Raw genomic sequence first — 112,202 nt, 5'->3', positions numbered from 1 at the left:
CAGCCGTAGGTCCGCGTAAAGATCGGAGCAGCACCCGCTATCGCTTCGGAGGGCCGTAGCGGCTGTCGAGCCGGTCGAGGAACCGCGACACCGCGAAGCACAACGTTGGCACGAGCAAGATCGAGATCACCCCGTAGACAGGGAACGTTAGGCAAGGATGGTTAACGTTACGCTAAATCGCTTTCGCCAGGCTCGGGGCACCTGTGAGCGATGAAAGCCGTTCACGCCAACCCACGACGCCGAACGGTCGCTCCGATACTCTTAGTTTTTGATAAGACCGGGTCTTTTATGGAACCGCGGATACCCCATATGGGTAATTTGTCTTTGGAAGCGTGACGAGGTAAATGAGCGATCATAGCGCCATACTCAACCGCCTGCGCCGGATCGAGGGGCAGGTTCGCGGCATCGCCGGAATGGTCGAGGACGAGCGATACTGCATCGACATCCTCGTGCAGCTGCAGGCCGTGAAGGCCGCTCTCGGGCGCGCCGAAAGCGAGATCCTGAAGCGTCACGCCGCAAGCTGCGTGACGGAAGCGATCGATAGCGGCGACCCGGTCGAACAGCAGCGCAAATTCGCCGAACTGGTCGACCTGTTCGAAAAGGCAAAACGATGAAGAACATTTTCCTGATAATCTCCGCGATCTGTCTTGCACTTTTCGCCGTGCCTGTCGCGGCCCATGGACCGGACGACGAACAGGGCGCGTCGAGCGAAGCCGCCTCTGCACAAGCTGGCAGCGCAAACGAAACGCAAGGAAATGCAGCCGCGCAAAGCGCCGCGGGTTCGACAAGCGCTCAGGAAGAGGGCCGCTCGGACGAAGCGCATGAAAGTGATTCCGGTTCGATCCTGACAAAACTGCACCCCGCGACCGTTCACTTTCCCATTGCCCTGCTGCTGATGGCGGCGGCGACGGAGGCTTTCGCGGCAGCACGTTCCGCCGACGCAAGCGGCCTTTACCGTGCCGTGAACGTCATGGTCTGGGGCGGCGCGATCGGCGCGGTCGTCGCGGCGATCTTCGGATGGATACACACCGGCCTCTGGTTCGGGGGCGGGACGACGATCCAGCTGCACCGATGGACCGGCACGAGCATCGCGGCAATCTCGCTCGGCGCGGCGGCGATTTCGGGAGCCACCAATCGCACGGCGTTGCGCTTCGTCCTCGGCTTTCTGACACTCGCCATCTTCGCACAAGGCTATTGGGGCGGCGAACTCGCCCATGGTCCCAACCATCTCGGCTTATGAAGGAAATGATGATGCACAAGATACCGTTTTCGTCTTCCCGCCTCCGCAGTCTGACCGGCGGCTTGGCTCTCGTCGCAGCGCTGTCGGCCTGCGCCGCGCAAGCCGCGGAACTTACCATGTTCCGCGATCCCAATTGCGGTTGTTGCCTCGCCTGGGCCGAGCATATGGAACAGGGCGAGAAGCACGACGTCACGACGATCGATCATCCCGACATGGGATCGGTCAAGGCGGAGAACGGCGTGCCTGACGATTTGCGCTCGTGCCACACGGTCCTTGTCGATGGTTACGTGATCGAGGGCCACGTGCCCGCAGCCGATGTCGAACGCCTGCTCGCCGAGCGGCCAGAGGGCGTCACCGGCCTCGCGGTCGCTGGCATGCCGATGGGCTCGCCGGGGATGGAACATGGCGACCATCGCCAGCCCTTCGAGGTGATCGCATTCGGACCTGCCGGCCGCAGCGTCTGGGCGAGTTACGAAGGGAGCGGTGCATGAAGGACAAGACAGCGACCGTTTATCGCATGGTCATGCCGGACCATGTGTGTCCTTATGGTCTGAAGACGATCGATCTGTTGAAACGCGAAGGGTATTCGATCGACGACCACCATCTTGAAACCCGCGCCGAGACCGATGCCTTCAAGGAAAAGCACGACGTCAAGACAACCCCGCAGACATTCATAAACGGCAAGCGTATCGGGGGATACGACGATCTCCGGGAGCATTTCGGCAAGTCGCGCAGTCAGCCAGCCGAAGACGAGACTAGCTACCAGCCGGTGCTCGCGATCTTCGGCGTCGCCTTCCTGCTCGGCCTCGCCATCAGCTGGTACGTATTCGAGACGATCGTCACCGTTCAGGCGATCGAATGGTTCGTCAGCCTGTCGATGGCACTGCTCGCGATCCAGAAGCTGCAGGACGTTCGCAGCTTCTCCACCATGTTTCTCAATTACGATCTGCTCGCACGCCGCTGGGTCCGTTACGGCTTCATCTATCCGTTCGGCGAGGCACTGGCCGGCATCCTGATGGTAGCGCATGCCTTGCCGATAATTTCCGTTCCCGTGTCGCTGTTCATCGGCACGGTCGGCGCCGTCAGCGTCTTCAAGGCGGTATATATCGACAAGCGCGAACTCAAATGCGCATGCGTCGGCGGGAGCAGCAACGTGCCGCTCGGCTTCGTGTCGCTGACGGAGAACCTGTTCATGATCGGCATGGGCCTCTGGATGGGAGCGAAGGCACTCGGCTGGATCACGCTATGATCGCAGCACTTTTGCTTGGTTTCGCGCTGTTTGCCCTGTCGCTCTACTTTCATCTCTGGATGCTGCGATGGGCCAAGGCGATCTCGCCTGCCGGCAAGGACCCGCGACACCTGCGCCTGCTAGGCGGCGCCTCTATCGTCCTGCTGAGCCACCTTGTCATTGCCGCTATATTCGCTGCCGGAATGTATCTCGCGGCCCAATGGGGTCTCGGCAGCCTCGAGAAGGACGTCATCGATAGCTGGATGGACTATTATTATTTCGCGCTGATCACCGTTTCGACCGTGGGGCTGGGCGACATCCTGCCCGCCGGTCACATGCGCGCCATTTCCGGGATCGCGGCACTGACCGGGTTCCTCATGATCAGCTGCACGGCGCAATATGTTTACAAGACCATGAGCAAGGAGGAGAGCTGAGATGGCCGAAAACCGCAAACACGCAGAACATTCCGACAAGGGCGGCGGCGGCAATTACTGGCGCTTCATGGCGATGGTCGCGACCTCGACCGTCATCATGTTCTTCCTCATGTACACCAACACCTATGACGCGGACCAGATCTTTTGGAGCGAGACGCGCTTCTGGATGATGTTCGTGATGGGCGCGATGATGATGATCGTCATGCTGCTTTTCATGTGGGGGATGTACAAGGACCGCACGAAGAACTTCATCATCATCGGTGTCGGAGTCGTCATGTTCGCGCTCGCCCTCTGGCTTGTGCGCAGCCAGACCACCGTCGATGACGAGGAATACATGGCGGCGATGATCCCGCACCACTCGATCGCGATCATGACGAGCGAGCGGGCCAGCATCAAGGACCCGCGCGTCCGTAAGCTGGCGCATGACATCATCCTCGCCCAGCGTCGCGAGATTGCGCAGATGAAGTATCTCATCGCGGACATCGAGGAAAATGGCGTCCGCACGGAAGAGCGGCTCCCCGAAAGCCTTGCCGTCCCAGTCGACCTGCCCGAAGTCGAGACGACGCAGCAGGGAGCGGCCCAATGACCCGAACGATGACTCGCGCCCTCCCCCTCGCCCTCGCCCTCGCCGGTTCAGTCCTGCTGGCCGGTTGCAACCAGAACACCGCGCTCGGCAACGACCGGGAAGCCGGGATGTACCCTGCTCCACAAGCGGCTCCGATCGTCGGCGTCGAAGAGGCCTTGGCAAATGTAGCCGTCGAAATCGTAAAGCCGGAGACGATGTCCGATGCCGATATTCGTGCCATCGGCGGAACGGCAGACCGCTGCGTCTTCCGCCTGACCGAAATGTCTTTTCCCGCCTTCGTGTACGAGGCAGGTGGCGACGCCTTCATCAAGCTCAACGGCAAGCTCGTTCCGCTCCGTGCCAGCGGCGAGAACCGCTACATGGCGGGCGGGCTGCTGATCGTGACGCGGCTGATCGACGAGACCGGCAATGCCGGACTGCAAATGCAGGAAATGATCATGGTGCCGCCCGATGCGAAGGACGAGCTCGGCTATCGCGGCTTTGCGCAATGCTACGGAACGGCGAGCGCCTGAATAACTGCGGCTGCGTCTATCGTTCGTCCGAGCGATAGACGCGCACCCAGTCGACTTCCATCGCGAGTTCGCCCGCCTTGATCCGCTCGACCGTGGCAGCGGGCAGACCCTTGTAGGGTTCGGAGATACCGTTGGTCTTGAACGGATAAACGCCGCCGACCGCGAAGTTCAGGATGATGTGCTTGGGCGTATCGAAGCGCCATTCGCCGTAATTCTCGACCATGGGCCGCGTCACCCGGTAGGTCAGCCGACCATCGACTTTGAACAGGATGCGCTCGGCGTTCCAGTCGACTTCGTATTCGTGCCAGTCGGTGACGTCGGTACCGGGCTCGAAGAAGTACTTGTTCACGAGGGGCGTCTCGCCCGAATAGCCCGGACCGTGGAGAGCGACGCCCGTCCAGTCGGCTTCCCCGACATATTCCATGATGTCGATTTCGCCGGTGTCCGGCCATTGCCCGTTGCCGAGCAGCCAGAAGGCCGGCCACACGCCGGTCGCGTCGGGCATCCGGATGCGGGCGACGGCGCGACCATAGGTGAAATCGAACTTTTCCTCGGTCGTGATTCGCCCGGAGACGAAGTCGGCCTTGCGCCCGGTCGGGGTCTCGAATCCCTCTTCGAAGCGCGGTTGCAGGCGCAAGACGCCGTCTGCCGCGCCATCGACGCTACCCGCGGCGGCGAATGCGATGGTGCGAGGCGCGTCAATATAGGCCTGCTCCTCTTCGTTCACCCAAAAGGTCGGGCCGACGACATTCCACTTGCTCCGGTCGAGCGAGCCGCCATCGAAATCGTCGGCGAAGATCAGTTCTTCCGACGGGGCCGCAGCCACCGACTGGGGCGCTGTGTTCTGGGCGCAGGCGGGTGCGAAAATCACGCACGCCGTCGCAGTCAGCAGTGCCTTGTAAACGTTCATCATCCTCTCCCGATAAGCCATACAGAACGAAGGTGCTCGCTTGCCCCGGTCATGCCGGACGCCGCGCGAACAGACCGAAACCGGCAATGATTGCGTAGCAGGCGATCGGCAGGATCATCGCGACCGCCAGGCTGCTGCTGGCATCAGCGAGGACGCCATAGAGGAGCGGAACGACCGCTCCGCCGAAGATCGCGACATTGATGATGCCCGAACCGTCCGCCGCTCGCGAGCCGAGCTTCTCGCAGGCGAGCGAGAAGATCGTCGGGAACATGATCGAGTTCATGAGGCCGACCGCGAGCAGGCTGTAAGCTGCGACTTCTCCCGAGGTCAAAATGCTGACGAGGATCAGCACGATCGAACCGGTCGCGTTGAATGCGAGAATCTTCCCCGGCGAAAAGACGCGCAGGAAATAGGAACCGACGAAGCGGCCCACCATCGCTCCGCCCCAATAAAGGCCGATCATCCAGCCGATTACGCTTTCGGGTTCGCCGAGAACGCGATCCTGCGCGAGATAGTTGATAATGATCGAGCCGATCGAGACTTCCGCGCCCACATAGAGGAAGATGCACAGGGCCCCGTAGCCGAACCGGCTGCGCTTCAGCAGGTCAAGCCCGGCCAGCCCCGAAGATGCCTCGTGCTTCTCGCCCTGCAAACGATTGCGAAACAGCCAGACCGCCAATGCCACCAGTGCGATGAGGCAGGCGACGCCGAGATAGCCTTGCCAGATCGCTTCGCTTTCGGCCTGCCGATAGGCTTGCAGTTCCGCACCCGAGAGCTCGGATGCGCTCAAACCTGCCAGGCTACCGAGGATGACCGCCGCGCCCACGATCGGAAAGACGGTCGTGCCGAGACTGTTGAACGCCTGCGCGAAGGTGAGGCGGCTATGCGCCGTCCTCTGCGGACCAAGGAGGGAAATCAGCGGGTTGGCGACGACCTGCACAATGACCACTCCGCTGGCGAGGACGAAGAGCGCGAGCAGGAACATCCAGTACGTCGCCGTCTGGCTCGCCGGAATGAACATCAGGCAGCCCAGCATCATGGTGACGAGGCCCGCCACCGCGCCGCGCATATAGCCCAGTCTCTTGACCAGTTTCGCTCCCGGTATCCCGATCACGAGATAGGCGGTGAAGAAGCAGAACTGCACGAGCATCGCCTGGGTATAGTTGAGGGTAAAAAGCTCCTTCAGCTTGGGAATGAGCACGTCGTTGAGCGACGTGATGCCCCCGAAGATGAAGAACAGACCGAAGACGAAATAGTTGAGACCGGGCGCGTGAATGCCGCCCGCGTCCTCTTCGACGGGATGCGGATCCGTGCTCGTTGCCACATCGGGTGCGAGTGCCATTGTCATTATCCTCCCAAAGCTCGGCACGATTCCCTCGAAGCCGAGATATCGCCGCGCCGATTGACTGCCGGTCTCTTGCCGGCATGCAAAAAGAATTACCCGATCAGCCTAGAAAGAGCACGCGGTTCCTTCGGGAAGGTTGTCCCGTTCGATGGTGGCGATGTCGAGCGTGAACGCACCCTCGCTGGCAATCGTCAGCTCGTTGCCGAGCCCGCTCGCACATTCCTCCGTAATGACCATTTCACGCCAGTCCTTCTCGGCCGCGACCGAAAGCGGCTGCGTCAGGGAAAGCGTCGCGCTGCCAGTCGTCAGAGTAACCGTTTGCTGCGGACGCTGCCTGACACGGTAGACGATGCGGTAAGCCCCCTCGCCCTCTTCGGTCTGCGATATGGTCAGGGCCGAGCCGGGCGTGAATGTGATCTCGCGCGAATCTTCCTGAGCATTCCGGTCGATCCCGCGTGCCGTGACGCCGCCGCCCGCTCCACGCAGATCGGGCAAGGCGACCCCGCCCGCCACTGCCGTTATGCCCTGCTCGAACCGGCCGTTGACGAACCAGTCGGAGCCGCTCGCCGCGAGCAAGGCGTCGCAGCTTTCGTCGAGCATCGGCAGGCTGGACCGCTGGGTCAGCGAAAGGCCGTAGCCGACCGGGAACAGCGCCTTTTCCGGCCCGTTCACCGGCCCCGCATCGCAACCGCGCGGCCAGCTGAAGCTCAGTCGCCCGGTGGAAGGTTCGGTGCCGGTCAGGACGTCGGCGATGCCAGCTCCCTCGCTACCCGGCAACCAGGCAGCGACGAAGGCGTCGGCCGCGTTCAACTCGCGATTGACCCACATCGGACGGCCCGACAGGAACACCGCCACGGTCGGAATGTCTTCGGCTTCGAACCGCCGCAGGAGCGCCAGTCCCTCCTCGTCGGAGAATGCGACATTCTTCCGGTCCCCTGCGAATTCCGCGTAAGGCTCTTCGCCGAATACGACGATCGCGACATCGGGGCGGGTCGTGTAATCGCCGTCGGGCGCAAGCATGGCGGTTCCGCCGCTTTCTTCGGTCGCAGCCTTCAGTCCCTGCCAGATGGAGGTGGCGCCGGGAAAGTACTCGTTGTCGAGATCGCCCCCGCCCTGCCATGTCAGGGTCCAACCGCCCGCAGCCTGCGCGATGTCGTCGGCGGCGCTGCCAGCGACGAGGACGGTGGCCCCGGCCTTCAGCGGCAGCACGCCATTGTTCTTCAAGAGGACCTGCGACTTGGCGACTGCCTCTCGTGCGATCGCCCTATGTTCGGCCGAGCCGAGCAAGTCGTAGCGACCGGCTACGGGGCGCTGCGACGGCCTCACGAATTCGTCGAGCAGGCCAGCCCGCATCTTGACGCGCAGCACCCGTCCGACCGCTTCGTCGAGGCGCGCCATCGGGATGGTTCCATCGCGCACTTGCGCGACGGTCGTCTCCAGCAAGCCGCGCCATTCGTCCGGGACCATGTAGATGTCGAGCCCCGCCAAAAGCGATTGCGGGCAATCCGTATTGGTGCACCCTGCCACTTGCCCGTGCCCGTTCCAGTCCCCGACCACGAGTCCGTCGAAGCCCAACTCATCGCGAAGTACGCCGGTGAGCAACGCCTCGTTGCCGTGCATCTTCCTGCCGTTGATCGAGTTGAAGCTTGCCATGACCGCCTCGACGCCCGCGTCGATCGCGGCAGGATAGGGGGCGGCGTGAATGGCCTTTAAGCTCTCGATGTCGCCGGTAACTTCGCCTTGATCGACGCCTTGGTCCGTTCCGCCATCGCCGAAAAAGTGCTTCGCCGTCGCGATAACATGCTGGCCGCGCAACCGGTCCGGATCGCCCTGGCGGCCTTGCAGTCCTTCGATCAGCGCGGCTCCCAGAGGCGCGACGATGGCCGGATCTTCGGAATAGCTCTCGTAAGTCCGGCCCCAGCGATCGTCCCTCGCGACGGCGACCGTCGGCGAAAAATTCCAGTCGATGCCCGTGACGGCGATTTCCGTCGCGGTCGCTTCCCCGATCCGGCGGACGAGATCCGCATCGCGCGTCGCACCCAAGCCGATATTATGAGGGAAGATGGTCGCACGAATGACATTCGTATGGCCGTGAACCGCGTCGGTGCCCCACATCATCGGGATGACCGGCTCGTTTCCTTCAAGCGGTTCGACGGAGGCGAGATACATTTCGTCCGCCAGCTTCAGCCATTCGGACGCTTCGGCGAATTCGTCACCATATGGGCCGCCATTACCGCCGTTCAGATAGCTTCCGAACCGATAGCGGCGCATGTCCTCAGCGGTGAAACTGTTGATCTGCGGTTGAACGAGTTGGGCGACCTTTCGCTCGATGCTCATGCGGGAAAGCAGATCGGCAATGCGCGCTTCCTCGCTCGTCTGCCCCGAGACCGCGGGAAGCGTATTCGCCTCGTTCGGTACGGTGCTGCAGCCGGCAAGACATACCGCAAGGGCTGTCGCCGTCCAAAACGCTTTCATGGCCAATTGTCCCTCCCGGTTCTCTTTATGAGAACGTTATCAATTAGACGGGTTGCCACGCATGGCGCTCGAAATCAAGTCGCTATCGGGTCCGGCTGATCGTCAGGAGCAACGCCATCGCCATCGCTGCCAATGCAGCCAGAACGAAAAAGAGCGCGCCAAAGCCGAAACTCGGCACGAGCGCAATCGCGATCCACGGCATGATGAGGCTGGGAACGGTATTGGTAAGATTGAACAGGCCGAGGTCGCGCCCGCGAGTCTCTGGCCGGGGCAGCACGCGCAAGGTCTGGCTGGAATGCAGGGCGAGGAACACGCCGGTCGACAGACCGAACACCATGTAACCGGCGATCGCTCCCGCGAGACTGGATGACAGCGCCATCAGCAAAAGACCGCAACCGCCTACGCCCGCTCCCACTGCGAGCAGGATGATCGGCCGGTCGTGACGGTCCGACCATCGCCCAGCCAGAAGCGCGAGCGGGACCGAAAGACCGAGCACGACGGCGAACAGGCGCGCCGTATCGTTGTCGGTGAAAGCCTCGTCGATGCCCATTATCCAAACGAGGAGGTAGGCGAACAAAGCTGCCTCGGTAATCTGCACGAGCAGCCTCGCGAGCCACATCTTGCGAACGGCGCCCCGCCCGAAACTCCGCGGTCGCTTGCCCGAAACCTCACTCGGAGCGACGAGGTGCGGCATAGGACGCGGCTTTCCGAAGACGATTACCGGCAGGACCATGCAGGCAACCAGCCCGGCCACGAGCAAGAGCCGGTCATCCTGTCCCGCCAGTCCGGGAAATGTCACAAGCGCGCCGGAGGCTGCCCCCAGCGCCGGCGCGAAAGCTAGTAGCCCGCCGAGCAATCCCTTCTGTTCGTCGGGAATGACATCGCCGGCCCAGGCGGCAAGTGGCCCAAGCATCATGTTAATTGCGATCTGCCAAAGCACGATCGTCACGATGAGTTCGAGCGGACCGTCCGTAGCCCTTACCGAAACGAGAAGCAGGCAGGAAAGCAAGAGGCCGCCGACGATCCACGGCTCGCGGCGCCCCGTGCGATCGCTGGCCCAGCCGAAACCGATATTGGCGAGGCTGGCGGCGATAGCGCCGAAAAAGGCAATATAAGCGAGATAATCGATCGTGCGACCGGCCGAGAACTCGGCAACACGAACGGGAAGAAGCAGTGTAAGGAAGGGAACGTAGGACACCGATCCGCCCGCGACGGCCAGCGCATAAAGCCACATGAACCGCCTCGACTGGCGCGGCGGAACCGTGGATTTGCTATCCGTCACGTCGCGGCGCTGTTGCGGTCGATCCGCGAACGACCAGCTCGCCTTCGACGATGACGGGTTCGTGGCCGGGATTATCTTCGGGCGGTTCGATGAGCAGTTCCACCGCGCGCGATATGGTCGCGGCGATTGGCTGGTCCACTGCCGTCAGCGGCGGCCTCGTGAAGCGCACGATGGGCGAGTTGTCAAAGCTCACTAGCGACAGGTCCCGTGGGACGCTTAGGCCGCGTTTGCCCGCAACTTCGAGCGTGGCGAGCGCCATCTGATCGCTGCTGGCGATGATCGCCGTCGGGGCCTCGTCCAGATCGAGCAGCTTGCCGGCCGCTGCAATACCACTCTCGAACCCGAAATCACCGCGCTCCAGATAATTTTCGTGCGGCAGACCGGCCTCGCCCAAAGCTTGCCGCCAGCCTTCGATGCGCCATTGCGACAGGCTGAAATCCGTCGGACCGGCGATCAAACCGATCCGCTCATGACCCAGTTCGATGAGATGCTTCGTCGCGAGCGCCGAATTGTGCTCGTCGCCCATCGACATCGCGATGCCGGGCCCGTCCTGCATAGACCCGATCCGCGCGAAAGGAATGCCCCTTTTCGCAAGCAGCCGTGTGATCAGCGAGTTCTCCGAATGGGGCGGGGTCAGGATGACGCCGTCGGGCTGCAACGCCGCAATCGCCGCCCCCAATTCGCGCTCGACATGGTCGTTATGCGTATCGACGAGCTCGATCAGCATCCGATAGCCGTGCTTCGCGCAGGTCAGCATGCCGCCGAGCAGCATCTGGTCGACCCAGTCGCGCCCTTCCCGCGCCCGCCAGTCGGCGATCGTCAGATCCCGGTCGTTGATTGCCATGATAATGTAGGACCGGGAGCCGCTCATGCGCTGCGCCGCGATCGAGGGAACGTAGCCGAGCCGGTCGATACTCGCCTGCACGCGCTCTTTCATGGCGGGGCGCACATTCGGCTCGTTATTGATGACGCGGCTGACGGTTTGCAGGGAAACCCCTGCATCCGCTGCCACATGCTTGATCGTCACCGACTGGCGCCGACGTGCCATTCTTCGTTAATCCCCTGGACTGACCCCGCCCGATATGGCTCTTTCCTAAAAGCCGAAAGCAGCAATTTCAAACCGCGCGCACCGGCCCGCAGACCGGATGGCGAACGGGTCCCGATTTGCGCCGGAACCCGCCAAGTTTCGTATCTCCTGCCCCCTTAGAAGGCGAAGCGCGCGATGAACGTATAACGCCGATCGTTGCGGAAGGCGTTGCTCAATACCCGCGTGCCCTCGTAATCGACGACGGTCGTCAATTGCGTCACTTCATCGAGCAGGTTAACGCCCTGCACGCCCAGCTTCAGGAAATCGTTGACCGTGTAGAAGATCGACGCATCGAGTTGTCCGCCCGCTTCCTGGAAGGTCGGCGAGAACGGGAACAGGTCGTCGCGCGGCGTGACGAGGAACTCGCTCCGCCAGTTATAGGCGGCACGAGCCGAAAACGGACCGTATTCGTAGAACGCCACCGCATTGACCGTATGCTCGGAGAATCCGCGCAGCGGCAATTGCTGCTGGAACGGGCCGGCATTGAGCGGTGCCGAGCCGTCGGCGACGGACGGCGACCCGATCGACGACAGCGTCGGGTTGGTGAAGTCGCCTGCATCGATGTAAGTGTAGGATGCCTGCACGCCGAAGCCGCTCAACAGACCGGGCAGGAAGTCGAACTGATGCTGATAAGCCAGTTCGGCGCCTTTCAGCACACCGTCGTAATCATTGGCCGGGCCGGTAATGATCACATCGGCCGTCGTGCCGTTCCCGCCGGTATAGGTCTGAAGGCCCGTCCCGCTGTCGATTAGGCCGGTAATATCCTTCACGAAGAACGCGGCCGTCAGCGAACCGACATCAGCGAAATACCACTCAGCCGAGATATCGTAGTTCCACGATTCTACCGGACGTACTTCCCTGTTGCCGGTATTGACGGAGAGAAGCGGTCCGGAGTCGACGCGGCCACTGAAGCCGAAAACGCCGTTGCGAGCAAAATTGTTGAGTTCCGGACGAACGATGCCCTTCGAAATTGCCCCGCGAAGGACGATACCCGTGCCGCTGTCGAGCCTGATGTTGAAGCTCGGCAGCCAGTGGTCGAAGGTGACGTCCCGATCGTCTCGCACGAGATCGCCAGTAAATAGCGAAGCATATTGCGCCAACCGGTCGCCTTCCAGTTCGCAATAGAGCACCTCACGTGAAAACACCGAACCCGTATCGGGATCGATCTCGGCCCCGTCCGGCACGTCTGGACAGCTATTAAGAATTTCTCCCGGTTGCACGATGCCGTCACCGTTGCCGCCCTCGTTGACGCCGTCCACGATCCGGACGTCATCGAACTGGCCGGGATCGGGAAACGCCAGCAGACCGCGGGTTTGGACCGTTGTCTGCACATAGCGCAAACCGATATTGCCGCCGAGCGACCAGCCGCCGTCGAAGTCCATGCCATAATCGACACGCGCATAGGCCGCGCCGGTCTCTTCGGTAACGTCCGAGATTTCGGCCGGGCAGAAGGGATCGCATTCGACGACCCTCCCGTCCAGCAGCGGCCGCGTCCGCCCGTTGACGCCGAGATTGAAACGCTCAGGCGACTGGCTGAATGTCGTGATCTCGTCCCATTGCTGGTCCGTTACACCGTCGAGATATTCCTGCAGAAAGTCGTCCCCGCCGTAGAAATAAGCAGCGCCGTTCTCGATCGGAGATCTCGTTTCGCCCCGCTGGAAGCTGTCCGCGAAGGGATTGCGCAATTGCGAATAGTTGGGGAATTCGTCCGTATAGGCGCCGCCGGCGATGGCGAATTCCTGATCGGGCAATCCGGTGTAGAAGCGGCCCGGGGTAAAGCCCGGCGCGCCCCACTCATAGGACAGAGTTCCCACCGCGCCCGGCTGGCAGCCCGGTCCGCCGCCGCCAGGACCACATCCGCCCCGACCGGTCCACGGTGCCGAAAGGTTGCCCCAGGTGCTGAAATTGGTGTTGCGCGTCGTGCGTTCGCGCGCAGCCCACCGCGCGCCGAAACGCGCCTTCTTGAAGAAACCTTCGTCACTGATGTCGTATTCGAAATCGCCACGCAGGCTGAACAGTTCGCCATCGTTTCGTTCGCGGCTGTCGAGCCCGAACCAGTAATAGGTGTAAAATCCGGAACTGAAATAATCGTCCGGCGCTCCGATGGGCGCGATGAAGCGGACATCGGGCACTTCGCCGGTGAGATCGAGATCGATATCCGCCCAGGTGCTGAGCGCGCCGAAGACGGAATCGCGCGTCAGGTCGGAACTGAGATATTGCATCTCGAAATTGCCGCGGAACCGATCGGTGAAGACCGTGTCGATGTCGAGCGAGAGATCCTGCGTCGTGCTCTTGAGTTCGCGCAGGAAGCGCAGGCTGTCGAGCGGAATGCCGCCAAGCCCGAAGGGCGTTGCGTAAGGGTCGCCGACATTATCCGTCAGGATACCGCGCACGAGCCTGCCGTCCTCGAACAAAGTGTCGCTGTCGGACCTCAGGTCCGGCGAGGAAACACCGTCGTCAATCCGGCCGATCAGCGCAAATTCCTCGGTCGCGAATGTCGTTTCGGACCGCAGATACTCGAGCGTCATCAAGAGACCGCCGTCGAGCGTTTCGAACTGCGCTACGCCCGAAATTGCCTCACGGTCGCGGTCGAGCGTCGTCGAGCGGACACCGGCATATTGCGGCACGAGAACCGAGCCTTCGGGCGGGAATTGTTCCGGTGTGAAGTTCGGCTCGTCGCCGAAACCGCCGGAGTTAAGGTCGAAAACGCGCTGGCATCCGGCGCTGAGATCGGCGGGCCGATAACAGGTGTCGATTGCCTGCGATGAGTCGGTACGGCTTTTCAGCTTCGACTTCGAATAGCTGGCCTGCAAACCGAACGTGCCGACCCCCGTCTCGAAAGTGTCGGATGCGATGATGTTGAAGGTCGGCGACCATTCCTCGCGCAGATCGCCGTAATTGGCTTCTACCGAACCGGCGATACGGAAGCCGGGCGTGTCGAGCGGCTTGCGGGTGACGAGATTGACGAGGCCGGAAATCTGCCCTTCGATCATGTCGGCGGTGACGTTCTTGTAGATTTCGACGCGGCCGACCAGCTCGGGCGACACGTCCTCGAAACTCAGCGCTCGGCCGCCATTGGCCGAGAAGATGTCCCGGCCATTCAGTTCGGAGCGGCCGAAATTGTCCGGGAGGCCGCGAATGATGACGCCCGTGCCTTCGACCGAGAAGCGGGTCGGGTCCGAGGTTTTCTCGAACCGGCCGATGGCGATGCCCGGGACGCGTTGCAACGCTTCGGCAACGGAGCGGTCGGCCAGCGCGCCGATGTCTTCTGCTGTGATGACGTCGATGACGGTATCGGCGCGTTCCTTGAAATCCTGTGCCGTGCTGAGCGAGGCGGCGATCCCCGTCACGATGATGACGTTTTCTTCTTCCAGCCCCTCGGGAGTGCCGGCCGGGAATTCGTTCGTGACAGCGCCCTCGTCCTCGTCCTCGGCTTGGGCGAAAGCAGGCTGCGCCGCGATCAGGGCAAGACCGGATGCGGTGGTGAAAGCGGCGATTTTCCGCGAAAATGCGCGCGCGCCAGTCGTGTTACGAGACATGTGTTCTCCCTCTCCCATGTTATCGACAGGTTGGCCCGTCGCTTTTTTCGCAAGGACGAATCCCGCAATAATTCTGCAACATATCGCGGGTTGTGAGCGTTCACAAGACGCTATATGAACGTTCCCAACAAGCGTGGCGCTATGGTAACACATGGCGATTGCGGGCATGGGACGGGGACATGGCAATAGAGCATATCGTGATCGTTGGCGGCGGAACCGCCGGATGGATGGCAGCGGCAGCATTGTCGCGCATTCGCGACGGACGGAACCTGAAGATCACCGTCGTCGAATCGGAAATGATCGGCACGATCGGGGTCGGCGAAGCGACCATCCCGCCCTTCGTGGAGTTCAATCGCGCGCTCGAGATCGACGAACGCGAATTCCTGTCGCGCGTCGACGGGACTTTCAAGCTCGGCATCCAATTCGTCAACTGGGGGCAAGTCGGCGAAAGCTACATCCACCCGTTCGGCAATTACGGCTACGATCTCGGCGGCATCGGCTTTCACCAGGTCTGGCACCAGTTGCGGCAGCGCGGCGACAAGCGCCCGCTTCAGCTCTTCAACCTCGAAACGATGGCGGCGCATTTCGGAAAGTTCTCGCGCAGCCAGGATTACGGCCGGGACGACCTGCCGCCGATGAACTACGCCTATCACATCAATGCCACGGCCTATGCGCGCTATTTGCGCGACTACGCCGAGAAGCGCGGCGTGACGCGGAAGGAGGGGATCGTCGAGGACGTCCGGCTCGACGGAGAAAGCGGCTATGTCGCCAGTCTCTCGCTCAAGGACGGCACGCAGATTGACGGCGACTTCTTCGTCGACTGTACCGGGTTTCGCGGTTTGCTGATCGAACAGGCGCTCGGGACGGGCTATGTGGACTGGACCAATTATCTCCCCTGCGACAGGGCGGTCGCCCTGCCCTGCAATCGCGACGACGGCTCGCCGCCCCCGCCCTTCACCCGGGCAACCGCTCACAAGGCAGGTTGGCAGTGGCAGGTCCCGCTGCAACATCGCAACGGCAACGGCCACGTCTATTGCAGCCAGTTCATGGAAGCCGACGAGGCGCAGGACATCCTGGAGACGAACCTCGCCGGCAAGCCGACCGCCGAGCCCAACCACCTGCGGTTCGTCACGGGACGAAGAAAGAAGTTCTGGAACAAGAACGTCGTTGCTTTGGGCCTCGCCTCCGGCTTCATGGAGCCGCTCGAAAGCACATCGATCCACCTCATCAATACCGGGGTGAACAAGCTCATCGCGATGCTGTCCCTCGACGGAGTGCACGCGTCGCAGGCGAATACCTACAATCGCCTGACGACCAAGGAATACGAGCGGATCAGGGATTTCCTCATCCTGCATTACAAGGCGACGCAGCGCGACGATTCCGAATTCTGGAATTACTGCCGCACAATGAGCGTCCCCGACACGCTGACCGAAAAGATCGAAATCTTCCGCGCCAACGGACAGGTTTTTCGCGAAGAGGACGAGTTGTTCACCACGACCAGCTGGGCGGCGGTGATGATGGGTCAGGGCATCGCGATGGAAGGGACCAGCCCGATGGCAGAGGGCGTCGCCAATCGCTCTGCCGGGGAAATCGACGAAATGGCGAAGTCGATCCAGTGGCTCGTGCAGCAGATGCCGAGCCATGCGGCCTATCTCGAACGATACTGCCCCGCCCCTCGCCAGCACTGAACCCTCCGCTTCGGTTTGCGCGAGTGGGAGGGTCGACTGCCCCCCAAACCGGCGCGTGCGCAACCGAATGAATGGACAAAGCCGCGCGAACCGATATGCCTTGCACATGGCATATCGCAAGAACCCGATCACCGCCGCCGCTCTCGCGGTCGCAGGAGCATTTCTCACTGTGGCTTCGCCCGCCTTTGCCGCTCAGCCCATCACCGGCAAGTGGACGACCGAGGATGGTGACGCGGTCGTGACGATCCAGAAATGCGGGTCGAGCTATTGCGGTCGCATCAGCAGGTTTCTCGTCGTTCCGCCGCAGGGCGTCGACCAGCGGGACGTGAACAATCCGGACAAGACGAAACGCAATCGAAAGCTGCTGGGCATGCCGGTGCTCACCTCGCTGGAAGAGGACGATACCGAATGGCGGGGCAGGATCTACGACCCCAAATCGGGCAAGGATTATCGCTCGGTCCTGCGGCGTATTTCCGCCTCTCGCCTGGAAGTGAAAGGCTGCCTCGGCCCGTTCTGCCAGACGCAGGTCTGGAAACGGGCAAACTAGCTAAGCGCCGCTTTGGGAAGGATCAGATCCGACTCATCTTCATGGCAAGGCGCGCCAGTTCGGGAAACGCGCTTGCCGCTAGCGTCAATCCTGCCGCGCCGCGTGAAGTCTCGGCAAGATGCCACAATTTCTCCGCAACGCGGACCGGTCTGGCTGCGCGCTGCGCGAACCGCCGCTGGAACAGTTCGGCAGACTCTCCCGCCAGATAAGCTCGTGCCGCCGCCTGTCCGCTCGCCAGTGCGATCGCCATGCCCTCTCCGGCAAGCGACGGAATGACCGCCGCCTGATCACCCAACCGGTAGATGCCATGGCTCGTCTTTCGGGCGGTCCAGCCATAGGGAACCGCACCGATCGTATCGACCGGCTCTTCGGCGTCAGCTAACGCCAAGCGCGATGCAAAATGCGGATTGTCCGTCGCCACCTTCCTCAGCAAATCCCACGGATCGCCGCCCGCCTCGGCCAGTGCCGACTTGCGAAGGGCAAGGCAGACATTTCCGTTTCCGCCCTCTTGCAGGACAATGCCCGCATATCCGCCTTCGAACAGATGCAATTCGATCGCATCGCCGACGAGCCGCTCGAGTTCGGATGATGGCGGAAGTCGCACGCGGAGCCCGAGCGCAAGATTGCCGCTGTTCCGCGCACGGGCTTCGCCGCGCACGTCATGTTTTCCGGTCGCCAGGAAAATGGCGGGACTATGCCAGCTTCGCCGTTCGCCCTCGATCTCCCCTTCTTTGACGCTGCGGGCACGATCGATTTCGAGGCGCGCTCCACACTGCACCGCCGAGGCGCGGAGGGCCGTGTCGAGCGCCTTGCGCGACAGGCCATAGGCAGGTTCGGGCAGATCGGCTTCGGCCACGCGCTCGCCAGAGTACTGGCGCAGGCGCGTTACGGGCCGCGCTCCGAGCGTCAGCGGATCGCTGCCGAGTGCGCGGAGGCTCGCCGCGGTGCGCCAACTCATGAAGCCGCCGCAGATCGCGTCGCCCACCTCCACCTGTCGGTCGATAAGGATCGGTTCCGCCCCGGCCCGCGCCAGAAGCATTGCGGCCACGCTTCCTGCAGGTCCCGCGCCGAGGACGATCGGCCGTGTCATTTGATCCGCTCCACGCACAGACGGAAGGGGAAGACGCGCTTCACCTCGGCTCCCTCTATCCCGGCTTCGTCGAGAAGCGGTGGCCATTCGTGCGGTCGATAGGAGCGCGCGATGGAAAGATGCCCGTCCCGTCTCACGATTTCGTGCCAGCCGAACAGCCGGGCCAGCACCGGGTACCCCATATAGGCGAAACCATGCCGGTGCAGGTCGTTGACGAACCATCCCTTCGCCGCCTCACTTTCCATGAAACGCAGGAAGGCGACCAGTTGCTCATGCGTCATGTGGTGAGCGACGAGGCTCGAAACGATGAAATCGAACCGGTCTCCTGCAAGCTCGGCATAATCCCCGGTGCGATATTCGATCGGCTCGTCGGCGCGCGTGCTCTTACGGGCGACTGTCTCGCTGCGCGAATTGAGGTCGATGCCGACCAGTCGTGCGGTTTTCCCTCGCTCGCGCGCCCATTTTGCAATTGCGCGAAGCATGTCGCCATCGCCGAACCCCACATCGAGCAGCGAGAACTCCGTCGCGCGACCCAGCGCCTTTTCGAGAAAACGCAGCGTCGGCCGGCGCGCCAGCGTGACCGTATTGACCTTCGCCAGATCGTTCAGAACCGCGGCGTAGACGTCCGCGTCAAGCGCGGGGTCGTCCATGATTTCCTCTGCCTCGGATCGCTGCTCAAGCATCGCGCCAGGCGAAGCGGAAGCCCTCCATCGCGAGGCCGGGTCCGAAGGCCAGCGCGACCCCGCTTTCGGGTCGATCCCTGTAGGTTCTTTCGAGCACGAACATCAGCGTCGAAGACGACATATTGCCGAAATCGCGCAGCACGCCGCGCGAGTGATCGAGCGCATCGTCGTCCAGATCGAGGCCGTCCGCCACCGCATCGAGAATGGATCGACCGCCCGCGTGAACGGCATAGGCTACGGGCTTTACGCCGTCCCCGATGACGCGCTCGCGGACATCCTCGCGCTTGAGTGCGCTGCGGATGCGTGTCGGCACTTCGCCTGATAGGCGCATCTCGAAGCCGGTATTGCCGATCTGCCAGGTTATCAGTTCGTCGCTCTCTTCGAGCGCCGCCGCGATTCCCGCCTCTATGGCGAGGCCCTCCCCGCTTCCGCTGATGATTGCCGCCGCGGCGCCGTCTCCGAACTGCGCGCCCGCCAGCAATGGCTCGATGTCCACGGTCTGCTGATGATGCAATGTCGAGAGTTCGACCGTCACCACGAGAACCCGCGCCCCCGATTCGGAGCGGACGATATGCCGCGCCGTCCGCAGGGCGGTCACCGCCGCATAGCAACCCATGAAGCCGACCAGCACCCGCTCGACATCGTCCGCCAGTCCGAGGCGCCGCGCGAGGATCTGATCGATGCCCGGTGCGACGAAGCCTGTGCAGCTTGCTACGACGAGATGCGTTATCTTACCGATATCGCCCAGCTTGGCGATCGCCGCCATAGCTAGCGTCGGTGCCTCTTCGGCATAGATCGTCATCCGCTGCGCGGTGGATGGTGCCTCCGCCGAGTAGAACCCGGTTCCTTCATCCAGCTTCGCATCTTCTTCGGACAGGATGGACCAGCGGTGGTCGATGCCGGAGCGCTCTGCCATGCGCGCATAAAGGCGCGCTTCGCGGCGACCTTCGAGCTGCCGCAACGCCCATTGCCGATAATCTTTCTCGAAATCGCAATCCGGCACGGCTGTGGCCAAGCGATTTATCCGGGCTGTCATGTGGGAATGCGTCCTCTTGCCGAATGATCAACCGCTGCGCTGCCTTATCGGTTCCGGCAGGTGTCCGGCAAGCATCCGCAGCAGACGGCCAGAGCATCGTTGCAAGAGACTAAAGTCAGAAGTTTGTGAGAATGGTAGCGGAGGAGGGAAATATAGGGAGCGTATAACATGCTGATTTACCTAATCAACTTTTTGAATCACCTTGCAAATACCCCCATCAATACCCCCAGAATCGGACAGATGAGATAAAGCGCCTTTGGCAAACGATGACATGTAATTCGTAGTGACAGGTGAAAGGAGCGTCGGCCGTTTTCGGGCCGATCAGAAGGCGAAACGCCAGGTCATGAACCATCCGCCCGATCGTACAGCGAGGACATGTCATGGTCTGGCATGGACGGCATATTGTGGCCCGCATGCGGATCGGGTGTGTCGCTAGGCTTCGCATTCATCGGCGGGGGAGTGGCCGCAGGTGACGGCGCTACTACCGGAGTGCTCGCCGGTCGGTCTGGTTGCCTACCGGCAGTCACAGCTTCATCCGACCGGTTCGTGTTGGCCTCTCCAGCGGGAGAGGCAGCGTTGTCTCTTTCGCCTTCGCCAGGACCTGTGCTCTCGGTCGGCGGGGCCGTATACAGTGGCAAGGCTTCAGCTTCTGATGAAGTGTCCTGCGTCTGATCACATGCAGCGAGCCTTAGCCCCAGTGCCGCCGCAGCAAGGGGGGCAACAAACCCGTTCCGATTCGATCTGCGCATCATTCTATCCTTCAAAGCCAGGAGATACCAAGATGATTGGCACCGTGCGCAAGCTCGCCGCCCAGAAATCCCTGCACCAGCACTAGAGCGGCCATGGCAAAGATTGCGGCGCGAAGCGCGGTCCGGCTCGCGGAAGCACGGCTCGCCAGATAGGCCATCGCCAGACCGAGGACCGCGATCAGCATCCCGTTCCATCGATGGACCTGCATGACGGCATCGCCGCCGAACCAAAGGCCGGTGTGGATCCATCCGAACAGGACTGCGACGACTGCGCCGATTGCTCCGCCGTGGACGAGTACGCGCACCGCGCTCTCAAGCCCTGCATCTTTCCGGCGCATGACGAACAACTCGGTGGCAGCAGCCATGAGAAACAGGGCGATCGGGAAGTGGATGGTCGCCGGATGCAGTTTTTTCAGGGCGGCGATGACGCCGGAATCGCCCTCATCAGCATGGCCACCAGCCTCGTCATGGCCTCCACTTGCTTCGTCGTGCGCGGCTGAGGGCTCGCCGACCGCTCCGCCGTCGCCCATCTGCGCCATGGCCGCCTGGTCATGCGCATCGCCATTCGCGGCGGCAGGCGCGGCGCTCGTCTCTTCGCCATGCTTTTCGTCGCCATGAGCCTGAACTGGTCCGACGAAGAGCAAGCTGGCAGCTACAATAGCCATGAATTGCATTCGTTTCATTCTCTACGGGTTCCGGTCTTGGCGATGGTCGTGCGACCTATTGTGTCTGTAATGCTCTGCGAACCCTCATCTCTTGCCGTGATGGAGCGCGGTGATCCTCGGCGCGTGAGGGTCCAAATTTAACTCATGAGGGGGTTGGGTCTCTTGCCAATATCAGAGCCTTGTTAAGAGGGCGGCCAGCTTTAAGCACGAGCAAGAGCCCGGCTACCATCTCCTAACCGTCTTGCGCCATGTTCTGGTGAGCCGCCATCTGCTTCATCATATCGTGCATCATCATCATGCGCTGGTGACAGGCCGCCATCATATCGGCGTTGTCCCCCTGCATCATGCCCGCCATGTGTTCCTGCATCGCTGTGCGGTGCTCGGCCATCAGCCTTTGGCGTTCGGCAGGATCGCTCGCCGCGTGGGCCTGCTGCATCAGCGCGCGCATTTCAGCCATCTTCTCGCGATGGGCAGCCATAGCGTCGGAATCCTGCATCGTGTGGCCAGCGTGATCCTGCTGCTGTGCCACAGCCTGAGCTCCGTGCTCATGCTGTTCCTGGGCCGTCGCCGGAGTGGCTGTCAGGCCAGTGGCGAGAATGAGAGCTAGAGCTGTCCGTTTCACAATCGATTTCCTTTCGTCGGTCATGCGATGGGTGCTGTGCGCATTCATTCTCTTTACGCAGCCAACATCTGTTCCCCTCAAACAATTTCCGCGCCCACCGGAGACGGCTGAGCCGATGGCACAGCCGGTTGCAGGAATGGTGTTTTTCGGTCACCCTTTTTGACCGAAGCCGGTCGAGATGAATGGGACAGATCATGGTGACAACAGAGCCGTCGGAGAAGCAGTCGTGAGCACGGTCAATGAGGACGGCAGCTGGGACATTCCGGAGCCCGATCATGCCGAGCTGGTGCAAATGCGCATTCGCCTCATAACTCTCGAGAACATAGTTCTCGGCCTTTTGTCCGGGGCCAGCGATGAACAGATCGACCAGATCAGAAAGCGTGCGGACATGATCGAACCACGCCCCGAGGCGAGCCGGCATCCGCTTACCGAACTGGCAGCAGGTGACATGCGTAAGTTTCTCGAACGCGCTGCTCGCATGGCCGAGGCGGAGGGCCGCGAAAACCATGACTGATCCAGGCTTTGGGGCAGCAAAGGCGCTATGCAGGACGTGGAAATCCGGCCCGCCGCTATTTCCTTGCGCACATCATTCCGGCGTATCCGCAGCATGACTAGAACTCATTGGCTCATCTTTGTTTGCGGGAGCCTGATCGCGTTCGTCTGGGAGATTTTCCAGATGCCGTTTTTCAAGCCGGGAAATCTCGAGCCTTATGAGCAGACCATTCGCTGCGGCATTGCAAGCCTAGGCGATGGCGTGATCCTGCTAACAGCTTATAGCCTTGCTGCATTGCGCGGCGGGCGCGCGTGGCTCTGGCAAGCCGCCAAAATGCCCTATGCGATCTATTTCGGCTTCGGGCTTGTCGTCGCCATCGCCGTCGAAATGATCGCCACATCGCTTCCGGCAGAAAGCTTCGTGAGCTGGCGCTACAGCGAGTTGATGCCGCACGAGCCAGTGACGGGGTTGGCGCTGATCCCGATCGCGATGTGGACGATCGTGCCTGCGCTCACGATCCTTCTGGTCCGCTTTGCCCGAGCCGAACCTGATTAAACTGGGAGCGGCTTCAGGGTGCGTTCGGCACATGTTTCGCCCGCCGCCTGATTCTGGGAAACCGGTTCGCAAGCAGGACAAAGCCCGAAACCGCGATAATCGTCCCGCCGATCCCGAACAATAGCAGCCACCAGCTGTTGATGCGGTCGCGCTGCGTCCAGTCCATGATATGCAGCCCCCAGACAAAATCGAACAGGCGCCAGGTGTCGCTGCGGGCAGCGAGCACCGAGCCACTCGATGCATCGATGTAGACGCGGGTATTGTCCTCATCGCCGTAGGTGATCTGCCACGCCGGAAACGGACCCCGGAATTCGGTCCCGACAGCATCTTCGATGAGGCGCGTGGTCGCTATGGTGGTTGGTGGCCCGGTCCAGGCATAGCGAGCGATGGCCTGTGCGCTTGCAGCGGGAAGAGGCGAAAGGAGAATGCCGCTGTCCGGGTCGCGGAGCGTGACGCTTCCATCGTCCCGGCGGACCTCGGTTACGGCCCTGCCGCCGACCGCGCGCGTCGCAAGGGAAACCACCCCCTCGCTGCTATCGAGCCAATGGGGCATGACAGCATCAGCGGGCAGGACCTCCGGCGCGCGCGAAACGACATGTTCGGACCGAACCTCTTCGATGTCGAGAAACGACATCAGCGCCCCGGTGATCATCCACAGGAGCACTTGGACGCCGACAAAGATCGCCAGCCATTTGTGAAGCTTGCTGCCCAGCACATGAAGACGCAGCTTGAAAGAGCGTGTCGCCAATCGGTGTTCCCCCGATCAGATCAGTTGTTACGCGGTGCGCGTGACGATGAATGGTACTGAACGATCTTCCAGCCATCTGCATCATGGGCGAGGACCGAGGTCGCAACCCCTTCGCGGTCGATTACGCGACCGTCGGCCAGTTCGATCCGATAGGTGTACGTTTCGCGGCCATACGCCATATGTCCCATCCGGGTGACTGCGAGCGTCGGTTCGCCGAAGGTGAAGCTGGTTATTGCATCGAGTTCCGGTCCCAGGTGATGCTCCATGTAATGCGTGAAGCTGCCTTCCGCCTTGCCGTTTTCGTAAATGAAGGATTCCTGGGCAAACAGCGCAGCCATGGCCTCTGCATCGCGCGACGTCAGGGCATCGCGATATGATGTCAGAATTGCTTCTGCCCCAGCAACGTCATCGTTCATCGCAGCCATATGCTCGGCATGGTTCATGCCCTGCTCCGTATGATCCATCGGCGTTGATACCGAATGTTCCGAATGCGCCGAATGGTCCATGGATTGTGCCAGGGCGGGAGTGCCCCCTGCAGCCAAGGCCAGGGCGACCGCGCTTAGAGATAGTCTCGTTCTCATTGTATATTTCCTTCACTTAAAACCAGAATCGCAAGCCCACGACGTAATTCATCACGCTGGGGTCTTCCCCTGCGGCGCGGGCAAAATCGGCGCCCTCACCGATCCGCCACTCCTGGGAGACGCCGACATAGGGCGCGAATTCGCGTGCGAACTCGTAGCGAAGACGCAGACCTGCCTCGATCCGGTCGAGGCCAGCGCCAATGCCGAGTTCGGGAATATCCTGAGCCGAAAGAGCGATTTCGGCTCGCGGCTGGAGGATCAGCCGCTGCGTGATGCGCTGATCAAGCTCGCCCTCAAAGCGCGCCGTTACATCGCCCTTGCTCGATACGAACGCCGCGACGTCGATCTCGAACTGGTAAGGGGCAATGCCCTGGACACCGATGACCGCATGGGTGCGCTCGGGCCCCGTCAGATCCTGACGGACACCGGCTTGGAAATCGAAGAAGGGTGCGATGGCGCGGCTCCAGAGCGCCTGGACCTCGGCGCCCTCGACGGGCTCACCGAAGCTGCCTTCACCCTCGGATTTGAACCAGAACTTGTCGATATCACCGCCATAATATCCCTGGATATCCCAAAGATATCCATCAGCTCCTTCGCGTGCGCGATACTCAAGGCGGTCGCCCTGAAACCAGAAGCGCATCCCGCCGTCGGTCTCACGGACAAGTTCGCGCCGCGCTTCGTTCATGGCTTCCTCGCCCCAGATCGCAACCGCCGCGCGCGCGGGACCGCTCCCAGCTTCGGGAGGAGGCGGCAGCAGCGGGATATCGTCGTTCGAGCCCATCTGCATCGCCGAATGGTCCATGCCCTGCATGTCCTGCGATCCCATCTGCCCATGGTTCATCTGGCTGTGATCCATCTGCCCATGGTCCATCGACGAGCTGCTGGCTTCCGCCTGCCCCATGTCGCCGCGGTTCATTTGCGAATGATCCATCGCGCCTTCGTCAGGCCTGCCCTGCGGCATCGAACCATGATCCATCGTCGAATGGTCCATCGCAACTTCAGGCTGGGCAGCGGGGCCGCAAGCCCCCTCTGCTACCGGATGCCCCATCGCGCGATGGCGCTCGGCTGCCGCCTCGCACTTTGTTTTGGCGTCAGCCTGCGCCTCGGCGCTCTGCTGCGGTTCCACTGGCGAGTGACCCGCATGCTGCGCCGCGGCGGGGGAGGCGAGAACCGAACCCGCGGCGGCCGAGGCAAGCAGGCTGATGATAGATATCTTCATGCGCCCTCTCCGGCAGGATTGGCAACCGTGACGATCTGAAACATCCCGGCATGCATGTGATAGAGAAGGTGGCAGTGGAAGGCCCAGTCGCCCGGCTCGTCCGCCGTCAGGTCGAACTGCGCGCTGCCACCCGGTTGCAGGATAACCGTGTGCTTCAGTGGTTGACGGTTTGGAGGTGCACCGTTGACCAGCTCGAAGAAGTGTCCGTGCAGATGGATCGGGTGTGCCATCATCGTGTCATTGATCAGCTTTACCCGCACGCGTTCATTATAGGCAAAGCGGATCGGCTCCTCGGAGACGGCGGAGAATTTCTTGCCGTCGAACGACCACATGTAGCGTTCCATGTTCCCGGTAAGATGGATTTCCATCCGGCGCGAAGGGCTTCGCGAGTCCTTGTTTGGTGTCAGCGCGCGCAGCTTGCGATAGTCGAGGGTACGGTGCGGGACATCGGCAAGGCCAATCCCGGGATCGCCCATCCGGTCGACCGGGTTCATCGACACCATGTCGATGCCCGGTCCGACCTTCACATCGGGAGGCAATAGCGAGGTATCGCGCATCTGCATGCCTCCCGCCATGCCAGCCATTCCGGTCATCTCCGCCGAACCGCCATCCATACCGGACATCCCGTCCGCGCCAGCCGCTCCGCTCGATCCGTGATCCATTCCGGCCATCCCGCCAGCGCCATGGTCCATGCCGGCCATACCAGCATCGCCGCCGGAGCCATGGTCCATACCGCTCATGCCCATATCGGCCATAGTGAGCAGCGGGGGATCGCGCAGCGGCGGGATGGCCGCACGCGCGCCGGGCGTGCTCGCCAGCGTTGCGATGCCCATACCTGACCGATCCATCGACTCCGCCATCAGCGTGTAAGCCTGCTGCTCACCCGGCGTCACCACGACGTCGTAGGTTTCCGCGACGCCGATCTGGAACTCGTCCACTTCGACCGGCTCGACGTTCTGCCCGTCGGCTTGAACCACGGTCATCGGCAGGCCGGGAATGCGAATATTGAAAAATGTCATGGCGCCGGCATTGATGAACCGAAGCCGCACACGCTCGCCCGGACGGAAAAGATATTCCAGATTGTCGAGCGGTCCATGACCGTTCAGCAGATATGTATAAGTTGCGCTCGACACATCGAGGATGTCGGTTGGCATCATGCGCATTCTGGCCCACATCCGGCGATCCTCGCCCGAGAGCGGATAGTCGTCGGTCCAGGTATTCTGGTTGTAGTTGAAGTAGCCTTCGCCCTTCTTGAGCTTGTCGAATATCGTGTGGGGCGACATTTCGCTGAACTCGCTCAGCACCACGATATATTCGCGGTCGGCCTGCACCGGATCGGGACCTGCGGGATCGACCACGATCGGACCATAATGACCGGCCTGTTCCTGCAGCCCGCTATGCGAATGCCACCAATAGGTGCCTGCCTGCCGCACGGGAAATTCCGCTGTGAAGGTCTCGCCCGGCTTCACGCCGGGAAAACTTACGCCCGGCACGCCATCGAGCTGGAACGGCACGAGCAGGCCATGCCAGTGGATCGAGGTGTCTTCCTCAAGCTGGTTATGGACGTTGAGGCGGACGGTGGTCCCTTCGCGCAGGCGAAGGAGTGGCCCAGGGATGCTGCCATTGACGGCAATCGCGCCGCCACGCCTGTTGCCGGTGGAGAAAGCCGAGCGCGCAACCGTCAGATCGATATTCGGTCCGGTCGCCTCATCGATACCTCGCCGGGCGGCCCCGGAGAGCAGATCTCCGCCTCGCGCCCAAGCGGGAACGGCACCGCCCAGGCCAAGCAGGCCCAGCCCGCTGGCACTTGTTCCAAGAAATTTTCGGCGATTGACGGCAGGCATAGGGGGCTCCTGAGAAGGCATATACCGTCACTTACGCGGCCACCTGCGCTACCCCTCAAAGTTTTCGAACCGCTCCTTCAGCCGGTTGCGCGCACGATAGATGCGCGTCTCGACAGCTTTCTCCGTGGTGCCGAGCAGCTCGGCAGCCTCGGCCTGGCTGTATCCCTCGACAGTGACCAGCACGAGCGCCTCTTGCAGCCGCACCGGCAAGCGCCCGATTTCGGCCTGGACCAGCCGCAGCTGTTCGCGGGCTCCGGCAACATTTTCGGGATTGGGGGCATCGTCGGCAACGGCGTCGGCTTCCCGCCCGTCCGGCAAACTAAGGAAGCCCGCAACTTTCCTCCGGCGGAGCCTGTCGCGGCACCGGTTGAGAACGATTGTCGTCAAATAAGGACCGATGGGCTTGCTCGGATCGAGGCGATGCCGTGTCAGCCAGACCGAAGCGAGACTGTCCTGGACGACATCTTGGGCCCGCGAGGGTGAACCCAGCATACGCGTGGCGAGCGCAATCAACCTAGCGATCTCATGCTCGACCAGAGCTGTGAACGCCCGCTTGTCACCGGCTATCGCCCGCCCGATCAGAGCTTCGTTCGAAGTGTCATCCACCACTGCCAAGGCTGATCAGTCACGCGGATCGCGCGTGAGGGCCGCGGACACTTTCCGGTCGAACTGAAGCTGCTGATCGGGATCGAGAATTTCCCGCATGTCGAAGACGTGGCGCACGGTCGCTTTTTGCAAATCGCCCATGCGCGCATGCACCTCGTCGATCGCGGCACTGACTTCGGGCCCGTATTCGTGCTCGGTTTCCATTGCCTGGGCGAGCTGGGCGTTGGCTGCGCGCGCAGAGGCTTCGAGCCTTGCCTGTTCTACCGCGAAACGCGCTTCGAGCGCGTCGAGCCGCTGCTCCTGATCAGCCGTGAGCGAGAGTTCATCGTGCACGAACTGGTGCAGGCTACCCTCGGCATCGTTGTTGGACCAGCGATCGGCGGCAAGCGCTCCGAGGCATCCGGCGAGCGCCGCCAGCAGGACCGCGAGGACAAGGTGAAACTTCTTCAACGCCTATGACCCCACATGAAGCAAAGCAGCGGGCGACAGGGATTCTCCGCCAACGAGGCTCTCGCCAACAATTTCTGTAGGAGCGCCATATTCGGACGGCCATCCGCTGGTCCCTGCGCCTGCCGCCAGGCCGACGACAAACAGACCGGCGAACAAGGCCATTCTGCGTCGCTGATCGGCAATTTCGCCAAGCTGTCCTGCGCGCTGCCAGACGCCGTTCATGAAGTCGGGCGGCACGTCGCCAGCCTCCTGCGACGCCATCGTGCCGAGCATCGCATCGAGTGTCTGATTATCACGCATCCCTTGCTCCTGTCGGTTGCACGGTTCCTATACGCGACACTTCGCGCAAACCCTCAAGATAATTTGAGGGCAAGAAGCAATTGATGCGTAAAGGCATTGAGTCAAAAGCACGCGTCGTTTGTCGGCGCAGAATTTGCGCGGACACATTCTGGCAAAGTCATTCTGCTCGGCGCGGCCTCAGGAAAGGCAAATGTAAATGAGTTTCATCAATCCATCAAAACCGTTCAGTCGTTCGCTGGCGGCTTCGCTCCTCCTCGCCCTTGCAGCCTGCTCGAATGCGGCCCAGGCCGCGACATACACGATGTACCGCGACGCAGGGTGCGGGTGCTGTCTTAACTGGGCCGGTCACGTAGAACACGGGCTCGAAGCGGAGGTCGCCTCGGTCGACTCCGACGACATGGCTGCACTAAAGACAGCCAGGGGTGTACCGCAGGATCTGTGGTCGTGCCACACGATGGAAGTCGATGGCTATATCATCGAAGGCCACGTGCCGGCCGATGCCGTCGCGAAGCTATTACGCGAACGCCCCGAAGGAGTGGCAGGCCTGGCCGTGCCCGGAATGCCGCTTGGCTCGCCCGGGATGGAACTCGGGGACCAGGTGCAGCCCTATGATGTCATCGCCTTCGGCCCAGGCGGGCGGAGCGTGTTCGCATCCTACCCGTGAATATGGGCAGCCCTTTTTGCGCCAACTCTGACGGAGGACCATCATGTCGGACTATTCGGTCAAAACCTCAATTTTCATATGGGGCTGGACACTCAGCCTCTTCCTGCTTTTCAGCTACCTGATCTGCATCGGTTTCGGCCTGCTCGCGCCCGAACAGGCGCACATGCACGAAGCGTGGGCGCCGCTGCTTCCCGGTTTCGAGTGGCTGACCCTCTCGGGCTTTCTGGCAGGCGCTCTTGGAAGTTTTTTGTATGGTTGGTATATTGCTTTAATCGCGGTGCCGCTTTTCCGATATTTTCAGAAGCGTTTCAGTCGATAGACAGAGCTTGTCGCGGTAACTTGGTCCAAGAGGGGCAAGGCCTCGTCTGGCTCATTTCGATCGCATATTATTACTGGAGCTAGAGCCATTCCCAGAACTCCGTCCCAAGGAGAGAGGCGATCCCTGTTAGTTCACGTCGCCATCGGCGCTGTTCTGGGTGTAGTGATTCTTCACCCGCTCACGACGCTCGTCTTTTGGTACGAGTTTGGTGCCTTGGCCTTTGCCGACCAAGACAGCGCACTCAGCTTCATAATCGACCGGACTCTCTCCGCGTTTGCGTTCGAAATGTTTGCAATGAGCTTGATATATGCCGCGATCGGCGGCGCGATCGGACTGGGTTTTGGAGTGTATCATGTTCGGCTCGTGCACGAGCGGTCCAGAGTTCGCTTTCTGGAACGCGAACTCAATGAAGAACTTCCATTACTAATAGCTCGCGGCGAAAGCGAGCAGCTGGAATTCAAATCTTCCTTCCGTTGGGACAGGCGTCAGGAGAAAGTCAACCGCAGCTTGCAGCAAGTCATCGTCAAAACCCTGGCGGGGTTCCTCAACCAAGAGGGCGGCACTCTCCTTATCGGTGTCGAAGATGATGGCAGCATCGCGGGCATCGAGGCGGACATGCAAACGCTTAAGCCCGCCAACCAGGATGGCTTCGAACGTTTATTGATGGACACAGCAAAAGAGGGTCTTGGAGGACACGCGTGTGCTCTGATCCATTGTAGGTTCCACAAACTCGAGGAAAAGATCGTTTGCCGAGTTATTGTGGAGAAGAGCTTGGAGCCGATCTATTTTTCCGAAGGGAGCGTGGCCCGGTTCATGCTGCGAGCAAGCAATAGCACGCGTGAGCTCGATGTGCGCGAAGCTCAGGCTTATCTCCAGCATCGCGGGAAAGTGAGCATCTAACCGCTGGTCTGTGGGACAGCACGCGTGTTCGGAGCGCTTTGTCGATCGGCTCAGTTCCTGCAAATTTATGATGCGGTTGGGGCTTCGCCCCGCCACATACTCAAAAATATTGAGGGATGAGCCCCGACCGAACGTACTGTCCGGCATGATCTTTCTTGAACGGGAGACCATCGACAGGGGAAAGTCTTGCAAGACCATGAGCACGAGAATCAAAGCGAAACAGCTGGCTCGATAACCCTGCTGGGCGGCGTGGCGATGGGAACCGGCGTCATGATCGGTGCCGGCATATTCGCGCTGACCGGGCAGATCGCCGAGCTTGCCGGTCCGCTCTTCCCCTTATCCTTCATCGCTGGCGCGCTGGTAACCTCGCTGGCGGCGTACAGCTATATCAAGATGTCGAACAAATGGCCGTCTTCGGGCGGCATCGCGATGATCTTGCAGAAAGCATACGGACCCGGCGTGATCGCCGCCTCTGCCTCGCTCCTAATGGCGCTGTCGATGGTGATTAACGAGAGCCTCGTGGCCCGCACCTTTGCCACTTACGCGCTGCGCCCGTTCGGCCTCGAAAGCAGCGGGTGGCTCGTTTCTCTCGCAGCGCTTGCCGTCATCATTTTCGCCTATCTCGTCAATGCAGCGGGCAACAGGTCGGTAAGCGGCTTCTCGCTTATCATGTCCGCCATCAAGATCGGCGGCATCGCGCTGTTCGCAGTCGCCGCGATCTTGGCCAGCGGTTTTTCATCAGGCGCATTTTCGCAGCCCGTCTCGCTGACCAATGCAGAAGCCCTGCTCGCCTCGGTTGCTTTCTCGATCCTCGCCTTCAAGGGCTTCACCACGATTACCAATAGCGGCGGCGAAATCGTCGACCCGCACAAGAATGTCGGCCGGACGATCATGATCTCGATCGCGGTCTGTATCGTGATCTATCTGCTTGTCGCAGTGGCGGTGGGTTCGAGCCTGAGCATATCCGAGATCGTCGAGGCGCGCGATTATTCGCTCGCAGCAGCGGCGCGTCCGGCGCTGGGAGAACTGGGCTTCTATTTCACCGTCGCGATCGCGATCGCCGCAACGACTTCGGGCGTGATCGCGAGCGTATTTGCCGTGTCGCGCATGCTTGCGATGCTGACCGACATGAAGATGATCCCGCACAGCCATTTCGGCATGAGCGGCGGGATACGCAGCCACATGCTGGTCTATACGGTGGTCATTGCCGGGACGCTTGCCGTCCTGTTCGATCTGTCGCGGATCGCCTCGCTGGGCGCCTTCTTCTACCTCGTCATGGATATGCTGGTGCACTGGGGCGTCCTGCGTCACCTGCGCAAGGAAGTCGGCGCGCGAGCATCAATACTTCTTACAGCACTCGCGGCAGATGGCGTGGTCCTCGCAGCCTTTACCGCGGCCAAATTGCGCAGCGATCCTGCCGTTGTCGCCTATGCGGCGATCGGCATCGTCGCGGTGTTCGTGGGGGAATGGATCTACCTCTCGCGCAATTCCGAAGCGCCCGCTTCTCACAAAGATGATCGGTCAGGAGAGAAGAGTTGATGGCACCTTCTTCAACCAGCTTTGCCGCTTTTACGCCGGGCTTTTTCGAAACCGTTTCCCGAAAACCTGAGTTGACGAAGCGAAACGTCAAGAAAAACAGATGGAGCGATTCATGACGACCCGAACAGCGGCGGTCTACCGCATGGTGATGGAGGACCATGTCTGTCCCTATGGCATCAAGACGGTCGATCTTGTCAAGCGGCAAGGCTTCGAGGTCGACGATCATCACCTGACCAGCAGGGAGGAAACCGATGCGTTCAAGGACAAGTACGACGTCGAGACCACCCCGCAGACCTTTATCGAAGGCAAGCGCATTGGCGGCTATGACGATGTCCGCGAATTCTTCGGCAAGAGCCGCTCGCAGCCTGAGGAAGGCGAAACCAGCTATCAGCCGGTCATTGCGATTTTCGCGGTCGCGCTGCTGCTCGCGCTAGGGCTGAGCTGGGCGTTTTTTGACGACCTCTTCACTGTCCGGGCCGCAGAATGGTTCGTGAGCCTGTCGATGACCCTGCTCGCCGTTCAGAAGCTTCAGGACGTGCGCAGTTTCTCGACGATGTTCCTCAACTACGACCTGCTCGCACGGCGCTGGGTGCCCTATGGCTTCGTCTACCCGTTCGGCGAAGCCGCTGCCGGCATTCTCATGACCGCGGGCGCGCTGACCTGGCTCTCGGCCCCGCTGGCATTGTTCATCGGCACAGTCGGCGCTGTCAGCGTCTTCAAGGCTGTCTACATCGACAAGCGCGAGCTTAAATGCGCCTGCGTGGGCGGCAGCAGCAATGTGCCGCTCGGCTTTGTCTCGCTGACCGAAAATCTGTTCATGATCGGAATGGGTCTGTGGATGGGCGCGAAGCTTCTCGCATGATCACCGCGCTCCTTCTCTCCGTCTTTCTGTTCCTCTCGGCTGTCGCTTCGCACCTTGCCATTCTGGGTGTCGGTCACCGGCTTCTCGACCGGCGCCGCGATACGCAGGCAAAGCTTGCCGTTTCGCTGATCGTGCTCGCGTCGCATTTCCTCGTGGCGATCCTTTTTGCCGCAGGTTTCTGGCTGGGCGCGCAATGGGGCCTGGGAGGTTTCGACAAGGCGCCTTCCATGGACTGGATGGACTACTTCTATTTCTCGCTCATCAACGTGACCACACTGGGCCTGGGCGACATTTATCCGACCGAGCACCTGAGAGTCCTGGCCGGCGTCGAGGCCCTCACCGGCTTCGCTCTCATCAGCTGCTCGGCGCAGCTATTCTGGACCATGATGCACAAAGGAGAAAAAGCATGACTGAAAAGACGACCCACTCGGACAAGGGAGGGGGCGGCAGCTACTGGCGATTCATGGCCATGGTGTCGACCTCGACCGTGATCATGTTCTTCCTGATGTATGCCAACACCTTTACCGTCGATGATCTTTTCTGGAGCGAAACGCGCTTCTGGATGATGTTTGTCATGGGCGCGATGATGATGGTTGTCATGCTGCTCTTCATGTGGGGCATGTACAAGGACCGGACCAAGAACTTCATTATTCTGGGCGTCGGCGCCTTCGTGTTCGCCCTCGCGCTGTGGCTGGTGCGCAGCCAGACCACCGTCGACGATACCGAATATATGGCAGCGATGATCCCGCACCACTCGATCGCGATCATGACCAGCGAACGCGCGAGCCTGAAGGATCCTCGCGTGCGCGAACTCGCTCAGGCCATCATCGTCGCCCAGCGCCGCGAAATCGCCGAGATGAAATATCTCATCGACGATATCGAGCAGAACGGTCCTCGGACCGAAGAACGCCTGCCCGAGGAGATGCAGCCATGAACAAGATAGCTTTCACGGCGCTCATCGCGCTACCGCTTGCCGCCTGCAATTCGAACACCGCTCCGGGCAACGACCGCGAAGCCCAGCTCGACCCGCCTGCCACTGCCGCGCCGATCGAGGATGCGGCCAGTGCACTGGCAAATGTTGACTCAGGCCTGATGCTTCCCGGGACCATGAATGACGCGGATCTTGCTGCTCTGGGCGCAGGACAGGCCTGCCAGTTCCGCCTGACCGAAGTGGCCTTTCCCTCATTTGTCTATGACGGCGACGGGGGCGGAGCAATCAAGATCAATGGCAAATTGATCCCCGTCACTGCCGATGGCCCCGGCAGCTATTCGAACGGTGAGCTTCGGATCAGAACCCGCATGCTGGATGATGAAGGCGATGCGAGCCTGCAGATGCAGGAGATGATCGTGGCAGCGCCAAGAGCCAAGGATGAGTTTGGCTTTTGGGGCTATACCACCTGTCCAGCCGAGGGAGCCTGATACTGGCAGGGCGCATGGGCGGGCCGTCGGTTACCCCATGCGCCCGCGCCTCCGCCCTTCGTCGCCCTCACCAGTTTTAACAGGAACAAGCAGATGACCGATACGAGGCCCATCGCTGTCTTCGGCGCAGGCGGGAAGACCGGCACCGAGCTACTGAGGCATGCCCTTGCCCGGGACATACCGATCCGCGCCTTCGAACACACGGTGCCCGGACCAGACGAGCGGGTGGGCGACTTCGAATATATCGAATGCGATGTGCTGTCGGACGATTTCGCTGGCGATCTCGATGGCTGCCGCGCGGTTATCTCGACCCTCGGTGTCGCTTTTGGTCCGGGCAATGCGATCGATCCACCGCCGCTTTATACCGATGGCACGCGCAACCTGCTCGGGGCGATGGCACAGACGAAGATCGACCGCATTGCCGTGATCTCCGCTGCCTTTGTCGAACATCAGTCGAGCGTCCCGGCCTGGTTTGAGCTCACCGCCAAGCCTGCATTGTTCAATATACTCGAGCAGATGCGCGCCATGGAAGCGATGCTCAGCGACGCCCAAGGTATCAAATGGACGGCCGCACGGCCGGGCTGGCTGCTGGATGAGCCTTACACCGGCGATGCCGTCATTACGGACGAACGCTTGGCAGAAGGCTGTTTCCGCTGCCGTCATGCTGATCTAGCGGCGAGCCTGCTTGAATTCGTGTGCGAAGATACCTGGATCAACGCAAAGCCTGCCATCGGCAGGCCCGAAGCCGAACGTTTCGAAAGTCCTGCCGCCATCAAGGCCGAACTCGGGATCGATTAAACGTCGTAACATTTTTCAATCTGTAACGAGCCCGAACGTTACAGACTTTGAGCAACAGACAAGGAAGTCGCATGTTTCTGGAGAAAATCAAAACCCCCGGTCTCTCACACCTTTCCTACATCATCGGCTCGGGCGGAAAGGCAGCGGTCATCGATCCGCGCCGGGACTGCGAGGTCTATGTCGAAAAGGCCCGGGCCGAAGGGCTGGAGATAACGCATATCTTCGAAACCCATCGCAATGAGGATCTGCTCAGCGGCTCGCCGATCTTGGCCAATTTGACAGGAGCCACGGTCTATCACGGGCCCAACGCGGCAGGCGAAGTCATCTTTGCCAGGACCGCGCGCGAAGGCGATTGTTTCGAGCTGGGTCAATTGAAGATCGAAGTGCTTGAAACACCTGGACACACCGACGATCATCTCGCTTTCGTCATCCATGACAGCGAATATTCCGAGGGGCCGGTCGGCGTCTTTACCGGCGATGCCCTGTTCGTCGGCGATGTCGGGCGCACCGATTTCTATCCCGAGCGCAAGGAAGAAGTCGCGGGCCTTCTATTCGACTCCCTGCAGAAACTTTGCGGCCTCGGCGATCAGGCGATTATCTACCCGGCGCATGGTGCGGGCTCGGTCTGCGGGTCGGGAATGGCGGACCGGGAATTCTCGACAATCGGCCACGAGCGGCGCAACAACCCGCGCCTGCGCATCTCCGACCGCGACGAGTTCATCGAGGCGAAGGTAGCAGAGCACCACTACCAGCCGCCCTATTTCCGGCTGATGGAGCGGCTCAACCTTGCAGGGTCCGATGCCGCGCCGCGCGTCATGCGGCCAAGGCGTCTGGGGCTGGAAGACCTTAGCGAGAGCGGCGCCGATCACCTGGTCGATGTGCGCGAGCCGCTCGCCTACGCTGCCGGCCATCTGCCGGGTGCCATGTGCCTTCCGGTTGGAATGATACCGGCCTTTGCCGGATGGTTCCTCGGTGAAGGCGACAGGATCGCCCTCATTGCTTCCGAGGAAGGCCAGCTAGCCCAGGCCATGGCCCATCTGGTGCGCATCGGTCTCGATAATGTTGTGGGCGGCTATGTCGGCGTGGTTCCAGCCGCCGCACAGGGCAAAGCGATGCGCAGCATTCCCATGATTGGCACCGAGGAAGTCGCGCGCAGGCTCGATCAAGACAGCGGCGAGTGGACCTTGCTCGACGTGCGCGACGCGGACGAACGGCAAGAAGCAAGCATCGACGGCTCAGGACATATCTATGTCGGTGAGCTCAACACGCGGTGGGAAGAGCTCGACCGCGACCGCCACTACACGCTGATGTGCGCGAGCGGCATGCGGGCGAGCGTTGCGGCGGGTTGGCTGGCCAGCAAGGGTTTCGAGCACCTCGATATCTATCTGGGCTCTATGGGGGCGTGGACAAACGCCTCCAGCTGAAGCGCCAAAATCTTGAAAAGCAAGCCAAAATCTTTTGCGAGATTTTGCTCGTATGTGGTAGGTGAGCTTGCTCTTCGCTCAACGAGCAGCGCGACCGGGCGCTTTATCCATCGAGTGACTTCCTGGTCCTCGAACGAAGACGAATGCCAGCGCCCCCAGGATAGCGATATTTTTGAGCAAAGGACCTGTGTGACCTGGGGCGATATGGATCGCAAGAGTTATCTGAACGAGGGTAAGAAATAACGCGGTGCATGAGAGCCGGGTCATCCACCCCAAGGCCAGTGATGTTCCTGCACCGATGAAAACCAAGCCAGACAGCCACAAAAGAATGGACGCATCTCCAATTAGAGCAACGTGATCTTTCCATGGCGACAATGCCATCCGGCCCAGCATATATTCATGCGCAAGAAAATGCCCCAATCCGCCTATGATGAATATGAGGCTCAAACAGAGGCGGAAGACCGGATCGATCAATCGCACTTTTGCGGCCCATGTCGCTAGGCTGTTTTCCATATTCCGGATCATAGAGTTCTTTCCCCCTCAGGTTGATACGTCGATGGCAGACTTATTGGGTGCGCGGACCAGTTTCTTCGGGAGGCGTCTGTGGTTCACCCAAAACGTTGACCGGCAGTTTCAGATAGATCGTACCGTTTCCTTCTGCGCGAGGCATATTCCCTCCGCGAATGTTGACCTGGATTGATGGCAGGATGAGGCGCGGCATACCCAGCTGGTTGTCGCGCTCCTCACGCATGGCTACAAATGCATTCTCGTCGACCCCGGCATGGATATGAATGTTGCTGTGCTTTTGTTCTTTCACCGTCGTTTCCCATTGGTGCTGCGAGCGGCCCTCCGGCAGGTAGTCGTGGCACATAAACAGCCGCGTCTCCTCCGGTAGCTCGAAAATCCGGCGAATAGAGCGATAGAGCGTGCGTGCATCGCCGCCGGGAAAATCGGCCCGCGCCGTGCCGTAATCGGGCATGAACAGCGTATCGCCGACAAAGGCGGCGTCTCCGATAACATAGGTCATGCACGCGGGCGTATGTCCCGGCGTATGGAGTGCCTGGGCCGATATGGCGCCTAGGTCAAAGCTGTCATTATCGGCAAACAAATGGTCGAACTGGCGTCCATCGCGTGGCAGGTCCACTCCGGCATTGAATATCGGCCCGAAGGTGTTCTGCGTGACGGTGATCTCGCTACCAATAGCAAGTTTGCCGCCTAGTGCGCGGCGGATGTAGGGTGCGGCGGAAAGGTGATCGGCATGGACATGGGTTTCCAGGATCCACTCGCACTTGAAATCCATTTGCCGGACGAATTCGATCACTTTATCGGCGGACTTAGTCGCCGTTCGCGCCGCTGCGGCATCGAAATCGAGCACCGGATCGATCACCGCGCACGCCTTGGTTGCAGGATCGGACACGACATAGGTCACGGTGTTCGTGTTCGTGTCGAAAAATGCCTCTATGTCGGGTTTCATCGAATAGTCTTTTCGTATGCTGGTTGAGAGCGGTTCTGCGTAGGTCAGTCCTGCGCCCGGTCGACGTAATTACGGACGAAGTTTTCCAGCGCCGGTTCGTCGCACACGAAGCCCATATCCGCCGCCTTCTGTAGGGTCGCATCGCCGCTCATTCCCTGCTGCGACGCCAGATGCATTATTGTGAAGGCTCCTGCGCGCTTGCCCGAGGCGCAATGGACCAGCACCGGCTTCGGAAGCGCTTCGACACTGGCCCTGAACTCATCGACGAGCTCGTCCGATATGGTGCCGCCCGCCACCGGCAAGTGACAATATTCAAGGCCGAGCGATGCCACCACTTCACCTTCGCGGTCCGGGGCGAGAGGCTGATCCGCCTCATCCTGGCAGCGCAGGTTGACGACCGCCTTGTAACCATCCTCCGCCAATGCGCGCAGGTCGCCCTCGGAAGGCGGAGCGGTCGAGACGGCGAATCTGCCATTGAGGATCTTGATTTGGGTCATAAGGCATCATCCTGGTTCAGGTTCAAAGGTCCGGGTCCGCGATTGCGCGGCAGCAGATTACGATTGACTTTATATTCATACCTTCGCATATATGCAAGTATGAAAGCCGAAGATATTCGCGATCAAGCCGAAAAGGCGGTGGCATTGCTCAAGGCGCTGGGCAGCCACAACCGCCTGATGATCGCCTGCCAATTGGTTGAAGGCGAGCGCAGCGTGGGCGAGCTGGCCGAACTGCTGGAACTTCGGGAAACCGTGGTTTCGCAGCATCTGGCGCTTATGCGGAAGGATGGCCTGGTCGCAGCGCGGCGCGATGGCCGCACGATCCATTATTCGCTTTGCGGCGATGCGCCGCGCCGGGTGCTGGAAACGCTCTACGCCATCTATTGCAGCTCCGCCGACGATACGACCGGTCCAGCAGACGGCCATTGAACAGGCTTTCAGTTATGTTGGACAATCCCGGATGATGGATATCGGCGTCATCGTGGCGCTCCTATCGCTTACCTCGGGCCTCCTCGTGGGCTTTTCGCTTGGACTACTCGGCGGTGGGGGATCGATCCTCGCAGTGCCGTTGCTTGTGTATGTCGTCGGTGTTCACGACACCCATGTCGCTATCGCCACGTCCGCTGCTGCGGTGGCGGCCAGCGCCTTGGCAAACTTATTGTTCCATGCGCGAGGCGGCAATGTGAAGTGGCGCTGCGCAGGCCTATTCGCAGCATTCGGCGTTGTCGGAGCTGCCGCCGGATCAAGCCTGGGAAAAATTACATCGGGCGATCTGCTTTTGGGCCTGTTCGGTCTGGTGATGATTGTCGTCGGCCTCTCGATGCTGCGCGAGAAATCGGGCGGATCCGACCCGGATGTCCAGCTCACCCGAGCCACGGCGCTGCGCCTCACCCCGCGCCTCGCGTTCGGAGGATTGCTGGTAGGCGGACTGTCCGGTTTCTTCGGTATCGGCGGGGGCTTTCTGGTGGTGCCGGGTCTGGTTGCCGCGACGGCCATGCCGATTCTCAACGCGATCGGCTCCTCGCTGGTCTCTGTAGCCGCTTTCGGTACGACCACAGCCGCCAATTACGCCCTCGACGGACTCGTCGATTGGGAGATTGCCGCGTTTTTCATCGGCGGCGGCGGTATAGGCGGCTGGCTGGGTACTCGCGCATCGAACCTGTTGGCTAAGCGCAAACGAGCGCTGAACTTTATATTCGCGGCGGTCATCATCCTCGTTGGCATCTTCATAAGCGGCCAATGGGCGATAACAGCCATAACGTGATCGCTGCCTTTTCGAACCGAATTGTCCGAAGGATCAACACTGCTGTTCACCGGGCGAAGCTCAAGCCGCGCAGACGCAGGGCGTTGCCGATCACAGACACCGAAGACAAGCTCATCGCCGCTGCCGCGATCATCGGGCTGAGTAGCACTCCGAAGAATGGAAACAGTACGCCTGCTGCGACCGGAATGCCGAGCGTATTGTAAGCGAAGGCGAAAAACAGGTTCTGCCGGATGTTGCGCATCGTTCCGCGCGACAGCACGGTGGCCTGCACCACTCCTGTCAAATCACCACGAACCAGTGTGACCCCGGCGCTTTCGATCGCCACATCGGTACCAGTGCCCATGGCAATACCAACATCGGCGGCAGCCAGCGCAGGAGCATCGTTGATCCCGTCCCCGGCCATGCCGACCCGGCGACCTTGCGCTTTCAGCTCTTCGATCTTGCGGTGCTTGTCTTCGGGCGAGACATTGGCGTGTACCTCGTCGATACCCATTTCGCGCGCGACCGCTTCGGCAGTGCCGCGGCTGTCGCCCGTGAGCATAACGACCCGGATATCGCGCTTGTGCAGAGCCGCAATGGCCGCTGCACTGGTAGGCTTGATCGGATCGGCCACCGCGATGAGCCCTGCCGGACGGCCATCGAACGCAACGAACATCACCGTCTGACCCTGCTTGCGGCCATTTTCGGCCGAGCCGAGCCAGGCCTCGTCATCGATCCCGACGCGCCGCATCATCTTTTCGTTGCCGATCGCAACCCGGCCCCCCTGGACATTGGCTTCAACACCTTCCCCGGTCGTCGAAGCGAGATCCGTGGCATTGGCGGGCGAGACGCCGCGCGCTTTTGCGCCTTCGACGATGGCATGGGCCAGCGGATGCTCGCTGCCCATTTCGACACCTGCAACCGCTGCCAGGAATTCAGTTTCGTCGATGCCGTCTGCAGGCTTCACCGCCACCAGATCGGGCTTGCCTATCGTCAACGTGCCGGTCTTGTCGACCACCAGCGTATCGATCTTCTCGAGTGTCTCCAGCGCTTCGGCATTGCGGATCAGGATGCCGTGCTGGGCACCCTTGCCTGTGCCTGTCATGATCGACATCGGCGTAGCGAGGCCAAGCGCGCAGGGACAAGCGATGATCAGGACCGCAATGGCATTGACCAATGCGTAGGCAAGCGCAGGGGCGGGACCCCAGATTGCCCAGACCACGAAGGTGGCGATGGCGATCACAACCACCGCAGGCACAAACCAGCCAGCCACCTGATCGGCGAGCCGCTGGATCGGTGCGCGGCTGCGCTGCGCGTCGGCCACCATCTGGACGATCTTGGACAGCATCGTGTCCTTGCCCACGCCGGTTGCGCGCATGACGAACCCTCCAGTCTGGTTGACCGTGCCGCCGATGACAATGTCGCCAGCCTGTTTGGCGACCGGAAGCGGTTCGCCGCTGATCATGGATTCATCGATCGCGCTCGATCCCTCCTCGATTTCGCCATCGACGGGAACCTTGTCGCCGGGTCGAACGCGCAGACGATCGCCTGTGGTTAGCTGATCGAGCGGCACCTCGCGCTCGTCGCCTGAGCCAAAGATCTTGACCGCGCTGGGCGGTGCCAGCTCGAGCAGTGCGCGCAAGGCGCTCGAGGTCGAACCCCTGGCCTTGAGCTCGAGGACCTGTCCGAGCAGAACGAGCGTCGTGATGACCGCTGCCGCCTCGAAATAGACCCCGACCCGTCCCGAATGGTCGCGGAACGCTGCAGGGAACAGATCGGGCGCGACCGTCGCCACGACGCTAAAAAGATAGGCGATGGCCACGCCGAACCCGATCAGGGTGAACATGTTGAGATTGCGCGTCTTGAGCGACTGGATGGCCCGAACGAAGAACGGCCAGGCGCCCCATAGAACCACCGGGGTTGCGAGCGCAAATTGCGCCCACTGCGCCCAGGCCGGTTCTATCAGACGGTCGAAACTGAGCCCCGGTGCCATGTCGCTCATCGCATAGACGAACAGAGGCAGCGTGAGCAGCGCGCTCCACCAGAACCTACGCAGCATGTCGACCAGTTCGGGGTCGGGGCCATCGCCCAGCGAAACGGTTTCCGGTTCGAGCGCCATGCCGCAAATCGGGCATGAACCCGGCCCGGGCTGGCGGATTTCAGGGTGCATCGGACAGGTGTAGATCGTGCCTTCGGGCACATCCTCGACCGCGTCGAGATGCGCGCCCGAGAGATAGAGCTCGGGATCGGTGACGAACTTGTCGTGACAGCGCGGCGAACAGAAATAGTGTGTCGCGCCCTCATGCGTCGCGATATGCTGAGCCCCGTCGATTGCAACGCTCATGCCGCATACCGGGTCGATCGCGGTACCCTCGATCACACTCTGGTCCTTGCTCATCGCCTGTCCTTCCTAGCTCTTCACGACTACGAACTGCCCCATCATGCCTGCATCCTCGTGTTCGAGAATGTGGCAGTGATACATGTAGGGCAGGTCTGGGTCGGTGTGTTCTTCAAAACGCAGGAGAAGGCGTACCTGCTCGCGCGGGTTGACGATCACGGTATCCTTCAAACTGGTTTCCAATGGTGGGGGCGCTCGGCCATCGCGGTCGATCACACGAAACTGGACGTTATGGATATGAAACGGGTGGGCCATCATCGAAGCGTTGGCGATCTCCCAGATTTCCCATTGGCCGACTGGCACACGTTCGTTGATCACATTCATGTCCATCGCAGCACCGTTAATGGACATTCCGCCGCCCATCATGCCCATGTCGAGAACGAAACGCCGGGTTCGGACGGCTGACGACGGGTCGGTTGGAGCAAGCGATGCCAGTTGTGTCGGCACCCTGATGCGCTGGGCCGAACTTGCCGGCCTGATATCGAGGATTTGAAACACGTCTGCGGAAGCATCGCCGCTATCGCCGCGCCCCATCATCCCGCCGCCCATCATTCCGCGTCCGCCCATCATGCCCATGGCGTTTTCGGGACTGCTGGCAAGAAGGCGAAGCGGGCGTCCTTCCGAGAGATCGATAATTACCTGCGCGCGCTCCCCCGGGGCGAGCCTGACCGAGCGGACGATGTGCGAACGATCGAGCAAGCCGCCATCGCTCGCGATCAGTTGCATCGAACGATCACCTTCGAGCGAAAAATCGTAAAGGCGGGCGTTCGATCCATTGAGGATGCGCAGCCGCAATTGGCCTGTCTGTGCGTCGAACACAGCGTTTTCAGTGCCGTTGACGAATATCCGGCTCCCGCGCACGCCCATCATCCGCGCGTGCATACTCAGCGGGTACACCAAGCGGCCGGATCCATCGATCACGCGGTCCTGCACGATCAGCGGAATGTCGTCGACGCCATAGTCGCTCGGCAAGTCGAGGCGCTCTTCCTCGTCGTCGCGAACATAGATCGGTGCGGCGAGCCCGGCATAGACCTGCGGCCCGGCTCCGCGCTCCAAGTGTGAATGATACCAGTAGAGCGAAGCCCGCTGGCGAACTTGGAAAGAAGGCCTCCAGCGTTCGCCGGGACGGATCAACTGATGCGGTCCGCCATCGGCTGCGGCAGGAAGTTCGAAACCATGCCAATGGACCGTAGCGCCTTCGGCCAGCTTGTTGTCGATATGGAACTGCACCCACTCGCCCCGGCGCATTTCCAGCGTCGGTCCCAGATAGGGTGCGTCGATGCCGATGGTGGGCGAAGCAACACCGGTGACGAATTCCTTCTGGCCTGGGGTCAAAGACAAGCGGAAAACCCGTGCGCCCTGCTCAATCTCGCCACGCTGCAAGGGCGGTATAGCGAGCAAATTGGATCCGTCAGTGCTGTCCAGCATCGATGCGTCTTGCGCTTTGCATCCCGCAAGCGGGAACGCGGCAAAGCCTGCAGCAGCAAAACCAGCGCTTTTGATCAGTGTGCGGCGGTCCACGGGGAATGCCTGGGTTATGCGGGGTGTCCGGATCATGCTCCTCCTGTTTCGCGATGGGCGGCACCAGATTTGCCTGGCACCGCCCAACCGATTTACTCCTTCGTGATCGACGTGATCACACTGCCTTCAGAACCAGTACGAAATTCAAAGGCAATGCCCTCACCGACGCTTACTTCGCTGCGCAGTTGCTCATCGGCTTCGAACGCCATGGTCATTGCCGGCCATTCGATTGCGGGAACCGGGCCGTGGTCGACGGTGATCGTACCCGCTTCGGCGTCGATGGCGGTGACGGTGCCTTGCGCACTCGCGGACTGCATTGCGTTGCCGGTATCCGCCATCGGCATATCCTGGCCGTCCATCATCATTGCATCTTCAGCCATCGGCATGTCCTCCATCTCGGCAGTGTCCTGGCCAGAATCGCAGGCTGCCAGCGCCAGCGGCGCGGCCAATAGGGTTATGAGGGTTGTGTGACGCATTCTTCTTCTCCTTGGGGTTGGGTTGGCCGTTCCGGCCGGGGACGACGCAGCAACAGATAGGCTGCGGGAAGCACGAACATGGACAGGAGCGGCGCGGTGATCATCCCGCCGATCATCGGCGCGGCGATGCGGCTCATCACTTCGGAGCCAGCCCCAGTGCCGATCAGGATCGGAAACAGGCCGGCGAGGATGACCGCGACGGTCATTGCCTTGGGCCGGACGCGCAACAATGCCCCTTCACGGATGGCGGCGGAGACTTCCTCCGCATCCGGGTCCTCACCGCGCCGCTCCAGCGCAGCTTTCAGATAGATCAGCATGATGACGCCAAATTCGGCTGACACCCCGGCCAGCGCGATGAAGCCGACGGCGGTCGCGACCGACTGGTTGTATCCCATCAGGTAAAGCAGCCAGAAGCCGCCTGTCAGCGCGAACGGCAAGGTGCCCATGATGAGCAGCGCCTCGTCGAACCGGCGGAAGATCAGGTAAAGCAGCAGGAATATGATCGCGAGCGTAGCCGGAACGACGATCTGCAGACGTTCGTAGGCCCGCGTGAGATATTCAAACTGCCCGGCATAGGACAGGCTGACGCCCGGAGGCAGATCGACCTCGGCCGCGATAACCTCCTGCAGATCGCCAACCACAGAAGACAGATCGCGCCCGCGCACATCGATATAGACATAGCTTGTGGGACGGCCCTGTTCGCTCTTGAGCATGGGCGGGCCGCTGGTCACACGCACCTGCGCAACGGTACCAAGCGTGATCTGCTGACCAGACGGGGTCAGCACCGGCAGATTGCGCAGCTCGTCGACACTGTCGCGGATCTCGCGCGGATAGCGAACATTGATCGGGTATCTTGCGAGGCCTTCGACTGTACGGGCCACATTGGCACCGCCAATTGCGCCGGAGACGATCTGCTGCACGTCGGCGATGTTGAGACCGTAGCGGGCCGCTTCCAGCCGGTCGATATCGACATCGACATAGCGGCCTCCCGACAGCCTTTCAGCCAGCGCAGAACTGACGCCGGGAATGTTCTTTGCCGCCTGTTCGATCTGGAGCGCGACGCGTTCCAGCTCGCCGAGATCTTCGCCCGAAACCTTGACCCCGATCGGGCTCTTGATCCCGGTTGCGAGCATGTCGATCCGGTTGCGGATCGGCGGCACCCAGACATTGGCAAGGCCAGGCACCTGCACGGCGCGGTCCAGTTCCTCGACCAGCATATCCGGTGTCATGCCCTCGCGCCACTCATCGCGTGGTTTGAAGCGGATGGTCGTCTCGAACATTGTGAGAGGGGCGGGATCGGTGGCGGTATCGGCGCGCCCGGCCTTGCCGAACACGGTTTCGACTTCCGGTACGGTCATGATCAGCCGGTCGGTGCGCTGTAGCAGCGCTGACGCCTCTCCGGGAGACAATCCAGGCAGGGCGCTGGGCATGTAGAGCAGGTCGCCTTCGTCGAGCGGCGGCAGGAATTCGCCGCCAAGCCGCGAGAAGGGAACGAGCGTGGTCAGGAAGACCAGCCCAGCGATGACCAAAGCGGTCTTCGGGCGGCGCATCACCCAGTCTAGCCCGGGCCGATAGGCCCGGGTCAGCACGCGATTGACCGGGTTGCTGTCCTCTGCCGGAATCTTTCCGCGCACCAGCCATCCCATCAGCACCGGAACCAGAGTGATCGACAGGATCGCAGCAGCCGCCATGGCATAGGTCTTGGTAAAGGCCAGCGGTGCGAACAGCCGTCCCTCCTGCGCCTGCAAGGTGAACACCGGCAGAAACGACAAGGTGATGATCAGCAGGCTGAAAAACAGCGCCGGGCCGACTTCCTTCGAGGCATCCGCGACGATCCGCCAGCGCTCCTGGACGGACAGAACCGTGTCAGGGTTCTCCTCGGCCCAGCGCTCCAGATGCTTGTGGGCGTTCTCGATCATCACCACCGCAGCATCGACCATCGCGCCGACCGCGATGGCGATCCCGCCAAGAGACATGATGTTCGCGTTTACGCCCTGAAAGCGCATCACGATGAAGGCCGCGAGCACGCCGAGCGGAAGGGTGACGACCGCGACGAGTGCCGAGCGCGCGTGCCACAGGAACAGCAGGCACACCAGGGCAACGACAATGAATTCCTCGATGAGCTTGGAGGTCAGGTTTTCGACCGAAGCATCGATCAATTGCGAACGGTCGTAGGTGGTGACGATCTCGACCCCTTCGGGCAGGCTTGCCTGCAATTGTTCGAGCTTCGCTTCGACCGCCGCAATTGCGCTGCGCGCATCGGCGCCCTGGCGCAGAATGACGATACCGCCGGCAACCTCGCCTTCGCCGTTGAGTTCCGCAATGCCGCGCCGCAGCTCCGGGCCGATCTGGATATTGGCCACATCGTCCAGCGTTACCGGAGTGCCGCCCGCTTCGGCGCGCAAGGGTATGCTGCGAAAATCCGCCAGCGTGCCGAGATAGCCCGAGGCACGGACCATATATTCGGCCTCGCCCATTTCGACGATAGAGCCCCCGGTTTCCTGATTGCCTGCCTGCACCGCGCGGACCACTTGCGCGTGCGTCACGCCCAGCGAAGCCATGCGATAGGGGTCGAGCACGATCTGGTACTGCTTGACCATGCCGCCCACGCTGGCGACTTCGGCGATGCCGGGAATGGTTTTCAGCTCGTAGCGCAGGAACCAGTCCTGCAGGCTCCTGAGCCCGGCCAAGTCGTGACCGCCGCTGCGGTCGACCAGCGCATATTCGTAGATCCAGCCCACCCCGGTTGCATCAGGGCCGAGTGTGCTCTGAACCCCGTCGGGCAAGCGGTTCTGGACCTGGTTCAGATACTCCAGAACGCGAGAGCGCGCCCAGTAGAGGTCGGTCCCGTCCTCGAAGATCACATAGACGTAGCTGTCTCCGAAAAAGGAATAGCCGCGCACGGTCTTGGCACCGGGGACCGACAGCATGGTCGTGGCCATCGGATAGGTCACCTGGTCCTCGACGATACGGGGCGCCTGACCTGGATAGTTCGAGCGGATCACCACCTGTACATCGGAAAGGTCCGGCAGGGCATCGACGGGCGTCGTCCGTACCGCCCAGAAACCGGCCAGCGCCAACCCGATCGCTGCCAGCACCACGAAAAAGCGGTTGGCGATCGAGCTATCGATGATGCGCGCGATCATTGGCCGATTTTCCGGATCGAGACGATGCGCGGCCCCGTACTGGCTTGCACAAATGTGAAGGAGACCCGGTCGCCGCGCGCAAAACCGCGCAGCTGTTCCGGTCCTTCGCTGGCAAAGGGCATGGTCATTGCCGGCCATTCGAGCGCAGGCACCGGACCGTGGCGCAAGGTCACGCTGTTGGCGTTTATGCGCTCGATCGTCCCGGTCGCGCGATAAGTCTGCGGTTCATCTGCATCGTCCGACCCTCGGTCTTCGCTCGCACCGGATGGTGCCTGATCGACGGGACGCACGTCGATGCCCGCAAGGCTGGCTTCGGAATCGAGCAGGAACTGGCCCGAGGTGACCACTCTCTCTCCTGCAGCCAGCCCGGCAAGGACTTCGGTCCGTCCGTTCGCTTCGCGGCCGATACGGATTTCGGCGGGCCGATAGCCGCCACCTCCCTGCGCGATCATCGCCAGGGTCCGCTCGCCGGTGCGAATGACAGCTTCCGAAGGGACCAGCAGCGCTTCGCGCCGTTCAGGCGCGAGCATCACTTGGGCAAACATTCCCGGCTTGAGCCGCAGGCCCGGATTGGGCATCGCTGCCCGCACGGTTATCGTGCGGCTCGCATCTTGCGCGCTCGGCAGAATGGCGATGATGCGTCCGGCAAACCGTTCGCCGGGAAAGGCAGTGAGCGTGGCGCTCACCGGCTGCCCGACACGCGCGTTGCCAGCCAGTGCCTCGGGTACCGCCGCCTCGAGCCAGATCGGACTGTACCCGCTGATCTCGGCCAGCGATTGGCCCGCCGCCACGGTCATGCCCGGCCTTACTGCGAGCGACGTGATCGCGCCCGATTGCGGTGCTGTGACGGTGATGATCGTTTGCGGTCTTCCGCTTCGGGTGACCGAGGCGATCATCGAGTCCGGCATGCCAAGCAGCCGCAGGCGCTCGCGGGCGGCCCGGGTCAACGCTTCGTCGCCGGTTGCGGCAACAGCAAGATACTCGTTTTGTGCGCCGCCCCATTCGGGCACAAGAATGTCGACGATCGGAGCGCCTCTGGCAATCAGGTCCTGCGGTGCATGGCCGTAGGTCCGCTGAACATAGCCGCCGGCGCGCGGCTGAACGATCGCCATCTCGCTGCCGTTATATGCGAGCGTGCCGGTGACGCTGATTTCAGGCTCCAGCACGCCATATTCCGCTTCAGCAGTCCGGATCCCGAAATTCTGGACGAGCGTCGAATCGATACTCACACCCCCGGCGCCCTGCGCGTCGCCGCCCGCGCATTTGGGGACCAGCTGCATGTCCATGAAAGGAGATTTGCCCGGCTCGTCGAAGCGCTGGTCAGGGACCATCGGATCGTACCAATAGAGCACGTCCTCGCAGCCCGTATCTGTCGCTGCATCGCCGCCGCTCTCGCTGCCGAGCATTGAGAGACCGTAGCCCGCCAACAGACTGACCAGAGCAATACCAAGTCCAGCCGCATACATGCGCTGGCGCGGTGTGAATCGTTCGAGCGCGGAGTTCATGGCCTGCTCTCCCCGTAGGTCAGTCGCAGCCTCACCGCCGCCTCGACAGCTGCCTGTTCGCGCTCGAGTATCTCCAGTTCGAGCAGCGCGAGCGCGGATTTCGCCGTAATCACATCGACGAGATCGGCACGCCCGGCCGCGAAACTCGCTGTATCGAGGTCCGCGCGGTCGCGCGCCAGCGGAAGAAGCTCGTCACGCGCGCGTCCCCATTGCCGCACTGTGCTGCGCCAGGTTGCCAGATCAGCTTCGAAACCGGCAACCAACGCGCGCCTGCGATCCTCGCGCTCGGCCGATGCGGCAGCGGCTTCGGCTTCGGCAGCGGCAATGCGCGGATTCTGCCGCCGGTCGGTAAAGATCGGCAGTGTAATGGACCCCATGATCGACACCGCATCGCCGAAATCAGGATTGCGGCGACCATAGGTGACGCTCACCCCGAAATCGGGTCGTTTCTCGGCGCGTGCGAGCGCGACACCGGCTTCGGCCCGGCCTCGTTCGGCATCGGCCAGCAGGATTTCGGGATTGCTTTCGAGCTCGAACCGCAGCTGCTCCTCATCGAGGACAGCCGATGGCGCGGCTCCCAAAGCAACCGGATCTGCGAGCGGTATATATCGGGAAATCTGCGCTTGCGCAGTCTCGCGCTCGGCTTCGATAGCGGTAATCGCGTCTTCAATTCCGAGTAGCTCGCGCCGGATTGCCAGGCTCTCCGCCGGGCGGGCCGACCCCGAAGCAACTGCACTGTTGGCAACCGGAACGAATGCTCTCAGGTCGTCCAGCGCAGCCTGGGCAAGATCAAGCCGCGCTTGCGCATAATGGAGCCGGACCCAGGCCGTGCCCGCATCGGCGAGAAGAATACGCTCGGCCATGCCAAGGCGTGCCTCGGCGAGCCGCACTTCCGAACTGGCAACGCCGAACCTCGCCCGTCGACGGGCGAGATTTGGGATTTCCTGCTCGATACCGATTGCGATCTGCGTGGGGAGTTGCCGGTCTGGGTCGAACGCGGCAGGTCCGGTCACAGGAAGGTTCATGATACCTGCGCGTACGCGCGGATCGGGAAGCTCATCCGCCGCTTCCGCTGCCTCGCGCCGCGATTGTACACGCAGCGCGCCAGCTTCCAGAACGGGTTGTTCGCCTCGTGCTACCGCCAGTATTTCCTCGTATCCGACAGACTGTGCTTGGGCAGTCTGCGCGGCGAGCAGGGCCGAAAACGGCACCCAGCCAATGCGCCAATCCATAATTCTTACTCTTTCAAAGCGAGCTGACCGGGAAGGGCCACGGCGCACGCGGGCGAGCAACCGGGCGCTGGGCCTGTTTATCCGTCAAGCTCGCAAGCGGCGCGATGCACCGCCCGGGAAATGCTAGATGGTGAGCTGGGGTTGTGGAGGTGGCGATTCCGGCGGTAGCGGCTGGCTCTCGAGCCTGCTGGCACTCGCGGAAAGGTACTGAGGCGCAACAAAAAGCGATTCTGTTTGCGCAAGTCCCGCAGCGGTGAGCGCCAGCGGCGGGAGACAATTCATAGCAACAAGACAATCGAGTGTCATCTCGCGGCAAGGCCCGTGCTGATCGACCTTGTCCTTATCGGCGATCACCTGCCCGGGCATTGGGTGATTGGGCATGCCTTGCACCATTTCAGCGCAATCAGTCGTTCCGGCCACTTCAATCTGCGGAACAGCTGCCTGTGCTGCGACCTGCACAAACAGGCCGAAGCTGAAGCAGATCAAAGTAAGAGCACGAATATACGTCACCGGTTTGGGATAGTCCGAACGCATACGACGTGCAAGTCGGTTATCAGGCTGAAGACAAAGGCCAGATTTATGTTTTCGCTTCAGCAAACCCGAAGCCCAAACCTATTGCCCAAATTTGCCTAACAGCAACCTGACTTTGACGCTTCCTCGGTGGGTTCCGATACCTCACGCACCAGATCGCCGGTCTCTTTTTCGTTCGCATGCCGAGCAATGTCGGCTTGTGAAACGATGCCGCAACATTTGCCACTCTCGTCCACAACAGGAAGCCGCCGAACTTTGTTGTCCTCCATTTTGCTGCGACAATCATCGACACTCGTGTCGGGTGTCACAGTAATCGGAGAGCTTGTCATCACGTCTTCTACCGACGTGTCAGAAGACTTGCCGTCTGCAACGCAGCGACAAGCAATGTCACGATCGGTAATCACACCGACAAGTGTGCCGGAATCATCTACAACCGGAATTTCGCCGCAGTCGTTTTTCACCATGAGATTAGCGGCCTCCCGTACACTGGTCGAAGGATTGCAGCATGCAGGATTCGAGGTCATCACATTCTTGGCTTCCATGATATGTCTCCAATTTCTATTAAATACCTGAATATTTGCGTACCATTGCAACGGCGAGGCGCCGGATAATGTTCCTCTCGCATTTCCGGATGAAATCGATATGGACGAACGGGCACGGTCATGCCGAACGAAAGCTGTAGAATGGCATTCGCCACCTCATGGAAGGCGCTAGCATCTGAATAGGCCTTACCCAGAAGCCCAGGAATACAGAAGTATGGGTCCGCCGAGAGGCGTGAGGCACAGGCACCGGCCCGCTTCATTGCTCTTCACAGTCTCCGCTGCGATAGCCGCCCTAATGCAAATGTCTGCCCGCTTTATGAAGAATTCGCGGCCATCTCTCGTCTCAGTCTTCATGATGTTGAAGATCGGGTAGCAGCGATAAGTCACTGCTCTTTCAATAGACCGTGTGCGGGACAATCATCGAACGCTCCTATCGATCTGATCGAAAACCACCCTCTGGCCAATTCCAGACGGCCATTTTTTCAAAGCTCATATCCGCCATCGTGTAGGCGATCCCGCCGACACCAAGGCCGGAGCGGCGCAGGCCTGCAAAGGGCATCCAGTCCACGCGGAATGCCGTATGGTCGTTCACCATCACAGCCGATCCAGCCAGAGAGCCGATGCTATGATTGGCGATTGACAGCCGATCGGTGAATACAGCGGCCTGAAAGGCGTAAGGCAGGGCATTGGCCTGCTCGATAGCCAGGTCGATATCGTCATAGCCATACACGCAGATCACGGGGCCGAAGATTTCTTGCCGGGACACATTGGCACTTTCGGGAGGATCGAGAATGACGGTCGGAGAGAAAAGAGTGTCACTCAGACGGCTTCCCCCGCACACCAGGGTGCCGCCTGCTGCGATGGCATCATCGACCCAGCGTTCGACGCGGTCGACTTCCTCCGTCCGGATCAAGGGGCCGCATTGGGTTTCAGCAACGGCGGGATCGCCCACGACGAGCTTTTCGGCAGCTCGCCCTAGGTCATTGGCGAAGTCTTTCAATTCTGCAGCAGGGACGAATACGCGCTGTACGGAAACGCAGACCTGACCCGAATGATAGAACCCGCCTTTGAGCAACGAGGCGATCACTGCTGCGCGCTCCACGCCGCTGTCCACGATTACCGGCGCCGCACCGCCGTGCTCGAGAGCAATGCGGGTTCCCGGCGCCAGCTTCGAGCGAAGCATCCAGCCGATTTTCGCAGAACCGATGAATGAGAAGAACGCCGTGCGCGAATCGGTTACCATTCTTTCGGCGATGTCGTTGCCGCAAGGTGCGAACCGGCACCAGGCCTCAGGCAGGCCGGCTTCATGGAGAATGCTCACGAAGCTCTGGCATGACAGAGGTGTTTCCAGCGCAGGCTTGATAAGAACGGGGCACCCGGCTGCTACCGCCGGTCCAACCTGATGGACGATCAGGTTGAGGGGGTGATTGAATGCCGAGATCGCCACGACAGGACCGATCGGCTCGCGGAATGTATACGCCGTCCTACCCGCACCCGCTTCTGTCAGGTCCATGGGGATCTCGTGACCGCCGCCATCGCTGAGCGCCTGAACGCATAAGTCGACGCTGTTGATCGCGCGACCGGCTTCCACGCGCGCATCGACCAGCGGTTTGCCGCCCTCCCTGACGATCTGGAGAGCCAGATCCTCGGCTCGTTCGCGCATGATATCCGCAGCCCGCCGGAGGATGGCGACACGCTCGTGCACGGCAAGCCAGCCATGGCGGTCGCGGTGGAGCAACTGCGCTTCATTCAGCCATTCATCGATTTGAGGCCAGTCGACAAGCGGCACTTCTGCAACCGGCTCGCGGTCGAACGGATTGTGAACGATCGTCTTCATAGCTCGCACACCTTTGCGCCGAGTTCGTCGATCAGCACCTTCTTGTTTTCGGAGTAGTCGACGGGCAGATCGACAAGGTGCACGCCGCCCGCCTCGAATGCGGCGTTCAGGACCGCCACAAGATCTGCGCTCCGCTCGACCCGGTGACCGGTCGCTCCATAGCTTTGTGCGTAGGTGACGAAGTCGGGATTGGAAAAGGTTAGGCCGTAGTCCGGAAAGCCGAGCTGGTCCTGCTTCCAGCGGATCATGCCGTATGCCGCATCGTTCAGGACGAGTACGACGAGGTTCAGGCCCAGCCTGACGGCCGTTTCCAGCTCCTGCGAGTTCATCATGAACCCGCCATCGCCGCATACCGCGAGCACTCTGCGCCCCGGCGACAGCATCGCCGCCATCATGGCCGATGGAAGGCCTGCGCCCATCGTCGCCAATGCATTGTCGAGAAGGATGGTACCCGGTTCATTCGCAATGTAGTTTCTGGCGAACCAGATCTTGTAGATACCGTTGTCGAGCGCAACGATATCATCGCGCGCCATTACGCTGCGTACGTCGGCAACCACGCGCTGGGGGACCATCGGAAAACGTTCGTCGTCGCTGGTCTCGGAAATGTGCGAAGCAATCTCGTGGTGCAGCACAGTGTAATAGCTGCGATCGCACTGCAGCTTGCCATCCAGACGGTTTCCCAGCCGCTCGACCGATCCGGCGATGTCGCCGATGACCTCGAGCTGCGGGAAGTAGACCTGATCGACTTCGGCTGCCTTGTAATTGATATGGATGACGGTCTGCCCGCCCGGCTCCATGAAGAAGGGCGGCTTCTCCACCACGTCGTGACCGATATTGACGATCAGATCGGCCTTTTCGATTGCGCAGTGAACATAATCGCCCGACGATAGCGCCGCGGTGCCCAGATAGAGCTCGCTATCTTCATCGACCACGCCCTTGCCCATCTGGGTGTCGAAGAATGGAAAGCCGGTATCAGACACGAATTTGCGCAACGCTTTCGAAGCGCGGCGGCGGTTCGCTCCGGCACCGATCAGGAGCAATGGCCGCTCAGCCGCGATGATGCGCTCGGCCGCTTCGTCGAGCGCAGCATCTCCGGCGACCGCATAACGCCTGTAATGCGGAGGTATGACCGGTTCGATCGTTTCCTCTTCAGCGATATCTTCCGGCAGCTCGAGCAGTACAGCGCCCGGCCTTTCTTCCTGCGCCAGACGGAAACCTTCGCGAACGAGCGAGGGAATGCGATTGCCGTTCACGATCTGGGTCGAAGCCTTGCAGAGCGGCGTAAACAGGGAAACGACGTCGACAATCTGGAACTGGGCCTGTTTCGATGTCTTTATCGGTTTCTGCCCGGTGATGATGATGAGCGGAAAGGCCCCGAGCGCGGCATAGGCCGCCGGAGTTGTCAGGTTCGTCGCACCAGGCCCGAGAGTTGCGAGGCAAACCCCCGCCTTGCCGGTCAGACGGCCATAGGTCGCCGCCATAAAGCCCGCACCTTGCTCATGGCGCGTCAATACCAATTCGATTGAGGACGTGCGCAGGGATTCCAGCAGGTCGAGGTTTTCTTCGCCGGGAACGGCAAAGATGTATTCCACCTTTTCAGCCTCTAATGCAGCGATAAACAAGTCAGAGGCTTTCATTTTCGATATTCCCTTTTCAGAAGCATGAATGCCCTACGGCAATGCTTTCTCACTACAACCGCAAAGAGAGTCACAGACGCAAGGAGCCTCGCCTCATTCGCACCATGCCGTTCAGCGAATGTTCTGAAATGCGCGTAGCCGCAAAAAGTATCCTAAAAACATGACCTTTGGATTTGGCAAGAAGGTAGGGACTCCGTTTCTTGACATTCCCACCGCCGCAGTATGAGTCCGCGATCCACCTCGTGTGCCCCCACGCGAAACCGGTGCAATTTGCGACATCGGCGAAAATGTTTTGCTTGCCCATCAAGGCATGGCGGAGACAGATATTTTCCCGCGCTGGGATCACGTGCCGATGACATTCGGATGCCTGAATGGCTGGGCCAGTGATCGGCGGGACAGTTGACCTCTCTGCATTGACATGATCGATGAGTACCGGGCCCAGACCTGATTTCTATCGTCCAGAGAATCAGAGATATCTGCCGATCATCCAAGGAACCAATATGTACCGAAGTCTTGGTCTTTCGATCGCCGTCGCAGTCTTCGCGAGCGATCTCATTTCAAAATGGCTTATTGTGAATGTGGTCATGGACCCTGCCCGCGTGATAGATGTTTTTCCATTCTTCAATCTGGTGCTCGGATATAATCGCGGTGTTACATTCGGCCTCCTGAGTTCCGGCAATCCAATCGCGCCCTATTTGCTGTCCGGGTTCGCGCTTCTTGTCGTGGGCGTTCTGGCCAGATGGCTCTGGCGCAGTACCGTACGCCTCGAATCCGCCGCGATAGGTTCGATCATTGGCGGTGCATTGGGTAACGTTGCCGACCGACTGGCGGACGGAGCGGTCACCGATTTTCTCGACTTCTATGTCGGCGGCTATCACTGGCCGGCGTTCAATCTCGCGGATGTCGGAATAGTCCTTGGAGTGGCATTGTTTCTCGTTACCTGGTGGTCCGGAGAAACGCAGCGCGACGATGGCACCGCGCCGAAAGTGTAGATTCTGCGCTTTTGCCAAGGCAATCTTCAGGCGGATTTTCTAGCAAGCCCGCCGATGATGCCGCAGTCGGTGGCAGTGCCCCCATCGCAGGCCCGTGCCAGGCCGATCAGTTCCTGTCTCATCGCCTGCAGCTGTTCGATCTGCTCTTCCACCCGGCGCAAATGATTTCGTGCCAAAGTCGCAGCGTCCTTGCAATCCCGGTTTGGTGCGTCCGACACTTCGAGCAGCGAGCGAACTTCGGACACCGAAAAGCCCAAACCCCGAGCCCGCCGGATGAATGCGAGCCGTTCGACATCGGCGTCTGCGTAAATCCTTCGTCCCGACTGGGAGCGCGGAGCGGGCTTCAGAAGACCGATCTCTTCATAATAGCGAACGGTGTTGACTTTGGTCCCGGTCGCGCGGGCAATTTTTCCTATCTGCATTCTTTAATCCTCGATGATGGCCATCGCAGGGTGTGTGTCTCCGCGACGCAATCGCACATCGGCCGTCAGACTTTCTGCGAAAGGTGCGCAGAAAGTCCTTGATCCTCCAGTAACTGGAGATTGTAAAGCTCAAAAATCATGAGTTTAGATGATTCGGAAGACTGTGGTTGCACCGGCGACCCCGAGAGGGCGGTTGACGATCCGCAATACCGCCGCGCGCTTTGGATCGTGATTATCCTCAATGTCGGTTTCGGCATGATCGAGCTGGCCGCCGGGTTTTTAGCCGCGAGCCAGGCGCTCAAAGCCGACGCGCTGGATTTCCTTGGCGATGGCTCGATCACCTTCATCGGACTGCTTGCGCTCGGATGGACGGCATCGACGCGTGCTCGGGTGGCGCTCGCGCAAGGTTTGTTTCTGGCGGCGCTTGGTGTGAGTGTGATCGGCGCGGCGATCTGGCGCATGTTCGATATGGTGCAGCCGGAAGCCGGCATCATGGGCTGGGTGGGTTTTGTCGCCCTGCTTATCAACCTTGCCGCCGTTTTTGTGCTCGCTCGCTTTCGCAAAGGAGGCGATGCTCAAGCGCGCGCGATATGGCTATTTTCACGCAACGATGCCCTGGCCAATGTCGCGGTCATCGTCGCAGCCGGTTTGGTTTATTGGTTGGGAAGCGCATGGCCTGATATCATCGTGGCCGCTGCGATTGCGTTTTTGTTCCTCCATTCGGCTCTCGAAATTATCCGCCATGCGCGCAGCGATATGAAAACGCAGCAGATTGCATGATGAAATATTTGGCGCGCCTGTCCGGCATTTGCCTGGCCCTTCTGTTGTCGTTCGGCAGCGCGCAAGCGTTGGCGGCAGAACCCAACACGATCTGGCGCCTGCTCGATTACATGGCGGTAGATTATGCAGCTGCCGTCGAGGACGGCGAAGTCGTCAACGAAGTCGAATATGAGGAAATGGTCGAATTCGCCGGTACGGTACGATCGGGTATTGCGGAATTGCCTGAACGCCCCGGTCGCGTTCGGCTAGAGGCAAACGCGAAGCAACTTGAAGCCGATATCCTCTCGATGGCCCCCGTTGATCAAGTTGCCACGGCAGCCAGAAAGCTCGCTGCGGATCTCCTAGCCATCTATCCGATCACGCTCTCGCCTTCGAGGGCGCCCGATCTTGAGCGCGGAAGACTGCTGTACCAGGAGACTTGTGCCAGTTGCCACGGGGTGTCAGGAAACGGTCGCGGGCCGGCGTCTGCGGGCCTTGATCCACCGCCGATCGCATTTACCGACGTCGATCGCGCGCGTCAGCGCAGCATTATGGGTCTCTATCAGGTTATCGACCAAGGGATCGATGGCACCGCCATGCCCGGTTTCTCGCAGCTCTCCTCCGACGATCGTTGGGCCCTGGCCTTCTATTCGGGATCCGTCGCCTTTGAGGCGGTCGACGAAGGGGCGCGTCTATGGAAGTCAGATTCCGAACTACGCAAACGCTTTCCCGATCTTGCCGCTCTCACGAAGATCACGCCGGACGAACTGGCAGGAGAGATCGGGCAAGTGCGCGCGGACGCGCTCATGGCCTATCTTCGGGCCAACCCGTCGGCGATCGCCGATGCAGCGGGGCCTCTTGGCATCACACGTACCCGGCTCGCAGAAGCTGAACGCGCCCACGCGAACGGGAATATTTCCCGGGCCAAGGAGCTCGCACTGTCGGCATATTTGGACGGGTTCGAACCCGTCGAACCGATATTGGCGACACGCAATCCGGATCTTCTGGTGCGTATCGAGAGCGGGATGATGGACTTGCGTGCAGCCATCGACGCAGATCTGCCGACCTCTGCGATAAGCGAACGGATCCGGGCCATCGAGGGTTTGCTCGTACAGGCTGAAAATGTCCTTGCGCCGGAATCTGCGACGGGCTGGTCAACCTTCGTGGCATCTTTCGCGATCCTCCTCCGCGAGGGTCTGGAGGCATTGCTGATCGTGATCGCCATGATCGCTTTCGTGAGGAAGGCGGGACAGGATCGGGCATTGCGATTTGTTCATGGCGGGTGGACCGGTGCGCTGGTGGCAGGCGCGCTTACTTGGCTTGCGGCGACCTATCTTCTCGACATCAGCGGTGCCGGCCGGGAATCGATCGAGGCATTCGGTTCGCTGATTGCAGCGCTGGTCCTTCTGTCGGTTGGCGTCTGGATGCACGGAAAATCACAGGCAGACAATTGGCAGCGCTATATCCGCGACAAGCTTGGCAAGGCGCTTTCGCGCGGATCGCTCTGGTTCCTGTTCGGGATCGTATTCCTTGTCGTCTATAGAGAGGTCTTCGAAACCATCCTCTTTTACGCTGCGCTGTCCGCTCAGGGAAGTACGGGCTATCTGCTGGCGGGCGCTGCCACGGCCGGTTTGCTCCTTGTCGTCATCGCCTGGCTGCTGCTGCGCTACAGCCGGACGCTGCCGATCGGAAAGTTCTTTGCCTACAGTTCGGTGCTCATCGCCCTGCTTGCGATTGTCCTGATTGGCAAAGGGATCGCGGGCTTGCAGGAAGCGGGTGTGATCGGAATTGCGCCGATAGCCGGCGGTCCGCGACTAAGTATGCTTGGAGTTTATCCGACGTTCCAAGTGATTGGCGCTCAACTTGCAATGGCATCCGTACTTTTACTTGGTTTCTGGATTAATCACACCCGAGCATCAAACAATGACCGGTCACGCGATGCAGTGTGATATTATATCTTTCTATTACGGCGTTTGTGTCGACCCAGGTCGGTACATGAATAGCGCATTTGTTCGTTCTTATGCATTGAGCTGCGCGACGGCTTCGGAATTCGAAGAGAATATCGACTTGTGCCATGTGATTGGTCCTGCTAGCGGGGCCAAAGTGTCATGACCCTCCGTATGCCCCTTCTTGCCTTGAAGCCGTTTTTCGCCATGCTGATTCTCTTCGGCCTGGTGTTCAGCGTAAGCGTGGACGCGGCGGTATGCGGGCCTGAAATTGGCGAACTTACAAGTGTCGAAGCTGCAAGTAGCGAGACTGGTCAAGACTTGCCGGACAGCCCGAATGAGCAGCATGGCATCTGCGCCCACGGCCATTGCCATCATGGAGTCCAATTTGCAGGCAATGCGGATATCGGGGCCGGTGAGCGTTCATCCGGTGCACAGCATTTCTTCGAACCCGTCGGCCTGACTGCAGTCCAGCAAGCGATTTTGACGCCCCCTCCTCGAATCTGACGTCCAGTATTGCCGCCGCAATGTCGGCGCGCATTCGGCATGTCAGTAGAGGAAAAATCAATTCATGTTTGCCATTATTTGGCGAGGCGCCCTTTTTGCAGGGCTGAGCCTCGCAGTACTGCCCGGTGCGGTGCGTGCACAAGAACGCGCGGTGTTGACGCTCGACGAAGCTCTCGCGCGTGCGGGTGTGGACGAAAGCGCGCAGGTGCAATCAGACAATCCGCGTTTGATCGGGCCGCAGGCCGAAACGGACGCGGCACGCGCGCTTATCGATCAGGCACGGCTTCGGCCAAATCCTGAGCTTGCCTTTGAAGCGGAGAACATCGCAGGAAGCGGTGCCTTTTCAGGGCTGCAAGCAACCGAATATACGCTGTCTTTGAGTCAGCGCCTCGAGCTAGGCGGCAAGCGGGGCGCACGCATTCGCTCGGCCGAGGCCGAGGCGCGCGTGGCAATGCTTTCTGGAGAATTGTCGGTCGCTGAGCTGAGTCGCATGGTGCGCGAACGCTACATCGAGGCGGTCGCTTCAGCTGCGCGACTGGAACTTGCCCGCGACGTAGTCGAACGCAATCGCGAACTCGCGCGTATAGCTGGCCTGCTTGTCGAAGTTGGCCGCGAGCCGCCGCTGCGCTCGCTTCGTGCAGAAGCGGCCCTTGCTGAAGCCGAGGCGGAGTTTGAAGCCGCGCGAGCTTCAGAGATAGCGGCGCGGAGCGCGTTGGTGGCGCTCTGGGGTGAAACGTCCCCTCCCCCGGACGTGCCATCGGCGTTTCCCGGGATCGAACCTCCTGCGATGCTTCTTGCATCGCCTTCTGCTTTGCGTCTCCAAGTCGCGCGTGCCGAACGCGAGGCGGCGGACGCTGCGATCGACAGGGAGCGCTCTTTGGGTGTTCCCGATCCGGCCATCTCCGCCGGTGTCAGGCGGTTCGAGGAAAGCAGGGATCAGGCCTTCCTAGTGGGCGTCTCGATTCCCCTTCCTTTCCGCAATCGCAATCAGGGTAACATCGCCGCTGCCGAGGCCCGCTTCCGCGCGGCCTCCGCACGCGAGGCTGTCGCCCGCGCGGATTTCGAACTCGAAGTAACCCAGGCGCGCGGCCGCTTTCTCGCCGCCGAGGCTCGTGTAGAGACTCTGTCCCAAACCTCCCTGCCTCAAGCGGAAGAAGCCTTGCGCCTCGTCCGGATTGGGTATCGCAACGGCAGGTTCCCGCTGATCGAGGTTCTGGCTGCGGCCGAAGCCCGCGATGCAATCCGAGAAGCCTTGATCCAAGCCCAGGAAGATCGCGGTCGCCTGGCGGCGCAGTTGATCTGGCTTGGCGCCCAATGAGGAAAATACCCATGAACCGTAAGCGTTTGGCCGTACTGATCGGCCTGATCATTCTTGTTTTTGCGGCTGCTGTAATGCTGTGGCCGGACAACGGCGCAGAACCGCACAGCGAAGAGGAAACCGAAGAAAGCGATCTCCCGGAAGGACTGGTCCTACTCGGCGAAGAGCAGATTCGAAGCTCCGAAATCATGGTCGAGACCGTTGGTGAGGGCTCGGCGGTAGAGCTAGTGTTCCCAGCCACAATCGCCGCTAGCCCCACAGGCAGCGCGCGGATCGATGCGCGAGCGGCGGGCGTGGTGCGGAGCGTTCAAAAAACGCTGGGTGATTACGTCCGGCAGGGTGAAACCATTGCGCGTATCGAAAGTGCGGAAGCGGCAGCTTTGGCATCGCAATTGAGCGCGGCGCGCGCGCGCGTCAACGAATTGTCAGCCGCCTATGAGCGCGAACGCCGGCTTTTCGAAGCCAATGTTACGGCGCGGCAGGATCTCGAAGCGGTGCGCGCCAATCTCCAGGTCGCCCAGTCAGAACTGTCCCGCGCGCAGGCAGCGGTTGCGGCAGCGGGCGTGAGTGGCGACGGTCGGTCTTTGGCGGTTACCAGCCCTCTTGCAGGACGGGTAACGGCGGCGCCTATTGTCCTTGGTTCGTTTGTCGATGCGGGAGAGGAACTCTACCAAATCGTGAATCCTAATGCGATGCAGATCGAAGTCGCGCTCCCCTCTGCAGAAGCGAGCCGTATTCAGCCAGGCGATGAAGCCACGCTGGAACTTGCAGAAAACCGCGAGATCGGAGCGCGGGTCCGCTCCGTCACGCCATCGCTCGATCCTGAGAGCCGCAGCGCGACGGCAGTCCTTTCGCTCACGCGGTCCATCCCCGGTCTTCAACCAGGTGCCTTCCTGCAAGCGCGCATCCGACCTTCGGGCGAGGTCGACACGGGCCGCATGTCGGTGCCCGAAAGCGCGGTGCAGTCACTCGACGGCCAGGAAGTGGTTTTCGTGCGCACGCGCCGCGGCTTCCAGACCCGTCCGGTGGTGACCGGCGCACGTTCCGCAGGCCGCGTGGTGATCGAATCCGGTCTCGAAGCGAACTGGCGGATCGCAACCGAGAATGCCTTCCTGCTCAAAGCCGAACTCGAAAAAGAGGAAGCCGAACATGGACACTGATCGCATGCAGGAAACGGAGCACTCGCACCGCCACGGCCTGATCGGCATGATCCTCGACATGGCCGTGCGTTTTCGCTGGGCCATGGTCGTTTTGACGATCGGTGTCGCCATCTATGGCGTGATGAACCTTCTTCGGCTTCCCATTGACGCCGTACCCGACATTACGAACGTTCAGGTGCAGATCAATACCGAAGCGCCCGCCCTTTCCCCCTCCCAGGTCGAAACGCAGGTAACCTATCCGGTGGAAACCGGTCTCGCCGGGATCGATGGTCTGGAAATGACCCGTTCGATTTCGCGCAACGGGTTCAGCCAGGTTACTGCAATCTTCGAAGAAGGTACTGACATCTATTTCGCGCGGCAGCAGGTCAATGAGCGCCTGACGCCGATCACCGCTTCGCTGCCCGAAGGAGCAGAACCGGTAATGGGACCTATCTCGACCGGTCTGGGCGAAGTGCTCATGTATACGATCGAGTTCGAGCATCCGGGGGGCAAGGAAGCACCGAAGGGCAATGCGGTCGGTTGGCAGTCCGACGGAAGCTTCGTTACCGAACGCGGTGACAGGCTGGATAGCGATGTCGCTAAGGCTGCTTATCTGCGTACCATTCAGGACTGGGTGGTCGCTCCACTCATGCGGTCGGTCGATGGCGTCGCCGGTGTCGATTCCATCGGGGGTTTCCGAAAGCAATATCTCGTACAGCCCGATCCTGCTCGCATGACAGGCTACGGGCTTTCATTCGATGAGGTGATCGATGCGCTGGAAGCCGCCAACCTTGCCGAAGGCGCGAATTTCGTCGAGCGATCAGGAGAAGCCCTGCTGGCTCGTGTCGATGCACGGCTCGGCAGTGTCCAGGACATCGAGCAAGCAGTCATATCTACACGTGGAGGCGTTCCCATTCGCGTGGGAGATGTCGCAACGGTCAGCATTGGCGGTGATCTCAGAACCGGGGCTGCATCGCTGAATGGCGACGAGGCTGTGGTTGGTACCGTCCTCATGCGGGCAGGAGAAAACAGCCGCACTGTTTCAGCCCAGGCCGCTGAGAGGCTTGACGAAGTCCGCGCCTCCCTGCCACAAGGTGTGGTAGCCGAAATCGTCTACAATCGTTCGTCTCTCGTCGATGCAACGATCGCGACCGTCGAGAAGAATCTCGTCGAGGGTGCGCTGCTGGTCATAGCCATCCTGTTCCTTTTGCTCGGCAACATACGGGCCGCAATTATCGCCGCTCTGGTTATCCCTTTTTCGATGCTGATGGCATCGATCGGCATGAACCGGCTCGGAGTGTCAGGCAATCTGATGAGTCTGGGCGCGCTTGACTTCGGTCTGATCGTCGATGGGGCCGTGATTATCGTCGAGAATAGTGTGGCACGTCTTGCGGCCAGACAGGAGCATGAGGGCCGGCTCCTGACACTTGGCGAACGGCTGACGGAAACGCGGCTTGCCGCGCAGGAGATGATCAAGCCGACTGTCTATGGTCAGGCGATTATCCTTCTGGTGTTCGCACCGTTGCTGACCTTCACCGGAGTCGAGGGCAAGACGTTCTCGCCGATGGCCATCACGGTCATGCTGGCGCTCGCGTCGGCATTCGTACTCTCGCTGACTTTCGTCCCGGCGATGATCGCGATCCTGCTGAACAAAAAACTGACGGAGAAGGAAGTCAAACCGATCCGGATCGCCAAGGAACGCTATGGGCCTCTTGTCCGCAAAGCCATCGCCCGCCCTTGGCCGGTGATCGGGGCCGGTGCCGGCATTTTTGCCGTTGCTGCTCTGGTGTTCAGTTTCCTTGGCAGCGAGTTTACACCGCAGCTCGACGAGCGCGATATCGCGGTGCAATCATTGCGAATCCCTTCCACATCTCTCGAGCGGTCTCTGGCGATGCAGCGGCGAGTAGAAGATCGATTGGAGGAATTTCCGCAAGTGCAGCTGGTATTCTCACGTACCGGTACTGCGGAAGTGGCCAGCGACCCGATGCCGCCCAACGCCTCCGATGCGTATGTGATCCTGAAGCCGCGCGATGAATGGCCTGACCCGGATCTTTCGAAAGATGATCTGGTGGCAGAAATGGAGAGTGCTCTGGGAGGCCTGGTTGGCAATCTCTATGAGTTCAGCCAACCAATCGAACTTCGCTTCAACGAACTGATCGCTGGCGTGCGCGGCGATGTCGCGGTCAAGATCTACGGCGACGACCTGACCGCCATGACCTCGGCAGCGAACGAGGTCGCCGGGATTTTGCGCGAGGTCGAGGGAGCTGCGGATGTTAAAGTCCAGCAGGTCACCGGTTTCCCAACGCTTGATATTGCCTTCGATCGTCCAACGATCGCTCGATATGGGCTGAAGGTCGAAGACGTCGCTCAATCCGTCGCAATTGCTTTGGGCGGGCGGCCTGCCGGGCTGGTCTTTGAAGGCGATCGAAGGTTCGAGGTCGTCGTTCGGCTTTCGGATGCGACACGCGATGATTTCGATCAGCTTGGTGCATTGCCGGTGCTGCTTCCGAACGGAGCGACCATACCGCTGCGCTCGGTCGCCGAATTCCGGGTTGTGGATGGCCTTGCCGAAGTCCGCCGTGAACAGGGACGCAGGCTGGTGATCGTTTCCTCCAACGTGCGCGAGCGCGATCTTGGCTCCTTCGTTGAGGAAGCGAGGGCGAATGTCGAGGCGCAGGTCGAATTGCCCGCTGCAGCCTTCATCGAGTGGGGCGGCCAGTACCAGAACCTTCAGGCTGCGCAGGAACGGTTGCAGATCGTTATCCCGATCGCTTTCGCGGTTATTCTCCTGTTGCTCTATATGGCAGTCGGAGGCTGGGTTCCCGCTCTGGCTGTTTTCAGCGCGATCCCGCTCGCCCTCGCTGGCGGCATCTTCTCGCTGGCTCTGCGCGGAATGCCGTTTTCGGTTTCGGCGGCAGTCGGGTTCATCGCCCTCTCGGGCGTGGCGACCCTCAACGGTCTCGTGATGGTGACTGCAATACGCCAGCGTCTGGACAAGGGGATGGCGCTCGATGAGGCCATCGTGGAAGGCGGACTGGCGCGCTTGCGTCCAGTATTGATGACGGCTCTGGTCGCGTCGCTCGGGTTTGTCCCCATGGCGATCGCGACCGGCACTGGAGCGGAGGTTCAACGGCCTCTGGCAACGGTGGTCATTGGCGGTCTGATCACCGCCACTGCGCTCACCTTGTTCGTCCTTCCCGCGATCCTGAAGCTCGTCTTCGCCACCAGAAAGGATGACCGGACGTGGCGTCAACGCTGGTGGGACCGCCTGCGCCGCAACGTCACTCCCGAGGAACGGCAAGAGCTGCAAGAGGTTACGTGAATGGAGAGCATCAATGATTAGTAGCCAGCTCAGTGTGACTCTTGCCGGCGCCCTGATACTTTCAAGTGTTCCAGCATCGGCGCAGGATCAGAGCACGCTTGTTCCGATCGCCGGTGTCTGGAGCCTTGGTGAAACGCGGTCTTGTGATAGCGGACCGGCCTGGGTGTTTTTCGCAGATGGCTATTATGCCGAAGTGCAGCTTCCGGACGGTGGCCCCGCCGCCGTCGGAATTTGGCGAGACGAGGGCGATGCCATCGCTTACACCCACGCGCACATGCCATTTGAAGGTCATGAACGGCCGATGCGGGTTCGTCATCTTACCATCGAAGAGCGCACCGCCGAAAAACTGACAACCCGCAATTATCGCGGTGTCACGCGCACGTTTCACCGCTGTCCAGCGAATTCGCTGAAAGTGCCGGCAGGTCAGGACGCACATTGACGCTTTCGTTACGCAATATGCGGGCTTCGCTAGTCCCTATTCGGGTTTCGCGAACCTGCAAGCTTACGGGTCTGCGGCACCGGGAGCGGTCAATTTCCAATGGGAAGCAATAGGCAATGACGCGAACCATCGAACTCGAAGTCTCACCGCTCCTTCCCGACATCCCGAGCGAAACCGATCATTGCATCGCGCGCTTGCAGTCTTTGCTCAGCTCGCGGATCGGCGTGCACGAGGTCACGATATTGCCCGGCGAGAAAGATGCATCCGCCCGACTAGCGATATCATACGATGCCGATCGCCTGACTGTCGCCCGCATCAAGGAGTTGGCCCATGTGGCCGGAGCGGAAATCTCCGAACGCTACGGACACGTTGTCTGGCAAGCCGATGGCATCAATTCCACCCGCCGTGCCCAAACGGTCGCGGACCTGCTGGCCAGCAAACCCGGTATCCTCGAAGCAAATGCTGATGCGAGCGGGAGGTTCATCGCCGAGTACGACCGTCAGCTAACCGATGAGCCTAGGATTGCTGGCGAGCTCAAGAACCTCGGCGTGTCGGTTCTGGCGGGCGATGTCGCCAGGAACGCCGAGCACTCTTCCAAAGACCATGATCACGATGATGAAGATCGTGCCGGGCACAGTCATGGTGGCATTTTCGGCGCGAACACCGAACTCTATTTCTCGCTCGCCTCGGGCGTATTTCTCGCGACCGGGTTCGGGATTGAGAAGCTATGGTCTGGGCATCCAGGATGGCTGCCATTCGCATGCTATCTCGCGGCGTATTTCTTTGGCGGATTCTTTACCGTCCGAGAGGCGTGGGACAATTTGCGCCTGCGCCGGTTTGAAATCGACAGCCTCATGCTTGTCGCCGCTGCGGGCGCCGCCTTTCTCGGGGAATGGGCCGAAGGCGCGCTATTGCTGTTCCTGTTCAGTTTCGGCCACGCGCTCGAACACTACGCGATGGGCCGCGCCAAGAGGGCGATCGAGGCGCTCGCCGAGCTCGCGCCGGAAACGGCACGAGTAAAACGTGGAGATGACGTCGTTGAGGTTCCGGTCGAGGAGCTTGCGCTAGGCGACGTCGTAATCGTGCGTCCGAACGAACGCCTTCCGGCTGACGGCTTCATCTTGGACGGCGTCAGTGCCATCAATCAGGCTCCGGTGACCGGGGAAAGCGTGCCGGTCGACAAGAGCGCGGTTTCGAATATCGCTTCTGCGCGCGCAAATCCTGACAATCTTGCGGATGACAATCGCGTCTTCGCAGGGACGATCAACGGATCGGGCGCGCTCGAAGTGGAAGTGACCCGGCGATCGAGTGACACGACCCTCGCCAAGGTCGTCCAAATGGTGAGCGAAGCCGAGGCTCAGCAATCTCCTACCCAGCGCTTCACGCAGCGCTTTGAGCGAATTTTTGTGCCTGCCGTGCTCGCTTTGGCCGGCCTGCTCCTTTTCGCCTGGGTTGTCATCGACGAGCCGTTCCGCGACAGTTTTTACCGGGCGATGGCGGTGCTTGTGGCTGCCAGCCCCTGCGCTTTGGCGATCGCGACCCCGAGCGCGGTCTTGTCCGGAGTAGCCAGAGCAGCACGCAGCGGCATTCTGGTAAAGGGCGGCGCGCCGCTCGAGGATCTCGGCGCGCTCAAGGCCATCGCGTTCGACAAGACCGGTACTCTTACCGAAGGCGAGCCCCGCATGACCGATGTCCAACCCGCGCAGGGTGTATCTGAAAACGAACTGCTTGCGATTGCCTCGGCGGCTGAAAATCTGAGCGATCATCCCCTAGCACAGGCGATTGTTAGGGACGGCAAGCAGCGGCTTGGCGATGAGGCACTGCCCGAAGCTACAAGTCTTGAAAGCTTCACAGGCAAGGGGATCACCGCGCTTGTCGGCGGTGAGCGGGTGTGGATCGGAAAGCTCGAAATGTTCGGGCAAGACGGGGTCCCTCAGCTCGGTGCCGAACTGTCGGATGCTATCGAGTCCATGCGCGAGCGCGGGCGGACGACGATGGGCGTTCGCTCGGAAACGCGCGATCTTGGAGCGATCGGTTTGCTCGACACGCCGCGGGCGGCAGCAAAGGCGACGCTCGAAGCGTTGCGCGGCCTCGGGATCACCCGAATGATCATGATCTCGGGCGACGACCAAAGAGTGGCCGATGCGGTTGGAAAGGAAGTCGGCCTCGACGAGGCCTGGGGCAATCTCATGCCCGACGACAAGGTCAAGGCCATCCGCAAGCTTGCCGGCCAGGACAAGGTTGCGATGGTCGGAGACGGGGTTAATGACGCTCCGGCCATGGCGAACGCAACGGTCGGAATAGCAATGGGGGCTGCCGGCTCGGACGTTGCATTGGAGACAGCCGATGTCGCGCTGATGGCCGATGATCTCGCCCGACTGCCTTTCGCCGTCGATCTGAGCCGACAAACCCGGTCAATCATCCGGCAGAACATGATCGTCAGTCTCGGAATTGTTGTCGTGCTCATCCCGGCAACCATTTTCGGTCTCGGGATAGGCCCCGCTGTCGCGGTTCACGAGGGATCAACGCTAATCGTGGTCGCCAATGCGCTTCGCCTTCTGGCGTATAAAGAGAAGGGCAGCACAAAAGACATAGCAGAGAAGCCAGTATGAGCTGCAACGATGACTTCGATCTGGATTCGGCGGACAAGCGACGCACATTGTGGATCGTATTGTGGCTCAACGTCGCAATCGCGGTTGGTTTCTTTGTCGTTGCCTATTTTGCGGACTCGAACGCGCTCTTGGCCAACGGGCTCGACAATTCGTCGGACGCGCTTGTCTACGCTCTCAGTCTCCTTGCGCTGAGTCGACCGCGCTCCTGGAAGCGAGGCGCAGCGCGCTTTTCTGGCGTCATGCTTTTGATCTTTGCCGGCGGAGTGATTGCTGATGCCGTCAGGCGGTTTGTTGAAGGTTCTGAGCCGGGTGGCATCCTGATGATCGCGATGGCTGCCGTCGCGGGCATAGTGAACCTCTATTGCCTTCGCCTGTTGCAAAAGATGCAGAACAAGGACGTCAACATGCGGGCCGCCACCACATTCAGCTTCAATGACTTCATTTCGAACGGCGGGATTATCATCGCTGGCGTCATCGTTATGATCACAGGCGCGAACTGGCCGGACCTTGTGGTCGGCATCGCTGTGGCTGGCATAGCTCTTTACGGCGGGATCGATATCCTGCGCGACGCGCACAGTGACAAGCACGACGAGGCGGGAACGGTTCATGGCGAAACACGGGAATGAGCCTCGTCCACGAGATATTTGTAACTGAGGATTTGTCGGCGATCCTGACCTTGGCGATGCTGGCAAGCCTCGGCCTGGGTGCTGGCGTTGTCTGGGAAGAAAAGCACGGGCCTACCCCGAACGAAAATGGGTTCGCGGCGGCCGTCCACTCTGGCGCCCTTGCCGCACTTGCGCTTGTTTTGACCGGTCCTGCAGTTGGACAAGCAAGGGGTGACTTCATAGACGCAGCCCTGCTCCCCGCTGGCGGGACTCTCTATCTTCTGGCGGTGCTGATCGGAGGCTGGGCTTCGCATCGCGACTCAGTTGGAACCCTGTCCGACGCCGTGGGAAGACGCGGGCCGAAGATGACCATTGCGCTTCAAGGCGGTATTGCGCTGGGGTTTGGTGGCATCGCTCTGGGTGCAGCAGCAGCCGTGTCTGTCTTCGCCGGTTTCGCAGCAACACTAGGGGTTGGAATCACCTTTTTCCTGGTGGGGCGAAAGACAACAGCCGGATTTCGCGACAGCGCGATGAAACGCATGGATCGTCTAGCGATCCATGTTTTTCTGTCACTCGCCTTTGTTGCCGCAGCGGTAGCCGGGTTTTGGCTTCTCCACGGCATGAGCGAAACAGCGGACGCGCGGTTGGCAATTCTACTCGCAGGATACTTTCTTGTCTGGTCGGTTCATTTTTTGCTGCAAATCCCGGGCAGACTGGGAGGTTTGAATTTGGCAGCACTCGCGGCCTTCATCTCCGGGCTTGCGATGTTCGGAATGATTGCAGTCGGATTTAACGCCGCGATCGGAGCAATCGATAATTCCGATGCGATCCTTCAGCATCCGGATACCGCCGGCAACAAAATCGCAAATAGCGGAGAAAAGTGATGGCGCACTCGCACGATCAAGCTGGCCACAGTCACGGCGAGGAAAACCTTAGCGATCGTCAGCTGATCCTCGCGGTCGCGATCAATGTCCTCCTGACCCTTGCCCAGATTGTCGGCGGCATCCTTTCAGGGTCACTGGCGCTTATCGCGGATGCATTGCACAACTTCAGCGATGCGGCCTCTCTTGGTCTTGCGTGGTTTGCGCGACGCATAGGCCGGCGTCCGGCGGACAAGCTGATGACCTTCGGCTACGCCCAGGGAGAAGTGGTCGCCGCACTCATCAATCTGACGACCTTGCTGATCATCGGATTCTATCTGATCGTTGAGGCGATCAACCGTTTCGCCGCGCCGCAGCCGGTCGAAGGCTGGACCGTGATCTGGGTTGCCGGGATCGCACTTGTCATCGATCTCGTCACCGCATTCATTGTCTATCGCGGCGCGCATGACAGCATTAACATGAAGGCTGCCTTCCTTCATAACGTTTCGGACGCGCTGGCCTCGATCGGTGTGATCGTCGCCGGAGTGCTAATTATTCTATACGATCTCGTCGTCGCCGATCTCATCATCACTCTCATCATCGCGGCCTATGTCATCTGGCAGGGCGCGACGCTCCTACCGCGAACCGTTCGTCTGCTGATGGGAGCAGTGCCGGACGAGGTGGAATTTGATCAGATGGTTGAAAACCTGCGCGCGCTTGGCGGCGTGCAGGATATTCACCACGTCCATGTCTGGAATCTGGGAGAACATCACCGGGCGCTCGAAGCCCATCTCACTCTTGTTGATTACTCCCAAACAGCATTCGAGGGAGTCAAGCGACGCGCGCGGGCGATGCTGGAAAAGGATTTCGGCATCGCACATGTCACTTTCGAGCCCTGCCTCGCTACGGACTGCGATGATGCGCTGATCCCTGCCCACCCGGCACCCAACAACGGGAAAAACACGGTCGGTGATTAAGCTTTCGCTGGCCTGTTCCTGCCCGGCCGTTCGCAGACCCTGAGCCCTCATCGCGCGCCGGTCGCGGACGGTATTGCAGTCCAGAACCGATGCACCGCGAGCCGCCCTCACCCAATATGGGCATAAAAGCCTACTACTGCTATTGCGAATACGTCTCAATAGCAGTAGTAGGCTGGTAAATGTCTCGAAAGGATTCTTCACATGTATCGCGCTACCGCCTCGCTCATAGCAATTGCACTGGCCGCCCCTGCTTACGCCAATGAAAAAGACCCGACCGATGAGCGGCAATCGCAGGACGGGATAGCAAACCCAAGCGAATCGATTATCGTGATTGGCGGTCGCATCGATGCGTATGAAGTGGCCGGTGCGGCGGACCTAATCGATGGCGAGGAACTGAGCGAATTCGAGCATGGTGACGTCAACCGTGTCCTGCGCCAGGTGCCGGGGGTCAACATTCAGGAAGAGGACGGTTTCGGGCTATTCCCGAATATTGGCTTGCGCGGCGCGCCGGTCGAACGGTCGAGCAACATCACCTTGATGGAAGATGGCGTTCTCATTGCCCCTGCCCCCTACGCCGCTCCGGCCGCGTATTACTTTCCCGCGATCGGTCGAATGGACGCAGTCGAAGTGATCAAGGGCGCGGGCTCGGTACGCTATGGTCCTCGCACGATCGGCGGGGCCATCAATTTCCGATCGACTCCGATACCGACCGAGAGCCTGGCTGGCGAAGCTTCCGGCCAGCTTGGTTCTCGCGGCTATTATCAGGGTCATGGCTGGATTGGCGCTAGTGCCGACAATTTCGGGGCGATGGTAGAAAGCTATCAGCAAGGCAGTGACGGGTTCAAGACGATAGATGGGCTTCCCGGCGCCGAGACCGGTTTTCAACGTCAGGACTATCGCGCCCGCTTCGCCGTCCACACCAACCCAGATTCGCCGGTCGATGCTCGCCTCGAGTTCGCCTATGGTCGATCCGAACTTGAGGCGAACGAAACCTATTTGGGCCTCGCCGACGCGGATTTCGCGAGCGATCCGTACCGGCGCTATTCGGCCAGCCAACGCGACGTTTTCACGGGCGAGCACGATCAATATCGGCTCACCGGCACCCTCCGGTTGCCCGACGACACGCAGTTCGCGGTTACCCTATATCGCAACGATTTCACACGAAGTTGGTCGAAGCTACAGGACATCGATTTCGATGGTGATGGCAGCTTTGATGCCATCCAACCCGTTTTCGATGCTCCCTCCTCAAACGAGAGAGGCCTCGCAATCCTGCGAGGCGCAGACAGCGCTGAAGGTGCCCTTCGCATTCGCAACAACAACCGCGTCTATCGGAGCGAAGGCGTCCAGCTTTCGTTCGAAAGACCTTTCGAGACCGGCGAGGTCAGGCACAACCTGGCTGCGTCGCTCCGGTATCACGAGGATGAAGAAGACCGGTTGCAGAATGAGGAATTCTATACGCAAACGGATGGAGATCTCGTTTTCGTCCGGCAGACGGCTCCGGGCGCTCAAGCCAATCGCGAGGCGAAGGCGAAGGCGATCGCTTTCTATCTGGAGAACCGGATCGAGATCGGCGGGCTTACTCTGACACCCGGCATTCGGTACGAAGGCATCGACCTTACTCGACTGGACTATGATCGAGCCGACCCCGCTCGTCTCGATGGACCTGCGCGCATACGCAAGACCAACGTTGACGAATGGCTTCCCGCACTCGGTGCAACCTATGCACTGGGAGACGTGCTGTTGATTGCAGGCGCTTCGCGCGGTTTTTCTCCCCCCGGGCCCGGAAATCCGGAGGCACGAGCCGAGAAAAGCTGGAACTATGAATTTGGTGGGCGTTTTCGGAATGGCGCCATTCAAGCTTCCGCGATTGCGTTTTATTCCGACTATTCCAATCTGCTCGGAAACTGCACACAATCCGTGGGGTGTAGCGTCGGGGATATTGGCGACCAGTTCAATGCTGGGGCCGTCTCCGTGAAGGGGTTGGAGCTGGCAGCTTCGACGGAGCATCAAGTGGGTAGGGAAATTTCTATTCCCTTCTCGGTGGTTTACACGCTCACCGACGCGCAATTCGAAAGCAGTTTCGAGAGTGCGTTCTTCGGTTCCGTGTCCCAGGGCGACGCACTCCCCTACATCGCTCGCCACCAATTCTATGCCGAAACGGGGCTCGCATTTGGACCGGCATCCTTGCTCGTGAGCGCCAATTACACATCGCAAGTACGCACCGAAGCAGGTAGCGGGGATATTTCGCCCGATGAGCGTATTGACGAAAGGATTGTCTTTGATCTCGCCGGCCGGTTTGCGCTGACGGAAGGTCTCTCTTTGTTTGCCAGAGTGGATAATCTGTTCGACAATGCTTATGCTGTAGCGCGTCGGCCTTCGGGTTTGAGACCGGGGGCTCCCCGGCGCTTCGTAGCAGGCGCTAGCGTGCGCTTCTGAGTATCTACGCCGGCCGATGATCGCGCAATCTTGTAGGAGGCGGGAGCGCCAGTGAGCATTTCCGCCTCACTAAATGCAGGTGAGGTCGAGACTCACGCAATCGATTGCGCCGACATTCGACGTGCCGCAGGCCACACACCCGCCAAAATATGAGGACGGCGGACACCTCCCCCAGAATAAATAGGAGTTTTGACATGACCCTCTCCATTGGCTCGACAGCTCCCGATTTCACAGCGGAAACGACCCAAGGCACCATCACCTTCCATGATTGGATGGGCGACAATTGGGCTATCCTGTTTTCTCATCCAAAGGCATTTACCCCGGTTTGTACGACCGAGCTGGGTTACATGGCCGGTCTCGGCGAGGAATTTGCCAAACGCGACACCAAGATTCTCGGCCTGTCGGTCGACAGCAGCCAAGACAATCGCGACTGGCTACCCGATATCGAGGCGGTCAGCGGCAATAAAGTCGATTACCCGGTGGTCGGCGACAGCGACCTGAAGGTGGCCAAACTCTACAATATGTTGCCCGCCGAGGAGACTGGCAGTGCGGAGCAAAGAACCGCAGCCGACAATGCTACCGTTCGCGCCGTCTATATCGTTGGCCCGGACAAAAAAATCCGTGCGATGCTACTCTATCCGATGAGCAGCGGACGCAATTTCGAAGAAGTGCTCCGATTGCTCGATTCAGTCCAGCTCACCGAAAGTAAAGGCGTGGCAACCCCGGTCAATTGGCAGAGTGGGGATGACGTCATCATTCCACCGTCTGTTTCCGATAAAGAAGCGAAAGCGCGCTTCCCGCAAGGTTTCACAACGCTGCGCCCCTATCTGCGCACGGTTAAAATCGACTGACCAGCGCAAGCGGATGTGGTGTATTTGGGCTCGAACTCAACAGGGGAACCCGCATGAAGCTAGACAAAAGCAGTCACGCAACTGCGGCTTCTGCCGCATTACGATTTGGCACCGACGAATTCGTAAGCGCATCCTGCCAGAAACTCGCGGAAATGGAGTTCGTTCAGCTCTCGGCGGGCTGGTAGCCACGGGCGGAATTCTTCGTATTCGCGCGAGACGCCGAACGGTTTCGTAGCGAATATTCCGATTTCAATCAGCCATCGCGGCCAGCGCTCGGGGTGCTTCAGGCCAAGCAGGGCCATCCGGCCACCCGTCGGGAGAGCAGCTGAGGCGCGCTCGATGATCGCGGCGTAGTCAGGTGGCATTTCCAGTCGAAAGGTGCTGATGACTGCGCTGGTCTCGCTCGGAAAGCGGAAGGCGGCTACGTCTGACTGCACAAATTCGACATTGCTAGCTCGCAGGCGCTTCGCTCGTCGACGGGCTTGGTCGAGCATGCCTTGCGAAAGGTCGACCAGCGTCACCTTGCCGCTTGGTCCTACTCTCTCAAGCAGAAACGCGAGGTTTGCGCCGGTGACAGCACATAGATCGATCACATGGTCACCGGCCTTGAGTTCAAGCCGGTTAACCAGATCGCGTCGCCAGCGACCAAGACCGGCCCACCGAAACCCCGACACCAATCGGTCATAGATTCCCGCGTTCTTGTCGTAGAGACGTTCAACCTGTTCGTTGGATAGAATTGCCATGGCGCGTGCTAGCGAACCTCGTCCGAAGAGATGGTGAAAACCTCCGCGAGGTCGTCCGGGTAGCGCCACGCAATATGTCTGCGACGGCGATGTCTATTGCATTGACGGTAGCTGCGAGACGATCGAGCGCACCGCCAATGACGAGTTCAAAGATGCGGCGGTCGCATTGCACGCCATGGACGAGGCGCGCGGCCAGTTCGATCCGAACACGCTGACGCTGTTTCGCGGCACGCGCAACACATGCTCGTCCAAGGTCTTCGGCGTCCTCAATTGTTGCAAGGGCAAGGGCTTCCCGCTCATTCCAGGTATTAGCCTGCTGGTCGCGCTCGGCTGCAACCGCGAGGAAGTGCTGCTCCACGAACGCGATGCGCAGGGGCTGTGCGCCTATGTCGGGACCTACTGGTTCTACTGCGTGAAGCCCGCTCCCATTGAAGAGCCACAACAGCCTGAAGCCGAGCCGGTCGCGGCCAGCCAAGAACTCGACGCGATCACCTCCGAGCTGCGCGAACTCAAAGCGCGCGCGATAGCGTGACCAAACGCCCGATTCCGATCGGCTACGGCGTGCTCTCGGCCGACGAGCTGCAGGACCGCATCTACCTTCTCACCTCCAAGGAAACCGTCATCACGCGACACCGATTGGAACGACGAACTCACGGCATGGCTGCGCCGCAAGGCGGCGCCGTAGAGGAGAGAGGGCTTCTCGAATTCCTGATCCGGCAGAGGGCGTGTCCCGATGCCTTCATCAGGAGGACGAATTGCCATGTTTCAAGGCGAGGAAAGCGAAGTGCGCGAAGCCAGCCTCGCCGAGAACTTCCAGCGACTCGCGATGAACCCGGCCGACGAGGCGCAGGCCTTCGCCTCCATCATCGAAGCAGGAGCTACGACGGAAGACGTAGCGCGACGCTTCGGCCTCACCGTCCGGTTCGTCGAAGGGCGCCTGCGTTTGGCAAGTCTGGCACCCTGCGTCTTCGAAGCGCTCGCCGAAGGCACGATCACGCTCGACATGGCCAAGGCCTACGGCGCGATCTCCGACGTCGAGCGCCAGGCGCATGTCTATGCCGAGCTGCAGGATGCCTGGTACCAGATCACGCCTGACACGATCCGCCGCATGGTGCTTGATGCCACGGTGCGTGGTTCCGATCCGCGGGCCGTGCTTGTCGGACGCGATGCCTATCTCGCCGCAGGCGGCCGGATTGAGCGCGAACTGTTCGACGATGACGCCAGCGAGAGCTGGATCGATGTCGCGCTGCTCGAAGACCTCGCGCACAAGGCCATGGACGAAGCCGCAGAAAAGACCGCGCTCGAATTTGGCCTTGCCTGGGTCCGGCCGACGCTTGGCAACTACGTCAGCCACGACCTTGTTGAAGGTCTCGGTCGCTTGCCTTCGCGCCCCATGCTTTTGATGGAGCGTTTCAGATTGAGCATCTGTCGACGGACCGGTCCTGCACCAAACTGGCGGTCGGGACGCTCGGCGTTGCGAGCAAGTGCGACCTCTTCAGGCAGTTCGAAGGTAATGGCGACGACCAGGGCGTGCCATTTGCGGGCAAGCGCGACCAGGCTCTTGCGGGATTCCGGTTGTACACTGGTGGCATCAACGACCGTGAACCGCCGGTTCTTGAGCCGCTTCTCGACAATGAAATGCAGCACGTCGAAGGCGTCGCCGGTGGCGGACTGGTCAGTCTCGTCATCGGCAATCCAACCACGCATACGATCCGAGGATACGACCTCAGTCGGCAGGAAGTGCTTCGACGCAAAGGTCGACTTGCCCATACCTGACGCGCCAACCAGAAGGACAAGCGCGAATTCTGGAATCTCGATCTTCATGCCGCCTCCTTCACCGCATCGACGCGTGAAAAGATGGCGACCTGTGTCGGGTGACCATAAGTTGGATCTTCGCTCCCAATGCCTTCGTATCGGACCTCGTAGCCGTACGCCTTCGCAACTGATTCCGCCCAGTGGTGGAATTCGGAACGCGTCCACTCGAACCGATGGTCCGAATGCCGCATGGTGCCTGGCTCCATCCCTTCGAAAAGGACGTTGTATTCGCTATTGGGAGTGGTCACGATCACGTTTGCCGGTCGCGCGTGACCGAACAAGGCCGCTTCCAGTGCTGGCAACCTCTCTGCATCGATGTGCTCGATAACCTCCACAAGGGCGGCCGCGTCGAAACCCTTGAGTCGATCGTCGCGGTACACGAGCGAACCTTGCATCAGCTCAATCCGCTTGCGCTTGATGTCGGGCATGCGATCCAGCTTCAGCCGGTCACCTGCCTTTGCCAGAACGCGCGGCGCGACCTCGACACCAACAATGCGGTCGAGACCCTTGATCGTGAGAAGCTGGCGCAACAACCGACCTTCTCCGCAACCAAGATCGAGTACGCTCGACGCTCCGAGATTGCGGACCAAATCCGCCAGATAATCCATGCGCTGCGTGTTGAGCCGGATCGGCTTTTCGATCTTTTCTTCCTCTGCATCGCGCGACGCGTGTTCCTCCGGTTCTTCCGCCTCAACCCGCTCCTCTAGTTGCTCAGTTGCTGACCGCATGAGCGACCGGAACCCAAGCAGGTACCGACGAACGATGAGCTCCTTCTCAGGATGCGCCTCAAGCCATTCGCCACCCTTTTGGAGCAGTTTTTTGACCTCATCCTCGCCCACGTAATAGTGCTTGGAATTGTCCAGCACCGGAATGAGCACAAAGAGGTGCGTAAGCAGGTCCTGAACCCTTACCGTGCCTTTGATGTTCAGCGACACGTATGGGCTAGCCCCCCACTCTGGATGCGCCGGATCGAGCGGAATTGCTTCTGCCTCGACTGAGTATCCCAACGGTTCGAACATGCGCGCCAGAAGGTCAGCCGACCCCCTGGCCGGGAGCGGCGTAAGAGAACATTCAAGCGGGATCGCGGTATCAGCAAGCTCCTGACGCAGCTTCGATCGGCCACCCATTGCGGTATTGAGAAGACGGCCAAGTGCGACCGACAGCAGCGATGACGCGGCATATGGCCGGTCATTGACATACTGATCCTCAATGCTCGCCTTGCCCCTAACCAGCGCGACCGGATCGACCTCCAGAGTAATCGCAGCGGTGCATCGATCCTCCCCAGCCTCGGGGTAGAACAGAGTTGCTGATCCAAACGGCAGCTCGACCGAATGGACGTTCTCCGGATGCTTCATCAGGAGGAAGCCGAGGTCGGTAGCAGGCCTATGAGTGATAGAAATTGTCAGAAGCATTTTCTCGATCCGGGTACAAAAAAGCCCCGTCGATTTCTCGGCGGGGCTGCGTCCATTGTTTGGGTGAAGTCCGAACTAGGGCGCAGCGTTTGGATTGGGCAGCAGGGCGCGAAAATTGCGCGCGCAAAACCGCTCGTCGCCATAGGCGCGATGATTCAGTGCAGGCAGTTTCGCTATGAACATGTGCTTCTAGTTCAACAATTCTTCGATACGGTCAAGTTGCCTCTTCGAAGCGCCTACCTGCTGCGACAGATCTAACGATATCGAGTGCCGAAGTCGTGCGCTCATCGGATTCCTTTTTGATCCAACCATGCCAGTGTACCTGGCCAATGGCGTTTACGGGCCTGCTGACGCAGCGTACCATCTCCATCCTTCGCTTCGGGATCAGCGCCTGCACTAAGCAATGTAAGCACGGCACGGTCATCGTCCAGAGACAGCACGGCGGTAGTCCCATCATCGTCTTTCGCGTTGGGATTGGCTCCCGCATTCAGCAGGGTTTTCGCAACGGCCGGGTCATTGGAACCCATTAAAGGCGTCCAACCGATGCTATCGCGCGCTTCCAACGGAACGCCAAGCGCGACCAATGCAGCAGCCATTTCGACACGCTTGGCACTCCCTGCATCCGCGCAACGCCCATAGCCGCTTCGCAGTTGGTGCAGCGCATTTCCGCCTTCACCAATCGCTTTCGGATTTGCACCTGCTTCGATCAGGGCCTTCGCAATTTGAGCGCTGCAACCCATGTCGCTTAGGAAGGTCGAGTCCAAACTCTTCTTGCTCATCCGTGCCACTTGCCCCGCGCTCTTCATCTTTTCGAAAAGGGCTATGTTTCCCGTTTCTGCCGCATATTGAGCAATCACCGAACCGATGGTCGCGGTCTCGGATGACCGTCCACGAACCCCGACATCGACAGTCGTCGACAAGTTCAACCCTTCGGCAATGACTGCTTGGATCAGTTCATTGGCGCCAGCCTGCTCCGGTGGCCACCAGTTTAGTTGAATCGCGGACTGAACCAGTTCGGCAGCATCTCGTGATTGGAAATCGAACCCTTGTGCCTTGAGCAGAGCAACGGTTTGAGCGTTCCCACGAACCCATCGATCTGTGCCGGCGAGCTCGTCAACAGCATCTTCCAGAGCGGTCACGCTGGCAGGCATTCCAACCTCTTTGCCGACGTAATCGACCACGCGTTTCGTTGCCTTGCGGACATGTACCGTGCGTCCATCGCAAGCATAGGCGGACAGGCCACGCGACGCAGCCAGCTCGCCGCCAGCGTCGTGATCGACGAAGAGATGAAGCTCGGTCACGCTCTCGGGCACACTGACGAGGCCGAAGCGCTCATTCCCGAGGGTCGCCCAGACGGGGACACCGGTGAGAGCATAAGCCGACATTGCGCTTTCAATGCCTTCAGCAAGGCCGAGCTTGCCAGAGGCCGGAGCGAAGAGGCGGACAGCAGATTCACCGAGCGCGCCAAGCGCGCGTTTCGGCTTGTCGAAAGCGGCCTTGGTATTGCCCGAAAGGAACGTGCGATGGACGGCGACCGGCCCCTCGTCGAGGCTGACTGCCGCGATCAGGGCGGGCAAAAAGCGGGTCCGTCCTTTTGGACCAAGCGGCGTTCGTGGATGGAAGCGGAGCGCTGGAGATGCGGCGAGGATGCCGCGGCTCTCAAGATATTCCTTTGCCGGACTGGCACGCAGTGGCTGTGCATCGCGCCAGATCCTCAGCGCTGCCGCCGAGGGTTTGCGGGTGCTGGTCGGTTCGGGGCCGTTGGTCGTCGCAGAAGCTGAAAAAAGCGCCGGTGCCTCGAATCCTTCACGCGCCAATGCAGACAACACGCTCTGCTGATCGCATCCCGCAAAGCAATGGAAGAGGATGGCCTGTCGGCCGAGCGACACACCGAGTGACGGCGTGCGATCATCATGCGCAGGGCAGCAGGCCATGCCCTTGGTGCCGGACCACTTGCCGCCCCGGCTTTCGCAGATCTTGCGGGCGGTGTCCTCAAGCGAGGTACGTGACAGGGTTGAATTCGAAACGGGCATACCGGCTCCATCGCCTCACAATTGCCCCTCCAACCGACCCTCTCTCCTCTCGGATAAGCACGCAAAAAAGCGTTTTCCTACACCTATTTGTTCTATTTATGTTCTCTTGCAGATCGAGGCAAGGTGAAAGGTTATGCGATGCGAATGTATCTGGTGGCCTGCGGTTGCGGTGCGCTAGCGATAGCGATTTCGGGGTCTGCGCGGGCGCGGGAGTTTCAAGTCTTCGACCATGACCTCAGCAAAGTTGAGGTTACAACCGACAAAGGTCTTGGCTTTAACCCGACTGCAATCGACTTGGCCAAACCAGAAGGCGGCAAGGCTTATATCGATAGAAGCTTCAAGGAAGCTTTGTACGAGCCACTCATCCGGCAAGCTGAAGCGCGATACCAATTACCGCCTCGACTGCTTCAGGCCCTGATTTGGCAGGAATCGCGGTTCAACCCGATGGCGATCAGTCCGGCTGGCGCCGCTGGTCTCGCTCAACTGATGCCGGGAACGGCAAGAGAACTCGGTGTCAGCAATCGCCACGATCCGGCTCAGAACATCGACGGTGGCGCGCGGTATCTGAAGCAGATGCTAGAGCGCTTTGGTGCGATCCATCTCGCGCTGGCCGCCTACAACGCTGGACCCGGCGCCGTGTCGCGAGCCGGCGGGATACCGAAAAATCGGGAAACGCCTGGATATGTGAAGAGCGTTATCGACCGATGGATGGCATACAGCTCGATATGACTACGAATCGGAAAAGGATCAGCGGACGGCTCGAGCATCTTCCTCGGGGAGCTGCAATTGTAACCGATGCCGGTGATCACTGGGTTCTTGAAGACTATGAACCCTCAAACGATGACTTCGGATTTGAAGTTACCGCAGAGGGTATTGTCGTCGGGTTCGACCGGCTTCGCGTCGAATGGCTTGGTCAGGTGTCCGCTTAGGAGCAGGTCAAGCGGCCCTCAAGACCGCAATGTTTTGCGGCTTGCCGCCGATGGAGTCGAGGAAGTCTGCCCAATCCTGCAACATTGCACGCCGAGGAGCGAGATATTCGGCAGCATTGTATGCTCCGCGAACTTCGTTTTCTTCGCTGTGTGCCAATTGCAGTTCGACCCAGTCTTCATGATATCGACGGATCCACATCGGGGGATCGCCGACCTCGACAAGCTGCTCATTCGCCCAGGTGCTCGCCAGACCCCTGAAGCCGTGAACAGTTTGCCGCCCGTGGTAACCGAGCCGATAGAGGCCATAGATCATCGTATTCTCTGAGAGCGGCATCTTGGGCTTCTGGCCTGGAAAGACGTATTTACCTTCGGACTTGCTGATCAAATCCTGAGCAAGAGAAGCGGCTTGTCGCGACAGTGGCACGATATGCTCGCGGCCCATTTTCATCCGGTCAGCGCCAATGCGCCATACTGGTGAAGGTCCACCCATATCTTCGAACTCGTGCTTCTTGGCGAATCGAAGCTCCTTCGTCCGCACCCATGTAAGAAGAGCGAAATTCAATGCTGCCCGGGTAATCTCGGAGCGTCTCTCACCCTCTTCTTGATATTGCCCGATCTTAATCATCAGCTCGGGTAGCTGCGCGAGAGGTAGCTTCGCCATATGCTTGACCCGAGGCCGTGGCTTCAGTGCCCCGCGAAGATGCGCAGTAGGGTCGGAATCACAAAGGCCGCTGGCAATAGCGAACTGGAACACCTGTCCAATACATTGCTTTGCCCGCCGACTGATGTCGAGCGCGCCGCGCTCTTCGATTTTCCGAATGACCTTTAGCACTTCTGGTGGAGTGATCTCATGCATCATGAGCTCGCCCAAGTCAGGAAACACATCCTGGTCCATGCGTGACCAGACACGCTTCGCATGCGCGGGATCGAGACTACTTGCTCTGTTCTGATGCCACATGGTGGCGATCGCCCTGAAGGTCTTGGCCTCTTCGAAGTCCCGACCCGGTTTGTGGACCATCGGGTCCCTGCCCTCAGCCAGCACACCTTTGGCAACTTTCTTGAGTTCTCTTGCTGCCGCTATTCCTACTTCGGGATAGGCGCCGAAAGAAAGCAGCTTCTCCTTACCGTGGTAACGGTATTTCAGCCGCCAGAGCTTCGAGCCGTTCTTTTGAACAAGGAGGAATAGACCCTCCCCATCCGCAAGCTTGTATGGGCGCTCTGCCGCCTTCGCTTTTTTGATCTGAATCTCACTCAAGGCCATTGGGGGTATCGCTCCTTTTCGCTACCCCCGGAAAATACCCCCAAAATACCCCCACACCAAATCCGGCTTCAAGCGAATGCAAGCGCACGCAAGCGGACGCGAATCGCTCACATCATTCTGTTTTAATTGAATTTTGCGGATGCATGCGGCCCCAAGCGAACCCATGCGGATTCGAGAATGGTAGCGGAGGAGGGACTCGAACCCCCGACACGCGGATTATGATTCCGCTGCTCTAACCACCTGAGCTACTCCGCCCCGAGAAGGGATGACGCGATAAAGGGCGTCGAAACGCTCGCGACAGGCGGCGCGTTTAGGGCCGGCTCGCCATCCGGTCAACCTCGCATTTCACTCTCGCGGCGCGAGTCATCAGCCGCGGAACGACCAGTCCTTTGCGAACTCCCACGGACCGCCGCGATAGCGGTGCAGTGCGAACCCCTTGAACGCGAAGTCGCGCGCCTCGATCTGCGGCGCCAGCAGCGCCTGAAGCGCCTTCGCTTCTTTCGCGCTGACCTTGTTCTGGACCGTTACGTGGAGCCGCGGGCGATGCTCGTCCTGCGGGGTCAGACTGCCATGGAAATGGTCCGCAATCGCATCGCGCAAGGTGAGCATGGCCGGGCTCGACAGCCTGAGCGCGGTTCCGCCGCCAAGGCTCATCACGCCCTCTAATCGCGCAGGAGCAGGCGCGTTGTCGCGCACCAGTTTGGCGATGAAGTCGGACAGTTCCGCCTCGCAGGAAGGCGGCAAGGCGTGAAAGAGCGTCACATGCGCTTCCAAGTGATTGCGTTCCGGCGGAAAGTGCTCGTCCCTCAGCCGCGTGGTCCATGCGTGCATGTCCTCGGGCAGCCGTGCCGTCAGGATGAGCGGCGCCGGGGCGTTCACGCTGCGCTGCTCAAAGATTTTATCGCCTGATCGACCCGCTCGCGTCCTTGATCTCCGCCGTCATTGGCCCCCGCAGCAAAAGCCAAGCCGCTATTCCGGTCGACGATCGCGCGCGCATACCAGAAGGTGTTCGAGCCGTCGTGGAGGAGCACCGGCAACCGGTCTTGCCCGAAGGATGCAAGAGCCCAGCCGCCAGCATAGGTGAGGTCCGGCGATGGCGGAGTCAGCAGATGGCGCAGGGTTTCCGGCTGAACGAGGGGCGCGCCTTCCCGCAGGAACAGCGAAAGGAAACGGCCATAGTCAAGCGGCGACATATGCACCGTCCCGGCCGGACCGAAGGCGGCGGGATTGTCCGCGATCCCGGTAGGATCGAGCGGCAGGCTCGTTCCGAAATAGGCCTGTCTGCCCCACAGCCCCTCCTGAAGGGGTGCACCGAAACCGGCGCTGCTGAGGCCCAGCGGCTTGAACACCATGTTGGTCATCGCTTCTTCCCACGACATGCCGAGCAGGCGTTCGATCGCCGCCCCGAGCACGATGAAATTGGCGTTGGCGTAAGCGAAGGTTCCGCGCTCGTGGCTCGGCGCGCGCTTCAACCATTCTTCGGTAAAAGTCCGGCGTTGGTCGGGCAGCGGGGCATCGTCAGCCCGCCGCGTGTTCAGCCAAGTAGCGTCGATGCCGCGATCGGACAGTCCGGCGACATGCGCCATGAGTTGCTCGACGCTCGCATCGCGCAGGTCGGCGTGAAGCGCGATGTCGGGGAACAGCTCGGCCAGCGTTGCCCCCCAGTCCGCCTCGCCCCGTTCGACGCAAACCGCATAGAGCAATGCCGTCATCGCCTTGGTGTTCGAGCCCAGATGCCAGCGCAGTTCGGGCGACAGGTCGAGGCCATTCTCTTCCAGCAACTCGAGCCGGGTGACGCCGTCCGCATTGACGGCGATGCCGAACGTGCCGACGAGGAACGCTTGTTCCTTCGCCGAAAGCGATTGCGCAAACAACAAGGCGGTCGAGCCAAGCGCGCCGGAAAGGATCGCGCGACGGGAGCAGGACGGCGTCTCTACCGCCATCAGATGCCTTCGCGGCGACGAAATTCGCGCCATTTGCGCACATTCTCGTTATGCTCGGCCAGCGTTCTTGCAAAAACGTGGCCGCCGCTACCGTCTGCGACGTAATAGAGCGCGTCGGTATCCGCCGGGTCGAGCACGGCGGCAATGGCCTCGCGCCCCGGATTGGTGATCGGTCCGATCGGCAGACCGGCGATCGCGCGCGTGTTGTAGGGGTTGGGATCGCGCAACTCGCTTACGCGGATCCGCCGCCCTAGCGGCTTGCCCTTGGTGATGGGGTAGATAGTGGTCGCATCGGCGCCCAGCATCATGTTCGTTTCGACGCGGTTCGACATGACGCCCGCCACCATGCGCCGTTCTTCGGGAAGGCCGGTCTCCTTCTCGACGATGCTGGCGAGGATCAGTGCCTCGCGCGGCGTGTCGACCGCAATGTCCTCGCTTCGATTGGCCCATAGTTCGGCCAGCGTCTCGTCCATTGCGGCCTGCATCCGGGCGAGGACGGCTGCCCTGCTCTCGCCCCGTTCGTAGTCGTATGTCTCGGGCAGGACCGAGCCTTCCTCGGGCACTTCGATTTCGCCTGTCAGCAGGGGCTCGGCCATCAGCTTTTCGTAGACGAGGATCGAGGGCGTACCCTCGGGGATCGTGACTGCCCGGCGAATGACGTCGCCGTTCTGGAAGGTCTCCAGAATCTGCGCGGGACTGGCGCCGGCGGGCAGGAGAAATTCGCCCGCCTTGATCGGTTCGCTTCCCCCGAGGATCTTGGCCCTGAACAGGAATCCGTCGGCGGAGGAGACTATCCCTTCCTCTTCCAGCTTGCCGGCAACCGAAGTCAGGCTCGATCCGGACGGGACAAGGAACGTGCGATCCTCGACCACGGTCCCGCCGCCATACCACGGGAAAATGAGCGCGCCCGCTCCGATGGCCGCAGCGAGGCCGACGATGGCGAGGAGGAGGCAACCGAACTTCTTCATCTGCGTGCGTCCGGCCCTTGCCTGTCCCTGCTTATCCTAGTCACTCGGCCCGCTTCATGATGAGCGAGGCGTTCGTGCCGCCGAACCCGAAGCTGTTGTTAAGCACGGCATCGACCTGCCGTTTCTTCGCCTCGTGCGGGACGAGATCGACGCCTTCCGTCCCTTCGTCCGGATTGTCGAGATTGAGCGTGGGCGGAACGATCTGGTCGCGCAGCGCCAGGATGCAGAAGATGCTTTCGACGGCCCCTGCTCCGCCGAGCAAATGCCCGATGGCGGATTTCGTGCTCGACATGGATGCCCCGCCGAGATCATCGCCGAAGACGCGCTTTGCCGCAGCCAATTCGATCGTGTCGGCCATCGTGCTCGTCCCGTGCGCGTTGATGTAGTCGATGTCGCCGGGTTCCATGCCCGCCTTCTTCAACGCCATGCGCATGGCGAGTTCCGCGCCCTTGCCCTCGGGGTGCGGCGCGGTGACGTGATAGGCATCGCCCGACAGGCCGTAACCCACGACCTCTGCATAAATCTTCGCGCCGCGCGCCTTGGCATGCTCGTATTCTTCGAGCACGACGACGCCCGCGCCCTCGCCCATGACGAAGCCTTCGCGGTCCTTGTCATAGGGGCGGCTCGCCTGTTCCGGCCGGTCGTTGTAGCTCGTATTCAGCGCGCGAGCCTGCGCGAAGCCGGCGACGCCCAGCGGGTTGACGGTGCTTTCCGCGCCGCCCGCCAGCATAATGTCGGCATCGTCGTCGCGGATCATGCGCGCCGCATCGCCGATCGAATGCGCACCGGTGGAGCAGGCAGTCACGACCGCATGGTTGGGCCCCATCAGGCCATATTTGATCGAGACCTGTCCGGAGATGAGATTGATGAGGCGCCCATGCACGAAATGCGGGCTCACACGGCTCGCGCCGCGTTCCTTAAGGACGATGCTCTCGCTCTCGATGCCGGGCAGTCCGCCGATGCCCGAGCCAATCGAGGCGCCGGTGCGCATCCGCATCTCCTCGGGCATGTCATCGAGGCCCGCGTCTTCGAGCGCCTGTCCCGCCGCATCGATGCCATAGACGATGAAGGGATCGACCTGTCTTTGCACCTTGTGATCGACGCGCTTGTCGGGATCGAAGCCGTATTCGTGATCCTTGGGCTTCACCTCACAGGCGATCTTGCACTTCTGCCCTTCCGTATCGAAGCGCGTGATCTGCCCCGCCCCGCTCTTGCCGGCGAGCAGGTTGGACCAGGCGGTTTCGACATCGGCTCCGAGGGGCGTGACAAGACCCAGGCCAGTTACCACGACACGGCGCATTCAAATCTCCAAAAACAGGTAGGCTAAACGACGACAGGCCCGAACCCGAAATAATCGGGCTGGACCTGTCGGATAACCGCCTCACGCGCGTTCGAAGCGCGCTGCGGGCGAGTTACGGCAACGTCAGGCTTCAGCCCTTGTGCTCTTCGATATAGCGCGTCGCGTCGCCGACCGTGCTGATCTTCTCGGCCGCATCGTCGGGAATCTCGACGCCGAACTCTTCCTCGAACGCCATGACCAGTTCCACGATGTCGAGACTGTCCGCCCCGAGATCGTCAATGAAGCTCGCATCCTGAGTGACCTTGTCGCTTTCGACGCCAAGATGTTCGACAACAATTTTCTGCACGCGGTCAGCAGTATCGCTCATGAATTTCCCTCTCGGATTGGGGGGTTAGATATAGCTCTTTGCCCTAGAGAACGCTTCGCCGCAGTGCAAGAGGCATGAACCGCTGCACCGCCTCTCCTTCGCCCGGACCGGCCTTGCGGTTTCTCAATCGCCCGGCGTCTTCGTCGCACCTTCCGGGATCGCCTGGTTCGCGCGGGTCGGCTCGACCGTGCGGATATGAAGCTCGCGGAGTTGATTCGTGTCGGCGGCGTTGGGCGCGCCCATCATCAGGTCCTGCGCGCGCTGGTTCATCGGGAAGGCGATGACCTCGCGAATGTTCGGCTCGTCGGCAAGCAGCATCACGATCCGGTCGATGCCCGGCGCGGAACCGCCATGCGGCGGCGCGCCCAGCTTGAACGCTTCCAGCATTCCGCCGAAGTTCTTTTCCACCGCTTCCTTGCCGTAGCCGGCGATCTCGAACGCCTTGTACATGATGTCGGGCCGGTGGTTACGGATCGCGCCGCTCGACAATTCGTAGCCGTTGCACACGATGTCGTATTGCCAAGCGAGGATGTCGAGCGGATCCTGGTGCTCCAACGCCTCCATCTCGCCCTGCGGCATCGAGAAGGGGTTGTGGCTGAAGTCGATTGTCTTCTTTTCCTCGTCATATTCGTACATCGGGAAGTCGACGATCCAGCAGAACTTGAAGCAGCCTTGCTCGATCAGGTCGAGTTGTTCAGCCGCACGGGTCCGGGCAAGTCCCGCGAGCTTGGCTGCATCCTTTTCTTTTCCAGCAGCGAGGAAAACACCGCCTTTCCCGTCGAGGCCGCAACGATCCGCAATCTGGACGAGACGTTCCACGTCGAGACGATTGGCTATCGGTCCGCTAGCGATTGTCGCGCCGTCAATATCCGTAATCTCTACTTCGCCAGCCCGAAGTCGGCGCTCAATATCTAAACCCTCGCCGAATCTGATATAGGCGAGCCCCGCAAATCCCTCCTGTCGTGCCCACTCGTTCATCTTGTCGAAGAAGCTACGCGCTTGATCAGCAGTATTCGGGGCAGGAATCGCACGAACAACGCCACCCGCAGATATAATGCTATCGAACATCGACACATCGCTTCCCGCGAAAATATCTGAGACATCGGAAATGATCAGCGGGTTGCGCAAGTCCGGCTTGTCGCTGCCGTATCTCAGCATGGCCTCGCGATAGGGAATGCGCGGGAATTCACCCGCGGGCGTCACGCTCTTGCCGTCGGCGAATTCCTCGAACACGCCGGCGAGAACGGGTTCCAGCGCGGCGAAGACATCGTCCTGCGTGACGAAACTCATTTCCAGGTCGAGCTGGTAGAATTCCGGGCTGCGGTCGGCGCGCAAATCCTCGTCGCGGAAACATGGCGCGATCTGGAAATAGCGGTCGAACCCGGCCACCATCAGCAGCTGCTTGAACATCTGCGGCGCTTGCGGCAGCGCGTAGAAGGTGCCGGGATGCAGGCGGCTCGGCACGAGATAGTCGCGCGCCCCTTCCGGGCTGGACGCGCCGAGGATCGGCGTCTGGATCTCGTTGAAGCCCTGCTCCGTCATGCGCCGCCTGATCGAGGCGATGACCTTGCTGCGGAGCATGATGTTCGCATGAACCCGCTCGCGGCGCAAATCGACGAAGCGGTATTTGAGGCGCGTTTCCTCGGGATAATCCTCTGCCGAATTGACGATCAGCGGCAGTTCCTCAGCCCGGCTCTGCACCGTGCAGTCGCGCGCAAAGACTTCGATCGCGCCGGTCGGGAGGTTATCATTGACCGTTGCCGCATCGCGCGCCTTCACCTCGCCGTCGATCGTCACGACGCTTTCGACCCGCAGGCCTTCGAGCGTCTTCAGCGCCGGGGAATCCTCGTCCGCCACGATCTGCGTCATGCCGTAATGATCGCGCAGATCGACGAACAGCACGCCGCCATGATGGCGTTTCCGGTGGATCCAGCCGGACAGGCGCACGGTCTTTCCGACGTCTTCCTGTCTCAAAGCGGCGCAGGTATGGGTACGATAGCTATGCATGGAATGTTTTTTCCGTCGTTTGTCGCAAGAGAGCGGTCGCATTTTCGCGCATTCGCTCTATTAGGTTGCGCGGGCTAACAGGGGAAGCGCCGCTTTTTGTCAACCCGATGGATGCGCGCGATCGCATCGCGGGGGCAGACGGGCGGCGGCGGCTTTCAGCGAGGACGGCACTCCGTCCGCCATTCGAGAGAATAGATGCACATACACGATCTGATCACCGATACGAAGACCCTCGCAGCCTTGTGCGAGCGGCTTGCCAAATCCGAATTCGTCACCGTCGACACCGAATTCATGCGGGAAAACACCTACTGGCCCGAACTCTGCCTCGTCCAGATCGCGGACGAGAACGAGGCCGCCGCCATCGACCCGCTGGCTAAAGGCATCGACCTGTCCCCCCTCCTCGACCTGCTGACCGACAACGAGGACGTACTCAAGGTCTTCCATGCCGGCGGGCAGGACGTGGAAATCGTCCACAATCTCACCGGCAAGACGCCGCATCCCATCTTCGACACGCAGATCGCGATGATGGCGATCAGCCAGTCGGAACAGATCGGCTATGCCAATCTCGTCGAAAGCTGGCTCGGCTTCGGCGTGGACAAGGGCGCGCGCTTCACCGACTGGAGCCGCCGTCCCTTGACCGACAACCAGATCGAATACGCCATCGGCGACGTCACGCATCTGGCGAAGATCTTTCCGCGCATCCTCAAGAAGCTGGTCAGCACCGGACGCGGCGTATGGCTCGATGCGGAAATGGAAAAGCTCGCCGATCCGGCCAATTACGAGAACGACCCGGCCATCGCCTGGCGACGGATCAAGGCGCAGGGACGCAATCCCGCAATGCTCGGGCGACTGAAGGCGCTCGCTGCCTGGCGCGAGGGCGAGGCACGGCACAAGAACATTCCGCGGGGCCGGATCGTGCGCGACGAGACGCTCGCCAGCCTCGCCATGTCGCCGCCCAAGAAACAGGCCGACCTCACGAAGGTGCGCGGTCTTTCGGGCGCGTGGAAGGACAACGACATCGGCAAGCGAATGATGAAGGTCATCGAAGAGGCCGAGCCGCTGTCCAAGGACGAATTGCCCGAACGTGGCCGGCGCGGTGCGCCGCTCGGCAAGGAGGGGGCGCTGGTGTCCGACCTTCTGAAACTGCTGCTCAAAATCCGCAGCCGCGAGATCGACGTCGCCTCCCGCCTGCTGGCGCGCAGCGACGACCTCGATGCACTGGCCGCCGGAATGCGCGATCTGCCGCTGCTGAAAGGCTGGCGCTACGAGGTGTTCGGCAAGGACGCCCTCGAAGTGGTCGAAGGCAAGCTCGCCTTCGGCGTGCAGAGCGGTAAGCTCGTGATGACGCATATCGACGACATGCCGGAAAACGGCATGAATGGCGGTTCGCGTAGGAACAAGGAAAGCGCCAGGGACAACGCAAGCGAGAGCGCCGCCTGACCGCCCATGTCGATCTACCTCCCCACGATCAAGCAACTCCAGTATCTCGCTGCGCTGCACGAGCACAAGCATTTCGGCCGTGCCGCCAAGGCCAGCTTCGTGTCGCAATCGACCCTGTCGAGCGGCATCCGCGAACTGGAATCGCTGCTCGGCGTCACGCTGGTCGAGCGGAGCCGCCGCGTCGTGCGCTTCACGGCGCTCGGCAATCAGGTCGTCGCCAAGGCGCACCGCATCCTGCGCGAGACGGAGGAACTGTCCGAGATCGTGCAGGCTGCAGGAAAGCCGCTGGCAGGACAGCTTCGCATGAGTGTCATTCCGACGATCGCGCCCTTCCTGCTGCCGCGCATCCTGCCGCGCCTGCGCCGCGAACGGCCCGATCTGCGCCTCAAGCTGCGCGAGGAAACCAGCAAGGACGCGGTCGAGAGCCTGCATCACGGGCGGGTGGATTGCGTGCTCCTCGCTCTCCCTTACGAAACCGGCGAAGTCGCCAAGGCGCATATTGCCGACGACCGCCTCTTCGCCGCCTTCCCCAAGGACGATCCGCGCGATCTGCCGAGCAAGGTGCTTCCGTCGATGATCGACGAGGGCCGCCTCTTGATGCTGGAAGACGGCCATTGCCTTAAGGAACACGCGCTGGCGGCCTGCAACCGCCCCGAACTGCGCGAATCCGCGGCGATGATCGGCACGAGCCTGCATACGCTGGTCCAGCTCGTCGATAACGGGCTTGGCATGACCATCGTGCCCGAAATGGCGATTGAGGCGGGCATCCTCGACAATACGGACGTCGAGGCGCGCCCGCTGGAAGCGGACCAGGCGACGCGCGAAATCGTGCTGGCGTGGCGCAAGAACTCCCCGCGCGAGGCGGATTTCGAACTGCTCGCCGAGGAACTGCGCGCCGGCTAGCCAGGCGCGCAGTCGCCTATGGCTTTTTGCGCCCAAACCTCTTTATCATCCGGCTGCCAAGATCTTTCAGTTGGCGCTTCGCCGGTCCGAGCAAACGCCTTCCGTGTCCCTCTATCCACAAGGTTCCGACGGCACGGTTTATCGGAACCGAAAGCAGTTCCGGCCATCCATGTGCGGTCATGTCGACCTGCAGTCTCTCGGAGCGGCGATATGAAACCGACAGGCTAAGCATCGCTTCGATACAGTACCCGCTGGTCATGAAATTGAGCGTGTTCGGCCGGCCGAGAAACAGGTATCGACTATTCGCCTCCCAGCAACCCAGACGCTGTTCGAGGTAGGAAAGATCGAGAATGTCATAGGGGTTGGCCCGAACGAAACTTGGCAGACCGTCGAGCCAATGCTGCGCTTTTGCTAGAGTGATTGGCAAGACCGGCGTCTTTGTTAGTTTCAAGAGCATTTCCGCGGTATGACCATCTCCTGTCCAGTGGCTATGTCTTTCACAATGCGCCGACCGTGATCGATCATTCGTCCGGCAGCGGTGGGACCATCCAACGTCCGAAACGTCGACTTCGGCCAATGCCGGACGGGTTCGAAAGAGTGCAAATCGAGATAATGATTGGGCAGCAATCGTTCGATCCCGTCGAATGCCGTGAGCCCGAAGCTGTAATAATTCTGGGTCGCAAGCGGATCGACTGACTTGCTAAGTTCGAGATTCCTCGAAAACGGTGCGAGCAAGTTGTGGGACGTGGCGACGCGCCTCGTCGAACGCTCGAAAACTGCGGAATGGATCGGTCCCAGATAGATACGCTCAAAATCGGCGGCGAGAACAATGGCGATCCACATCCCCTCCAGCCCCGTTCCATCCGAGTGACCACTAGCATTTCGACCATAAAGGAAATTTTCGACAAGGGCGTCGTCAACCGGACCGTCGCTACCCAGCCTTACTATATCGGGATAGGGAGTAGCTTTGCCCGATACGGTATGCAGCATCGGCTCTATGACCCAACCGACATGCGCCCCCTTGTCGGTCTGGAGCTGCGCCAATCGTGCGTCGGGATGACACGCCAAATGCCATCTGCCGAGACTTCGCTTCTGCCACTCCCCCGGCAAGTCGCCTTTTTGTTGTGACAGCACCCATTGACGGGGCAAGTCATCGGTTTTCAGAGGATATATGGCATCCAGCTCATCGAAATTCGTCATTATTGCAGATGATCTCTTCGTTTCTGTCTTGCGTTCTCCTAACAATGATGAAGAGGAGTTCAACATGAAGAAAATTATAAGCGAGATCAGCTTCTCGTTTACATCATAGATTAGTCAATTTTTAAAACTCATTATTGTGCGTAGTCAGAACGATCAGCAAGCTGCTGGCTGTTTCTTTCCTACTTGAGCACGTCGTGGCAAGGTCTGGCGATGGCAAAGCCGCGCACCCTCGCCCCTTCCACATTTCTCGAAAGACCTCTTTGGCCCGCGAGACAATCTACCCGGCGCGGGTCGATCGAAAGTCACACGGCTTGTCGAAAGAAGGGCCGCAAGCCCCTCCCGAACAACGCTTTTTGCAGCAAGGTCACAGGGGTTACGGCGATGTTCTGCGTTCCATCCAGCCGAGCGGAGATCAATCCATGTGCTTCAGGCCGACCCGCAAATAGTCCCAGCCGGTCACCAGTGTCAGGATCGCCGCGCCCCAGAGGAAGAACAGGCTCGTTACGTGGATCCAGCTATCCGCAAAGGCGGCGCATTGCCCTTCGAGCGACTGGCACGGTTGCCCGTGGACCGCGCCGCCAAGGATCAGGCCGCCCAGCGCGAGAAGCTGGAACGTCGTCTTCCACTTCGCGAGGCGGCTCACTGGCACCGAGACCTGCAATCCGCCGAGAAATTCGCGCAGGCCCGAGACGGCGATCTCGCGGATGAGGATGATGAGGCCCGCAATCACATGAAGATCGCCCGCATAGGGACCGCGCAGATAGCCCTGCGCCGTCAGGACGACGATCACGGCGGCGACCATGATCTTGTCGGCAATGGGATCGAGGAAGATGCCGAGCTTGGACACGGCGCCGCTCGACCGGGCGAGATAGCCGTCGAAATAGTCGGTGATGCCCATCAGGCAGTACAGGGCCCAGGCGAGCCAGTAACCCAGTTGCCATTGCGGCCACCACAGCAGGAAGGCGAGCAGCGGAATGGCCACGATCCGGCTGAGAGTGAGGATATTGGGCAAACTCAACATCGCGGCAAAACGTCCTTCCCGTACGGCTGCCCCGTCCCTAAACGTCTTTCGATGCTGCGCAAACCCCGCTTTATTCCTTGCCCGTGCGGCACGCTGCGCTACACCGGCTCGCGGATGAGGAAGAGTTCGACAAGGATTGGCAGCCGGCTTCGCACCGGCGGTGAGGAAATACGATAGTTCCATGACCGTCACGACGCATCTGCTGCGCCGCCGCCGCTTCCTGCCCCTGTTCGTCACGCAGTTGTTCAATGCGTTCAACGACAATCTGTACAAGAACGCGATGGTCCTCTTCGTCGTCTATCAGGTGTATAATTCGCCGCAGACCGAAGGGAGCTTCAGCGCGCTTGCCTCCGGCCTGTTCATTCTGCCATTCTTCCTTCTGTCCGCGCTCGCCGGGCAACTTGCCGACATGCGCGACAAGGCGGCGATCATCCGGACGGTGAAGGCGTGCGAGATCGGCCTGATGTGCATCGGCGCCGTTGGCCTGTTCCTGGCATGGCAGGGGCTCTTTACCCACGCAGTCGCCATTCCGCTCCTGCTGTTCGCTCTCCTGTTGACGGGCGTGCAATCGACCTTCCTCGGCCCGATCAAATACGCGATTCTGCCGCAGCATCTCAAGAAGGACGAAGTGCTTGCGGGAACGGGCCTCGTCGAGGCGGGGACCTATATCGCCATCCTCGCAGGCACGATTTTGGCCGGATGGATCGAGGTGCAATGGGCGATAATCGCCATCCTCGTGACCGCCGTGGTCGGCTATCTCGTCAGTCGGCAGGTGCCCACCGCCCCGCCGATGGGCGAACCCGAAACGCTCGATTGGAACCTGTGGCGGGCCTCGGTCAATCTGGTGAAGGACACCATGCATGACCGGCAGATCTTCTATGCGATTATCGCCATCAGCTTTTTCTGGGCGATCGGGGCGGTCCTCATCATCCAGTTCGTTCCGCTGGCGAAGAACGTCATCATGGCCGAGCCGGAAGTCGCCAGCCTGTTTCTCGTCATCTTCTCGATCGGTATCGCCATCGGTTCGCTGGCCGTGAACGCACTATTGAAGGGGCGCGTTTCCGCCCGATATTCGCCATGGTCGGTGATCGCAATGGGCGCGTCGGTCGTCGCGTTCTATCTCGTGTGCCGGTTGTGGGAAGCGGACCAGCCGACAGAGCTTCTCAACGTGTCCGAGTTCATGAGTTGGCCGATGGCAAGCCTGCTGCTCCTTTGCCTGCTGGGCATTTCGGTCGCCGGGGGAATGTTCGTCGTGCCGCTCTATGCCTTTTTGACAACCCGCGTCAGGCCCGAAAAGGCGGCCCGCACGATCGCTGCGAACAACATCGTCAATTCGGGTGCAATGGTCGTGGGTTCGCTCGCGGCGATGGCTCTCAACGTATTCGGAATGCGGCTTACCGAGCAATTGCTGATGAGCGCGGTGATGTGCCTCGTATCGGCATGGCTGGGGCAACGCCTTTACGACATCGAGCGCGCCGATGCCCTCGTCACCGCATAGGTTCGCCGCTTCAGGCGAAGAAGGCGAGTGCCGCGGCGAAAACGACGAAATAGGTGCTGGCGACGCCGCGCATGTCCTGCATGGTGAGCCAGAGCGTCGGGCGACCGCCGATACTGTCCGCATCGATCGCCGGATCGGCTGCGAGGGATTTGTGAGGAAGCCGCGCGCGAAAGGAATTGCGGGCGCTTTCAGTGGTAAGGACGAGTGCTCTTCTCATGATGCTGGAGTTAACGAAATCGTAACCATTATGCTCCCCGCAAATGAGCCGCTGTCGCAATTCGGCACGTTAAGGATGGCGGCTAACCATCGCATCCTGCAGAACCTCGTCGCGGGCGAGAATGTGGTCAGGTCACGACGAGTGCGCGTCGGACGAAGCAGCGGGAGCCCCTCGAAATGAATAGTCACCAAGCACCAGTCACCGCCGGATCGGGCAGCTCGTCCAGGCGCGGTGCCGATCTTCTCGTCGAATGTCTCAAGGTGCAGGGTTGCGAGCGCATCTTTACCGTTCCCGGCGAAAGCTTTCTGCCCGTGCTCGACGCATTGCTCGATTCGTCAGAGATCGATGTCGTCACCTGTCGGCAGGAGGGCGGCGTCGCCTTCATGGCCTGCGCCGATGGAGCCATGACCGCGCGACCCGGCGTCGCCTTCGTGACGCGCGGTCCGGGCGCGACGAATGCCAGCATCGGGGTGCATGTCGCCCATCAGGATTCGCAGCCGCTCATCCTTTTCGTCGGCGACGTCGCCCGCGAAATGCGCGAGCGCGAAGGCTTTCAGGAGATCGACTTTTCCGCATTCTTCGCACCGATCTGCAAGTGGGCCGCGCGCATCGACCATGCCGAACGGATTCCGGAATTCATCGCACGCGCCTACGCGACGGCGATTTCGGGTCGGCCCGGTCCGGTTGTCCTCGCCCTCCCCGAGGACATGCTGACCGATCATGCCGAGGCGCTGCCGCGCCCCTTCGTGGCAAGGCCTGCCCAGGCGCCGTGCCCCGACGCCATGGCGGCGATGATGGCCCTGTTGCAGGACGCCGCCAGTCCGCTCGCGATCATCGGCGGCGCCGGTTGGCATGCGAAGGCCCGGCAACATTTCCAGCTGTTTGCAGAACGCATCGGCCTGCCCTGTGCCACCGCCTTTCGCCGTCAGGATGCCATCTCTCCCACTTCGCCCGTCTATGCCGGCAATCTCGGCTACGGGCCTAATCCGAAGCTGGTCGAGCGCGTCCGCAATGCCGATCTGATCCTCGCCGTCGGAGCGCGCCTCGGCGAAGCGACGACCGATGGCTATAGCGTGCCTGCATTGGTCGACGGAGCGCGCAAGCTCGTCCATGTCCATCCCGACCCGGAAGAGTTGCACCGCGTCTACGAAACCGACCTCGCTATCTGTGCGGATATGGGCGAGTTCGCGGAATGCGCCGATCTGTGGGACGAGGGAGCGGTCATAGACTTCGATGCGGGCCGCGAAGCCCATCGCGAATGGGAAGAATGGTCGACGCCCGTTGCAAGCGGGCACGAACTCGATCTGGCCCGCTGCGTGACCTTCATGCGCGATACCCTGCCGGCCGATACCATCCTGTGCAACGGCGCGGGCAATTACGCCGGCTGGTGGCATCGCTACTGGCATTATGCGGGCCATCCCTCGCAACTGGCCCCGACCTGCGGCGCGATGGGATACGGCGTTCCGGCAGCGGTCGCCGCTTCTCTCCGGTTTCCGGAGCGCATGGTGGTCGCCGTTGCGGGCGATGGGGATTTCCTCATGAACGGGCAGGAGCTTGCGACCGCCGTGCAGCACGATGCCGATCTTCTCGTCGTGGTGGTGGACAACTCAGCCTATGGTACGATCAGGATGCATCAGGAGCGCGAGTTTCCGACCCGCGTCTCAGCGACCGACCTCAAAAACCCGGACTTCGCGAAACTGGCGGAAAGTTACGGGGCGTGGGGCGCCACGGCCCGGACGACGGAAGAATTCAAGGACGCTCTCATTGCTGCGAAGGGTCGCAGCGGCGTCAGATTGATCCATTGTCTCATTGACATCGAACAGCTTGCCGCCAGCGGAGCGAGCGTATCGGGCCTGCGAGCCTGACGGCGGACAGGTTTGTCGCTGATCAGTTGACCCCGGCAAGCGACATGATGACCGACCACTCCTCTGGCTTGATCTCGGCCACCGAAAGGCGCGATTGCCTGACGAGTTCGCAGTCCTCCAGCGCCGGTTCCGCCTTGATCTGCTTGAGCGTCACGGGATTGGGCAATTTAGTCTTGGGGACGACCTTCACTGCGGCCCACTTCCCGGTCTCGTCCGTCGGATCGGTAAGCCCTGCTTCGCTGACCTCGCAGATGCCGACGATTTCCAGCCCTTCGCGCGAGTGATAGAAAAACGCCTGATCGCCGACTTCCATCGCCTGAAGGTTGTTCTTCGCGCGGTGATTGCGAACCCCGTCCCACGTTCCTTCTCCCTCGGCATTGAGATCGTCCCAGCTATATTTGAAGGGTTCGGATTTCAGCAGCCAGTATCGGGCCATGGTGGAAAGCTCCTCAGTTTCGCTTGTTTGCCGGCGGGAAGTCGAGCGCGACGTGTCTTCGCCGCCAGATAGGCAACGACATCACTGAGCGCAAATCGCGCCCGCCTTTCAGTGTTAACAGAATGTTGAGGCAAACTGTCTATCGCAGCCATGTAGTGAAATGGGGGAAGGTGGCTTCGTCGCGATGAAGATCTGGCAGACGGGCGCGCAGGAAAAGCCGTTCGAAAGAGACTACGTCACGATCGGGGTCGCGCTCTCCGCGATGGTCCTGTTCGTCGGTCTGGCAAGCTCCGTTCTGCCACAGGTCTATCGCGCCGCCTTCAGCAATGCAGCGCCCCCCGACGTCACGCTCGTCAATGCGCTGCTCCTCAACATAGCTCTCATCGCGATGGGCTGGCGCAGGAACCGGACGCTGAACGCGAAGATCGCCCAGCATATGGCGGCGGAACGCGAAGCGCGCGAATTGTCGCAGATCGATCCGCTGACCGGCTGTCTCAACCGGCGCAACGCAATAGAGACGTTCGATGCGCTTCTGGCGAAATGCCGCATGGACGGGGCCAAACTGGCGGTATTCGTCATCGACCTCGATAATTTCAAGCAGGTCAACGATCTCAACGGACACGCAGCAGGTGACGAGGTATTGCAGGAAACGGTCGCCCGCCTGCGCGCACACCTGCCGCCTGACGTGGTTCTTGCGCGGCTGGGCGGAGACGAATTCGCTTGCGCCATCGCCTATTCCGGCCCCGCGCCCGAGAAGGTCGATCGGTTGGCGCAGAAGCTGATCGGTAGTTTCGCCGAACCCTTCGCGAGCTGCGACCACCTCATGGATATTACCGTGTCGCTCGGCATCGCATGCAATGGAGGGCTCGACTATTCCGGCCTTTCTGGAAGCCGCACAGCGGCCAAGGCTAATGCGAACGATCTGCTACACTGGGCGGATATCGCGATGTACAACGCCAAGAAGAAGGGCAAGAACCGCTACGCCTGGTTCGAGGCCTCGATGGAAACCGACCTGCAATATCGCAGCGAACTGGAGCGCGGCATCCGGGACGGCATTACCAATGGCGAATTCGTGCCTTTCTACGAGCAGCAGATCGACATCAGCTCGGGCGACCTTATCGGTTTTGAGATGCTGGCACGCTGGCGCTCGCCGGAACTCGGTCTTGTGCGACCCGATATCTTCATTCCGGTGGCAGAGGACATGGGCGTCATCGCCGAATTGTCCGAAAGCCTCATGGCGCAGGCATTTCGCGATGCGCGCGACTGGGCGCCTCACCTTACCCTTTCGGTGAACATCTCGCAGGTCCAGTTGCGCGATCCCCTCTTTGCGCAGCGCATCCTCAAACTGCTCGTTCAGCACAATTTCCCCGCCTCGCGGCTCGATCTCGAAATTACCGAAAGCTGCCTCGAGACCGATCCCCAGCAAGTGCGCTCCATCATCGCCAGCCTGCGCAACCAGGGCATCCGCATCAGCCTCGACGACTTCGGAACGGGCTATTCAAGCCTGTCGCAATTGCGCACCCTGCCTGTCGACCGGTTGAAGATCGATCGCAGCTTCATCGCTTCGTTGCGCGATGAAAATGCCGACAAGACTATCGTCAATGCCATCTTCTCGCTTGGAAACGGGTTGAAGATGCCGATCACAGCGGAAGGCATCGAGACGGCCGAGGTCTTGCAGAACTTGCGCGACATGGGGCAGTTCAGCGGGCAAGGCTATCACTACGGCCAGCCCGAGGACGCCGCCAGCGTGACAGCCATGCTGGCGTCCAAGGGGCTGTTACTCGGCCCTGCGGCGGTGACACGGGAAGAAGGCGCAGACGATACCGGCGCGAAACCGGACGAGGGCGAACTGCGCCGTTCGGCCTGAATTGTCCGGCAGGCATCGCGTCAGCCTTTTCAAATTGCCGCGTTTCGCCGCGCCCATCCCTTTACCTAGCGCGGGCGGGCGCATAGATGCGGGGACACAATGCGCGTCTCCTTCACCAAAATGCACGGGCTGGGCAACGATTTCGTCGTGCTCGATGCGCGCGACCGTCCCCTGCCCGACCTCACCGAAGAGACGGTGAAAGCCCTTTCCGACCGGCATACGGGTATCGGCTGCGATCAGTTGATCGTGATGCAACCCTCGACCACCGGCGACTTTGCAATGCGGATCTACAATCGCGATGGCGGAGAGGTCGAATCCTGTGGCAATGCCGCCCGTGCCGTGGCGCTGTTGCATGGGAGCAAGGCCAGCGTCGATACGCGCGGGGGCCTCATCATGGTCGAGCCTGACGATGCCGGTGCACGCGTCGATATGGGCAAGCCGAACTTCGCGTGGAATGCGATACCGCTGCAAATGCCGCTCGATACGCTCGACATGCCGGTTGCTTGGGACGAACTCGAGCATCCCGTCGCACTCGGCATCGGAAACCCTCACATCGTCTTCTTCGTCGAGGATTGTCACGGCGTCGATCTTGCCCGCATCGGTCCGCAGATCGAACGCGATCCCCTCTTTCCCGAGCGCATAAACGTCAACGTCGCGACGGTGAAAAGCCGTACAGCGATCGACCTCAGGGTCTGGGAACGCGGAGCCGGTCTGACGCGAGCCTGCGGAACGGGCGCCTGTGCGACGACGGCAGCAGCGATTGCGCGCGGTCTCGTCGACCGGAAGGTAACGGTCGGGTTGCCCGGCGGCAGCTTGCAAATCGAGCAGGCCGACGATGGGCACATCTGGATGAGCGGTCCGGCGACGCGCAGTTTCGAAGGCAGCTTCGAATGGGACGACTTCGAATGAGCGTCGAGGTTGCAGATAGCGCGGCCAAGGTCGTTTCGCTGGGCTGCCGGCTCAACATCGCCGAGAGCGAACGTATTCGCGCGATGCTCGCGGAAGAGCGCGACATCGTGGTCATCAATAGCTGCGCGGTGACGCTCGATGCGGTCCGCCAGACGCGCAAGGCGATCCGACAGGCGCGCCGGGCCAATCCGCATGCGCGTTTGCTCGTGACCGGATGCGCCGCCGAAACCGAACGCGCGCAGCTTTCCGCCATGGACGAGGTCGACGGGCTGATCGACAATGCGGCGAAGCTGGACGCGCGCGCCTGGAACATCGCCGAGAGCAAGCAGGCGACCCCCGACAAATCGCGCCATACCCGCGCCTTCATCGCGATCCAGAACGGTTGCGATCACGCCTGCACCTTCTGCATCATCCCGCAGGGACGCGGACGCAGCCGTTCCTTGCCGATCATGGATGTCCTGCGCGAAGTCGAGCGGCATCTCGTCGCCGGGGCGGCTGAAATCGTCCTCACCGGCGTCGATGTGACGAGCTGGGGACATGACCTTTCCTCGCAGCCGCCGCTCGGCGAACTCGTTGCCGCGATACTTACGCATTTTCCCGAATTGCGGCGTCTTCGAATGTCTTCGCTCGACGGCGTTGAAATCGACCCGCTATTGCTTGATCTGTTCGCTGACGAGCAGCGCCTCATGCCTCATCTGCACCTCTCCCTCCAGCATGGGAGCGACCTCATCCTGAAACGCATGAAGCGGCGCCATCTGAGAAAGGATGCGATCCGGTTGGTCAGCGCGCTCAAGTCAAAGCGCCCCGAAATTGCAATCGGTGCCGATCTCATTGCGGGGTTTCCCACCGAAACCGAAGCGCACCACGCCGACAATCTTTCCATTATCGAGGAACTCGACATCGTTCACGGTCACGTATTTCCCTATTCGCCGCGGTCAGGCACTCCCGCCGCGCGCATGCCGCAATTGCCCCGTCCGACGGTGAAGGAGCGAGCAGCGCAATTGCGTGAGCGTGTCGCAAATGCACGGCACAGCTGGCTCGACGGCCTCAAAGGAACTGATCTCAACATCCTCGTCGAGAGCGACGGGACCGGCTATGCCGAAAATTACGCCCGCGTTGCTGCTCCTCCGCACGCAAGTCGCGGAGAGATCGTCGCTGTCCGTCCCCAATCGGTCGAGAACGGGTTGCTGACATGAGCGAAACGAGTTGGTCCGACCGCCTGTTCGGCGGCTTTCGCAAGACGTCCGAGAGGTTGTCTTCTAACCTGACCGGCGCAGTCGGCACGGCGCGGCTCGACGATGCGACGCTCGACGATGTCGAGGACGCGCTGATCGTTTCCGATCTCGGCCCCGCCGCAGCCTCGCGCATTCGTGGGCGCCTGGCCGAACAACGGTTCGGTTTGCAGATCACGCCGCAGGAACTGAAGGAAGCCGTCGCGGAGGAGATTGCCGCCATCCTTCGGCCTGTTGCCAAACCCATCGAGATCGTCGCTTTTCCGCGCCCACAGGTGATCCTGGTGATCGGCGTCAACGGTTCGGGCAAGACGACGACCATCGCGAAGCTCGCGCACTGGTTCCAGGAAGACGATTACGAAGTCATGCTGGCCGCCGGCGATACGTTCCGCGCCGCGGCCATCGGTCAGCTGGCAACCTGGGCCGAGCGGCTCGACGTTCCGATCGTGCGCGGTCCCGAAGGCGGCGATCCCGCCAGCATCGTATTCGACGGCGTCAAGGCCGCGACGGATCGCGGAACCGATGCGCTGATCGTGGATACGGCGGGTCGCCTTCAGAACAAGCGCGAGCTGATGGACGAACTGGAAAAGATCAGGCGCGTGCTCGGTCGCCTCAATCCCGAGGCGCCGCACGACGTCGTCCTCGTGCTCGATGCGACGAACGGCCAGAACGCCCTTAGCCAGATCGAAGTGTTCCAGCAGGTCGCGGGAGTTACCGGTCTCATCATGACCAAGCTCGATGGCACGGCACGCGGCGGCGTCCTCGTCGCGGCGGCCGAGCAATATGGCCTGCCCATCCATGCGATCGGCGTGGGCGAGAAAATGGACGATCTGCGGCCCTTCGATCCCGACCTCGTCGCACGCGTCATTGCCGGGGTGGCATGATGACGACGGACAAGCCCGAGGCGAAGAGCGGCTGGCTCAACACACTCGTCGATTACGGGCCGCTGCTCGTCTTTCTCGGCGTCTACAAGTTCTATCAACCGCCAGAAGATTCGACCTTCGGAGAGATCGCCGCCGTCATCTACGGAACGATAGCGTTCATGGTCGCCGCAGTTATCGCGCTTCTTTTCAGCAAGTGGAAGTTCGGCAAGGTTTCGCCGATGCTGATCCTGTCCACGACCCTCATCGTGGGGTTCGGGGCGCTGACCATCTGGCTGAGGGACGAGCGTTTCATCCAGTTCAAGCCGACCGCAATTTATCTGCTGTTCGGCTTGGTCCTCGTGGGCGGATGGCTGCGCGGCAAGGCGCTACTCAAGATCCTCCTCGAAGCAGCGTTCGAAGGCGTCTCCGACGAGGGATGGCTGAAACTCTCGCGCAACTGGGGCCTGTTCTTCCTCGCCTTGGCTGTTCTCAACGAGATATTGCGCGCTCAGATGACCTTCGAAAGCTGGCTTTGGGCAAAGTTCTGGGTGTTCATGCCGCTCTCCTTCCTGTTCACCTTCAGCCAGATCCCCATGCTGTTGAAGCATGGCCTAGACGTGGGGCAGGAGCAGGAAGCGGCAACGAAGCAACCGCCCACCGGAGAGTAAGCCGCTAGATCCGCACCTGACTGCCGAGTTCGACCACGCGATTTGTCGGCAGGCGGAAGAACTCCATCGCGGTCGCCGAATTACGCAGCATCCAGGCGAAGATCTTTTCCCGCCAGATCGGCATCGCGGGCTTGTCGGACGGCAGAAGCGTCTGCCTCGACAGGAAGAAGCTCGTCTGCATCATGTCGAACTCGCCGCCGCATTGCTGCATCGTCTTGAGACCGCGCGGCACGTCGGTTTCCTGCATGAAGCCGTAATGCAGGACCGCCCGGAAGAAGCCATCTCCCATGTCGTGCAGTTCGCACCGCTCCGCCTCGTCCACATAGGGCACCTCTGCGATGAGGACGGTCAGGATGACGACCCGCTCGTGCAGCACCTTGTTGTGCTTGATGTTGTGCAGGAGCGCGGAGGGAACGCCGTCCTTGGACGACGCCATGAAGATCGCCGTGCCCGGAACGCGCATCGCACTGTTCTTCGCGGATTTAGCGAAGATTTCGAGCGGCAGGGACACCTCGCTCATCCGGTCGCGCATGAGCTTTCGACCGCGCGCCCAGGTCGTCAGCAGGGTGAAGGCCACGAGGCCTACGACGAGCGGGAACCACCCCCCGTCCGGTATCTTGACGAGGTTGGCCGCGAAATAGGCACCATCGACGATCAGGAAGAAGATGACGACCGGCAGAGCGACCCACCATTTCCACTTCCAGACACCGACGAAGAGGACGCCCATCAGCAAAGTGTCGATCGTCACCGCTCCGGTGACCGCAATGCCGTATGCGCTCGCGAGGTTGGACGAGTTCTGGAACGTCAGGACGAGGATGATGACCGCCACCATCAGCGCCCAGTTGACGACCGGAATATAGATCTGGCCTGCTTCGGTTTCGCTCGTGTGACGGATCGAAAGGCGCGGCATGAAGCCCAGCTGCATCGCCTGATGTGTAATCGAGAACGCGCCTGAAATGACCGCCTGACTAGCGATGAAGGTCGCGACGGTCGCCAGGATGACGAGCGGGAGGCGCCATTCCTCACCGGCCAGCAGGAAGAACGGATTGCGCACGACCTCGGCCGCCTGTTCGGGCGGCAAGCCGGAAATCATGGCGCCCTGCCCGAAATAGTTGAGCAGCAAACAGGGCATGACGAAGCCGAACCAGGACAGCCTCATCGGCCCGCGTCCGAAATGTCCCATGTCCGAATAGAGCGCCTCCGAGCCGGTCACCGCCAGCACGACCGCACCGAGCGCGAGGAACGCGATGGCCCCGTCAGTGATGAAGAACTGAATGGCGTACCAGGGGTTCAGCGCCCACAGGATGTCGGGGTTCTGCACGATCTGGTTAAGCCCGAGCCCTGCAATGACTACGAAATAAATGATCATGACCGGCGCGAACAATGCGCCCACCTTGGCCGTGCCTCGGCTTTGCAGGAGGAACAGGAACACGAGCAGGACGAGCGCAATCGGAATGACCAGCGGATCGAGGCGGTGGTTGACGACCGTCAACCCTTCCACTGCGGACAGGACGGAGATTGCCGGGGTAATCATGCTGTCGCCGTAGAACAGCGAGGTCGCGAACACGCCGAGCAGAACCACGAGCCAGCTGTGACGGCTCTTGCCGATGCTGCGTGAGAGCAGCGCGACGAGAGCGAGGCTACCGCCCTGCCCCTTATTGTCCGCCCGCATCAGGATCGTGACATATTGCAGGGCGACGACGATCAGCATCGACCAGAAAATCAGGCTGACCACGCCCAGAACGTGCAACCGGTCGATCGCGATCGAGAAGTTGTTGGCACCCGAAAAGGTCTCGCGAAAGGCGTAGAGCGGACTCGTACCGATATCGCCGAAGACGATCCCGATGGCGCCGATGGCAAGACCTGCACGGCTCGTTCCGCCGTGGCCCGCATGGCCCCCCTGCATTTGCTCGCCCGGCGTTCCGACGGACGGCTCGGCGGTTTGAGGCAATGACGTTTCGCTCATAAATAAAGCAGACCCAATTTCTCATCGACCCTCTGCTCGCAAGCTGAAAGCGATGTCCATTCCGGCATGGCGCCGTTCCCGGCCTCCCCCTGGTCCCGTGCGCCTGTTGCTGCGCTATCGAGGAAGGAGCGCGTCTAGCAGTATCGCTATCGCCCCGCAAACGCTGTCTTGTGGGGCGGCTATGGCGGCGGAGCGCGCATCGCTTCGCCTTGCGCGGAAACACGCTCCGACAGCGCCCGCAATGCAGCACTGCGCTGCGCAAGGATGGGGCGATAGGAAGCATCTTCCTCGGTCATGGCGAGCGCCTGCTGCCACAATTCGTCCGCTTCGGCGAGCCGCCCGCCTCTCAGCATCGCCAGCCCGAGAAAGTAGGGCGGCGCCGGGTTCTCGGGGGCATAGCGGGCGGCACGCTGGTAAGCTTCGCCCGCCGCCGGTGTCAGCGTCCCGTCGGCATGCTCGACAAGGACGTTGCCGAGCGCGACCCACCCTTCAGCATCTTGCGGATTTTCTTCCAGCGCCACGGCAAGGAACTCCGCTGCGCGCTCGTACTGGCCGTCGCGGGTGAAGCCGTCGGCCAGAATGACGTAGCGCGGAAGGGGCAGGTTCGGGTCGAAGAATTGGCGGCGCTGCGCGACCATTGTCTCGCCCGATTGCGCCTCGGTCGCAATCGCCGCGCGCGGTGCAGCCGGTTGCCCCGGACTGCCCTGTACGCCGTAACCCGCCAGGCCGAACAGCAGGACCGCTCCGAAGATCGTCCAGACCGGACGCGGCAGGCCGAACACGAAAGCCGCAGCGGCGAAGGCCAGCGCTGCCAGCGCGATGACCACGAGCCAGATCATGCGCCAAAAGCCTTATCTGCCCGGTCGCGCCGGACGAGACGACGCCGCAGGACGAACAGCGCAGCCAAAACGATCACGACGGGCACCGCAAATAGCGGCCAGGTCGTAGCGGCGATGCGCGGTTCGTAGCTGATATAATCTCCGTAGCGCTCGATCATCCATTCGCGGATGCTTTCCGGGCTTTCCCCGGCAGCGATGCGGCTCCTGACCTGATGGCGCATGTCGCCTGCCATCGGCGCGTTACTGTCGGCGATCGACTGGCTTTGGCAGGTCAGGCAGCGAAGGCCGTGCATCAGTTCGCGCGCCGCCGCCTCCTGCTGCGGATCGTCGAGCTGCCTATAGGCGTAGGGCGCGGGCGGCATGGCGTCCTGCGCAGCGATCGACGCAGGTACTAGCGCGAGCAACAAAGCGGCGGCGAGGTGGTGCGCGCACCTCACTCTGCCAGCCTCAGCTGTTCAAGCAGGATCGGAACGTCGCGCTCGCGAATGTCGCCGATATGCTGATAGCGGATGATGCCATCGCCATCGATCACGAAGGTTTCCGGAACGCCCGAAGACCCGATCGACAATTGCACCTCGGAAAGATCGTCGCTTCCTATGCGGGCATAAGGGTTGCCGTGCCGTTCGAGGAAAGCGGCGACGTCTTCCGGCTTGTCGCGGATGGCAATCCCGACGATTTCGGCTCCCGCATTCTCTAGCGCGTCAAGCTGCGGCGCCTCGGCGATGCAGGGCAGACACCAGCTTGCCCAGATGTTGAGCAGCCGGGGCTTGCCGTCGCCAAAATCGGTGCTCGAGACGCCGTCCACGCCCGCCACGGCTGGCGGCAGCGCGAATTGTGGCAGCGGCTTGCCGATCATCGCGCTTTCGATGCGCTCATCCTTGGGCTGCGACAACTGATACATGGCAAGGCCGAGGAACAGCGCGAACAGGGCAAGCGGGACGAAGAGCTTCCAGCGGTTCATGCGGCAGCCTCCTCCAGATGCGCCTCGTCCGCGCGGCGTTCGGCCATTCTTCGGCCGACGATCCGGCGGCGCAGGTCGCTTCTCACTCGTCCGGCAATCGCCAGCCCACCGCCAAGCGCCACGAGGATGCCGCCATACCAGATGAAGGTGACGAAAGGCTTCCACCACAGTCGAAGCTGCCAGCGACCGTCATCGGTCTGGTTGCCGATCACCGCGTAGAGCTGACCGTTCCAACGAGTCGCGAGTGCGCTTTCGGTCGTCGCTTGCGAGGGAGCCCAGAAATTGCGCGATTGCGGCGTAAGGACGGTCGGTGCGCCGCGCTCGCTCGTCCGGGCGGAAAGACGCGCTTCGAGAGCGGTCCAGTTCGGTCCGGCAACCGGCTCGACACTGTCGAGCCGCACTTGCCACGGCCCCACACTCGTTGTCGCGCCCGCTTCGACGGCAGCTAGTCGCTCGACGGTGAACGCACTCTCGCTCGCCATGCCGAACAATGCGACGGCAATACCGAAATGGGCGACGACCATGCCCCATACCGACATCGGCACGCGCGCAAGCCGACGACCGCGCAGAGGCATGAAGCTCGCCAGTGCCAGCGCCGCAGAAAGCGCGAGCCCCAACAAAGCAAGGAATGACACTTCGAAGAGAAGCGCAACGAAACCGAGAACGACGAGCGCCACCGCCGTCAGCAGGGCCGCCGGTCTGGCGATCCGTTCCAGGCTGTCGCGCCGCCAGCGCAGCAGCGGGCCGATCGCCATGACGATCAGCATGGGAACGACGAAGATGGCGCTCACTGGATTGAAATAGTCCGGACCCACGCTGACCCGGACATCGAACGCCTCTGTCAACAGGGGATAGAGCGTACCGAGCAGCACGATGCCGAGGATGGCGCACAGCATCACGTTGTTGAAGACGAGGGCGCCTTCCTTGCTCGTCGCGGCGAACCGCTCGCCCTCCGCCACGGCGCCTGCGCGTAGGCCGAACAGCAGCAGCGCACCGCCGATATAGACGCCCAGCAGGAAAAGGATGAAGGCGCCCCGCTCCGGATCGACAGCGAAGGCATGAACGCTCGTCAGAATGCCGGACCGGACGAGGAAGGTGCCGAGCATGGACATGGAGAAGGCGATGACGCCGAGCAGGATGGTCCATGCGCGAAGAGCGTCGCGCGCCGCGAGGACGCCGATCGAGTGAAGCAAAGCCGTCGCGGCGAGCCATGGCATGAGCGAGGCGTTCTCTACCGGATCCCAGAACCACCAGCCGCCCCAGCCAAGCTCGTAATAAGCCCAGTAGCTGCCCGCCGTGATGCCGAGCGTCAGGCAGATCCAGGCCGCCAGCACCCATGGCCGCGTCACCCGTGCGAAGTCGGGGTTCACCTGCCGTGTCAGCAGTGCGCCGACTGCGAAGCTGAAAGCGACCGACAATCCGACATAGCCGAAATAGAGCACCGGGGGATGAAGGGCGAGGCCGATATCCTGCAATAATGGATTGAGCCCGGCCCCCTCGGGTGCAGGCTGCGCGAGCCTCGCGAACGGATTGGAACTGAAGATGAGGAACGCATAGAACCCGAGCGCGACGAAACTCTGCGCTCCCAGCGTTGCCCGCATCATGTTCTCGGGCAGGCGCCGCTCCAGCCCAGCGATGAGCGCACCGGCCAGCGCCATCACGGTCACCCAGAGCAGCATCGAGCCTTCGTGATTGCCCCACGCGCCCGCCAGCTTGAAGATCATGGGCTTGGCCGAATGGGAATTCGCCGCGACCAGTCCGACCGAGAGATCCGTTATCGCGAAGACCCACAGGAGCATCAGGAACGCGATGCCGCACAGCAGTCCCTGAACGATCGCGGCAGGCCGCACGATTGCCGCCAGGACTGCGCCTTGTTCGCGACCCCCGGCAATAGCCGCTCCGAGTTGCAGCACGCACAGGGCGAAGGCCAGCCACAGGGCGGCGAGACCGAGTTCCGCGATCATTGCGCTTCGCGCGCTTCGACGACCAGTTCCTCGGCCTGATGCTTGCTCATTTCCTCGAGCTCGCGCGGAACGTAGTTCTCGTCATGCTTGGCGAGCAGGTTGGTCGCGCGAAACACGCCCTCGCCCGTCAGCCGTCCTTCGGCAACGACGCCGGAACCCTCGACGAAGAGGTCGGGAACGATCCCCGAAAAACGCACCGGTATGCGGCCGCTTTCCTGGTCGGTCACGTTAAACGCAATGGTCACACCGTCGTTGAGCGTGCGCAGGCTGCCCGCCTCGACCATTCCGCCTAGCCGGACATCCCGGTCGGTGGGCGGCGGATCGCTCGCCATCTGGTTGGGCAGGTAGAAGTAATTCGCGTTGTTGCGCAATGCGTAAGCCGCCAGCAGCCCCGCGCAGATCAGCGCGACAAGCGCCATCACGCCCAGAACGAGGCGCTGATGCTTGGGTTTGACGCGGCTCATCGCTCCGTCCCTTCGGACAGGCTGCGCTTGACGGCATCGCGCCGCTTTTCCGCGCGCTGCATCGCGATGAGCGACCACGCGATCATCGCCAGCGTCACTGCTATGCCAAGGGCATAGGCAGCTATGACGAAATCCCACTGGCCGATCTGTTCGCGGTTCATGCGGCCTCGCTCGCCATGCGCCGCAACCGCGCTTCGGCCTGTGCATCCGCCAGAAGGGCGCGCATTCGGGCCAGAACCACACCTGCGAACAGCAGCGAGAAACCCGCCACCGAAAGCATTAGCGGGCCGAGATAGGCCGCGTCGATCGCGCTGTTGCCCATCGTGATGCTGGGCGGTTGGTGCAGGGAGTTCCACCACACGACGCTGCGGTTGATGATCGGAATGTTGATCGCGCCGAGCAGGCCGAACAGCGCGGGAATCTTCGGCGAGACGCCCTCGCGCGCGCTCGCATCCGACAGGGCGATGTAGCCGAAATACAGGAACAGGAGGATAAGCATTGATGTCAGGCGCCCGTCCCAGACCCACCACGTCCCCCAGGTCGGCCTGCCCCAGATGGAGCCGGTCGCAAGGCAGATCGCGGTAAAGACCGCACCGGGCACTGCCGCAGCGCGCGCGGCAAGAGCCGCCAGCGGATGACGCCAGACGAGGAATGCGAGGCTCGCCCCCGCGATTGCCATCCATCCTCCCATGCCGAGCCACGCGGTCGGCACGTGAATGAACAGGATGCGCACCGTTTCGCCCATCAGGCGATCGGGCGGAACGCGCGTCAATCCGACATAGAGGGCGATGGCAGCCATGACCGTGCCGCTCGCCAGAAGCAGCGGAGTGAGCCACCGGGCAAGCTTCAAAAAACGGCGGGGATTGGCAAAACCGTGCATCGTTCTCGTCCGCCTGCTACATGGGGAACAAGGCGGCTTACGGCAAGCTTTTACGCGCCGCGACCGATCAGCTTCTGCGCCATTGCATTCGCGACCGCGTGCGAGGGAACGCCGCTTTCTTCGCTCTCCTGCCAGATTTCCTTCAACCGGCCCGGAATCTGCGCGATGCGGCGGCGCACTTCGTTGATGTCGCAGTTCTCGCTGTGCTGGCGACAAAGATATTCGAGGGTGACGCTGATGATCCCGCCGGCATTGATGACGTAGTCAGGGGCGTAGAGGATGTCGCGATCCGACAGCAGCTTGCCATGCGCCTCGCGCGCAAGCTGGTTGTTCGCGCCGCCCGCCACGATCGCGCAATCGAGCCGTGCGATGCCGTCATCATCGAGGATCGCGCCCAGTGCGTTGGGGCTGAACACGTCGCAGGAGACCGACATGATGCTTTCCGGCGCAACCGTTTTCGCCCCAAGCTGCTGGGCAAGATCCTGCGCCCGGCGCTGATCGATGTCCGACAGGGTGAGCTTCGCGCCGTCCTGTGCAAGCAGGCGCGCAACGCCCCCACCAACGCTGCCGACCCCCTGGATTGCGACGTGGACGCCCGACAGGCTGTCCTTGCCGAGCTTGTGTTCGACCGCCGCCTTGATGCCGTGATAGATGCCCATCGCCGTGAACGGGCCCGGATCTCCCCCGGCCTCGTCGTCATCGGTCGTCGGCAGGCCGGATACGTATTGCGTCCGCTCGGCAACGGCGACCATGTCCTTTTCCGAGATGCCGACATCTTCCGCCGTGACGTAACGCCCGCCGAGCGCCTCGACCGCATCGCCGAAGGCGGCAAGCATCTCGGGCGTCTTGGTGCGCTGCTCGTCCGCGAGAATGACGGCCTTGCCGCCGCCAACGGGGAGGCCCGCCATCGCGTTCTTGTAGCTCATGCCTCGCGAAAGGCGCAGAACGTCGCGGATGGCCGCCTTGGGCTCCGCATAATGCCAGAAGCGCGTGCCACCCGCGCCCGGTCCGCAATGCGTCGAATGCAGCGCGATGAGCGCGGTCAGGCCGGACTGTTCGTCGCGCACCAGTTGCACGAGCTCGTGATCGTCGAAATCCGGTTCGGTCCAGAAGGCGCTCATGTCATCGAATTCCAAAGGCAGGCGGACAGATCGTCCGGTTCGCATTTGCCGATGGGAGAAAATGGGGCGATCGAGGGGTCTCGAACCCCCGACCTCCGGTACCACAAACCGGCGCTCTAACCAACTGAGCTACGATCGCCACAAACCCGCTTATCGACAAGGGTGAAGCGGGGCTGATAGTCCCTGAAGCAGGCGGGTCAAGCCGCCTTTTCGGGAACAATGCGCCTGTTGCATAAGCCATGCGTTTTTAAAAGGGGAAATCCAATTTCCCGCCGGGATCGCGCAAGAATGTTTCGCACGGCTTCACGAAGCGGGCGACAACGATTAGGAACGAACCCGATCATGCCCGCATCCGGTGAATCATCCGCAACCCGCCTGCTCGACCGCCCCGGCGTCCAGCGCATCCCGAGCGACAAGCTCGAACTGTTCCAGTGCCGCGACTTCCTCGGAGCCGAACTTTGCGAGCGGCTGATCGGACTGATCGACCGCGACCGGCGCCCCTCGACCATCGCCGACGACAATGGCGACAAGTATTTCCGCACGAGCGAGACCTGCGACCTGCAACCGGGCGAACCAGCAGTCGTCGAACTCGAAGCGCTGCTCGCAGAACTGACCGGCATCGACCCCGCTTATGGCGAACCCGTTCAGGGACAGCGCTATGCGCAAGGCCAGGAATTCAAGGCGCATACCGACTATTTCGAACCGAACGGCGTCGACTGGGACCGCTATTGCTCGGTGGCTGGGCAGCGCAGCTGGACCTTCATGGTCTATCTGAACGAACCGCAGGCGGGCGGCGCAACCCGCTTCAAGACGATCAAGAAAACCATCCAGCCCGAAACCGGCAAACTGGTCGGCTGGAACAACCGGCGTCCCGATGGCCGGGTGAACCCGAACACTTTGCATCATGGAATGAAGGTGCGCGCCGGCGTCAAATACGTGATCACCAAATGGTATCGCGAAAAGCCATGGGGATGAGCGAGGCGCCTGGTTTCGTCGCGATCTATCGTTGGCGAATCGAACCCAAGAACGTCGCCGCGTTCAGGGACCGCTGGCTGCGCGAGACCGAACGGCTGAAGGCGAAGGGCGGCATGGGCTCGCTGCTGGCCGTAGCCGATGACGGCACCTATCATGCGATCGCGCTGTGGCCGGATCGCGAGACTCGCCGACAAGCCTTCGATCAAAGCGAGAGCGCAGAGCCCTGGCCGCCTGCGGAACGGCTCGAGACGACAATGCTGACGCCGCTCGACAATCTCTGGGGCGGGTAGAATCGAAAAGGGCGGCTCCGCAGGACCGCCCCCTCTTACCGTTGACCGGAAGACGCCCTTACTTCTTGAGCGACAGTCCACCGAAACGCTTGTTGAAGGCTGCGACGCGGCCGCCTTCCTGGATCTGCTGCTTGCCGCCGGTCCATGCCGGGTGGCTTGTCGGGTCGATGTCCAGCGCCAGC

General features: G+C 61.0%; 109 protein-coding genes, 2 tRNA genes and 3 pseudogenes (1 of these 114 only partly in view). 54 read left to right on the top strand and 60 right to left on the bottom strand.

Annotated elements, in window-relative coordinates:
• Window positions 1-344 precede the first annotated feature (344 nt).
• The 7 genes from GRI38_RS03420 to GRI38_RS03390 all read left to right on the top strand — a co-directional run bounded on the left by GRI38_RS03420 (window position 345) and on the right by GRI38_RS03390 (window position 4,000).
• Window positions 345-614 carry a metal-sensitive transcriptional regulator gene (locus GRI38_RS03420; protein WP_160681511.1) on the top strand — a complete coding sequence of 90 codons (270 nt, stop codon included), beginning with the start codon at window positions 345-347 and terminating at the stop codon, window positions 612-614.
• Complete coding sequence (locus GRI38_RS03415) at window positions 611-1,240, top strand: DUF2231 domain-containing protein (RefSeq protein ID WP_160681510.1); 630 nt, start codon at window positions 611-613, stop codon at window positions 1,238-1,240. Before GRI38_RS03420 ends, GRI38_RS03415 begins: the two co-directional genes overlap by 4 nt.
• Window positions 1,241-1,245: 5 nt before the next feature.
• Complete coding sequence (locus tag GRI38_RS03410) at window positions 1,246-1,731, top strand: DUF411 domain-containing protein (protein WP_237487418.1); 486 nt, start codon at window positions 1,246-1,248, stop codon at window positions 1,729-1,731.
• A complete protein-coding gene (locus tag GRI38_RS03405; protein ID WP_202389828.1) occupies window positions 1,728-2,489 on the top strand; it encodes a MauE/DoxX family redox-associated membrane protein in 762 nt (253 codons plus the stop codon). The genes GRI38_RS03410 and GRI38_RS03405 overlap by 4 nt, the downstream gene beginning before the upstream one ends.
• Window positions 2,486-2,902, top strand: coding sequence for a potassium channel family protein (locus GRI38_RS03400; protein ID WP_160681508.1), 417 nt, complete (start codon window positions 2,486-2,488; stop codon window positions 2,900-2,902). Before GRI38_RS03405 ends, GRI38_RS03400 begins: the two co-directional genes overlap by 4 nt.
• 73 nt (window positions 2,903-2,975) lie before the next feature.
• Complete coding sequence (locus GRI38_RS03395; protein WP_160682443.1) at window positions 2,976-3,488, top strand: DUF305 domain-containing protein; 513 nt, start codon at window positions 2,976-2,978, stop codon at window positions 3,486-3,488.
• Entirely contained in the window at window positions 3,485-4,000 is a 516-nt protein-coding gene (locus GRI38_RS03390; protein ID WP_237487330.1) for a DUF6692 family protein, read from the top strand. The genes GRI38_RS03395 and GRI38_RS03390 overlap by 4 nt, the downstream gene beginning before the upstream one ends.
• A 16-nt stretch (window positions 4,001-4,016) precedes the next feature.
• Here GRI38_RS03390 and GRI38_RS03385 read toward each other — a convergent pair whose 3' ends face one another.
• The 6 genes from GRI38_RS03385 to GRI38_RS03360 all read right to left on the bottom strand — a co-directional run bounded on the left by GRI38_RS03385 (window position 4,017) and on the right by GRI38_RS03360 (window position 14,638).
• Window positions 4,017-4,913, bottom strand: coding sequence for a glycoside hydrolase family 16 protein (locus GRI38_RS03385; protein ID WP_160681507.1), 897 nt, complete (start codon window positions 4,911-4,913; stop codon window positions 4,017-4,019).
• Window positions 4,914-4,959: 46 nt separating this feature from the next.
• On the bottom strand, window positions 4,960-6,252 hold the full coding sequence (locus GRI38_RS03380) for a sugar MFS transporter (RefSeq protein WP_160681506.1): 1,293 nt from the start codon (window positions 6,250-6,252) through the stop codon (window positions 4,960-4,962).
• A 108-nt stretch (window positions 6,253-6,360) separates the two neighbouring features.
• Window positions 6,361-8,730: a glycoside hydrolase family 3 protein gene (locus GRI38_RS03375; protein WP_160681505.1), complete on the bottom strand. Its 2,370-nt coding sequence runs from the start codon at window positions 8,728-8,730 to the stop codon at window positions 6,361-6,363.
• A gap of 82 nt (window positions 8,731-8,812) precedes the next feature.
• Window positions 8,813-10,012, bottom strand: coding sequence for an MFS transporter (locus GRI38_RS03370; RefSeq protein WP_337191230.1), 1,200 nt, complete (start codon window positions 10,010-10,012; stop codon window positions 8,813-8,815).
• The gene (locus GRI38_RS03365) at window positions 10,002-11,060 is read right to left on the bottom strand and encodes a LacI family DNA-binding transcriptional regulator (protein ID WP_160681504.1); all 1,059 of its coding nucleotides are present in this window, start codon (window positions 11,058-11,060) and stop codon (window positions 10,002-10,004) included. The genes GRI38_RS03370 and GRI38_RS03365 overlap by 11 nt, the downstream gene beginning before the upstream one ends.
• 155 nt (window positions 11,061-11,215) lie before the next feature.
• The gene (locus GRI38_RS03360; protein WP_160681503.1) at window positions 11,216-14,638 is read right to left on the bottom strand and encodes a TonB-dependent receptor; all 3,423 of its coding nucleotides are present in this window, start codon (window positions 14,636-14,638) and stop codon (window positions 11,216-11,218) included.
• A 179-nt stretch (window positions 14,639-14,817) separates the two neighbouring features.
• On the opposite strand from GRI38_RS03360, the gene GRI38_RS03355 reads away from it, so the two are divergent.
• Window positions 14,818-16,326, top strand: coding sequence for a tryptophan halogenase family protein (locus GRI38_RS03355; RefSeq protein WP_160681502.1), 1,509 nt, complete (start codon window positions 14,818-14,820; stop codon window positions 16,324-16,326).
• Between the two features lie 106 nt (window positions 16,327-16,432).
• Window positions 16,433-16,873, top strand: a complete 441-nt coding sequence (locus GRI38_RS03350) for a DUF2147 domain-containing protein (protein ID WP_160681501.1) — start codon at window positions 16,433-16,435, stop codon at window positions 16,871-16,873.
• Between the two features lie 22 nt (window positions 16,874-16,895).
• On the opposite strand, the gene GRI38_RS03345 is transcribed toward GRI38_RS03350, so the two are convergent.
• The 5 genes from GRI38_RS03345 to GRI38_RS03325 all read right to left on the bottom strand — a co-directional run bounded on the left by GRI38_RS03345 (window position 16,896) and on the right by GRI38_RS03325 (window position 21,718).
• A complete protein-coding gene (locus GRI38_RS03345) occupies window positions 16,896-17,963 on the bottom strand; it encodes an NAD(P)/FAD-dependent oxidoreductase (RefSeq protein WP_237487329.1) in 1,068 nt (355 codons plus the stop codon).
• Window positions 17,960-18,613, bottom strand: a complete 654-nt coding sequence (locus tag GRI38_RS03340; protein ID WP_237487328.1) for a methyltransferase domain-containing protein — start codon at window positions 18,611-18,613, stop codon at window positions 17,960-17,962. Before GRI38_RS03340 ends, GRI38_RS03345 begins: the two co-directional genes overlap by 4 nt.
• 25 nt (window positions 18,614-18,638) lie before the next feature.
• Window positions 18,639-19,682: a type III polyketide synthase gene (locus tag GRI38_RS03335; RefSeq protein WP_160681498.1), complete on the bottom strand. Its 1,044-nt coding sequence runs from the start codon at window positions 19,680-19,682 to the stop codon at window positions 18,639-18,641.
• 760 nt (window positions 19,683-20,442) lie between these two features.
• The gene (locus GRI38_RS03330) at window positions 20,443-21,096 is read right to left on the bottom strand and encodes a DUF2231 domain-containing protein (protein WP_290755085.1); all 654 of its coding nucleotides are present in this window, start codon (window positions 21,094-21,096) and stop codon (window positions 20,443-20,445) included.
• A gap of 232 nt (window positions 21,097-21,328) precedes the next feature.
• On the bottom strand, window positions 21,329-21,718 hold the full coding sequence (locus GRI38_RS03325) for a hypothetical protein (protein WP_233548407.1): 390 nt from the start codon (window positions 21,716-21,718) through the stop codon (window positions 21,329-21,331).
• 226 nt (window positions 21,719-21,944) lie between these two features.
• Between GRI38_RS03325 and GRI38_RS03320 the strand changes: the two genes are divergently transcribed.
• Together GRI38_RS03320 and GRI38_RS03315 are read left to right on the top strand one after the other, a co-directional pair.
• Entirely contained in the window at window positions 21,945-22,232 is a 288-nt protein-coding gene (locus GRI38_RS03320) for a hypothetical protein (RefSeq protein ID WP_033193304.1), read from the top strand.
• Between the two features lie 27 nt (window positions 22,233-22,259).
• Window positions 22,260-22,766: a hypothetical protein gene (locus tag GRI38_RS03315; RefSeq protein WP_225982097.1), complete on the top strand. Its 507-nt coding sequence runs from the start codon at window positions 22,260-22,262 to the stop codon at window positions 22,764-22,766.
• 13 nt (window positions 22,767-22,779) lie between these two features.
• Here GRI38_RS03315 and GRI38_RS03310 read toward each other — a convergent pair whose 3' ends face one another.
• The 7 genes from GRI38_RS03310 to GRI38_RS03280 are packed head-to-tail and all read right to left on the bottom strand — an operon-like array spanning window position 22,780 to window position 28,514.
• Entirely contained in the window at window positions 22,780-23,514 is a 735-nt protein-coding gene (locus GRI38_RS03310; RefSeq protein ID WP_029140033.1) for a PepSY domain-containing protein, read from the bottom strand.
• A 20-nt stretch (window positions 23,515-23,534) separates the two neighbouring features.
• Window positions 23,535-24,095: a YybH family protein gene (locus GRI38_RS03305; RefSeq protein WP_233548408.1), complete on the bottom strand. Its 561-nt coding sequence runs from the start codon at window positions 24,093-24,095 to the stop codon at window positions 23,535-23,537.
• Window positions 24,096-24,111: 16 nt separating this feature from the next.
• Window positions 24,112-25,314: a copper resistance protein B gene (locus GRI38_RS03300; protein ID WP_010412792.1), complete on the bottom strand. Its 1,203-nt coding sequence runs from the start codon at window positions 25,312-25,314 to the stop codon at window positions 24,112-24,114.
• Window positions 25,311-27,158 carry a copper resistance system multicopper oxidase gene (locus tag GRI38_RS03295; RefSeq protein WP_010412790.1) on the bottom strand — a complete coding sequence of 616 codons (1,848 nt, stop codon included), beginning with the start codon at window positions 27,156-27,158 and terminating at the stop codon, window positions 25,311-25,313. The genes GRI38_RS03300 and GRI38_RS03295 overlap by 4 nt, the downstream gene beginning before the upstream one ends.
• Before the next feature lie 48 nt (window positions 27,159-27,206).
• On the bottom strand, window positions 27,207-27,764 hold the full coding sequence (locus GRI38_RS03290) for an RNA polymerase sigma factor (RefSeq protein WP_370178334.1): 558 nt from the start codon (window positions 27,762-27,764) through the stop codon (window positions 27,207-27,209).
• A gap of 15 nt (window positions 27,765-27,779) precedes the next feature.
• A complete protein-coding gene (locus tag GRI38_RS03285) occupies window positions 27,780-28,214 on the bottom strand; it encodes a periplasmic heavy metal sensor (RefSeq protein WP_010412783.1) in 435 nt (144 codons plus the stop codon).
• Window positions 28,215-28,217: 3 nt separating this feature from the next.
• Window positions 28,218-28,514, bottom strand: a complete 297-nt coding sequence (locus GRI38_RS03280) for a hypothetical protein (RefSeq protein WP_029140031.1) — start codon at window positions 28,512-28,514, stop codon at window positions 28,218-28,220.
• A 196-nt stretch (window positions 28,515-28,710) separates the two neighbouring features.
• Here GRI38_RS03280 and GRI38_RS03275 point away from each other — a divergent pair, with 196 nt between their 5' ends.
• From GRI38_RS03275 to GRI38_RS03230, 10 genes are all read left to right on the top strand, one after another.
• Window positions 28,711-29,178 (top strand): DUF411 domain-containing protein, encoded by a 468-nt coding sequence (locus GRI38_RS03275; protein ID WP_033193265.1) that lies wholly within the window; start codon window positions 28,711-28,713, stop codon window positions 29,176-29,178.
• A gap of 43 nt (window positions 29,179-29,221) precedes the next feature.
• Entirely contained in the window at window positions 29,222-29,497 is a 276-nt protein-coding gene (locus GRI38_RS03270) for a hypothetical protein (RefSeq protein ID WP_010412775.1), read from the top strand.
• A 213-nt stretch (window positions 29,498-29,710) separates the two neighbouring features.
• Window positions 29,711-30,397, top strand: a complete 687-nt coding sequence (locus tag GRI38_RS03265; RefSeq protein WP_237487327.1) for an AlbA family DNA-binding domain-containing protein — start codon at window positions 29,711-29,713, stop codon at window positions 30,395-30,397.
• A 255-nt stretch (window positions 30,398-30,652) separates the two neighbouring features.
• Window positions 30,653-31,936: an APC family permease gene (locus GRI38_RS03260; RefSeq protein ID WP_010412769.1), complete on the top strand. Its 1,284-nt coding sequence runs from the start codon at window positions 30,653-30,655 to the stop codon at window positions 31,934-31,936.
• Window positions 31,937-32,048: 112 nt separating this feature from the next.
• Window positions 32,049-32,798, top strand: coding sequence for a glutaredoxin family protein (locus tag GRI38_RS03255; RefSeq protein ID WP_165327860.1), 750 nt, complete (start codon window positions 32,049-32,051; stop codon window positions 32,796-32,798).
• Entirely contained in the window at window positions 32,795-33,208 is a 414-nt protein-coding gene (locus GRI38_RS03250) for a potassium channel family protein (protein WP_066776710.1), read from the top strand. Before GRI38_RS03255 ends, GRI38_RS03250 begins: the two co-directional genes overlap by 4 nt.
• A complete protein-coding gene (locus tag GRI38_RS03245) occupies window positions 33,205-33,732 on the top strand; it encodes a DUF305 domain-containing protein (RefSeq protein ID WP_010412760.1) in 528 nt (175 codons plus the stop codon). The genes GRI38_RS03250 and GRI38_RS03245 overlap by 4 nt, the downstream gene beginning before the upstream one ends.
• Entirely contained in the window at window positions 33,729-34,217 is a 489-nt protein-coding gene (locus GRI38_RS03240; RefSeq protein ID WP_010412757.1) for a DUF6692 family protein, read from the top strand. Before GRI38_RS03245 ends, GRI38_RS03240 begins: the two co-directional genes overlap by 4 nt.
• A 93-nt stretch (window positions 34,218-34,310) precedes the next feature.
• Complete coding sequence (locus GRI38_RS03235) at window positions 34,311-35,015, top strand: NAD(P)-dependent oxidoreductase (protein WP_010412754.1); 705 nt, start codon at window positions 34,311-34,313, stop codon at window positions 35,013-35,015.
• Window positions 35,016-35,086: 71 nt separating this feature from the next.
• Window positions 35,087-36,439, top strand: coding sequence for an MBL fold metallo-hydrolase (locus GRI38_RS03230; RefSeq protein ID WP_160681496.1), 1,353 nt, complete (start codon window positions 35,087-35,089; stop codon window positions 36,437-36,439).
• A 78-nt stretch (window positions 36,440-36,517) separates the two neighbouring features.
• Here GRI38_RS03230 and GRI38_RS03225 read toward each other — a convergent pair whose 3' ends face one another.
• From GRI38_RS03225 to GRI38_RS03215, 3 genes are read right to left on the bottom strand one after another with little or no spacing between them, the layout of a single operon-like run.
• Window positions 36,518-36,964: a DoxX family protein gene (locus GRI38_RS03225; protein WP_237487326.1), complete on the bottom strand. Its 447-nt coding sequence runs from the start codon at window positions 36,962-36,964 to the stop codon at window positions 36,518-36,520.
• Window positions 36,965-37,004: 40 nt separating this feature from the next.
• The gene (locus GRI38_RS03220; protein WP_010412746.1) at window positions 37,005-37,913 is read right to left on the bottom strand and encodes an MBL fold metallo-hydrolase; all 909 of its coding nucleotides are present in this window, start codon (window positions 37,911-37,913) and stop codon (window positions 37,005-37,007) included.
• Between the two features lie 44 nt (window positions 37,914-37,957).
• Entirely contained in the window at window positions 37,958-38,410 is a 453-nt protein-coding gene (locus GRI38_RS03215) for a protein tyrosine phosphatase family protein (protein WP_010412743.1), read from the bottom strand.
• A gap of 99 nt (window positions 38,411-38,509) precedes the next feature.
• On the opposite strand from GRI38_RS03215, the gene GRI38_RS03210 reads away from it, so the two are divergent.
• Window positions 38,510-38,839 (top strand): ArsR/SmtB family transcription factor, encoded by a 330-nt coding sequence (locus GRI38_RS03210; protein WP_010412740.1) that lies wholly within the window; start codon window positions 38,510-38,512, stop codon window positions 38,837-38,839.
• Window positions 38,840-38,870: 31 nt separating this feature from the next.
• Window positions 38,871-39,674, top strand: a complete 804-nt coding sequence (locus GRI38_RS03205) for a sulfite exporter TauE/SafE family protein (RefSeq protein WP_010412736.1) — start codon at window positions 38,871-38,873, stop codon at window positions 39,672-39,674.
• Window positions 39,675-39,720: 46 nt separating this feature from the next.
• On the opposite strand, the gene GRI38_RS03200 is transcribed toward GRI38_RS03205, so the two are convergent.
• The 10 genes from GRI38_RS03200 to GRI38_RS03155 all read right to left on the bottom strand — a co-directional run bounded on the left by GRI38_RS03200 (window position 39,721) and on the right by GRI38_RS03155 (window position 54,478).
• Window positions 39,721-42,051: a heavy metal translocating P-type ATPase gene (locus GRI38_RS03200; protein WP_010412733.1), complete on the bottom strand. Its 2,331-nt coding sequence runs from the start codon at window positions 42,049-42,051 to the stop codon at window positions 39,721-39,723.
• Window positions 42,052-42,063: 12 nt separating this feature from the next.
• On the bottom strand, window positions 42,064-43,479 hold the full coding sequence (locus GRI38_RS03195) for a multicopper oxidase family protein (RefSeq protein WP_232508280.1): 1,416 nt from the start codon (window positions 43,477-43,479) through the stop codon (window positions 42,064-42,066).
• Between the two features lie 185 nt (window positions 43,480-43,664).
• The gene (locus GRI38_RS03190) at window positions 43,665-44,021 is read right to left on the bottom strand and encodes a copper-binding protein (protein WP_010412727.1); all 357 of its coding nucleotides are present in this window, start codon (window positions 44,019-44,021) and stop codon (window positions 43,665-43,667) included.
• Between the two features lie 5 nt (window positions 44,022-44,026).
• Window positions 44,027-47,194 carry an efflux RND transporter permease subunit gene (locus GRI38_RS03185; RefSeq protein ID WP_010412724.1) on the bottom strand — a complete coding sequence of 1,056 codons (3,168 nt, stop codon included), beginning with the start codon at window positions 47,192-47,194 and terminating at the stop codon, window positions 44,027-44,029.
• Window positions 47,191-48,699, bottom strand: a complete 1,509-nt coding sequence (locus GRI38_RS03180) for an efflux RND transporter periplasmic adaptor subunit (protein WP_011413841.1) — start codon at window positions 48,697-48,699, stop codon at window positions 47,191-47,193. Before GRI38_RS03180 ends, GRI38_RS03185 begins: the two co-directional genes overlap by 4 nt.
• Window positions 48,696-49,931, bottom strand: coding sequence for a TolC family protein (locus tag GRI38_RS03175; RefSeq protein WP_160681495.1), 1,236 nt, complete (start codon window positions 49,929-49,931; stop codon window positions 48,696-48,698). The genes GRI38_RS03180 and GRI38_RS03175 overlap by 4 nt, the downstream gene beginning before the upstream one ends.
• 123 nt (window positions 49,932-50,054) lie before the next feature.
• On the bottom strand, window positions 50,055-50,465 hold the full coding sequence (locus tag GRI38_RS03170; protein ID WP_010412715.1) for a hypothetical protein: 411 nt from the start codon (window positions 50,463-50,465) through the stop codon (window positions 50,055-50,057).
• Between the two features lie 95 nt (window positions 50,466-50,560).
• A complete protein-coding gene (locus GRI38_RS03165) occupies window positions 50,561-51,004 on the bottom strand; it encodes a CBS domain-containing protein (protein WP_010412712.1) in 444 nt (147 codons plus the stop codon).
• A gap of 430 nt (window positions 51,005-51,434) precedes the next feature.
• Window positions 51,435-52,841, bottom strand: coding sequence for an aldehyde dehydrogenase family protein (locus GRI38_RS03160; RefSeq protein ID WP_160681494.1), 1,407 nt, complete (start codon window positions 52,839-52,841; stop codon window positions 51,435-51,437).
• Entirely contained in the window at window positions 52,838-54,478 is a 1,641-nt protein-coding gene (locus GRI38_RS03155) for an acetolactate synthase large subunit (RefSeq protein ID WP_160681493.1), read from the bottom strand. The genes GRI38_RS03160 and GRI38_RS03155 overlap by 4 nt, the downstream gene beginning before the upstream one ends.
• 500 nt (window positions 54,479-54,978) lie before the next feature.
• Here GRI38_RS03155 and lspA point away from each other — a divergent pair, with 500 nt between their 5' ends.
• A complete protein-coding gene (gene lspA / locus GRI38_RS03150; protein ID WP_010412703.1) occupies window positions 54,979-55,470 on the top strand; it encodes a signal peptidase II in 492 nt (163 codons plus the stop codon).
• 26 nt (window positions 55,471-55,496) lie between these two features.
• On the opposite strand, the gene GRI38_RS03145 is transcribed toward lspA, so the two are convergent.
• Entirely contained in the window at window positions 55,497-55,892 is a 396-nt protein-coding gene (locus tag GRI38_RS03145; protein ID WP_010412699.1) for a MerR family transcriptional regulator, read from the bottom strand.
• Between the two features lie 138 nt (window positions 55,893-56,030).
• Here GRI38_RS03145 and GRI38_RS03140 point away from each other — a divergent pair, with 138 nt between their 5' ends.
• From GRI38_RS03140 to GRI38_RS03080, 13 genes are all read left to right on the top strand, one after another.
• Window positions 56,031-56,672 carry a cation efflux transmembrane domain-containing protein gene (locus GRI38_RS03140; RefSeq protein ID WP_011413839.1) on the top strand — a complete coding sequence of 214 codons (642 nt, stop codon included), beginning with the start codon at window positions 56,031-56,033 and terminating at the stop codon, window positions 56,670-56,672.
• Window positions 56,669-58,600: a cytochrome c/FTR1 family iron permease gene (locus GRI38_RS03135; RefSeq protein ID WP_094063313.1), complete on the top strand. Its 1,932-nt coding sequence runs from the start codon at window positions 56,669-56,671 to the stop codon at window positions 58,598-58,600. Before GRI38_RS03140 ends, GRI38_RS03135 begins: the two co-directional genes overlap by 4 nt.
• Before the next feature lie 159 nt (window positions 58,601-58,759).
• Window positions 58,760-59,104 (top strand): hypothetical protein, encoded by a 345-nt coding sequence (locus GRI38_RS03130; protein ID WP_137678721.1) that lies wholly within the window; start codon window positions 58,760-58,762, stop codon window positions 59,102-59,104.
• A 64-nt stretch (window positions 59,105-59,168) separates the two neighbouring features.
• On the top strand, window positions 59,169-60,422 hold the full coding sequence (locus GRI38_RS03125; RefSeq protein WP_010412683.1) for a TolC family protein: 1,254 nt from the start codon (window positions 59,169-59,171) through the stop codon (window positions 60,420-60,422).
• Window positions 60,423-60,433: 11 nt separating this feature from the next.
• Window positions 60,434-61,582: an efflux RND transporter periplasmic adaptor subunit gene (locus GRI38_RS03120; RefSeq protein ID WP_011413836.1), complete on the top strand. Its 1,149-nt coding sequence runs from the start codon at window positions 60,434-60,436 to the stop codon at window positions 61,580-61,582.
• A gap of 37 nt (window positions 61,583-61,619) precedes the next feature.
• A complete protein-coding gene (locus GRI38_RS03115; RefSeq protein ID WP_137678839.1) occupies window positions 61,620-64,883 on the top strand; it encodes an efflux RND transporter permease subunit in 3,264 nt (1,087 codons plus the stop codon).
• Window positions 64,884-64,896: 13 nt separating this feature from the next.
• Entirely contained in the window at window positions 64,897-65,322 is a 426-nt protein-coding gene (locus GRI38_RS14040) for a hypothetical protein (RefSeq protein WP_225982092.1), read from the top strand.
• A 116-nt stretch (window positions 65,323-65,438) separates the two neighbouring features.
• Window positions 65,439-67,934: a heavy metal translocating P-type ATPase gene (locus GRI38_RS03105; RefSeq protein WP_010412670.1), complete on the top strand. Its 2,496-nt coding sequence runs from the start codon at window positions 65,439-65,441 to the stop codon at window positions 67,932-67,934.
• The gene (locus GRI38_RS03100) at window positions 67,931-68,560 is read left to right on the top strand and encodes a cation efflux transmembrane domain-containing protein (RefSeq protein WP_010412667.1); all 630 of its coding nucleotides are present in this window, start codon (window positions 67,931-67,933) and stop codon (window positions 68,558-68,560) included. The genes GRI38_RS03105 and GRI38_RS03100 overlap by 4 nt, the downstream gene beginning before the upstream one ends.
• Window positions 68,557-69,423, top strand: a complete 867-nt coding sequence (locus tag GRI38_RS03095) for a hypothetical protein (RefSeq protein WP_010412664.1) — start codon at window positions 68,557-68,559, stop codon at window positions 69,421-69,423. The genes GRI38_RS03100 and GRI38_RS03095 overlap by 4 nt, the downstream gene beginning before the upstream one ends.
• Window positions 69,423-70,376, top strand: a complete 954-nt coding sequence (locus GRI38_RS03090) for a cation diffusion facilitator family transporter (RefSeq protein ID WP_010412661.1) — start codon at window positions 69,423-69,425, stop codon at window positions 70,374-70,376. The genes GRI38_RS03095 and GRI38_RS03090 overlap by 1 nt, the downstream gene beginning before the upstream one ends.
• Window positions 70,377-70,577: 201 nt before the next feature.
• Entirely contained in the window at window positions 70,578-72,812 is a 2,235-nt protein-coding gene (locus tag GRI38_RS03085) for a TonB-dependent receptor family protein (protein WP_010412654.1), read from the top strand.
• 194 nt (window positions 72,813-73,006) lie between these two features.
• A complete protein-coding gene (locus GRI38_RS03080) occupies window positions 73,007-73,663 on the top strand; it encodes a peroxiredoxin (protein ID WP_010412650.1) in 657 nt (218 codons plus the stop codon).
• 98 nt (window positions 73,664-73,761) lie between these two features.
• On the opposite strand, the gene GRI38_RS03075 is transcribed toward GRI38_RS03080, so the two are convergent.
• The gene (locus GRI38_RS03075; RefSeq protein WP_010412648.1) at window positions 73,762-74,406 is read right to left on the bottom strand and encodes a class I SAM-dependent methyltransferase; all 645 of its coding nucleotides are present in this window, start codon (window positions 74,404-74,406) and stop codon (window positions 73,762-73,764) included.
• Between the two features lie 61 nt (window positions 74,407-74,467).
• On the opposite strand from GRI38_RS03075, the pseudogene traN reads away from it, so the two are divergent.
• The 3 pseudogenes from traN to GRI38_RS14035 all read left to right on the top strand — a co-directional run.
• Window positions 74,468-74,806, top strand: a pseudogene (traN, locus tag GRI38_RS03070) (conjugal transfer protein TraN); the annotation flags it as partial.
• 122 nt (window positions 74,807-74,928) lie between these two features.
• A pseudogene (locus GRI38_RS14320) lies at window positions 74,929-75,021 on the top strand (conjugal transfer protein TraF); the annotation flags it as partial.
• Window positions 75,022-75,166: 145 nt separating this feature from the next.
• Window positions 75,167-75,814 (top strand): annotated as a pseudogene (locus tag GRI38_RS14035) (ParB/RepB/Spo0J family partition protein); the annotation flags it as partial.
• Here GRI38_RS14035 and GRI38_RS03050 read toward each other — a convergent pair.
• Together GRI38_RS03050 and GRI38_RS03045 are read right to left on the bottom strand one after the other, a co-directional pair.
• The gene (locus tag GRI38_RS03050) at window positions 75,748-76,230 is read right to left on the bottom strand and encodes an AAA family ATPase (RefSeq protein ID WP_160681492.1); all 483 of its coding nucleotides are present in this window, start codon (window positions 76,228-76,230) and stop codon (window positions 75,748-75,750) included. The pseudogene GRI38_RS14035 and the gene GRI38_RS03050 sit on opposite strands and share 67 nt — an antisense overlap.
• A complete protein-coding gene (locus GRI38_RS03045) occupies window positions 76,227-77,576 on the bottom strand; it encodes a 3' terminal RNA ribose 2'-O-methyltransferase Hen1 (RefSeq protein ID WP_237487325.1) in 1,350 nt (449 codons plus the stop codon). Before GRI38_RS03045 ends, GRI38_RS03050 begins: the two co-directional genes overlap by 4 nt.
• A 30-nt stretch (window positions 77,577-77,606) precedes the next feature.
• Between GRI38_RS03045 and GRI38_RS13890 the strand changes: the two genes are divergently transcribed.
• Window positions 77,607-77,891, top strand: coding sequence for a hypothetical protein (locus tag GRI38_RS13890; RefSeq protein ID WP_202389924.1), 285 nt, complete (start codon window positions 77,607-77,609; stop codon window positions 77,889-77,891).
• 26 nt (window positions 77,892-77,917) lie between these two features.
• Here the strand turns inward: GRI38_RS13890 and GRI38_RS03040 are convergent, their stop codons facing one another.
• Window positions 77,918-79,666 (bottom strand): DUF7146 domain-containing protein, encoded by a 1,749-nt coding sequence (locus GRI38_RS03040; RefSeq protein ID WP_160681490.1) that lies wholly within the window; start codon window positions 79,664-79,666, stop codon window positions 77,918-77,920.
• A gap of 144 nt (window positions 79,667-79,810) precedes the next feature.
• Here GRI38_RS03040 and GRI38_RS03035 point away from each other — a divergent pair, with 144 nt between their 5' ends.
• Window positions 79,811-80,395, top strand: coding sequence for a lytic transglycosylase domain-containing protein (locus tag GRI38_RS03035; protein WP_160682439.1), 585 nt, complete (start codon window positions 79,811-79,813; stop codon window positions 80,393-80,395).
• Window positions 80,371-80,595, top strand: a complete 225-nt coding sequence (locus GRI38_RS14030; protein ID WP_192895895.1) for a DUF5818 domain-containing protein — start codon at window positions 80,371-80,373, stop codon at window positions 80,593-80,595. Before GRI38_RS03035 ends, GRI38_RS14030 begins: the two co-directional genes overlap by 25 nt.
• Before the next feature lie 7 nt (window positions 80,596-80,602).
• Here GRI38_RS14030 and GRI38_RS03030 read toward each other — a convergent pair whose 3' ends face one another.
• The 8 genes from GRI38_RS03030 to aspS form a co-directional block, all read right to left on the bottom strand.
• Window positions 80,603-81,856, bottom strand: coding sequence for a tyrosine-type recombinase/integrase (locus GRI38_RS03030; protein WP_011413769.1), 1,254 nt, complete (start codon window positions 81,854-81,856; stop codon window positions 80,603-80,605).
• Window positions 81,857-82,034: 178 nt separating this feature from the next.
• Window positions 82,035-82,111: transfer RNA gene (locus GRI38_RS03025), tRNA-Met, on the bottom strand.
• 111 nt (window positions 82,112-82,222) lie between these two features.
• Window positions 82,223-82,735: a 2'-5' RNA ligase family protein gene (locus GRI38_RS03020; protein ID WP_337191229.1), complete on the bottom strand. Its 513-nt coding sequence runs from the start codon at window positions 82,733-82,735 to the stop codon at window positions 82,223-82,225.
• Window positions 82,732-83,799, bottom strand: coding sequence for a serine hydrolase domain-containing protein (locus GRI38_RS03015; protein ID WP_160681489.1), 1,068 nt, complete (start codon window positions 83,797-83,799; stop codon window positions 82,732-82,734). Before GRI38_RS03015 ends, GRI38_RS03020 begins: the two co-directional genes overlap by 4 nt.
• On the bottom strand, window positions 83,799-84,767 hold the full coding sequence (gene mltG, locus GRI38_RS03010; RefSeq protein ID WP_160681488.1) for an endolytic transglycosylase MltG: 969 nt from the start codon (window positions 84,765-84,767) through the stop codon (window positions 83,799-83,801). Before mltG ends, GRI38_RS03015 begins: the two co-directional genes overlap by 1 nt.
• 40 nt (window positions 84,768-84,807) lie before the next feature.
• A complete protein-coding gene (gene fabF, locus GRI38_RS03005) occupies window positions 84,808-86,067 on the bottom strand; it encodes a beta-ketoacyl-ACP synthase II (protein ID WP_160681487.1) in 1,260 nt (419 codons plus the stop codon).
• Window positions 86,068-86,197: 130 nt separating this feature from the next.
• Window positions 86,198-86,434 (bottom strand): acyl carrier protein, encoded by a 237-nt coding sequence (locus tag GRI38_RS03000; protein ID WP_160681486.1) that lies wholly within the window; start codon window positions 86,432-86,434, stop codon window positions 86,198-86,200.
• A 123-nt stretch (window positions 86,435-86,557) separates the two neighbouring features.
• Window positions 86,558-88,441, bottom strand: coding sequence for an aspartate--tRNA ligase (gene aspS, locus GRI38_RS02995; RefSeq protein WP_160681485.1), 1,884 nt, complete (start codon window positions 88,439-88,441; stop codon window positions 86,558-86,560).
• Window positions 88,442-88,636: 195 nt separating this feature from the next.
• On the opposite strand from aspS, the gene rnd reads away from it, so the two are divergent.
• Window positions 88,637-89,881, top strand: coding sequence for a ribonuclease D (gene rnd, locus GRI38_RS02990; protein WP_160681484.1), 1,245 nt, complete (start codon window positions 88,637-88,639; stop codon window positions 89,879-89,881).
• 6 nt (window positions 89,882-89,887) lie between these two features.
• Window positions 89,888-90,784 (top strand): hydrogen peroxide-inducible genes activator, encoded by an 897-nt coding sequence (locus tag GRI38_RS02985; RefSeq protein ID WP_160681483.1) that lies wholly within the window; start codon window positions 89,888-89,890, stop codon window positions 90,782-90,784.
• 16 nt (window positions 90,785-90,800) lie between these two features.
• Here GRI38_RS02985 and GRI38_RS02980 read toward each other — a convergent pair whose 3' ends face one another.
• From GRI38_RS02980 to pgsA, 3 genes are all read right to left on the bottom strand, one after another.
• Complete coding sequence (locus GRI38_RS02980) at window positions 90,801-91,235, bottom strand: hypothetical protein (RefSeq protein WP_160681482.1); 435 nt, start codon at window positions 91,233-91,235, stop codon at window positions 90,801-90,803.
• Entirely contained in the window at window positions 91,232-91,984 is a 753-nt protein-coding gene (locus GRI38_RS02975) for a hypothetical protein (protein WP_160681481.1), read from the bottom strand. The genes GRI38_RS02980 and GRI38_RS02975 overlap by 4 nt, the downstream gene beginning before the upstream one ends.
• 412 nt (window positions 91,985-92,396) lie before the next feature.
• Window positions 92,397-93,005 (bottom strand): CDP-diacylglycerol--glycerol-3-phosphate 3-phosphatidyltransferase, encoded by a 609-nt coding sequence (gene pgsA / locus GRI38_RS02970; RefSeq protein WP_160681480.1) that lies wholly within the window; start codon window positions 93,003-93,005, stop codon window positions 92,397-92,399.
• Between the two features lie 181 nt (window positions 93,006-93,186).
• On the opposite strand from pgsA, the gene GRI38_RS02965 reads away from it, so the two are divergent.
• Window positions 93,187-94,503: an MFS transporter gene (locus GRI38_RS02965; protein WP_160681479.1), complete on the top strand. Its 1,317-nt coding sequence runs from the start codon at window positions 93,187-93,189 to the stop codon at window positions 94,501-94,503.
• Between the two features lie 10 nt (window positions 94,504-94,513).
• On the opposite strand, the gene GRI38_RS02960 is transcribed toward GRI38_RS02965, so the two are convergent.
• On the bottom strand, window positions 94,514-94,720 hold the full coding sequence (locus GRI38_RS02960) for a hypothetical protein (protein WP_160681478.1): 207 nt from the start codon (window positions 94,718-94,720) through the stop codon (window positions 94,514-94,516).
• 176 nt (window positions 94,721-94,896) lie between these two features.
• Between GRI38_RS02960 and GRI38_RS02955 the strand changes: the two genes are divergently transcribed.
• A complete protein-coding gene (locus tag GRI38_RS02955; protein WP_160681477.1) occupies window positions 94,897-96,585 on the top strand; it encodes a thiamine pyrophosphate-binding protein in 1,689 nt (562 codons plus the stop codon).
• Between the two features lie 22 nt (window positions 96,586-96,607).
• Here the strand turns inward: GRI38_RS02955 and GRI38_RS02950 are convergent, their stop codons facing one another.
• Window positions 96,608-97,021 carry an EVE domain-containing protein gene (locus tag GRI38_RS02950; protein WP_160681476.1) on the bottom strand — a complete coding sequence of 138 codons (414 nt, stop codon included), beginning with the start codon at window positions 97,019-97,021 and terminating at the stop codon, window positions 96,608-96,610.
• Window positions 97,022-97,205: 184 nt separating this feature from the next.
• Here GRI38_RS02950 and GRI38_RS02945 point away from each other — a divergent pair, with 184 nt between their 5' ends.
• From GRI38_RS02945 to GRI38_RS02925, 5 genes are all read left to right on the top strand, one after another.
• Entirely contained in the window at window positions 97,206-98,888 is a 1,683-nt protein-coding gene (locus GRI38_RS02945; RefSeq protein ID WP_160681475.1) for a putative bifunctional diguanylate cyclase/phosphodiesterase, read from the top strand.
• Window positions 98,889-98,987: 99 nt separating this feature from the next.
• Window positions 98,988-99,797 (top strand): diaminopimelate epimerase, encoded by an 810-nt coding sequence (gene dapF, locus GRI38_RS02940; RefSeq protein ID WP_160681474.1) that lies wholly within the window; start codon window positions 98,988-98,990, stop codon window positions 99,795-99,797.
• The gene (gene mtaB / locus GRI38_RS02935; RefSeq protein ID WP_237487324.1) at window positions 99,779-100,993 is read left to right on the top strand and encodes a tRNA (N(6)-L-threonylcarbamoyladenosine(37)-C(2))-methylthiotransferase MtaB; all 1,215 of its coding nucleotides are present in this window, start codon (window positions 99,779-99,781) and stop codon (window positions 100,991-100,993) included. Before dapF ends, mtaB begins: the two co-directional genes overlap by 19 nt.
• A complete protein-coding gene (gene ftsY, locus GRI38_RS02930) occupies window positions 100,990-101,913 on the top strand; it encodes a signal recognition particle-docking protein FtsY (protein WP_160681473.1) in 924 nt (307 codons plus the stop codon). The genes mtaB and ftsY overlap by 4 nt, the downstream gene beginning before the upstream one ends.
• Window positions 101,910-102,560: an inner membrane-spanning protein YciB gene (locus GRI38_RS02925; protein ID WP_419880257.1), complete on the top strand. Its 651-nt coding sequence runs from the start codon at window positions 101,910-101,912 to the stop codon at window positions 102,558-102,560. The genes ftsY and GRI38_RS02925 overlap by 4 nt, the downstream gene beginning before the upstream one ends.
• A 4-nt stretch (window positions 102,561-102,564) precedes the next feature.
• Here GRI38_RS02925 and GRI38_RS02920 read toward each other — a convergent pair whose 3' ends face one another.
• The 10 genes from GRI38_RS02920 to GRI38_RS02880 form a co-directional block, all read right to left on the bottom strand.
• The gene (locus GRI38_RS02920) at window positions 102,565-104,466 is read right to left on the bottom strand and encodes a potassium transporter Kup (RefSeq protein ID WP_419880263.1); all 1,902 of its coding nucleotides are present in this window, start codon (window positions 104,464-104,466) and stop codon (window positions 102,565-102,567) included.
• 239 nt (window positions 104,467-104,705) lie between these two features.
• Entirely contained in the window at window positions 104,706-105,365 is a 660-nt protein-coding gene (locus GRI38_RS02915) for a tetratricopeptide repeat protein (protein WP_160681471.1), read from the bottom strand.
• Window positions 105,362-105,727, bottom strand: coding sequence for a cytochrome c-type biogenesis protein (locus GRI38_RS02910; protein ID WP_160682435.1), 366 nt, complete (start codon window positions 105,725-105,727; stop codon window positions 105,362-105,364). The genes GRI38_RS02915 and GRI38_RS02910 overlap by 4 nt, the downstream gene beginning before the upstream one ends.
• Window positions 105,728-105,798: 71 nt before the next feature.
• Window positions 105,799-106,326 carry a DsbE family thiol:disulfide interchange protein gene (locus GRI38_RS02905; RefSeq protein ID WP_160681470.1) on the bottom strand — a complete coding sequence of 176 codons (528 nt, stop codon included), beginning with the start codon at window positions 106,324-106,326 and terminating at the stop codon, window positions 105,799-105,801.
• A complete protein-coding gene (locus GRI38_RS02900; RefSeq protein ID WP_160681469.1) occupies window positions 106,323-108,290 on the bottom strand; it encodes a heme lyase CcmF/NrfE family subunit in 1,968 nt (655 codons plus the stop codon). Before GRI38_RS02900 ends, GRI38_RS02905 begins: the two co-directional genes overlap by 4 nt.
• Entirely contained in the window at window positions 108,287-108,754 is a 468-nt protein-coding gene (ccmE, locus tag GRI38_RS02895) for a cytochrome c maturation protein CcmE (protein WP_160681468.1), read from the bottom strand. Before ccmE ends, GRI38_RS02900 begins: the two co-directional genes overlap by 4 nt.
• Window positions 108,751-108,915, bottom strand: a complete 165-nt coding sequence (locus tag GRI38_RS13885) for a hypothetical protein (protein ID WP_202389826.1) — start codon at window positions 108,913-108,915, stop codon at window positions 108,751-108,753. The genes ccmE and GRI38_RS13885 overlap by 4 nt, the downstream gene beginning before the upstream one ends.
• Complete coding sequence (gene ccmC / locus GRI38_RS02890; RefSeq protein ID WP_160681467.1) at window positions 108,912-109,634, bottom strand: heme ABC transporter permease CcmC; 723 nt, start codon at window positions 109,632-109,634, stop codon at window positions 108,912-108,914. The genes GRI38_RS13885 and ccmC overlap by 4 nt, the downstream gene beginning before the upstream one ends.
• A 50-nt stretch (window positions 109,635-109,684) precedes the next feature.
• Complete coding sequence (locus GRI38_RS02885; RefSeq protein ID WP_160681466.1) at window positions 109,685-110,755, bottom strand: Leu/Phe/Val dehydrogenase; 1,071 nt, start codon at window positions 110,753-110,755, stop codon at window positions 109,685-109,687.
• A 62-nt stretch (window positions 110,756-110,817) separates the two neighbouring features.
• Window positions 110,818-110,894, bottom strand: a tRNA-His gene (locus tag GRI38_RS02880).
• 203 nt (window positions 110,895-111,097) lie between these two features.
• On the opposite strand from GRI38_RS02880, the gene GRI38_RS02875 reads away from it, so the two are divergent.
• A complete protein-coding gene (locus GRI38_RS02875; protein ID WP_160681465.1) occupies window positions 111,098-111,730 on the top strand; it encodes a prolyl hydroxylase family protein in 633 nt (210 codons plus the stop codon).
• Window positions 111,727-112,020: a hypothetical protein gene (locus GRI38_RS02870; protein ID WP_160681464.1), complete on the top strand. Its 294-nt coding sequence runs from the start codon at window positions 111,727-111,729 to the stop codon at window positions 112,018-112,020. Before GRI38_RS02875 ends, GRI38_RS02870 begins: the two co-directional genes overlap by 4 nt.
• 58 nt (window positions 112,021-112,078) lie before the next feature.
• On the opposite strand, the gene rpmE is transcribed toward GRI38_RS02870, so the two are convergent.
• On the bottom strand, window positions 112,079-112,202 hold the 3' portion of the coding sequence (gene rpmE / locus GRI38_RS02865) for a 50S ribosomal protein L31 (RefSeq protein WP_160681463.1). The gene runs 101 nt beyond the window's last position; the window shows 124 of its 225 coding nt (coding positions 102-225); the start codon falls outside the window, past its right edge; its stop codon occupies window positions 112,079-112,081.

The sequence above is a fragment of the Parapontixanthobacter aurantiacus genome, assembly GCF_009827635.1.
GTDB lineage: Bacteria > Pseudomonadota > Alphaproteobacteria > Sphingomonadales > Sphingomonadaceae > Parapontixanthobacter > Parapontixanthobacter aurantiacus.
The sequence above is the reverse complement of the archived record's forward strand: the minus strand, read 5'-3'. Positions and strand labels throughout refer to the sequence as shown.

What these genes read in the sequence shown, in the direction of transcription:
- GRI38_RS03420 (WP_160681511.1), top strand. Translation starts at nt 345, where the DNA reads ATGAGCGATCATAGCGCCATACTCAACCGCCTGCGCCGGATCGAGGGG.
- GRI38_RS03415 (WP_160681510.1), top strand. Translation starts at nt 611, where the DNA reads ATGAAGAACATTTTCCTGATAATCTCCGCGATCTGTCTTGCACTTTTC.
- GRI38_RS03410 (WP_237487418.1), top strand. Translation starts at nt 1,246, where the DNA reads ATGATGATGCACAAGATACCGTTTTCGTCTTCCCGCCTCCGCAGTCTG.
- GRI38_RS03405 (WP_202389828.1), top strand. Translation starts at nt 1,728, where the DNA reads ATGAAGGACAAGACAGCGACCGTTTATCGCATGGTCATGCCGGACCAT.
- GRI38_RS03400 (WP_160681508.1), top strand. Translation starts at nt 2,486, where the DNA reads ATGATCGCAGCACTTTTGCTTGGTTTCGCGCTGTTTGCCCTGTCGCTC.
- GRI38_RS03395 (WP_160682443.1), top strand. Translation starts at nt 2,976, where the DNA reads ATGGTCGCGACCTCGACCGTCATCATGTTCTTCCTCATGTACACCAAC.
- GRI38_RS03390 (WP_237487330.1), top strand. Translation starts at nt 3,485, where the DNA reads ATGACCCGAACGATGACTCGCGCCCTCCCCCTCGCCCTCGCCCTCGCC.
- GRI38_RS03385 (WP_160681507.1), bottom strand. Translation starts at nt 4,913, where the DNA reads ATGATGAACGTTTACAAGGCACTGCTGACTGCGACGGCGTGCGTGATT.
- GRI38_RS03380 (WP_160681506.1), bottom strand. Translation starts at nt 6,252, where the DNA reads ATGGCACTCGCACCCGATGTGGCAACGAGCACGGATCCGCATCCCGTC.
- GRI38_RS03375 (WP_160681505.1), bottom strand. Translation starts at nt 8,730, where the DNA reads ATGAAAGCGTTTTGGACGGCGACAGCCCTTGCGGTATGTCTTGCCGGC.
- GRI38_RS03365 (WP_160681504.1), bottom strand. Translation starts at nt 11,060, where the DNA reads ATGGCACGTCGGCGCCAGTCGGTGACGATCAAGCATGTGGCAGCGGAT.
- GRI38_RS03360 (WP_160681503.1), bottom strand. Translation starts at nt 14,638, where the DNA reads ATGTCTCGTAACACGACTGGCGCGCGCGCATTTTCGCGGAAAATCGCC.
- GRI38_RS03355 (WP_160681502.1), top strand. Translation starts at nt 14,818, where the DNA reads ATGGCAATAGAGCATATCGTGATCGTTGGCGGCGGAACCGCCGGATGG.
- GRI38_RS03350 (WP_160681501.1), top strand. Translation starts at nt 16,433, where the DNA reads ATGGCATATCGCAAGAACCCGATCACCGCCGCCGCTCTCGCGGTCGCA.
- GRI38_RS03345 (WP_237487329.1), bottom strand. Translation starts at nt 17,963, where the DNA reads ATGACACGGCCGATCGTCCTCGGCGCGGGACCTGCAGGAAGCGTGGCC.
- GRI38_RS03340 (WP_237487328.1), bottom strand. Translation starts at nt 18,613, where the DNA reads ATGGACGACCCCGCGCTTGACGCGGACGTCTACGCCGCGGTTCTGAAC.
- GRI38_RS03335 (WP_160681498.1), bottom strand. Translation starts at nt 19,682, where the DNA reads ATGACAGCCCGGATAAATCGCTTGGCCACAGCCGTGCCGGATTGCGAT.
- GRI38_RS03330 (WP_290755085.1), bottom strand. Translation starts at nt 21,096, where the DNA reads ATGGCTATTGTAGCTGCCAGCTTGCTCTTCGTCGGACCAGTTCAGGCT.
- GRI38_RS03315 (WP_225982097.1), top strand. Translation starts at nt 22,260, where the DNA reads ATGCAGGACGTGGAAATCCGGCCCGCCGCTATTTCCTTGCGCACATCA.
- GRI38_RS03305 (WP_233548408.1), bottom strand. Translation starts at nt 24,095, where the DNA reads ATGAGAACGAGACTATCTCTAAGCGCGGTCGCCCTGGCCTTGGCTGCA.
- GRI38_RS03300 (WP_010412792.1), bottom strand. Translation starts at nt 25,314, where the DNA reads ATGAAGATATCTATCATCAGCCTGCTTGCCTCGGCCGCCGCGGGTTCG.
- GRI38_RS03295 (WP_010412790.1), bottom strand. Translation starts at nt 27,158, where the DNA reads ATGCCTGCCGTCAATCGCCGAAAATTTCTTGGAACAAGTGCCAGCGGG.
- GRI38_RS03280 (WP_029140031.1), bottom strand. Translation starts at nt 28,514, where the DNA reads ATGCGTGATAATCAGACACTCGATGCGATGCTCGGCACGATGGCGTCG.
- GRI38_RS03275 (WP_033193265.1), top strand. Translation starts at nt 28,711, where the DNA reads ATGAGTTTCATCAATCCATCAAAACCGTTCAGTCGTTCGCTGGCGGCT.
- GRI38_RS03270 (WP_010412775.1), top strand. Translation starts at nt 29,222, where the DNA reads ATGTCGGACTATTCGGTCAAAACCTCAATTTTCATATGGGGCTGGACA.
- GRI38_RS03260 (WP_010412769.1), top strand. Translation starts at nt 30,653, where the DNA reads ATGGGAACCGGCGTCATGATCGGTGCCGGCATATTCGCGCTGACCGGG.
- GRI38_RS03255 (WP_165327860.1), top strand. Translation starts at nt 32,049, where the DNA reads ATGACGACCCGAACAGCGGCGGTCTACCGCATGGTGATGGAGGACCAT.
- GRI38_RS03250 (WP_066776710.1), top strand. Translation starts at nt 32,795, where the DNA reads ATGATCACCGCGCTCCTTCTCTCCGTCTTTCTGTTCCTCTCGGCTGTC.
- GRI38_RS03245 (WP_010412760.1), top strand. Translation starts at nt 33,205, where the DNA reads ATGACTGAAAAGACGACCCACTCGGACAAGGGAGGGGGCGGCAGCTAC.
- GRI38_RS03240 (WP_010412757.1), top strand. Translation starts at nt 33,729, where the DNA reads ATGAACAAGATAGCTTTCACGGCGCTCATCGCGCTACCGCTTGCCGCC.
- GRI38_RS03235 (WP_010412754.1), top strand. Translation starts at nt 34,311, where the DNA reads ATGACCGATACGAGGCCCATCGCTGTCTTCGGCGCAGGCGGGAAGACC.
- GRI38_RS03230 (WP_160681496.1), top strand. Translation starts at nt 35,087, where the DNA reads ATGTTTCTGGAGAAAATCAAAACCCCCGGTCTCTCACACCTTTCCTAC.
- GRI38_RS03225 (WP_237487326.1), bottom strand. Translation starts at nt 36,964, where the DNA reads ATGATCCGGAATATGGAAAACAGCCTAGCGACATGGGCCGCAAAAGTG.
- GRI38_RS03220 (WP_010412746.1), bottom strand. Translation starts at nt 37,913, where the DNA reads ATGAAACCCGACATAGAGGCATTTTTCGACACGAACACGAACACCGTG.
- GRI38_RS03215 (WP_010412743.1), bottom strand. Translation starts at nt 38,410, where the DNA reads ATGACCCAAATCAAGATCCTCAATGGCAGATTCGCCGTCTCGACCGCT.
- GRI38_RS03210 (WP_010412740.1), top strand. Translation starts at nt 38,510, where the DNA reads ATGAAAGCCGAAGATATTCGCGATCAAGCCGAAAAGGCGGTGGCATTG.
- GRI38_RS03205 (WP_010412736.1), top strand. Translation starts at nt 38,871, where the DNA reads ATGATGGATATCGGCGTCATCGTGGCGCTCCTATCGCTTACCTCGGGC.
- GRI38_RS03200 (WP_010412733.1), bottom strand. Translation starts at nt 42,051, where the DNA reads ATGAGCAAGGACCAGAGTGTGATCGAGGGTACCGCGATCGACCCGGTA.
- GRI38_RS03195 (WP_232508280.1), bottom strand. Translation starts at nt 43,479, where the DNA reads ATGCTGGACAGCACTGACGGATCCAATTTGCTCGCTATACCGCCCTTG.
- GRI38_RS03185 (WP_010412724.1), bottom strand. Translation starts at nt 47,194, where the DNA reads ATGATCGCGCGCATCATCGATAGCTCGATCGCCAACCGCTTTTTCGTG.
- GRI38_RS03180 (WP_011413841.1), bottom strand. Translation starts at nt 48,699, where the DNA reads ATGAACTCCGCGCTCGAACGATTCACACCGCGCCAGCGCATGTATGCG.
- GRI38_RS03175 (WP_160681495.1), bottom strand. Translation starts at nt 49,931, where the DNA reads ATGGATTGGCGCATTGGCTGGGTGCCGTTTTCGGCCCTGCTCGCCGCG.
- GRI38_RS03170 (WP_010412715.1), bottom strand. Translation starts at nt 50,465, where the DNA reads ATGCGTTCGGACTATCCCAAACCGGTGACGTATATTCGTGCTCTTACT.
- GRI38_RS03165 (WP_010412712.1), bottom strand. Translation starts at nt 51,004, where the DNA reads ATGGAAGCCAAGAATGTGATGACCTCGAATCCTGCATGCTGCAATCCT.
- GRI38_RS03160 (WP_160681494.1), bottom strand. Translation starts at nt 52,841, where the DNA reads ATGAAGACGATCGTTCACAATCCGTTCGACCGCGAGCCGGTTGCAGAA.
- GRI38_RS03155 (WP_160681493.1), bottom strand. Translation starts at nt 54,478, where the DNA reads ATGAAAGCCTCTGACTTGTTTATCGCTGCATTAGAGGCTGAAAAGGTG.
- lspA (WP_010412703.1), top strand. Translation starts at nt 54,979, where the DNA reads ATGTACCGAAGTCTTGGTCTTTCGATCGCCGTCGCAGTCTTCGCGAGC.
- GRI38_RS03145 (WP_010412699.1), bottom strand. Translation starts at nt 55,892, where the DNA reads ATGCAGATAGGAAAAATTGCCCGCGCGACCGGGACCAAAGTCAACACC.
- GRI38_RS03140 (WP_011413839.1), top strand. Translation starts at nt 56,031, where the DNA reads ATGAGTTTAGATGATTCGGAAGACTGTGGTTGCACCGGCGACCCCGAG.
- GRI38_RS03135 (WP_094063313.1), top strand. Translation starts at nt 56,669, where the DNA reads ATGATGAAATATTTGGCGCGCCTGTCCGGCATTTGCCTGGCCCTTCTG.
- GRI38_RS03130 (WP_137678721.1), top strand. Translation starts at nt 58,760, where the DNA reads ATGACCCTCCGTATGCCCCTTCTTGCCTTGAAGCCGTTTTTCGCCATG.
- GRI38_RS03125 (WP_010412683.1), top strand. Translation starts at nt 59,169, where the DNA reads ATGTTTGCCATTATTTGGCGAGGCGCCCTTTTTGCAGGGCTGAGCCTC.
- GRI38_RS03120 (WP_011413836.1), top strand. Translation starts at nt 60,434, where the DNA reads ATGAACCGTAAGCGTTTGGCCGTACTGATCGGCCTGATCATTCTTGTT.
- GRI38_RS14040 (WP_225982092.1), top strand. Translation starts at nt 64,897, where the DNA reads ATGATTAGTAGCCAGCTCAGTGTGACTCTTGCCGGCGCCCTGATACTT.
- GRI38_RS03105 (WP_010412670.1), top strand. Translation starts at nt 65,439, where the DNA reads ATGACGCGAACCATCGAACTCGAAGTCTCACCGCTCCTTCCCGACATC.
- GRI38_RS03100 (WP_010412667.1), top strand. Translation starts at nt 67,931, where the DNA reads ATGAGCTGCAACGATGACTTCGATCTGGATTCGGCGGACAAGCGACGC.
- GRI38_RS03095 (WP_010412664.1), top strand. Translation starts at nt 68,557, where the DNA reads ATGAGCCTCGTCCACGAGATATTTGTAACTGAGGATTTGTCGGCGATC.
- GRI38_RS03090 (WP_010412661.1), top strand. Translation starts at nt 69,423, where the DNA reads ATGGCGCACTCGCACGATCAAGCTGGCCACAGTCACGGCGAGGAAAAC.
- GRI38_RS03085 (WP_010412654.1), top strand. Translation starts at nt 70,578, where the DNA reads ATGTATCGCGCTACCGCCTCGCTCATAGCAATTGCACTGGCCGCCCCT.
- GRI38_RS03080 (WP_010412650.1), top strand. Translation starts at nt 73,007, where the DNA reads ATGACCCTCTCCATTGGCTCGACAGCTCCCGATTTCACAGCGGAAACG.
- GRI38_RS03075 (WP_010412648.1), bottom strand. Translation starts at nt 74,406, where the DNA reads ATGGCAATTCTATCCAACGAACAGGTTGAACGTCTCTACGACAAGAAC.
- GRI38_RS03050 (WP_160681492.1), bottom strand. Translation starts at nt 76,230, where the DNA reads ATGAAGATCGAGATTCCAGAATTCGCGCTTGTCCTTCTGGTTGGCGCG.
- GRI38_RS03045 (WP_237487325.1), bottom strand. Translation starts at nt 77,576, where the DNA reads ATGAAGCATCCGGAGAACGTCCATTCGGTCGAGCTGCCGTTTGGATCA.
- GRI38_RS13890 (WP_202389924.1), top strand. Translation starts at nt 77,607, where the DNA reads ATGAGTGATAGAAATTGTCAGAAGCATTTTCTCGATCCGGGTACAAAA.
- GRI38_RS03040 (WP_160681490.1), bottom strand. Translation starts at nt 79,666, where the DNA reads ATGCCCGTTTCGAATTCAACCCTGTCACGTACCTCGCTTGAGGACACC.
- GRI38_RS03035 (WP_160682439.1), top strand. Translation starts at nt 79,811, where the DNA reads ATGTATCTGGTGGCCTGCGGTTGCGGTGCGCTAGCGATAGCGATTTCG.
- GRI38_RS14030 (WP_192895895.1), top strand. Translation starts at nt 80,371, where the DNA reads ATGGATGGCATACAGCTCGATATGACTACGAATCGGAAAAGGATCAGC.
- GRI38_RS03030 (WP_011413769.1), bottom strand. Translation starts at nt 81,856, where the DNA reads ATGGCCTTGAGTGAGATTCAGATCAAAAAAGCGAAGGCGGCAGAGCGC.
- GRI38_RS03015 (WP_160681489.1), bottom strand. Translation starts at nt 83,799, where the DNA reads ATGGCGGTAGAGACGCCGTCCTGCTCCCGTCGCGCGATCCTTTCCGGC.
- mltG (WP_160681488.1), bottom strand. Translation starts at nt 84,767, where the DNA reads ATGAAGAAGTTCGGTTGCCTCCTCCTCGCCATCGTCGGCCTCGCTGCG.
- fabF (WP_160681487.1), bottom strand. Translation starts at nt 86,067, where the DNA reads ATGCGCCGTGTCGTGGTAACTGGCCTGGGTCTTGTCACGCCCCTCGGA.
- GRI38_RS03000 (WP_160681486.1), bottom strand. Translation starts at nt 86,434, where the DNA reads ATGAGCGATACTGCTGACCGCGTGCAGAAAATTGTTGTCGAACATCTT.
- aspS (WP_160681485.1), bottom strand. Translation starts at nt 88,441, where the DNA reads ATGCATAGCTATCGTACCCATACCTGCGCCGCTTTGAGACAGGAAGAC.
- rnd (WP_160681484.1), top strand. Translation starts at nt 88,637, where the DNA reads ATGCACATACACGATCTGATCACCGATACGAAGACCCTCGCAGCCTTG.
- GRI38_RS02985 (WP_160681483.1), top strand. Translation starts at nt 89,888, where the DNA reads ATGTCGATCTACCTCCCCACGATCAAGCAACTCCAGTATCTCGCTGCG.
- GRI38_RS02975 (WP_160681481.1), bottom strand. Translation starts at nt 91,984, where the DNA reads ATGACGAATTTCGATGAGCTGGATGCCATATATCCTCTGAAAACCGAT.
- pgsA (WP_160681480.1), bottom strand. Translation starts at nt 93,005, where the DNA reads ATGTTGAGTTTGCCCAATATCCTCACTCTCAGCCGGATCGTGGCCATT.
- GRI38_RS02965 (WP_160681479.1), top strand. Translation starts at nt 93,187, where the DNA reads ATGACCGTCACGACGCATCTGCTGCGCCGCCGCCGCTTCCTGCCCCTG.
- GRI38_RS02960 (WP_160681478.1), bottom strand. Translation starts at nt 94,720, where the DNA reads ATGAGAAGAGCACTCGTCCTTACCACTGAAAGCGCCCGCAATTCCTTT.
- GRI38_RS02955 (WP_160681477.1), top strand. Translation starts at nt 94,897, where the DNA reads ATGAATAGTCACCAAGCACCAGTCACCGCCGGATCGGGCAGCTCGTCC.
- GRI38_RS02950 (WP_160681476.1), bottom strand. Translation starts at nt 97,021, where the DNA reads ATGGCCCGATACTGGCTGCTGAAATCCGAACCCTTCAAATATAGCTGG.
- GRI38_RS02945 (WP_160681475.1), top strand. Translation starts at nt 97,206, where the DNA reads ATGAAGATCTGGCAGACGGGCGCGCAGGAAAAGCCGTTCGAAAGAGAC.
- dapF (WP_160681474.1), top strand. Translation starts at nt 98,988, where the DNA reads ATGCGCGTCTCCTTCACCAAAATGCACGGGCTGGGCAACGATTTCGTC.
- mtaB (WP_237487324.1), top strand. Translation starts at nt 99,779, where the DNA reads ATGGGACGACTTCGAATGAGCGTCGAGGTTGCAGATAGCGCGGCCAAG.
- ftsY (WP_160681473.1), top strand. Translation starts at nt 100,990, where the DNA reads ATGAGCGAAACGAGTTGGTCCGACCGCCTGTTCGGCGGCTTTCGCAAG.
- GRI38_RS02925 (WP_419880257.1), top strand. Translation starts at nt 101,910, where the DNA reads ATGATGACGACGGACAAGCCCGAGGCGAAGAGCGGCTGGCTCAACACA.
- GRI38_RS02920 (WP_419880263.1), bottom strand. Translation starts at nt 104,466, where the DNA reads ATGCAGGGGGGCCATGCGGGCCACGGCGGAACGAGCCGTGCAGGTCTT.
- GRI38_RS02915 (WP_160681471.1), bottom strand. Translation starts at nt 105,365, where the DNA reads ATGATCTGGCTCGTGGTCATCGCGCTGGCAGCGCTGGCCTTCGCCGCT.
- GRI38_RS02910 (WP_160682435.1), bottom strand. Translation starts at nt 105,727, where the DNA reads ATGCCGCCCGCGCCCTACGCCTATAGGCAGCTCGACGATCCGCAGCAG.
- GRI38_RS02905 (WP_160681470.1), bottom strand. Translation starts at nt 106,326, where the DNA reads ATGAACCGCTGGAAGCTCTTCGTCCCGCTTGCCCTGTTCGCGCTGTTC.
- GRI38_RS02900 (WP_160681469.1), bottom strand. Translation starts at nt 108,290, where the DNA reads ATGATCGCGGAACTCGGTCTCGCCGCCCTGTGGCTGGCCTTCGCCCTG.
- ccmE (WP_160681468.1), bottom strand. Translation starts at nt 108,754, where the DNA reads ATGAGCCGCGTCAAACCCAAGCATCAGCGCCTCGTTCTGGGCGTGATG.
- GRI38_RS13885 (WP_202389826.1), bottom strand. Translation starts at nt 108,915, where the DNA reads ATGAACCGCGAACAGATCGGCCAGTGGGATTTCGTCATAGCTGCCTAT.
- ccmC (WP_160681467.1), bottom strand. Translation starts at nt 109,634, where the DNA reads ATGCACGGTTTTGCCAATCCCCGCCGTTTTTTGAAGCTTGCCCGGTGG.
- GRI38_RS02885 (WP_160681466.1), bottom strand. Translation starts at nt 110,755, where the DNA reads ATGAGCGCCTTCTGGACCGAACCGGATTTCGACGATCACGAGCTCGTG.
- GRI38_RS02875 (WP_160681465.1), top strand. Translation starts at nt 111,098, where the DNA reads ATGCCCGCATCCGGTGAATCATCCGCAACCCGCCTGCTCGACCGCCCC.
- GRI38_RS02870 (WP_160681464.1), top strand. Translation starts at nt 111,727, where the DNA reads ATGAGCGAGGCGCCTGGTTTCGTCGCGATCTATCGTTGGCGAATCGAA.